Here is a 115,077-nt window from a genome sequence, read left to right on the forward strand (position 1 = left end):
GTGGGTCAGGGCCGCTCGTAAAGGCGCGGAGCCCTCAGTCCGACTCGACGGTCGACTTCAGCGCCTCGAGCATGCCCTGCCAGCTCTGCGAGAACTGGTCGGCCTGCTCCTGCGAGTCGTTGCCGTCCTGCTCGAGCGCCAGCGTGGTGCGGCCGTCCCTCGTCGGGGTCAGCGTGTAGGTGACGGTGTGGTAGTTCTCGGGCCGGTCCTCCTGGCCCATGAGCGGGCTGTAGTGCGTCATCGAGAGACGGTGGCCCTCCTCGACCTCGAGCACCTCGCCCTTGTCCTCGTAGGGCTTGCCCTCCATCTCGCCCTGCCAGGTGATCGGACTGCCCACCTGCCAGTCGGTGGTGAGGGTGGTGCCGGCCATCCACGACCTCACCCGGTCCGGCTCCGTCAGGGCGCCCCAGACGGCACGCGGCGGTGCGTCGACGATGACCTCTGCCTGTGCGATGTGTCCAGTCATGCCTCTGTCGTACCGCAGGAGGGCGTCTCGCGCCAGAAGGAAGCCGCCAGCGCGACCGCGCCGGAGCGGGCGACGGGGCCGACGGCATACTCCCGCGCGGCGCCGCGCGGGGCCCGCCTAGGATTGCTCGCCATGAGCCATGTCCTGTCTGCCGTCGCCTGGCCGTACACCAACGGCCCGCGCCACATCGGCCACGTGGCCGGTTTCGGCGTGCCCTCCGACGTCTTCAGCAGGTACATGCGGATGGCCGGGCACGACGTCCTCATGGTCTCCGGCACCGACGAGCACGGCACGCCGATCCTCGTCCTCGCCGAGGAGGAGGGGCTGACGCCGCAGGAGCTCGTCGACAAGTACAACGCCGTCATCGCCCAGGACCTCGCCGACCTCGGCCTGTCCTACGACCTCTTCACCCGCACGACGACGCGCAACCACTACGCCGTCGTGCAGGAGATGTTCCGTCAGGTCCACGCCAACGGCTACATGATCGAGCAGACGACGCGCGGCGCCATCAGCCCGTCGACGGGCCGCACGCTGCCCGACCGCTACATCGAGGGCACGTGCCCGATCTGCTCCTTCCCCGAGGCCCGCGGCGACCAGTGCGACAACTGCGGCAACCAGCTCGACGCCGACGAGCTGATCAACCCGCGCAGCAAGATCAACGGTGAGACGCCCGAGTTCATCGAGACGCAGCACTTCTTCCTCGACCTGCCGGCCCTCGCCGGTGCGCTCGGCGAGTGGCTCGCGGGCCGTGAGGCGTCGGGCACGTGGCGGCCCAACGTCATCAAGTTCTCCGAGAACCTCCTCAAGGACGTCCGCCCCCGCGCGATGACCCGTGACATCGACTGGGGCATCCCCGTTCCGCTCGAGGGCTGGGAGGACAACCCGAGCAAGCGCCTCTACGTCTGGTTCGACGCCGTCATCGGCTACCTCTCGGCGTCGATCGAGTGGGCCCGCCGCGTCGGCGCCCCGGAGCGGTGGCGCGAGTGGTGGAACGACCCGTCGGCCGTGTCCTACTACTTCCAGGGCAAGGACAACATCACCTTCCACAGCCAGATCTGGCCGGCCGAGCTGCTCGGCTACGCCGGCAGGGGTGACAAGGGCGGCGAGCCGGGGGAGTACGGCGTGCTCAACCTGCCCACCGAGGTCGTGGCCTCCGAGTTCCTCACCCTCGAGGGCAAGCAGTTCTCGACGAGCCGCAAGCACGTCATCTACGTCCAGGACATCGTCGCGCGCTACGGCCCCGACCCGATCCGCTACTTCATCTGCGCCGCCGGCCCCGAGAACCAGGACGCCGACTTCTCCTGGGCCGAGTTCGTCCAGCGCAACAACAGCGAGCTCGTCGCCGGCTGGGGCAACCTCGTCAACCGCACGGCCGCGATGATCGCCAAGAGCTTCGGCGAGATCCCGAGGGCGTATGCCGTCGAGCCCGTCGACGAGGAGCTGCTGGCCACGGTGCGGGGCGCGTTCGCGACCGTCGGCGCCTCCCTCGAGCGGCACCGGCAGAAGGCCGCCCTCGCCGAGGTCATGCGGGTCGTGGGGGAGGCCAACGCGTACGTCTCGAAGACCGAGCCGTTCAAGCTCAAGGGCGACGACGAGCGCGAGCGCCTCTCGACGGTGCTGCACACGCTGGCCCAGGCCGTCTCAGATATCAATACGCTGATCTCACCCTTCCTGCCCCACGCGGCGAACCGCGTCCACGCCGTCCTCGGCGGCGAGGGCGAGTTCATGCCGATGCCTCGTCTGGAGGTCGTCGCCGACCTCGACGACGACGCCCGGAGCTACCCGGTCATCACCGGCGAGTACTCCGCGACGCCCCGGTGGGAGTCGCGTCCGGTCGTCGTCGGGACGCCCGTCGCCAAGCCGTCCGGCGTCTTCGTCAAGCTCGACGCCGAGCAGGTCGTCGAGGACGAGCGCGCCCGCCTCGGCGACAGCGCGCCGGGCGGCACGCGGCACCACACCGACCCGCTCGCCGCGCCGAAGATGAGTGCGCCGAAGGGCGCCGGTCGGGGTGCCGGGAGCGCCACCGTCGCCGACGAGGCACCGACCGTATGACCTCGCACGCGTCGGGGCAGCGGGGCCTGCCGGAGACGGCGCCGGACCCGCTGCCCATCGACGTCGTCGACAACCACGTCCACCTCGACATCACCCGCGAGGGTGACGAGCCGTTCGACGTCGCCGACGCGATCAAGGCCGCCCGCGCCGTCGGTGTGACCCGTCTCGTCCAGGTCGGGTGCGACCTCGACGGGATCCGCTTCACCATGGACGCCATCGACGCCCATGACGAGCTGGTCGGCGGAATCGCCTTGCACCCCAACGAGGTTCCACGCCTCGCGGCGGACGGTCGGCTCGAGGAGGCGTACGCCGAGGTGGAGCGCTGCGCGGCCCACGACCGCATCCGCGTCATCGGTGAGACCGGTCTCGACTACTTCCGCACCGGCCCCGAGGGGGTGCCGGTGCAGCAGGACGGCTTCCGCTGGCACATCGACCTCGCCAAGCGGCTCGGCAAGGCCCTGCAGATCCACGACCGCGACGCCCATGCCGACGTGCTCCGGATCCTCGGGGAGGAGGGGGCGCCCGAGCACACGGTGCTGCACTGCTTCTCCGGCGACCTGACGATGGCGCGCGAGTGCGTCGACCGGGGCTACTACCTCAGCTTCGCGGGCACCGTGACCTTCAAGAACGCGCGCGGCCTGCGTGACGCGCTGACCGCGATCCCGCTCGACCGGATCCTCGTCGAGACCGACGCGCCCTACCTCGCTCCGGCCCCGCACCGGGGTGCCACGAACGCCTCGTTCCTCGTGCCCGTGACGGTCCGGGCGATGGCCGCGGTGCTCAACATCGACGTCCCCGCGCTGTGTCGAGCGGTCTCGGAGAACAGCGAGCGGGTCTACGGCCCGTGGGGTGCGGAGCGAAGCGGGCAAACCGTCTAGCGCACTGCAGAACGTCGCGTCCACCGACACCGGTCTCCGTTACCGAAATTTGACCTTTCCGTGGTGTGTCGGTCACTGTGGACGACTGTTGGCCGGTTGCCACCCCGCATCGACCTCCTTCCGACGACGTGAGGAGGACGGATCGAGAGCGCGTTGCACCCGGGTCGTTCGACGTTCGGAGTGTTTTGATTTCTCGCAACGCCAAGATCCTGGCCGCCGCTGGCGCGGCCGTCGTCCTCACCGGTGGCGCCGTCGGCGCGACCCAGCTCGACAAGGCCGTCAACCTCTCCGTGGACGGCACGGCCAGCTCGGCCCACGTCTTCGGCAGCACGGTCGGCGACGTCCTCGACAGCCAGGGGATCGCGGTCAAGCCGGGCGACGTCGTCGTCCCTGCCGCGGACGCCCCCATCAGCGACGGCGACACGATCACCGTCAAGTACGCCCGCCTGCTGACCCTCACGGTCGACGGCAAGACGCGTCAGCTGCGCACGACCGAGACCACGGTCGACGGAGCGCTCCTCGCGCTCGGCCTCCGCGGTGAGGGTGCCCGCCTGTCGGTCTCCCGTTCGCAGACCATCGGTCGCCAGGGCCTGACCGTCAGCATCGTCACTCCCAAGGCCGTCACGGTCGTGGTCGACGGCAAGACGACGAAGAAGACGATCGCCGCGGCAACCGTCGGCGAGGCGCTGACGCAGCTCGGCGTCCGTGTCGGCAAGGCCGACAAGGTCAACCCGCCGGTCACGACCCGCCTCACCTCGGGTGCCAAGATCGCCGTCCAGCGCGTGCAGACCAAGGACAAGAAGGTCAACGAGTCCATCGCCTTCGGCACGACGAAGAAGAAGACGAGCGACCTCTACGCCGACCAGACCAAGGTCTCGCGTGCCGGTGTCGCCGGCGTGCGCACCGTCACGGTCCGCACCACCGTCGTCGACGGCAAGGTCGTCTCCACCAAGGAGATCTCCTCGAAGGTGACCAAGGCGCCCGTCGACCGCATCCTGCTCGTCGGCTCCAAGGCCCGCCCGGCCGCTGCCCCGCGCACGACGAGCACCGGCAGCACCGGCAGCACCGGCAGCACCGGCAGCACCGGTGGCTCCACCTCGGGTGCGGGCATCAACCTGGCCCGCGCGGCCATGTGGGACAGCATCGCCCAGTGCGAGTCGACCGGTAACTGGCACATCAACACCGGCAACGGCTACTACGGAGGCCTGCAGTTCCTCACCTCCACGTGGCTCGCCTACGGCGGTGGCGACTTCGCCTCCCGCGCCGACCTCGCCTCGCGCGAGCAGCAGATCACCGTGGCCAACCGCGTCTACGCCGACAACGGCACGTCGCAGTGGCAGTGCAAGGCCTGACCTGACGCCAGGCGTTGCCCTGCACGAGAGGCCCCCGACCGTCACGGTCGGGGGTCTCGTCCGTTCGTCGACGGGCGCGCGAGCGAGCGGGGCCGTGACACCCGCCCGGCGGCATACGCCATCGGGCACGGCCCCATAGGGTGAGCGCATGAGCAAGAAGGACGCGCCGGCCGTCGACGATGCCGCGCTCCTCGGGCCGGCACAGGTGCGTGAGCTCGCCGAGCGTCTCGAGGTGCGGCCGACGAAGCAGTGGGGCCAGAACTTCGTCGTCGACGCCAACACGGTGCGCAAGATCGTCCGGGTGGCCGGCGTGGGACCGCACGACGTCGTCGTCGAGGTCGGCCCCGGGCTCGGCTCGCTCACCCTCGCGCTCCTCCCGGTCGTCAAGCACGTCACGGCCGTCGAGGTCGACCCGCGGCTCGCGGGGGCGCTCGAGGAGACCGTCCGCTCGCTCCAGCCGGAGAACGCCGACAAGCTGCGCCTCGTCGCGGCCGACGCGCTGACGATCACGAAGCTCCCCGGCCCCGACCCCACCGCGCTCGTCGCCAACCTGCCCTACAACATCTCGGTCCCCGTCGTGCTCTCCTTCCTGCAGCACTTCCCGACGATCGAGCGCGTCCTCGTCATGGTGCAGCTCGAGGTCGCCGAGCGGCTCGCGGCCAAGCCGGGCAGCAAGATCTACGGCGTCCCGAGCCTCAAGGCCGCGTGGTACGCCGACGTCGACCTGGCCGGGCGGGTCGGGCGCAACGTCTTCTGGCCGGCGCCCAACGTCGACTCGGGCCTCGTCGCGCTGCGCCGGCGCAAGCCGCCGAAGACGACCGCGAGCCGCGAGGACGTCTTCCGCTGCATCGACGCGGCGTTCCTCCAGCGACGCAAGTCCCTGCGTGGGGCGCTCGCGTCCTGGGCGGGGTCCGCAGACGCCGCCGAGCAGGCGCTCGTCACGGCCGGGGTCGACCCGCGCACCCGCGGCGAACAGCTCGACATCCTGACCTTCGCGCGCATCGCGGAGGCCCGACCGGAGGGCGTGCGTCCCGCCGAGCCGCGCGCACGCCGTCGGGGCCATACGTCCTGACGCCGACGGGTCGGCCCATAGGGTGGGCGCATGACTGTCGCTCCGACCCTGCCCGGCGCGGTGACCGTGCGGGTCCCGGCCAAGGTCAACCTCGAGCTGCGCGTCGGTCCCCGGCGCGCTGACGGCTTCCACGCGCTCGCGACCGTCTACCAGGCGGTCTCGCTGCACGACGAGGTCTCCGTCGCGCGCTGGGACGAGTGGCAGGTCGTCGCCGCGGGAGCGTATGCCGACCGCATCCCCACCGACGGAGCCAACCTCGCCGTCCGCGCCGCCCGTCTCGTCGCCGACCGCTGGGACGTCGACGAGCGCCTCTCGATCCGCATCGACAAGGACATCCCGGTCGCGGGGGGCATGGCCGGCGGGTCCGCCGACGCGGCCGCCACCCTCGTGGCGTGCGACCAGCTGTGGGGCCTCGGCCTCGACCGCGACGAGCTCGCCGAGCTCGCGGCCACCCTCGGCAGCGACGTGCCGTTCATCCTCTCCGGCGGCAACGCCATGGGCTCGGGCCGCGGCGAGCAGCTCGCGCCGGTGCTGGCCCGCGGCACCTTCCACTGGGTCTTCGCCATCAGCGACACCGGACTGTCGACCCCGGAGGTGTATGCCGAGTGCGACCGCCTGCGCGAACGAGACGGCGTCGACGTGCCCGAGCCGCAGGTCAGCTCCGGGCTCATGGCCGCCCTGCGCTCGGGTGACCCGGCCCTGCTCGGCGCGGCCCTGCACAACGACCTCGAGCCGGCCGCCTTCTCGCTCCGCCCCCAGCTGCGCGAGCTGCGTGACGCGGGCGTCGAGTTCGGCGCGCTCGGCGGCATCGTGTCGGGCTCGGGCCCGACCGTCGCCTTCCTCACCGAGAGCCACGAGGCCTCGCTCGACCTGTCGGTGTCGCTCGCGGCCTCCGACCTCTGCCGCAACCTGCGACGCGCCAAGGGCCCGGTCCACGGCGCCCACGTCGTGGCGACGCCTCGCCACGCCGACTGAGCCACGGGGGCTCGACGGTGGGCTGCCGGCTCATTGACGCCGGAGCGCTGCGGCAACCCCTGAGCGGGACCGGCGACGCTGCGCGTGACCGGCATCGCTGAGCGGGATTCGGCGGCCGCCCGCGCAGGCCGTAGGGTCAGTCAGCGATGGCAAACCTGATCTCCCTCGAGCGCGTGTCGCTCGTCTTCGGCACGTCCCACGTCCTCGACGACGTCAGCCTCGGTGTCCTCACGGGCGACCGCATCGGCGTCGTCGGCGTCAACGGCGGTGGCAAGTCGACCCTGTTGCGCGTCATGGCCGGCCTGCAGGAGGCCGACTCGGGCCGCATCACCAAGCAGGGCGGCGCCGATGGCATCCGCATCGGCATGCTCGCCCAGGAGGACGCGCTCGACCCCGAGTGGACGATCCGCGAAGCGGTGCTCGGCGACCTGCCCGAGCACGTCTGGGCCGGCGACCCCCGCATCCGCGACGTCCTGACGGGCCTGCTCGGCGGCATCGAGGCGCAGAACGTCGGTGGCCTCGACAGCCGCGTCGGCCCGAAGTCCGGTGGCGAGCGTCGCCGGCTCGCGCTGGCCCGCCTGCTCGTCTCGGACCCCGAGCTGCTCCTGCTAGACGAGCCGACGAACCACCTCGACGTCGAGGGCGTCGCGTGGCTCGCGGACCACCTCGCGACGAAACGACCCCGACCCGGCAACGCGACCGTCGCCATCACCCACGACCGCTGGTTCCTCGACGCCTACGCGACGAACACGTGGGAGGTCGAGGGTGGCAAGGTCAGCGCCTTCGAGGGAGGGTATGCCGCGTACGTCCTCGCCAAGGCCGAGCGCGACCGCCTCGCCGGGGTCGTCGCCGACCGCCGCTCCAACCTCATGCGCAAGGAGCTCGCGTGGCTGCGCCGCGGGGCGCCCGCGCGCACGAGCAAGCCGAAGTTCCGCATCGACGCGGCCAACGCGCTGATCGCCGACGAGCCCGCCCCGCGCAACAGCGTCGAGCTCGCGTCGTTCGCGAGCCGACGCCTCGGCAAGGACGTGCTCGACCTCGAGGACGCCACGGTGTCCGTGGGCGAGCCGCCGCACGAGCGCCGCCTCCTCGACCACGTGACGTGGCGGCTCGCGCCGGGGGAGCGCATCGGCATCGTCGGGGTCAACGGCGCCGGCAAGTCGACCCTCCTGCGCGCGCTGACGGGTGAGATCCCGCTCGACGCCGGCCGCCGCAAGATCGGCAAGACCGTCGCCATCGCCCACCTCACGCAGGAGGTGCGCGAGCTCGAGCGCTTCGAGCAGTGGCGGGTCATCGAGGCCATCGAGGACGTCAAGCAGTGGACGACTCTCGGCGACAAGGAGATCAGTGCGAGCCAGCTCGCGACGCGTCTCGGCTTCCCCGGCGGTCGCCAGCAGGCGCGGGTCGGCGACCTCAGCGGCGGCGAGCGACGCCGGCTCCAGCTGACCCGCCTGCTGCTCACGGAGCCCAACGTCCTCATCCTCGACGAACCGACCAACGACCTCGACATCGAGACGCTGACCTCGCTCGAGGACGTCCTCGACGGCTGGGCCGGCACCCTCGTCGTCGTCTCGCACGACCGCTACCTGCTCGAACGGGTGGCCGACAAGCAGCTGGCCCTGCTCGGGGACGGCAAGGTGCGCGAGCTGCCGGGCGGCGTCGAGGAGTACCTCCGGTTGCGCACGGCGGACATCGCGGCCCAGGTCGCACGCGCGGCCGCGCCCGCGGCCCCGAGCAGTGGCGCGGCTGCCCCATCGAGCTCGCCGGACGGCATACCTGCTCAGGCTGCGGCAACCGCGAGCCCGGCCGAGGTGCGCGAGGCGCGCAAGTCGATGGCGCGCATCGAGAAGCAGCTCTCGCGGTTGCAGGACCGTGAGGAGCGCCTGCACGGCGACATGGCCGAGAAGGCCACCGACCCTGCGGCCCTCGCCGACCTCAACGCGAAGCTGCAGGCCGTCGTCACCGAGCGCGAGGACCTCGAGCTCGAGTGGCTCGAGGCCGCGGAGGTCGTCGGCTGACTGTCTGAACCCGGGTCGCCGGGCTCTTGAAAGTATCTTGATGTCAAGATACTTTGGGGGGATGGAGATGTTCCTGCACCACGTCCAGGTGTCCGGTCCGGCCGGGTGCGAGGACGCCATGCGCGACTTCTACGTCGGCGCCCTCGGGATGATCGAGGTCGACAAGCCCGAGCGGCTCCGGGCCCGCGGCGGCGCGTGGTTCCGGGCCGGCTCCGCCGAGGTGCACGTCGGCATCGAGAAGGGTTTCGTCCCGGCGCGCAAGGCCCACCCCGGCATCGCGGTGGGTGACGTCGCCGCCCTCGCGCTCGCCGTCGGGCAGGCGGGGGCGCCGGTGACGTGGGACGAGAACATCCCGGGCCTGCGCCGCTTCCACACCACCGACCCCGTCGGCAACCGGCTGGAGTTCCAGCAGGCGCAGCGGTGACCGGGTGAGGACCTCAGCCGTGCTAGTCGCGACGCGTCTCGCGGGTCTCCCGGGTCTCGAGCGGGGCCAGCATCCGCCGCAGCAGCCCGGCCAGCTGGGTCCGGTCGGTCGCCGACAGCTCCGAGAGCAACGACTTCTCCTGCTCGATGAGGTCGGCCATCGCCGAGTCGACGACGTCGCGACCCGCCGGGGTCAGGCGCACGAGCACGCCGCGCCGGTCACCGGGGTCGGGACGCCGCTCGACGAAGCCGCTGCGCTCGAGTCGGTCGACGCGGTTGGTCATCGTCCCCGACGTGACGAGGGTCTGCTGCACGAGCTGGCCGGGCGACAGCTCGTAGGGCTCGCCGGCCCGGCGCAGCGCCGACAGCACGTCGAACGCCCACCCGTCGAGCAGGTGCTCGGAGAACGCCGAGCCGCGGGCGAGGTCGAGCCGGCGCGCGAGCCGCGACACCCGCGAGAGCACCTCGAGCGGCGACACGTCGAGGTCGGGGCGCTCCCGGCGCCAGGCCGCGACGATCTCGTCGACATCGTCGGCGGGCCTGCGGTCGGCGCTCATGCCCCCAACTGTAGTCGCCGTCAAGACTCTTGACATCGAAAGAAAGCGAGACGACATGACCGAGCCCACGACCCCGCCTGCGGCTGATGCAGCCGATCCTGGCCCCGACCGTCCCGTCGCCCCGGGCGCTGCCGCTCGCTCGGCCGACTCCGCCTGGGACCCGCGGCAGTATGCCGTCTTCGCCGGCCACCGCGGCCGCCCCTTCGCCGACCTGCTGGCGCGCGTCGACGCCGACGACCCCGCGCTCGTCGTCGACCTCGGCTGCGGGCCCGGCGAGCTGACGCTCGGGCTCGCCCACCGCTGGCCCGGCGCACGGATCATCGGCGTCGACAGCTCTCCCGAGATGCTCGAGCGCGCCCGGGCCCTCGACGCCGACGGCCGCGTCGAGTGGGTCGAGGCGAGCGCCGAGGACTGGGACCCCACCGAGTCCGGCGGGTCGGTCGACGTCCTCGTCACGAACGCCACGCTCCAGTGGGTCCCGAGCCACCTGCGCCTCATCCCCTCGTGGCTCGAGAGCCTCGCGCCCGGAGGCACGTTCGCCATGCAGGTCCCCGCGAACTTCGACGCGCCGTCGCACCGCCTCATGCGCGAGGTCGCCGCGCACCACCCCCGCGCCGACGACCTGCGCCCGGGCCTCGACCGGGCCCAGGCCGTGGCCCGCCCGGAGACCTATGCCGCCCTCCTGCTCGACCGCGCCGCCGACGTCGACGTGTGGCAGACGACGTACCAGCACGTGCTCACCGCCGAACCCGACAGTCCGCACCCGGTGCTCGAGTGGGTGCGGGGCACCGGCCTGCGCCCGGTGCTCGGCGTCCTCGACGGCGCCGAGCGAGACGCCTTCGTCACGGACTACGAGCGCGAGCTCGAGACGGCATACCCCCGTCGTGCGTTCGGCGTGCTCTTTCCCTTCACGCGGACGTTCGCCGTGGCCCGCACCCCGCGTTGACGATCTCGCCTCAGGGCGCTCCGTCACCGCGGTGCCGCTCCTGCGCGACGACCTCCGTGAGGTCGGCCAGGCGCCGGCGCTGCTGCAAGGGTCGGGCCATCCGGTGGTTGCCCTCGAGACGTTCGGCGTTGCGGTCGAGGTAGGCCCAGTAGCCGGCGGTGAAGGGGCAGGCGTCGTCGCCGACCCGCTTCCTGGGGTCGTAGCGACAGCCGCCGCAGTAGTCGCTCATCCGGTTGATGTAGGCGCCGCCCGAGACGTAGGGCTTCGTCGCCATCGCTCCGCCGTCGGCGTGCTGGCTCATCCCGACGACGTTGGCCGGCATGACCCAGTCGTAGCCGTCGACGAACCGCGTCTGGAACCACTCGGTCAGCGCGTCGGGGTCGTAGCCGCGCTGCGCCGCCCAGTTGCCGAGCACCATGAGGCGCGGGATGTGGTGCACCCAGCCGCGGTCGCGCACGCCCGCCACCGCGTCCTGCAGGCAGGCGGCGTCGACGGCGTCGGCGTCGAGCCGGTCGAACCAGTCCGGCAGTGGCGACCGGACCTGCAGGGCGTTGCGGCGGCGGTAGGTCGGGCCGAAGTGCCAGTAGAGGTGCCAGACGTACTCACGCCAGCCGATGACCTGGCGCACGAAGCCCTCGACCGACGCGAGCGGTGCGTCGCCGTCGCGGTAGGCCTGCACGGCGCGGTCGGCGACCTCGACCGGGTCGAGCAGCCCGAGGTTGAGTGGCACGGACAGGAGGCTGTGCGCCATGGCCCAGTCGCCGCGGAGCATCGCGTCCTCGTGCGGACCGAAGGCCCCGAGTCGGTGCGTGACGAACCGTTCGAGGGCCGCCAGGGCCTCGCGACGGGTCACGGCGAAGAGGCGTGGCCCGTCGACGCCGGTGGGTCGGACGTGGCCCTCGCGCGTCCAGCGGTCGAGGTCGTCGCGCACCTCGGCGTCGATGTCGTCCTCGCGCGGCTGGTAGGGCGCGGGCACATCGAGCCGCTCGGCTCCCTTGGGCGGGGGCTCGCGGTTGTCCTCGTCGAACGACCACCGTCCGCCGACGGGGCGGTCGCCCTCGACGAGCAGGTCGAGCCGCTGCCGCTGGAAGCGGTAGAAGTCCTCCATCCGCAGCCGTCGCCGCCCGTCGGCCCACCGGGCGAAGTCCTCGCGCGACAGGCTGTAGCCAGGCGTCGGGTCGACGGACTCGACCATCCCCGTGGCGAGCAGGCGGCGCACGAGGCGCTCGGCGGCATACGACGTCGGCTCGTGGACCCGCACGGGCTCGCCCATCTCGCGCAACGCCTCGGTGTAGGTGTCGGTGCGCAGGAGCACGGCGGAGTCACCGAGCTCGGCGGCTCGGTGGCGCAGCGCCGAGAGCACGAGGTGCAGCTTCTGACGGTGGAACGGTCGTCGCCCCAGCGCCCGACGGCTCTCGACGAGCAGGACGCCTCCGCGGCCCACGTCGAAGTGCGGGCCGAGCTGGTCGGCGAAGAGCCAGCGCCTCGTCATCGGGTCGGCGTCGTCAGGGGCACGGCCTCATCATGGCCGAGGCCGGCGACAGCGGGGGGCCTGCGCACGGGCGGGGAGGGCGCCGGGTCGCCGGGTAAACCGCCGGTCTCGCCGGGTTAAGGCCCCGGTCTCGTCGAGGCCAGCCGTCTCGCTCGAGGAGAAAGTCTGGGTCAATTTCCGGCATTTCGACCCATTTCGGCAAACCGTGTCATGAAATGGGTCCCGGCACGTCATACAGATGACGGCACCGCAGGGGTCTCCCGCTTGGTCAGGGGAGGGAGTGACCCCTACGGGTTTGTCTTCGGTGGTGCCGCCAGGTTTCGTCCTTCCGCGTGGTTTCGTGGAGGGGATCATTCGGAAGGACGAAACCTGCCCACCGCGCGTCGAGGCAGACCCCGAAGGGGGTGCCACCGCAGGGCCCGATCCGGACTGTTTCGTCCTGATCTCGCACACGCCCGCGCTCCGACTCGACGCCCGCCCCGCTGCTTGGCAGACTGACCCGCACCGGGGCAGTAGAAGGGCGAAAGGGTTGTCGGCAGACGCGACCTTGTGGTCGAGCGAGGCATGGGCCTCGGCCCCTGACGTGTCCCTCCTCGTCCGGACCCGAGAAGGCTCGGCCGAGGCGTTCGGTGAGCTGTGGCGTCGCCACCTGCCGGCTGCGTATGCCGTCGCGGGACGTCACCGTGGCCGCTCGGCCCCGGAGGACATCGTCGCCGAGGCCGCCGCGCGCGTCCTCGCGCTGATCCGCGCGGGCAAGGGACCCGACGAGCACTTCCGGGCCTACTTCCTCTCCGCCGTGCGGTCCGTCGCCATCGACCAGGGCCGCCGCGACCTGCGGGTCGTGCCGACCGAGGCCGACGACCTCGAGGTTCTCGCCGAGCCGGCCGACGACCCCTTCGAGGGCCTCGCGACCGACGACGAGGGGCTCGCCCTCGTCCGGGAGGCCTTCGCCGGGCTCTCCGAGCGCGACCAGCGCGTGCTGTGGCACACCACGGTCGAGGGCGCCGCGCCGCGCGCCGTCGCGCCGGCCCTCGGCATGACCGCCAACGCCGTCAGCGTTCGCGCCATGCGGGCCCGCGAGTCGCTCCGGGCGCTCTACCTGGACGCCCTGGCCGAGCGCGGCCTCGCCGCCGCTGACACCGACGAGTGCCGCTGGACCGTGACCCACCTCGGGGCGCTCGTCCGAGGGCGCCTGCCCAAGCGGCAGACCGAGCGCGCCGAGGCGCACGTCGCCGAGTGCCCGCACGCAGCGACCATCGCGGCCGACCTGAGGGTCATCCGCGACGGGTTCCCGGCGCTCATCGTCCCGCTCGCGCTGCTGGCCGGTCTCGGCACGCCTGGATTCCTCAGTGTCCCCGCCGTCGTCGGCCTCTCCGGTGGCGCCGGAGCGGCGGGCTTCGCCGGGTTCACCGGCGGCGCGGGGGGGCCCGCCCCGGGCGCGGGGGGTGCGGCTCAGCCTGTGCCGTCGCCCTCCTCCTCTTCATCCGCCGGGTCGGGGGCCGATGCCGTCGCCCAGGTGGCGAGCCGGGTCACCGGTCTCGTGGCCGGGCTCGCCGTCTCGGCCGGGGTCGCGGGGGCGCTGGCACTGCCCGGTGCCTCGCTCGCGGCGCCCTCGGCGACGGCCTCCCCGGTTCCGAGTGCGACGGCCTCGAGCGCCGCACCCGGGGCCGGCGCGGGAAGCGGCGCCGGCGCCGTCCCGAGTGCTTCCCCACGAGCCGTCGGCAGCTCACTGCCGATCTCCCCGACCGGCCTGCCCACCCGGACCATCAGCGCCTCGCCCATCCCGTCGGCGGCGACTCGGACGTCGACGTCGTCGGGCGACGTGGCGCGTGACCCGGGCAGCACGCCCTCGACGGTCGGCGGCACCCCGGTCCCTCGAGGCGGGACGTCGGCCGAGAGCGGTGGCGCGACCCCAGCGACTCCGGCGCCCCCGACGGGCACGGCCACCGGACGGCCGACGACGCCTCCGGCCACCACGCCGCCGGCCCCGCCGACGACGAGACCTCCGTCCCCCAGCCCGACACCCCCGGCGCCGACCACGACGCCCCCGGCGCCCCCGCCGGGTGGCGTCGCGCCCACCATCACGGTCCGCCTCGTGTCCGGACGCGACCCGGCGCGGATCTCCGTACGCGTGCGCTCCCAGGTCGAGGGCTCGATGACGGTACGCATCAGCAACGCGTCGGGCGCCGGGACGCTCTCCGTGCGCAACTCCAGCTGGACGTGCGCCCAGATGAGCACGTCCGCGGTGCGGTGCGCGGGGGAGCGGGGCCAGGCCCTGCTCGAGCAGTCCGGCACCGGAGCGACCCAGGCTGTCGTCGTGCGCGTCACCGACGCCGCCGGCGACACCTGGACCGAGACCCTCCGCCCCACCTGACCCCACCCCCTCCTCGAGTGAGCGCCCGACCACAGTCGAGTGAGCCCGTCGTCCCATCCGTCACAGGAGGGGTGGGACGAGTGGGTCAGGGCGCTCACTCGTGTGGGACGGGGCGCTCACTCGAGGTGGGTTGGTCAGCGGTGGGGGACCGTGACGAGCCGCGGCGTGCGGTCGAGGCCCGAGAGCCCGTTCCAAGCGAGGTTGACCAGGTGCGCGGCGACCTGGTCCTTCTTGAACTTGCGCCGGTCGAGCCACCACTGCCCCGTGAGGGCCACCATCCCGACGAGCATCTGCGCGTGGATCGGTGCCGACCTGGGGTCGAGGCCGCGCTGCTTGAACTCGGCGGCGAGCAGGTGCTCGACCTGCACCGCGACGTCACCGAGGACGCTCGCGAACGACCCGGTCGACTGGCCCGGTGGCGAGTCCCGCACGAGAATGCGGAAGCCCGACGGGTCTCTCTCGATGTAGTCGAGCAGGGCGAGCGTGGCCCGCTCGAGCAGGACCCGCGCGCCTTCCGGCTCCTCGAGCGCCGTGCTGATGCCGCCCATCAGTGCCTGGATCTCACGGTCCACGACGACGGCGTAGAGGCCCTCCTTGCCGCCGAAGTGCTCGTAGACGACCGGCTTGGAGACGCTCGCCTTGGCAGCGACCTCCTCGACCGTCGTCGCCTCGAAACCCTTGTCGGCGAAGAGCTTGCGCCCGACGGCGATGAGCTGCTCGCGGCGTTCCGGGCCGGTCATCCGGGCGCGAGGGCGGGAGCGGTCGGCGCGGTCTGAGCGGTCGGCGGTCACGCCGCCATTGTGCCTGTCCCGGTCTCGTCGGCCGCGACGGGCGATGCCGGACCCGACTTTCTTGCCGAATCCCGTCATGAAACGGCCCCTCGACACGTCTATGTCATTGGTAGGGAGGAGGCGGTTCGCGCGTGGCGCCGTGTGGGGACACGGTCCGGGCGAGACCGCCGGTGAGGTCGATCTCGACGCGAAAGGGGCGGGCGCGGATCGACCTCACCGTCATGCCCGACGACACTTCGGCAAAGACCCCCACCGGGCGGCCGTCGTGGCGCACACTGGTGAGGCACATCCGCGAAAGGTGCCGCAGAGTGTCAGCACACACGATGGGACCACGGTCCGACACCATGACCGGCGCACACGCGACGGCCGGGGTCGAGGAGTCCGATGTCGTGCTGCTCGCGCGGGCGCGCTCGGGCGACGAGGAGGCCTTCGCGGCCCTCTGGCGCAGGCACCTGCCCGCCGCCCACGCCGCCGCGACGCCCTACCGCGGCCGCGTGTCCGCCGAGGACCTGGTGGCCGAGGCCTCCGCCCGCCTCTTCCGTCTCCTGAGCGAGGGGCGGGGACCGTCGTCGAACTTCCGGGCGTACTTCGTGTCGACGGTACGCACCGTCGGCGTCGACGCGATCCGTCGCGAGATGAGCGTCGTCCCGACGTCGACGACGGACCTCGACCTGCTGCCCGGCCCCGACGAAGGACTGTCGGCCCTCAGCGCGCAGGGCGTCGACACCGACCTGGTCCGAGAGGCCTTTCTCCGGTTGAGCGAGGGTGACCGACGGCTGCTCTGGCAGACGATGGTCGAGGGCCATCCGCCGCGGGTGGTCGCTCCCGAGCTCGGTGTCTCGGCCAACGTGGCCAGCGCGCGCGCGAAGCGCGCTCGTGACGAGCTCCGGGACCGCTATCTCGACTCCTGGGTGCGGCGCCGGGTGCCGGTCTGCGACGCGCGCGACTGCCGCTGGACCCTCGACCATCTCAGCGGTCACGTCCGGGGCCGACTGACGGAGAGGCAGCGGGCGCGCGTCGAAGCGCACCTGGCCAGCTGTCCTCGCGAGTCGGGACTCGCCGGGGAGCTGCAGCGCGTCTACGACGGGTTCGGTGCACTGACCGGTCCGCTCCTCTTCGCGGCCGGAGCGACGATGCTCGCCGGACTGCCCGCGGGGGCGTTCGCTTCTCTGGCCGGGTCGAGCACGACGGGTGCGACCACTGGTGCGACGACGGGTGCGACGACGGGTGCCACGACGGGTGCCACGACGGGTGCCACGACGGGTGCCACGACGGGTGCGACGACGGGTGCGACCACGGGTGCCACGGCTGGTGCCGGTGCTGCGGGTGGAACGGCCGGCGCGGGTGCAGCGGGCACGAGCGCCGTCGCCTCGGTCGGCGCCGGGTCCACCGTCGGAGGCGCCGCCGCGGGCAGCGCCGGTCTCGGCGGCACGCTCACCGCGAGCGGTGCCGGCGCGACGGCATCCGGCGCGGCTGCAGGAGCGGGCCTGACCACGGGAGCGACCTCCGTGTCTGCCGCCACCGCCGCCGGTACGGCCGCCGCCGGTACGGCCACGTGCGCGGGGGCGGGCGGCGCCGTCCTCGCGGTGCCGGCCGCGGCGGGCGTGGCCGGGACCACCGCCCTCGTCTCGAGCGCGGCCATCGTCACTCCCGTCGCCGCGTTGACGGGCGGGTCGATCCTGGCCGGGACGGCGATCGGGCCACCCCTCGCCACCGCGATGGCCGGCCTCGTCGTGGGGCTCGGCCTCTCGGTCGCACCGGCGGCGGCGCACGACCTCGGTACGACGACGACGTCGGTCGTCACCTCGGTCGACGGCGCCACGGCGGTGCTCACGCCGGGCTCAGGGGTCGCGGCGGACGTCGGCACGACTCCCGTCGACGTGCTCCACCTCGCCCTCCTCCCTGCGCCCGCCGACCCCGCGCCCGCCGACCTCGCGCCGACCGATCCCGCGCCGACCGATCCGGCGCCGGTCGACCCGGCGCCCGCGGTCTCGGCGCCGTCCGACGCGACGCCCGTGGACCCAGCCCCTGCACCCCCGCCGCCTGCGGACCCGGCCCCTGCTGCTCCGGCACCCGCGGACCCCGCGCCGTCCGACCCGACACCCGTCGACCCAGCGCCTGCACCCTCGGCACCTGCCGCTCCGGCACCCGACGCACCGGCACCGTCCGACGCGACGCCTGCCGACCCGACGCCCGTGGATCCGGCGCCCGCGGCTCCGTCAGACGCGACGCCTGTCGACCCGACGCCGGTCGACCCGGCACCTTCGGACCCGGCACCTTCGGACCCGGCTCCATCCGACCCGGCTCCCACGGATCCTGCTCCGGCTCAAGGCGATTCGGGATCCTCGACCTCGGACCCTGTCTCCGCTCCGGCTGGCGGAGACTCGGCGGACCCCACGGCGACGAACGCGGTGTCCAGCCCCGCGGCCGAGAACGGTCAGCTGCGTTCGACCGGTCCAGGAGCCGACCAACCGGCCGATCCGCCGGCCGATCCGACGTCCGTCGTCGCCGCCACGGCCCACGGCTCCGACGGTCCGCCGACCGGCGACCCGACGCCGGAGACGCCGACCGGCGACGCGCACCCGGCAGGTGCATGAGTCCGCGACGGAGCGACCCGGGGTCCTGCACTACCCTGTCCACGTCCACGACGATCCCCGGTTGGTCTGCCGGCAGGGCCCGCCTGACTTTGAATCAGGACAAGCGACGCAGGTTCGACTCCTGCCCGGGGAGCAGGGGCCGGTGACGGTCCTCGGACGAGCGGCGTCGCCCGACATGCGTGGGGGTTCGCGGTCGAGCGACGCCTTGGCCGCTCGGCAGGGAGTTGGTGCCAGAGCCAGCCCCGGGTCCGCCAACTTAGGGGGGGACTGACGGGCCCGTCCTCCCATGGTCGCACGGTTGGCAGAGATCGGCGCCGTCCGGCGCCCGGCACCCGACCGGCGCCGTGTGCCACCCGGCATACGCCGTCGCGCGGGACGTCGATGTGAGTGGGGTCACGGCGCGCCCGTGGCCGGGGCGGCACCCTCGCTCCCCCCGAGTAGCATGGCCGAGGCGCACCCCGGCGCCCGCGTGGGCCGGGGTCGTCCGCACCCGAGTGCACCCCGATCCAAAAAGGAGCTGCGCCCTGTGAGCGATCTACGGCCGACCGCCGTGATCGTCCTCGCCGCCGGTGAGGGCACACGCATGAAGTCCACGACCCCCAAGGTCCTCCACACGATCGGGGGCCGCAGTCTCGTGGCCCACGCGATCCGGGCGGCCCGGGGCACGAGCCCGCACCACCTCGCCGTCGTCGTGCGCCACGAGCGCGACCGCGTCGCCGAGCACGTGGGGCAGGTCGACCCCGAGGCGGTCGTCGCCGACCAGGACGACGTCAAGGGGACCGGGCGCGCCGTGGAGTGCGCGCTCGAGGCGCTGCCCGGCGACCTCGCCGGCACCGTCGTCGTCACCTACGGCGACGTGCCACTGCTGACGAGCGCGACGCTCGAGGGACTCGTCGCGGCGCACCACGCGTCCGGCAGTGCCGTCACCGTCATCACGGCGACGCTCGAGGACCCCACGGGCTACGGCCGCGTCATCCGTGACGCGGAGGGCTCGGTCGTCGCGATCGTCGAGCAGAAGGACGCCGACGAGGAGCAGCGCGCGATCCGCGAGGTCAACAGCGGCCTGTACGCGTTCGACGCGGCGGTCCTGCGCGAGGCCCTCTCCGAGGTGGGCACCGACAACGCGCAGGGTGAGAAGTACCTCACCGACGTCATCGCCATCGCCCGTGGTCGGGGCCTCGGGGTGCGTGCCCACCTCGTCGCCGACCTCTGGCAGACCGAGGGTGTCAACGACAAGGTGCAGCTGGCCCGTCTCGGCGCCGAGCTCAACCGCCGTACCGTCGAGCAGGCCATGCGCGACGGCGCGATCGTCATCGACCCGGCGACGACGTGGCTCGACGCCGACGTGACGATCGGGCCCGACACCGTCGTGCGCCCCGGCACGCAGATCCTCGGCGCCAGCACGATCGGCCGCGACTGCGTCATCGGCCCCGACACGACGCTGACCGACGTCGAGGTCGGTGACGGTGCGAGCGTCGTGCGGACCCAGGCCGAGCTCGCCGAGATCGGGCCCGGCGCCACCGTCGGGCCCTTCTCCTACCTGCGACCCGGGACGCGACTCGGGGCGAAGGGCAAGATCGGCGGCTTCGTCGAGACGAAGAACGCCGACATCGGCGCGGGCGCCAAGGTGCCGCACCTGACCTACTGCGGCGACGCGACGATCGGCGAGGGCGCCAACATCGGCGCCGGCACGATCTTCGCCAACTACGACGGCGTCACGAAGGGCCACACGAACGTCGGGGCGCACAGCTTCGTCGGCAGCAACTCGGTCATCGTCGCGCCCCGGACGATCGCCGACGGCGCCTACGTCGCCGCGGGATCCGCCGTCGTCAGCGACGTCGCCCCGGGACAGCTCGCCGTGAACCGCGCGCAGCAGCGCAACGTCGACGGCTGGGTGGCCCGACGCCGGGCCGGCACGAAGACCGACGAGGCCGCCCGGGCCGCGCAGGGGCAGGCCACCCCGGCGCAAACCCCCGAGCGGACCTCAGAGCCGACGTCAGAGCAGACCTCAGAGCAGACCCCCGCGCAGACCTCCGAGACGAAGGACGCCCAGCGATGAGCGGCATAAACAAGGCGACCGAGAAGCACCTCATGGTCTTCTCCGGCCGGGCCCACCCGCAGCTCGCGCAGGAGGTCGCCGCGGCGCTCGGCACCGACCTCGTCCCGACGTCGGCCTACGACTTCGCCAACGGCGAGATCTACGTCCGCTACGAGGAGTCCGTCCGCGGCTCCGACGCGTTCGTCATCCAGAGCCACACCGCTCCGATCAACGAGTGGATCATGGAGCAGCTCATCATGATCGACGCGCTGAAGCGGGCCTCCGCCAAGCGCATCACCGTCGTCCTGCCCTTCTACGGCTACGCCCGTCAGGACAAGAAGCACCGTGGCCGCGAGCCGATCTCGGCCCGCCTCATGGCCGACCTGTTCAAGACGGCCGGCGCCGACCGGCTCATGGCGATCGACCTGCACACCGCGCAGATCCAGGGCTTCTTCGACGGCCCCGTCGACCACCTCATGGCGATGCCGATCCTCGCGGACTACGTCGGCAGGAAGTACGGCCACCTCGACCTCGCCGTCGTCTCGCCCGACGCCGGGCGCATCAAGGTCGCCGAGGACTGGAGCTCACGCCTCGGTGGTGCTCCGCTCGCCTTCATCCACAAGACCCGCGACATCAACCGGCCCAACGAGGTCGTCGCCAACCGCGTCGTCGGTGAGATCAAGGGCCGCGTCTGCGTGCTCGTCGACGACATGATCGACACGGCCGGCACCATCACCAAGGCCGCCGACGCGCTCATGGACCAGGGTGCCGCCGGGGTCATCATCGCAGCGACGCACGCGATCCTCTCGGGCCCGGCCGTCGACCGCCTCAAGGCCTGCAAGGTCGAGGAGGTCATCGTCACGAACACGCTCCCGATCCCCGACGACCGCCGCTTCGACAAGCTCGAGGTCCTGTCGATCGCGCCGCTCGTCTCGATGGCGATCCGCGAGGTCTTCGAGGACGGCTCGGTGACGAGCCTCTTCGACGGCAAGGCCTGAGCGGCCACCACACGACGAGGGCGTATGCCGCCGGGACCCACCCGGCGGCATACGCCCTCCGTGCGTGATGGGTCCTCAGGCGTGCGCGGCGCGGCGGGCGCGGTAGGCGGCGGTGTGGGCGCGTGCCGCGCAGCCGCCCTCGCAGAAGCGACGCGAGCGGTTGCGGGAGAGGTCGACGACGACGTCGTCGCAGTCGGCGGCCTCGCAGACGCGCAGCCGCGCGAGCTCTCCGGCGCGCACGACGTCGATGACCGCGATCGCGGCCTCGACGGCCATCCGTCGGGCGAGCGGGGCATCGGACGGGGTGGCGTGGACGTGCCAGCCCACGTCGTCGTGGTCGACGAGCTGGGGGACGGCGCGGGCCTCGGCGAGCAGCTCGTTGACGAGGGTCACGACGCCGGCCTCGTCCTCGTCCCAGAAGCAGCGCAGCCGGGGCCGCAGCGCGCGGACCGCTGCGAGCTCAGCGGCGTCGCGGTCGAAGCGGCCGGTCCACCCCTGGTCGCGGTAGAGCGACTCGAGCTCCTCGAGGGAGGTCAGGCGGTCGGGGTCACCGTCGCCGGGGACCGAGCCCGGCATCGTGTTGACGAGGGCTGCGGCAGCGGCGAGGGCGACATCGGTGTCATGGGTGAAAAGCATGTTGACTCCTGACGGATGCGGTCGCTACCGTCATGAGTGTAATCAATTTCGGTGCTGACATGATGCTCGCTCGACGCGAGCCCGTCGGCGGGAGCGGCGAGGAACTGTCATGGCGGAGCGGGTCGTGGTCGGAGAGCCTGCGGTGGTCGGCGCCGTGGGGAGCGGCAAGACGGACGGGGCTGCGGTGCCCCGGTCGCGGCCGGCCCGCCACCCGCTCGTCGGCCTCGGGGTCGCCCTCGCGTCGGCCGCGGCCTTCGCGACGTCCGGTGCCTTCGGCAAGTCGCTGCTCGTCGGTGGCTGGTCGCCCGGTGCCGTCGTGACGATGCGCATCACCCTGGCCGCCGTCGTCCTCCTCGGCCCTGCCCTGTGGTCGCTGCGCGGCCGGTGGGCGGCGCTGCGCCGCAACGGCTGGGTCGTCGTGGGCTACGGCCTCACCGGTGTCGCCGGCTGCCAGCTCGCGTACTTCAACGCCGTGACGCACCTCTCGGTCGGGGTGGCCCTGCTGCTCGAGTACCTCGCGCCGGTGCTCATCGTCGGCTGGCTCTGGCTGCGCCACCGGCAGGCCCCGCGCCGCCTCACGCTCGCCGGGGTGGCGCTCGCCGTGGCCGGGCTGCTCCTCGTCCTCGACGTCGTGGGCGGAGGCGCGAGCATCAACGTCGTCGGGGTGCTCTGGGGGCTCGGTGCTGCCGTCTGCCTCGTGCTCTACTTCCTGCTCGCCGACCACGTCGACGACGACGTGCCGCCGCTCGCCCTCGCCGGCGGTGGCCTCGTGGTGGGTGCGGCGTCGCTCGGCCTCGCGGGGCTGGTCGGCGTGCTCGACATGTCCCGGGGGGCGGCACGCGTGCCGCTCGGCGGCGTCGTCGTCGACTGGTGGGTGCCGGTCCTCGTCATCGCGATCGTCGCCGCCGCCTTCGCCTACGTCACCGGCATCGCGGCCGTGCGGATGCTCGGCCCCAAGGTGGCCTCCTTCGTGGCTCTGACCGAGGTGCTCTTCGCGGTGCTCTTCGCGTGGCTCGTCCTGGCCGAGCTGCCGACGCCGGTCCAGCTCGTCGGCGGACTGCTCATCGTCGGCGGCCTCGTGGCGGTCCGGGCGGACGAGTCCCGCGGCCCCCGTCTCGTCGTCGACGAGCCCGTCACCGGGCCGGCCGCGCGGCCCTAGCCTCCCACCCTCGCACTCCGCTCGGTCCTGGCGCCGGGTCCGCCGGGCGCGCCCTAGAGTGACCGCATGCAGTGGCGTCGCGGCGTGGTGTGCGGGCTGGGGATGCTCGCCCTGGCGGGCGCCGCCGCCTGCACCGCGCCGTCCCCGACCACCGACCGGCCTCCCTCCGTGGCCGCTCTGACGTCCGGCCCGGGCCCGTCGGCGTCCGACCCGAGCCCGTCGGCGTCCGTGGCGCCGCCGACGACGGGCGGCCTGCGACCGCCCGACACCGCCGAGGCTCCTGCGCCCTCGGCGCGCGTGCACCTGACCGCGGCCGGTGACTACGCCGCGAACGTCGCGACGACCGGTGGCGTGCTCCGGGCATTGTCGCTCTCCGGCTCCGATGCGCACCTGGCCCTCGGCGACCTCTCCTACGGGTCCCCGGGCGGGGAGAGCGCGTGGTGCTCCTTCGTGACCTCGCGCGTCGGCACGTCGTTCCCGTTCGAGCTGCTCTCCGGCAACCACGAGAGCAACGGCACCAACGGCTCCATCGACCGCTTCGCGAGCTGCCTGCCCGACCGTCTCGGCGGTGTCGGGGACTACGCCCGCCAGTACTACGTCGACCTTCCGCGCTCGAGCCCGCTCGTCCGCGTGGTGCTCGTCTCGCCGTGGCTCACCTTCCCCGACGGCACGTGGAGCTATGCGGCGGGGTCGGCCCGTTACGCGTGGACGGCGGCGGCCATCGACGGAGCGCGGCGGGCCGGCATCCGCTGGGTCGTCGTGGCCATGCACGAACCGTGCCTCTCGATGGGCCGCTACGGCTGCTCGAGCGGGCCCGACCTCCAGCACCTGCTCGTCTCCAAGCGCGTCGACCTCGTGCTGTCCGGTCACGAGCACCTCTACCAGCGCACGAAGCAGCTGCACGAGGGCGCGGGGTGCGCGCGCGTCGCCGTCGGGTCGTACTCGCCGGCGTGCGTCGCCGACGCCGACACGTCCATGGTCGCCGGAGCGGGCACCGTCTTCGCCACGGTCGGAACCGGTGGCGTGGCCCTGCGCGAGGTCGCGGCCACCGACCCCGAGCGCGGCTACTTCGCCGCCACCTCGGGCGCCGGCACCGACCCGACCTACGGCTTCGCCGACCTGCGCGTCACGCCCGACGAGCTGCGCTTCTCCTTCGTGCGCGGAGCGGGAGGCAGCTTCACGGACTCGTGGGTGCTCCGGCGTACGCCCTCCCTGTGACCCACGAACGTCCGTGGGCCGTGGATTTCACCGCCCGGGCGTCCGTCCCGTAAGATCGAGCAGTTGCCTCGGCGAGGGACGGTGCACGGCTGCCACGGCAGGGCGTGACGAGGTCCGTGATCGACGCGGTGGCCTGACGTGGAGCACTTCATGGTCGGGTTCGCCTCTGCGTGCGGCCCTGAACGACCGTCCCGCTCCGTCACTGCCGAAAACCGCGCGTCGTCCCGCGTCGAGGCCGACCACAGAGACCGCCTCATCCGAGATACCCAGGAGACCCCCGTGTCCGACAACACCAAGCTCGTCGCCGAGAAGCGCACCGACTTCGGCAAGGGCGCCGCCCGCAAGATCCGCCGCGCCGGCAACATCCCCGCCGTCATGTACGGCCACGGCACCGAGCCCGTGCACATCTCGCTGCCCGGCCACGACACGATGATGGCCCTCAAGCAGGCCAACGCGCTGCTGACGATCGTCGTCGACGGCAAGGAGCAGCTCGCTCTCGCCAAGGACGTCCAGCGCGACGCCATCAAGCCGGTCATCGACCACGTCGACCTCGTCGTCGTCCGCAAGGGCGAGAAGGTCACCGTCGACGTCGCCGTGCACCTCGAGGGCGAGGCCGCTCCCGAGACCGTCGTCACGCTCGACCACAACACGCTCCAGGTCGAGGCGCTCGCCACGAACATCCCCGAGAACGTCGTCGTCTCCGTCGAGGGCCTCGAGGCCGGCACGCAGATCCTCGCCGGCGCCGTCGAGCTGCCCGAGGGCGCGACGCTCGTCACCGACGAGGAGGCTCTCGTCGTCAACGTGACGCAGGCCATCTCCGCCGAGGCCCTCGAGGCCGAGCTCGCCGAGGCCGAGGCCGAGGCCGGCATCGAGCGCGAGGAGTCCGACGAGGAGGCCGCCGAGGCCGCCGCCGAGGGCGAGTCCGCCGAGGGCGACGACGCCAAGGCCGAGGGCGACGAGGCCTGAGCCTCCTCTCCGTTCCGCGGCGCCGCGCGCCACACCACGCGTCCACGGGTCCCGCCCGAGCTCCGGCTCGGCGGGGCCCGTGCCCGCACCACCAGCACGACCGCCCCTGACCCGCGGGCTCGTCGCCCACCCAGCACCCACCGATCGAGGACCGCATGGACACCTGGCTCGTCGTCGGACTCGGCAATCCCGGGCCCGGATACGCCGGCAACCGGCACAACGTCGGCGCCATGACGGTCGAGGAGGTCGCCGGTCGGGCGACGGGTGGTCGGGCCACGTTCAAGGCGCACAAGGCCGCCCGGGCCCGCGTCGCCGAGGCGCGCCTGCGGGTCGGCGGCCCCAAGGTGGTCCTCGCCGTCCCCTCGATGTTCATGAACGAGTCGGGGTCGGCCGTCGCGGGGCTCGCGAAGTACTACGACGTGCCCACCGACCACATCGTCGTGCTGCACGACGAGCTCGACATCGACGCGGGCCTCGTCCGGCTCAAGCAGGGTGGCGGTGAGGGCGGCCACAACGGGCTGCGCTCCATCTCGCGCTCGCTCGGGACCCGTGACTACCTTCGCGTCCGCCTGGGCATCGGGCGCCCGCCCGGCCGCCAGGACCCGGCCGACTTCGTGCTCAAGGACTTTTCCAAGGCCGAGCGCACCGAGGTGCTGCCGTTCCTCGTCGACGAGGGGGCCGATGCCGTCGAGGCGCTCATCGAGGTCGGGCTGCTCGACGCCCAGCAGCGCTTCCACGCACCACGCTGACGGCCCGTGACCGTCGGGCCCGCGGCCCTTCGACCTCCACCGAGCGGGCGACCGCACCGGCGTCACGGCTGTCGCCGCACCGACCTAGACTGGAGGACCTGATGCCGCACCCACTGCTGTCCGCCTTCAGGGCGCTTCCCGATGTCCGCCACGTCCTCGACCAGGTCGGGCGGGCCCGTCTCGTCGACGTCTCCGCGAGCGACGGCACCCGGCCGTTCCTCGTCGCTGCGCTGGCCCAGCGGGCCGTCGGGTCCGCAGCCGCGTCGGCCGACCCGTCGGCCACCGAGCCCGCCCCGCTCGTCGTCGTCACGGCGACGACGCGCGAGGCCGACGACCTCGCGAGCGCCCTGGGCCTCTTCCTCCCCGCCGACCGCATCGCCGTCTTCCCGTCGTGGGAGACCCTGCCGCACGAGCGCCTCTCGCCCCGCAGCGACACCGTGGGTCGGCGACTGGCCGTGCTGCGGCGGCTCGCCCACCCCGATCCCGACGACCCGGCATACGGCCCGCTCTCGGTCGTGGTGGCACCCGTGCGCGCCGTCCTCCAGCCCCTGACCAAGGGGCTCGGCGACCTCGTGCCCGTCGCGCTGCGTGCCGGCGACGAGCGCCCTCTCGAGGACGTCGTCGACGCCCTCGTCGGCGCCGCCTACACCCGCACCGACCTCGTCGAGCGACGCGGCGAGTTCGCCGTGCGAGGAGGCATCCTCGACGTCTTCCCGCCGACCGAGGAGCACCCGGTCCGCATCGAGTTCTGGGGCGACACCGTCGAGGAGGTCCGCTGGTTCAAGGTCGCCGACCAGCGCTCCCTCGAGATCGCCGACCACGGGCTCTGGGCCCCGCCCTGCCGCGAGCTGCTGCTCACCGACGACGTGCGCGCCCGGGCGCGGGCCCTCGCCGACCAGCTGCCCGGTGTCGCCGAGATGCTGTCGAAGGTCGCCGAGGGCATCGCCGTCGAGGGCATGGAGTCCCTCGCCCCGGCGCTCGTCGACGGCATGGAGTCGGTGCTCGAGGTCCTGCCCGAGCGCTCGATCGTGCTGCTCGCCGACCCCGAGCGGGTCCGCCGCCGCGCCCACGACCTCGTCGCGACGAGCGAGGAGTTCCTCGAGGCGAGCTGGGCCAACGCCGCCGCCGGCAACCAGGTGCCCGTCGACCTCCAGTCGCTGCTCGGCAGTGCGTCCTACTGGTCGCTCGCCGACGTCCGTGCCCTCGCCGAGCGGTCCGGTCGCCCCTGGTGGACGCTGACGCCCTTCGCGGCCGACGCCGACCTCGTCATCGAGGACGACGACGTCGACGAGCGCCTCGCCGTGCGCACCACCGACCCCGAGGCTTTCCGCGGCGACACCGACCGCGCCGTCGAGCACCTGCGCGAGCGGGTCGCCGACGGCTGGGCCGTCGCCGTCGTCACCGAGGGCCCCGGCCTCGCCAAGCGCGTCGCCGAGGTGCTGGGCGAGCACGAGGTCGCCGTGCGTCCCCTCGACACCACCCGCGACGACGCGCTCGAGCCGGGCTGGGTCCACGTCACGACCGCCACGCTCGGCCGCGGCTTCGTCCACGAGGGCGCCCGCGTCGAGGTGCTCACCGAGACCGACCTCACCGGGCAGCCCGGCAGCGGCACGTCCACCAAGGACATGCGTCGTATGCCGTCGCGGCGCCGCAACCAGGTCGACCCGCTGCAGCTGCGCCCCGGTGACCACGTCGTCCACGAGCAGCACGGTGTCGGCCGCTTCGTCGAGATGATGCAGCGCACCGTCGCCGGCGCGACCCGCGAGTACCTCGTCATCGAGTACGCCCCGGGCAAGCGGGGCCAGCCCGGTGACCGTCTCTTCGTCCCCACCGACCAGCTCGACCAGGTGACGAAGTACGTCGGTGGCGAGGAGCCCACCCTCAACAAGATGGGTGGCTCCGACTGGTCCAAGACGAAGTCGCGGGCCAAGCGCTACGTCAAGCAGATCGCGGCCGACCTCATCCGTCTCTACAGCGCCCGCCAGGCCACGAAGGGACACGCCTTCGCGCCCGACACCCCGTGGCAGCGCGAGCTCGAGGACGCCTTCGCCTACGTCGAGACCCCCGACCAGCTGATCAGCATCGACGAGGTCAAGGCCGACATGGAGAAGCAGGTCCCGATGGACCGGCTCATCTGCGGCGACGTCGGCTACGGCAAGACCGAGATCGCCGTTCGCGCGGCGTTCAAGGCCATCCAGGACGGCAAGCAGGTCGCGGTCCTCGTGCCGACGACCCTGCTCGTGAGCCAGCACCAGCAGACCTTCGCCGAGCGCTACTCGCAGTTCCCGGTCAAGGTCGCCTCCCTCTCCCGCTTCCAGAGCGACAAGGAGGCCAAGGACGTCATGGCCGGGATGGCCGACGGCACCATCGACCTCGTCATCGGCACGCACCGCCTGCTCGCCAAGGACGTCACGTTCAAGGACCTCGGGCTCGTCATCATCGACGAGGAGCAGCGCTTCGGCGTCGAGCACAAGGAGCTGCTCAAGACGATGCGCACGGCCGTCGACGTCCTGTCGATGTCGGCCACGCCGATCCCGCGCACGCTCGAGATGGCCGTCACCGGCATCCGCGAGATGTCCACGCTCGCAACGCCGCCCGAGGAGCGCCACCCGGTGCTGACCTTCGTCGGCGCCTACGACGAGAAGCAGATCACGGCGGCGGTGCGCCGCGAGCTGCTGCGCGAGGGCCAGGTCTTCTTCGTGCACAACAAGGTGAGCAGCATCGAGAGGGCGGCGGCACGCCTGCGCGAGCTCGTCCCCGAGGCGCGCATCGCCACCGCGCACGGCCAGATGGGCGAGCACAAGCTCGAGCAGGTCGTCGAGGACTTCTGGGAGAAGCGCTTCGACGTGCTCGTCTGCACGACGATCGTCGAGACCGGCCTCGACATCTCCAACGCCAACACCCTCATCGTCGAGCGCTCGGACGTCCTCGGCCTGTCCCAGCTGCACCAGCTGCGCGGTCGCGTCGGCCGTGGTCGCGAGCGGGCCTACGCCTACTTCCTCTACCCGCCCGAGAAGCCGATGACCGAGACGGCGCACGACCGTCTGCGCACCATCGCCAGCAACACCGACCTCGGCTCGGGCATGGCCGTGGCCATGAAGGACCTCGAGATCCGCGGCGCCGGCAACCTGCTGGGCGGCGAGCAGTCCGGCCACATCCAGGGCGTCGGGTTCGACCTCTACGTGCGGCTCATCGGCGAGGCCGTGTCCGACTTCCGCGGCGACGCAGTCGACCTGCCGGCCGAGATCAAGATCGAGCTGCCCGTCGACGCGCACCTGCCGCACGACTACGTGCCGGGGGAGCGGCTGCGTCTCGAGGCGTACAAGAAGCTCGCGACGGTCGAGACGTTCGAGGCCGTCGACGAGATCGAGGCCGAGCTGCGCGACCGCTACGGCGCACCGCCGAAGCCCGTCGAGAACCTCCTCGAGGTCGCGCGGCTGCGCGTCGTGGCCCGCGAGGCGCGCATCGGTGACATCGGCGTGCAGGGCAAGGTCGTGCGCTTCGGCCCGGTCAAGGACCTCCGCGAGAGCCAGCAGCTGCGGCTCATGCGCCTCTACCCGGGCACGCTCGTCAAGGACGCCCTCGGCACCATCCTCGTCCCGGCCCCGATGACGGCCCGGGTGGGTGGCAAGCCGCTCCGCGACGTCGAGGTGCTGACGTGGGCACGGCAGCTCATCACGGCCGTCCTGCTCGACGACATCGCCGCCGCGTCGGGAGCCGCGGCCAGGGCCTCGGCGGGCGCTTCGTCGGGCGCGGCGAAAACCCGCGTGGCAGCACCGTAGGATGTCAGACGCATCCGCCAGAGGAGGAAATCAGTGAAGGCTTGGTCTGCTCAACCCGCGAAGCGCGTGGCTGTCGTCGGCATCGCCGCGCTCGGCGCCGTGTCGCTGCTCGGCGGGTGCGGTTTCGAGACGCGCCAGCAGGCCGCCGCCGTCGTCAACGGCGAGGTCATCCACGAGTCCGACGTGCGTGAGACGTACGACCAGCTCAAGGCGGCCAAGCTCGACTTCGCCGAGAACATCGTCGTCACCGCCCTCGTCGCGGCGCCCCTGCTCAAGGACGTCGTCGGCAAGTCCGGCAGCTGGAAGCCCGACGAGACGTACGCCTCGGTCATCTCCTCCATCCCCGACGCCACCGACACGACGAAGGAGTTCGTCGCGGCGGTCGCCCTCATCCAGTCGCAGAAGATGACGCCCGCCGACGTCGCCGCCTACCGCGCCGACCTCAAGAAGGCCGACATCAGCGTCAACCCCAAGTACGGCTCCGTCGTGCAGTCCGCCGAGGGGCCCGTCTACTTCACCATCGGTCAGCAGACGCCCAACTGGGTCAAGCCGGGCGGCAACACCGCCCCGGTCACCGCCCCGGCCACGGCCCCGGCCCAGTAGACCTCCGCAGCCCTCCGTCGTGACCGCCCGCGTCGTCCTGCTCGTCACGACCCCACGCATCGCCCCGGGTCTGCTGACCCGTGAGGCGTGGCAGAGCCTCGAGCGGGCGTATGCCGTGTGGGGCCGTCCCGACGAGCCGCTGGTCGCCGCGCTCGTCGAGGCCGGCATCGCGGTGCATCCCCGCGAGGACGGTCATCCGGCCGACCTCGCGCGCGACCTCGTCACCGCCTCCGAGGCGGGTGACGTCGTGTGGGTCGGCTCCTCCGACGGTGACCCCGGCCTCAGCGACGCCGTCGCCGTCGAGGTGACCCGGCTGCCCGAGCCGCCCGAGGTCGAGCTGCTCATCGGCTCGTTCGACGTGCCCGGTGCCCGGCTGCTCGACGTCGTCGCCGTCATGGACCGGCTCCGGTCACCCGGAGGCTGCCCCTGGGACGCGAAGCAGACCCACGACTCCCTCGTGCCCTACCTCCTCGAGGAGGCGCACGAGGCCATCGAGGCCATCGAGAGCGGCGATCCATCGCACATGCAGGAGGAGCTCGGCGACCTGCTGCTGCAGATCGCGTTCCAGTCCCGCGTGGCGCAGGAGCACCCGAGCGAGCCGTTCGACATCGACGACGTCGCCGGCGGTCTCGTCGACAAGCTCGTCCGGCGACACCCGCACGTCTTCGCCGACGTCGAGGCCGACACGGCCGACGCCGTCGAGGCCAACTGGGAGTCGATCAAGGCCGACGAGAAGCAGCACCGCACCCACCCGGTCGAGGGCGTCCCGAGCTCGCTGCCGGCCCTGGCCCGGGCCGAGAAGTACGTCTCCCGCCTGCGTCGCGCGGGCCGTGAGGACCTCGTCGACGCCGCCGTCGCCGGTGGGGGGCTCGGTGCGCAGCTGCTCGACCTCGTCCGCACGGCACGGGCCGAGGGCATCGACGCGGAGGCCGCCCTCCGCGAGACCCTGCGCGCTCTGGAGGCCGCCAGCGCGGCCAGCACGCACCCGGACGCCGACTCCGACGCCGACGCAGACCTCGACGCCGACGCCGACGCCGACGCCGACGCCTGAGCCGGCCGGACGGCATACGCCCTCGGGGTCGTGCCGGCCCACGCCGGACGAACGGTGAGGGCCACGTCACCGGGGTGCGGTGGCGCGGCCCTCACCGGGCAGAGGATGCGCGTCAGTAGGCGCCGCGCGAGGCGAAGACAGCGTGGATGGTCTTGGCCATGATCGACAGGTCCTGGACGATGGACCAGTTGTCGACGTAGTAGAGGTCGAGGCGCACGGTGTCCTCCCAGGACAGGTCGCTGCGTCCGGAGACCTGCCAGAGGCCGGTCACGCCGGGTCTGACGTGGAGGCGGCGCTGGACGTCGGGCACGTAGCGACGCACCTCGGCCGGTAGGGCGGGTCGGGGGCCGACGAGGCTCATGTCGCCGTTGACGACGTTGATCAGCTGGGGCAGCTCGTCGATGGAGTAGCGGCGGATGAACGCGCCGACCCGGGTGATGCGCGGGTCGGCCTGGGCCTTGAAGAGGACGCCGTCGGCGTTCTGGTTCAGGTGCGAGATGCCGGAGAGCCTGGCCTCGGCGTCGATGACCATGCTGCGGAACTTGAGGCACTCGAAGAGCTCGCCGTCGCGGCCGACGCGGGTCTGCCGGAAGAGGATCGGTCCGCCGTCCTGGAGCTTGGTGGCGATCGCGACGAGGATCATCAGGGGCGCCGCGACGAGCAGCAGGAGCGTCGCTCCGGCGAAGTCGAAGGCGCGCTTGAGGCCACGTGAGGCGCCCAGGCTCTGCGGCTGCTCGACGTGGACCAGGGGCAGTCCGCCGACCGGGCGCATCGCCATCCGCCCCGAGCTGATGTCGCTGAGGCTGGGGACGACCGCCATCTGCACGTGGTGGCCCTCGAGGTCCCACGCGATGCGGCGGAAGTCGACGGCCGAGGGGAACGCGCCCTCGGTGAAGACGACCATGTCGGCCTTCTCGGCGATGACCGACTCCGCGGTCTGCCCGGTGTTCCCGACGACCGGCACGCCGCGCGGGGTGGCCGCGGTCGGGTGCGACGAGGGCGTCAGCGCGCCGACGATGCGGTAGCCGAGCCACGTCTCGCGCTCGAGCACCGCGGCGACGTCGTCGACGTGTGAGGCCGAGCCCGAGATGAGGACCCGGGTCAGCAGGTGGCCGTGGGCGTGGGCCCGGTGCACGAGCCGGCGGGCGTACCACCGCCAGAGCAGCACGAGCGGGACCCCGATCGCGAAGATCAGCACGAAGAAGCCTCGCGAGAGGTTGAACTTCGTCAGGTAGCTGAGGATCCCGATGGCCCCGGCCGTGAGGCCGGCCGCGCTGCACACCCGGGCGTACTCGATCGTGCCGACCCCCAGGTGGCTGCTCGTGTACGTCCCGAGCGCGAGGTTGGCGACCATCCACGCGGCGACGATCCACAGGCCGACCGACTGGGCGACCTGGTTGACGTCGTTCGCGGCGTTGAAGACGTCGAGACTCGTGCGTCCGACGGCCGCCAGCGCGGTCGCCGCCGTGATGATGACCAGGTCACCACCGGCGATCCCGAGCTGCAGCAGACGCTGTCCCCGGCCCCTCTCGCTGAGCGGCTGCGTCACCGGACGCGCGCTCACATTCAGTAGAACAACCCCCGACTCGCGCATGGGTTGACCCATGACAACACCCCACCCCCGGCACCCACTGGTGCCCTATTCACGACCAGCTCCACCCCCCCGGATGGCTAGTTGTGAGTATGCCTTCTCCCGGTCAGCCTTTGGTAAGGAAGTAGTAAAAATGTTTGGTCGGAAGGACCCCGGTTTGTCCCCGTGCCCGATACGTCCCGGTCTGCCCCACGTGCCCTTCCACCTGCCCGTATGCCGGGTCGCTCCACCGGCCCGGAGACCCCACGGGCTAGGCTCGTCCCCAGCACCTGTGCTCGGTGCGCGGGGGGTTCGCAGCGCTGCGACTCGTCCGCGCCGAGCACTCCATGAGCACCCATGAGCAGCACCAGCACAGGAGAGCCAAGTGGCCAGCATTGAGGAGATTGGCGCCCGCGAGATCCTGGACTCGCGCGGCAACCCCACCGTCGAGGTCGAGATCCGTCTCGACGACGGCACGTTCGCTCGCGCGGCCGTCCCGTCGGGCGCCTCGACCGGGGCCTTCGAGGCGTCCGAGCGGCGTGACGGCGACAAGGGCCGCTACCTCGGCAAGGGCGTCGAGCAGGCCGTCGACGCGGTCATCGAGGAGATCAACCCGCGACTCGTCGGCTTCGACGCGAGCGAGCAGCGCCTCATCGACGCCGAGATGATGGCGCTCGACGGCTCCGCCAACAAGGAGAACCTCGGCGCCAACGCGATCCTCGGCGTCTCGCTCGCCGTCGCCCACGCCGCCGCCGAGTCGGCCGGCCTGCCGCTCTTCCGCTACGTCGGTGGCCCGAACGCCCACGTGCTCCCGGTCCCGATGATGAACATCCTCAACGGTGGGTCGCACGCCGACTCCAACGTCGACATCCAGGAGTTCATGATCGCGCCCGTCGGCGCGCCCACCTTCCGCGAGGCCGTGCGCTGGGGCGCCGAGGTCTACCACGCGCTCAAGAAGGTCCTGCACGAGCGCGGTCTCGCGACCGGCCTCGGCGACGAGGGCGGCTTCGCCCCGAACCTCGAGTCCAACCGTGCCGCCCTCGACCTCATCCTCGAGGCGATCAAGGCCGCCGGCTACGAGCCGGGCCGTGACATCGCCCTCGCGCTCGACGTCGCGGCGTCCGAGTTCTTCGAGGACGGCGCCTACGCCTTCGAGGGCGCGAGCAAGTCGGCCGACGAGATGATCGCCTACTACGCCGAGCTCGTCGAGGCCTACCCGCTCGTCTCCATCGAGGACCCCCTCAACGAGGAGGACTGGGACGGCTGGAAGTCCATGACCGACCTGCTCGGCTCCAAGGTGCAGATCGTCGGCGACGACCTCTTCGTCACCAACCCCGAGCGACTCGGTCGCGGTATCTCGACCGGCACCGCCAACGCGCTGCTCGTCAAGGTCAACCAGATCGGCACGCTCACCGAGACGCTCGACGCCGTGACGCTCGCGCAGAGCAACGGCTACCGCTGCATGATGAGCCACCGTTCCGGCGAGACCGAGGACGTCACGATCGCCGACCTCGCCGTCGCCACCAACTGCGGTCAGATCAAGACCGGTGCCCCGGCCCGGTCCGAGCGCGTCGCGAAGTACAACCAGCTGCTGCGCATCGAGGAGGAGCTCGACGACGCCGCCGTCTACGCCGGCACGGGCGCCTTCCCGCGCTTCGACGCGAGCCGCTTCGGCGCCGAGGGCTGAGCTCGTGGCCGACCGCACGCCGTCCCGCCCGGGCCGCCCGTCGTCGACGGGCCGCTCGGGCGGTGGCGCGCGACCGGCCTCCCCCCGGCAGGCCCCCGGTGCGAAGCCCGGTCCAAAGGCCACGTCGAAGCCGGGGGCCGGCGCCGGGACGTCGGGCTCGACGTCCACCGGTCGCCCGTCCTCGGCCCGGTCGACCAGCCGTGCGGGCGCGAGCCGCTCGTCCGCCACCCGGCCGGGCCAGTCCCGTCCCGGGGCTGCGCGCGCGAGCCGTCCCGGAGCCGGCAAGGAGCGTCCGGCCCTGGCGGCCCGCCCCCGCACCCCGCAGACGGCCCCGCCGTCGGCCTCGACGGCCTGGGTGCGCGGTGCCATCCTGCTCGGCATCCTCGTCATGCTCGCCGTGACCATCGTGCCCACCCTCCGCTCGCTCGTCCAGCAGCGGGGCGACGCCGCGGCCATGCAGGACAAGGTCGCCGCCCAGCGTGACACCGTGGCCCAGCTGGAGCGCGAGGCCGCGCTGTGGAAGGACCCCGCCTACATCGAGGTCCAGGCCCGCGAGCGCCTCAAGTTCGTGCGGGTCGGCGACCGCGCCTACACCGTCATCGACCCGTCGACCAACGAGGCGAGCGCTCCCGCTTCGGAGCGCCCCGTCGTCGCCGCGCCCATGGCCAACGCCGCATCGCCGTGGTACGGCAAGGTGTGGCAGTCCATCCAGATCGCCGACCGACCCACCGCCGGGGTCAACCGCCCCAAGTGACCTCGTCGTCACCCACGGCAACCCGGCGCCCCTGAGAGCCCGAGAAGTGAGTCCCGCGTGAGCGACCCCTCCCGTCCGTCCGCACCGGCCGCCGCCGGCGCCCACCACGTCGAGGTCGCCGACCTCGACGCCGTCGAGCGCCAGCTCGGTCGCCGCCCGCGCGGTGTGGCCGAGGTGGCCCACCGCTGCCCGTGCGGGGAGCCCGACGTCCTGCGCACCGAACCCCGCCTGCCCGACGGCACTCCCTTCCCGACGACGTACTACGCGACGTGCCCGCGCCTCACCGGCGCGGTGAGCACCCTCGAGACGGCCGGGGTCATGAAGGAGATGACCGAGCGGCTCGCCCACGACGAGGAGCTCGCCGCCGCCTACGCGAGGGCGCACGAGCACTACCTCGCGCAGCGGGCCGAGCTGGGAGAGGTGCCCGAGATCGACGGCATCTCGGCCGGTGGCATGCCGACCCGCGTCAAGTGCCTCCATGTCCTCGTCGGACACTCCCTGGCGGCCGGTCCGGGCGTCAACCCGCTCGGCGACGAGGCCCTCGCGATGCTCGACGACTGGTGGCTGCCGACGTCGTGCGCAGCCCTGCACGCAGCCGAGGACGCCGGCGTCGAGGGAGCCCCGGGTGAGTGACGGGCTCGTCCGCGTCGGCGCGATCGACTGCGGCACCAACTCGATCCGTCTGCTCGTCGCCGACGTCGACCCGCGGACAGGGGCGCTCACCGACGTGCTGCGCCGGATGGAGATCGTCCGCCTCGGCCACGGTGTGGACCGCACCGGTGTCATCGCCCCCGAGTCGATGGAGCGCACGCTCGCCGTCACGCGGGAGTATGCCGCCTCGTGCCGTGAGCTGGGCGCCGTGCACGTGCGCTTCGTCGCCACCTCGGCGTCCCGCGACGCGCGCAACGCCTCGGACTTCATCGAAGGTGTGCGCGCGGCCTTCGTCGAGCACTACGGCTCCGAGGTCTCGCCTGAGGTCGTCTCCGGTGACGAGGAGGCCGCACTGTCGTTCGCCGGTGCCACGGGTGGCCTGGCGGCCCAAGGTGTCTCCGGGCCTTACCTCGTCGTCGACCTCGGCGGCGGCTCGACCGAGCTCGTCCGCGGCACCGACCACGTGGAGGCCGCACGCTCGGTCGACATCGGCTGTGTCCGGATGACCGAGCGACACCTCGTGACCGACCCCGCCACCCACGTTGAGGTCGCCGCTGCCACCCGGGACATCGACGCCGCGCTGGACGTCGCGGAGTCCGTCGTCCCGCTCGAGGGCGTCGCGACGCTCGTCGGTCTGGCCGGCAGCGTCACGACGATCACGGCGCACCTGCTGCGCCTGCCGGCATACGACCCCGAGCGCATCCACCTGGCCCGCTCCACCCCGGTCGACATGGTCGCCGCCTGCGACGACCTGCTGGCGATGCCGCGCGCGCGGCGCGCCGAGCTGCCCTACATGCACCTGGGACGCGTCGACGTCATCGGCGCCGGTGCGCTCGTGTGGCGCCGCATCGTCGAGCGGGTCGTCGACCGTGCAGGCGTCACCGAGGTCGTCACGTCCGAGCACGACATCCTCGACGGCATCGCCCTCAGCGCGGCCCGGCGCAGCTGACCGACGCCTGACCGGCGGGTCGGCGGCGGGTCAGCGGCGGGGGAGCGCGGCAGCGAGGAAGGGCTCGTCGGCCTGCTCGTGCACGCGACGGCGGTTGGCGCGCAGGCGGGCCGCCATCCAGAGCGCGGCGGAGACGCCGAGCGCCCACGTGCCGTTGGAGACCGTCGCGTCGACGACGCCGTAGGTGACGAAGAAGAGTGTCACGAAGACGACAGCGCGCACGTGCTTCGCCGAGAGGCGCACGGCGGCGAGGAGCAGCCCTCCCCAGAGGAGGTACCACGGGTGGATGACCGGACCCGAGGCGCAGAGCACGAGCAGGGCTCCGGCCGTGGCGAGCACCGGGTTGCGCGGCGCGACGCGCCAGGTGATCCAGGCGATGGCGGCCAGACCCAGGAGCAGCCCGATCGTCTGGGCGATGGGGACGGGCGCCGAGGTCACGCTCTCGGGCATGCCGGCGAGCCTCAGCAGCCACTCGACGACGCTGCCGACGAACGTCGGCGGCGAGAGCATCGAGCGCAGCGACACGGGCACGGAGAGGTTGGGGATCCAGCCCCAGCCCAGACCGGAGACCGCGGTGATCGCCGTGAAGGCGGCCGCGGTGACGCCGCCGTAGACGAGGCCGTGCCGGACCATCGCCTTCAGCCGTGCAGGAGCTCCGGGCTCGAGATCCGTCTGCGCCTGCAGGGCCATGCCGACGACGCCGATGAGCGCGAGGACGGCCGTCTGCTTGTAGGCGGCGGCCGCGGCGATCGTCACGGCCGCGACGACGAACTGGCCGCGGCTCGCGAGGAGCAGGGCGAAGGTCACGAGGGCGACCATGACGGCGTCGCCGTGGCCTCCGCCGACGAAGTGCATGAGGACGAGCGGGTTGAGCACGCCGAGCCAGAGGGCGTGCCGACCGCTGACGCCGTAGCGCTCGGCGAGGCGCGGCAGGGCGTAGGCGAGCAGCCCGACCGCGAGGAGCGCCGGCACGCGCATGGCCAGGGCCGAGACGTAGGCGTTCTCCGGGAAGATGCTGACGACGAGGTGCTGGACCTGCAGTGCAAGCGGACCGTAGGGCGCCGGCGTGTCGATCCACATCGGGTCGACCTGGTCGGCGAAGGGGCCGGGCACCCAGAACGGCCCCACGGCATACGGGTCCATCCCGCGCAGGACGATCTGTCCCTGCGCGGCGTAGCTGTAGGCGTCGCGGCTGAAGAGCGGCGGCGCGAGCATGATCGGCAGGCTCCAGAAGAGCCAGGCCATCGACGGGGCCTTGCGGCCGTGCACGGGGCGCATCCGCAGCCACGCGTCGACGAGCAGGGCCATGCCGACGGCGAGCAGGATCGTCGTGAGGACCCGTCCGGCGCCCGAGCCGAGCCACACGAGGCCGAAGCGCTCGATGAGCGGCGAGGCGGGCAGCTCGAAGGTGTCGGCGGGCAGGAAGGCGGGGCTGACGGAGCCGGCGGCCACGAGGGTCGTGCCGAGCGTGCCGCGCCGGACCATCGGGTCGGCCCACGTGCGCCGGAGCGCGGCGGAGAGGCGGTCACCGAAGTCGACGACGCGCGGGTCGACGACCCAGGCCGCGCGCGGCGGAGCAGCGGTCGTCGCGCCGGCGACACGATGCTCCAGCACCCGCTGCTCCTTCGTGTGGTGAGGGGTTCGCACTCGAGGTGCGGTACAGGTCGGGAAGGAGCGCATCGGAAGGGCCCCTGGACCTCGGTCTCGACGGCCAGTCTAGGCGGAGCGGGCGCGTGCGTGCCGTGCCACGCCAAGGCGTGAGCCGGGCGTTACCGAACCGTGCCGGACAGTCGACGCCCGTGACGTACCCCCGGAGGGACTCGAACCCTCACCTGTGGCGATTTTAAGTCGCCTGCCTCTGCCGATTGGGCCACGGGGGCAGGGTCCCCAGTATGCCGTCGTGCCGGGTCGCCGGGGTCACCGCGGCGCGCGTCACGATCCCGTGTCGGGCGAGCACTTCTCGCGCGCGGGAACCTTCCGGTGGGGTGCGTTCGCTTACTCTTGGGGACAGTCGCCACGCCCAGTCGCGGGTCGTGGCACCCAGTGCTTTTAGGAGCGCACTCACATGGCAGGTGGAAACCCGGTCTTCGACCGGCTCAACAAGCAGATCGAGAAGGAGCGCTACGCCGGCTTCGGCTCGCCGCAGGGCAGCCCACAGCAGGCGCAGCAGGGCACCCAGGCTGCGACGACCGGTTACGCGGGCCAGGACGCGATGACGGCGCAGCAGCTCAACGAGATGTACGCGCAGCCGCCGGCCGGCCCGGCCGACACCGGTCGCGTCACGGTCGACGACGTCGTCGTCAAGAGCATCACGCTCTTCGTCGTCACGGTCGCCGTGGCCTTCGTGTCGTGGTTCTGGACCGAGGCCAACACCGACATGACGCTGCCGTTCTGGCTCGGCGGCATGTTCGGCACGCTGATCCTCGGCTTCGTCATCGCCTTCATGAAGACGGTCTCGGTGCCGCTGCTCATGGTCTACGCCGTGCTGCAGGGTGCCTTCCTCGGCGCCTTCAGCCAGTACATCGCGGCGATCCCGGACTACGACGGCGTCGTGCAGATGGCCGTCCTCGCCACGCTCTGCGTCTTCGTGGCCATGTACGTCGGCTACGCGACCGGCTTCGTCAAGGTCAACGACAAGACGCGCCGGATGTTCTTCTTCGCGATCGTCGGCTACGGCCTCTTCTCGCTGCTGCAGGTCGTGCTCCTCATGACCGGCGTCATCGACGGCTGGGGCTTCGGCGGCAGCGGCATGCTCGGCATCGGCCTGTCGATCCTCGGCGTCGGCCTCGCGTCGTACTCCCTGGCCATCGACTTCGACTCGATCGACCGTGCGGTCCAGATGGGCGCCCCGAAGAAGTACTCGTGGCTGCTCGCCCACGGCCTCATCGTCTCGATCGTCTGGCTCTACATCGAGTTCGTCCGCCTCTTCGCGCGTCTGCGCGACTGACGCGCTCGTGACACCTCAGAGCGTGGGTTCGCCGACCCCGCACGAGGTGTCCGACGAGCTCCGGCGCGTGGTCGAGCGGTGGCACCAGCTGCCGCTCGACCACGCGCTTTCGCGTATGCCGTCCGTCCGGGCCCTCGTCCAGAGGCTCGCCGACCGGGTGGCCGGGTCCCGTGGCGTCGATGCGCAGCCGGTGCCCGACCTCGGCCCGGCCGTCGTCATGGAGCAGCTGGCCGTCATGGTCCTCGACCTCTTCCGGGCCGAGCCAGACGCTGACCCGGCCGAAGTCGCGGACGAGCTCGCCGGCATACGCCGTTCCCTCTAGTCGAGGACCTCCCCGGCCCCGAACCTCGAGTGGGCACCCTCCCGGCGGGGAGGGTGCCCACTCGACGTGGTGCCGGGGTGTGGAGCCTCAGCTGAGGCGCTCGAAGACGACGGCCATGCCCTGGCCGCCGCCGACGCACATCGTCTCGAGGCCGAACTGGCCGTCACGCTCGCGGAGCGCGTTGATGAGCGTGCCGGTGATGCGGGCTCCGGTGGCGCCGAACGGGTGGCCGATCGCGATGGCACCGCCGTTGACGTTGAGCTTGTCGTAGTCCATGCCGATCTGGTCGGCCGACCCGATGACCTGCGCGGCGAAGGCCTCGTTGATCTCGTAGAGGTCGATGTCGCCGATCGACAGTCCGGCCCGCTTGAGCGCGAGGTTCGTCGCCTCGACCGGACCGAGGCCCATGATCTCGGGGGAGAGGCCCGTCGCGGCCGTCGAGACGACGCGGGCGAGCGGCTCGAGGCCGAGCTCCTTGGCCTTGGTGTCGCTCATGATGACGAGCGCCGCGGCGCCGTCGTTGAGGGGGCAGCAGTTGCCGGCCGTGACCGTGCCTTCCTGCCGGAAGACGGGGTTGAGTCCTTGGACGGCCTCGAGGGTGACGCCGGCGCGGGGGCCGTCGTCCTTGCTCACGACGGTGCCGTCGGGCGTCGTGACGGGCGTGAGCTCCCAGTCGAAGAAGCCCCGCCCGATGGCGGCCTCGGCGCGGTTCTGGCTCGTGACCCCCCACTCGTCCTGGCGCTCGCGCGAGATGCCGTAGGCCGTCGCGACGTTCTCGGCCGTCTGGCCCATCGCGATGTAGATGTCGGGGAGCAGGCCCTCCTCGCGGGGGTCGGTCCACGTCTCGTTGGTCTCGGCAATGCGCTTGGTGCGGGCCTGGGCGTCGGCGAAGCGGCCGTTCTGCTGGTCCTCCTTGGCGCCACCGGCGCCGGCCCAGTCGGTGTACTGCGAGACGCACTCGACACCGGCCGAGACGAAGATGTCGCCCTCGCCGGCCTTGATCGCGTGGAAGGCCATCCGCGTCGTCTGGGCCGAGGAGGCGCAGAAGCGGTTGATCGTCGCGGCAGGGGTGGCGTCGAGGTCGAGGAGCGTGGCGACGACCTTGGCCATGTTGGAGCCGTGCCGGCCCGAGGGCTCGGCGCAGCCGAGGTAGAGATCCTCGACGAGGCGCTTGTCGAGGGCGGGCACCTTGTCGAGCGCGGCCTGGATGACGGTCGCGGCGAGGTCGTCGGGACGGACCTCCTTGAGCGAGCCCTTGAAGGCCCGGCCGAACGGCGAGCGGGCGGTCGAGACGATGACGGCTTCGGTCACGGGGGATCTCCTGGTGCAGCATCGACGGCCCGCGCGGCGGTGCGACGGGCGACTAAGCGCTTGCTCAGCCCCCACGATGGTAGGACGTCCTCGCGCCGGTTGGACAGGCCACCGGCCATGACGTGCGTCTCGCCCACCCCACGCGAACGCTCGGTCCGCTGCGCCCCGACAGGGCGCACCGAGGACGCCTCCCGCCGAGCGGGTACGACTCCGAGGTCCGCCAGGGCGACCGCTAGGGTGGATGAGTTGTCGGCGCCTCCACGCGCCGGCCGGGTCCGGACGCTCACGCCGGACCCTCCGACGATCAGGGGGCACGCCCACCATGAAGACCTTCACGACCCGCGTCGTCGCCGTGTCCGGCGCGATCGCGATCAGCCTCGGCGCCGCCGCGTGCTCGAAGTCCGAGACGCCCGCCACCGGCTCCACCAGCTCGAGTGCGTCGACGCCCGCCGCCTCGGCGAGCTCGTCCACGTCGGCCGCCAGCGACGCCCCCGAGGCGTCGGAGATCCTCGACAAGGCCAAGACGAACGCGCTCGCAGCGACGTCGGGCGCCTTCGTCGGCCAGGTCGACCAGAGCGGCAAGACGATCAAGATCGACTTCAAGGGCACGAGCGACGGCAAGACCGCCGACATCACCATCGAGCTCGAGGGCGACGGCAAGGCGCGCGTCATCTCCGTCGGCGACGCCGTCTACATCCAGGGCGACGCGACCTTCTGGAAGAAGCAGGGCGCTCCGGCGTCGGTGCAGAACGCCGGCGACAAGTTCATCAAGGCGCCGTCCTCGGCCGGGTCGATGACCCAGAGCCTCAGCCTCAACACCTTCCTCCAGAAGGCCTTCGGCGCGGTCACGCCCCAGCAGCTGGCCACCGACGTCGCGAGCGAGAACGTCGGCGGCGTGGACTGCTGGGTCCTCACCGACAAGAAGGGCAAGTCGGAGGGCGCGCTCTACGTCTCGAAGGACAAGTTCGAGGTCGTGCGCTTCACCGGCTCCAAGGCCAGCCCCGGTCAGCTCGACTTCTCGCAGTGGAACGCCGACCTCGGCATCAAGGCGCCCGACGCCAGCCAGATCATGAAGATCAGCTGACCTCGTCCACCCCTGCGAAGGGGCCGTCCGCATCAGCGGGCGGCCCCTTTGGCATGTCCCGATCAGTGCAGGACGGGGTCCTCGGCGCGGCCGCCGGGCGGCCGCTCGTCGGTGCCGGCGGTGCGGTCGGCCGAGTCCGTCCGGTCGGTGACGTCCGACGGGGCCGGGTCCAGGTCACCGAGGGCGTGTGCCGTCCCGGACGTCCCAGCATCCGGCGCGGTCGGGTCGCCGGGCACGGTGGGGCGGATGCGGTGCAGCAGCACGGCCCAGCGTCCGTGGGCTCCGCGCGCCTGGCCGCCCACCTCGGCCGGAGCCACCTCGGTGCCCGGCTGGGTCACCGCCTTGGTCGCGGCCACCGCCAGGGGCCCGACGCTCTCGCCGCGCCGCAGGTTGGGCTCGGTGGGGGCACTGCCCTCGCCGAAGAGGTCGAGCGCCGCGCTCACCGTCGGGAGCAGGGCGGCGGCGACGCGGGCGTAGCCGGCCGGGCTCGGGTGGAAGCGGTCCTTGCTGAACATGACATGGGGCTCGGCCGAGAACGCCTCGCTGAGCAGGTCGCCGATCGACACGGCGCGTCCGCCGGCCTCGACGACGGCGACGGTCTGGGCCGCTGCGAGGTCACGCGACCAGCGGCGGGCGAGCAGGCGCAGCGGCTGGGGCACGGGCTGGATGGCGCCGAGGTCGGGGCACGTGCCGACGACGACCTCGGCCCCGGCCTCCCGTAGGCCGCACACGGCCATCTCGAGGTGGCGCACGGCGATCGAACGGTCGATGCGGTGGGTCACGTCGTTGGCGCCGACCATGATGACGGCGACGTCGGGCTGGGGGACGGCCGCGAGGCCGCGCTCGAGCTGCTCGTCGAGGCCGGTCGACTCGGCGCCGATGACGGCGACGTTGGTCAGCTCGACAGGGCGGCCGCTGAAGGCGGCGATGCCGCTCGCGATCGTCGCCCCGACCGTCTGGTGGGGGTGTTCGGCGCCCATCCCGACCCCGGTCGAGTCGCCGAGCACGAGGAACCGCACCGGCGTCCCCGAGCCGGCCCCGTAGGTGCCGCTGTCGGACGGTGCGCCCTCGAAGTGCTGGCCCACGATCCTCCGGGCCATCATCGCCTCGCCGCGCAGGATGCCGTAGCCGAGGGCTCCGAGCGCGCCGAGACCGGCGACCCCCATCCCACCGCCGTAGGCGGCCGCCTGGGCGATCTTGCGCGCGCGTCGTGCACGCCCCATGCCGGACCCCCTTCCTCTGCCGTGTCGAGATGCTCGACCGGGTCCACCACGGTAACGCCCGGGCCGGACGCTCCGTGCCGCTTCGCACGTCCTGCCGGCGCGGTGGCGGGCACCCGCGTGTCTCGGACCGTGGGACGGCCCTCCTAGGATGGACGCGTGAAGTACGCAGAGAACGTCGCCGACCTCGTCGGCAACACGCCCCTGGTCAAGCTCGGTTCCGTCGTCGCGGACGCGGGGGTGAGGTGCACGGTGCTGGCGAAGGTCGAGTACTTCAACCCCGGCGGCTCGGTGAAGGACCGCATCGCCCTGCGCATGGTCGAGGCCGCCGAGCGGGACGGCCTGCTGAAGCCCGGCGGCACCATCGTCGAGCCGACGAGCGGCAACACCGGTGTCGGTCTGGCCCTCGTGGCGCAGCGCCGCGGCTACCACTGCGTGTTCGTCTGCCCCGACAAGGTGAGCCAGGACAAGCGCGACGTGCTCAAGGCCTACGGCGCCGAGGTCGTCGTCTGCCCGACGGCCGTCGAGCCCGAGCACCCCGACTCCTACTACTCCGTCTCCGACCGCCTCGTCCGCGAGATCGACGGCGCGTGGAAGCCGAACCAGTACTACAACCCCGAGGGTCCGAACAGCCACTACCTGACGACCGGACCCGAGATCTGGCGCGACACCGACGGGCGCATCACGCACTTCGTCGCGGGCGCGGGCACGGGCGGCACGATCAGCGGCACCGGCAAGTACCTCAAGGAGGTCAGTGACGGCGCCGTGCGCATCATCGCGGCCGACCCGGAGGGCTCCGTCTACTCCGGCGGCACGGGCCGCCCCTACCTCGTCGAGGGAGTCGGTGAGGACTTCTGGCCGGGCGCCTACGACCCGTCCGTCGTCGACGACGTCATCGCCGTCAGCGACGCCGACTCCTTCGAGATGACCCGTCGACTCGCCCGCGAGGAGGGCCTGCTCGTCGGTGGCTCGTGCGGCATGGCCGTCGTGGCCGCGCTGCGTGCCGCGAAGGACCTGCCCGAGGACGCCGTCATGGTCGTGCTGCTGCCCGACTCGGGCCGCGGCTACATGAGCAAGATCTTCAACGACGAGTGGATGCACTCCTACGGCTTCCTCAACGACCACACCGAGGCGACGGTCGGGTCCGTGCTCCACGGCAAGTCCGGTGACATGCCGGCCCTCGTGCACACGCACCCCAACGAGACGATCCGCGACGCCGTGCAGATCCTGCGCGAGTACGGCGTCTCGCAGATGCCGGTCGTCAAGGCCGAGCCGCCCGTCATGTCCGGCGAGGTCGCGGGCTCGGTCAGCGAGCGGGCCCTGCTCGCAGCGCTCTTCACCGGTCAGGCGCACCTCGCCGACTCGGTCGAGAAGCACATGGAGAAGGGCCTGCCCCTCGTCGGCGCCGGCTCACCCGTCTCGGCGGCCCGCAAGGAGCTCGAGGAGTCCGACGCGATCCTCGTCGTCGAGGACGGCAAGCCGATCGGTGTGCTGACCCGGGCCGACCTGCTCGGCTTCCTCGCCGACTGACCCCGTCAGCTCCCGGTCAGCTCTCGCCTGAGACGCAGTATGCCGCTGGGCTCGCTTCCACGAGAAGCGAGCCCAGCGGCATACGTACGGAGCGTGGTGTGGCTCAGGCGTCCTGCTTGGCCTTCGCCTCGGCCTTCTTGGCCTGCTTGAACTCCCGCACCTTGAGGAGGGAGTCGCCGTCGACGACGTCGGCCACCGAGCGGTAGCCGTCGAGCGCGTAGTCACCGGCGACGGCCTCCCAGCCCTCCGGCCGGACCCCGAGCTGCTTGGCGAGCAGCGCCACGAAGATCTGTGCCTTCTGCTTGCCGAAGCCCGGCAGCTCCTGGACCCGCTTGAACAGCTCCTTGCCCGTCGTCGCCTCGGTCCAGAGCCGGGTCACGTCGCCGTCGTAGCGGTCCTCGACGAGGGCGGCGAGCTCCTGCAGCCGGGCCGCCATCGAGCCGGGGAAGCGGTGGATCGCCGGGGGAGTGCTGGCCATGGCCTTGAACTCCTCGGGGTCCGCGGCGGCGATCGCGGCCGGGTCGAGGGTGCCGAAGCGGCTCAGCACCTTGTAGCCGCCGCGGAACGCGTGCTCCATGCCGTACTGCTGGTCGAGCATCATCCCGACGACGACGGCGAAGGGGTGCTCGTCGAGGACCTGGTCCGCGGCGGGTTCGTTGGCGATGTGGAAGGCCATGCAGGCATGCTCTCACGCGTCCGTCGCCTGACGGCGGGACCGGCGGGGACCGGGGGCGGCCGGGAGGGGAGGGCTACCGGGTCGGGACCCGGACCCACGACCCGGGTCCGCCGGTGACCTCTCCCGCGCCTGCGGTGAGCGCGCCGACGAGCCCGCGCACGGAGTCCCCCGTGCCGGGCTCGACCGCGACGTCGAGGACGAGCCCGGTTGCGCCCCACGTCGTCGAGGTGACGGCGCAGCCCGGGTGGCCGCGCAAGGCGTTCTCGACGCGGGGCCCGTCGGCGCTGCCCACCGTGACGACGAGCCCCTCGCGCCGCGCGTACGCCACCACCGTCGCAGCGTCGACGGCGGCGGAGACGGCGTCCCCGTACGCGCGGATCAGGCCCCCCGTGCCGAGCAGGGTGCCACCGAACCACCGGGTCACGACGGCGACGACGTCGGTCAGGCCCTGTCCGCGCAGCACGTCGAGCATCGGCGCGCCGGCCGTGCCCGACGGCTCGCCGTCGTCGTTGCTGCGCTGCGTGCCACCGTCGGGCCCCAGGACGAACGCCGTGCAGTGGTGACGCGCGTCCCGCGTGGCCGACCGCACCGACTCGACGAACGCCCGGGCGTCCTCCTCGGACGGCACCGGCGCGACGTCGCACACGAAGCGCGACCGCTTCACCTCGAGCTCGGCGGAGGCCGGGGACGCGAGGGTGAGGTAGCGACGTGGCGGGCTCAGCGGCATACCTTCTCGGGCGGTGGGCGGGACGCTCCGAGTATGCCGTCGAACCGGGGAGGGCTCCCCATTGCACGGGGCGGCGCCGGCAGGTGAGGATGGGCCCGGTGTGCAGGGGTGAAGGGGAGATCTGTGTTCTCGAAGGGTGCTGACGTCGACGCGCTGCGCGACTCGGCGGGCCGGATGGCGTCGTTCGGCCGTGAGGTCGACGTCGTCCGCGCGCGTGGGCAGCGAGCCGTGTCGACGATGCAGCGGGCCTGGCAGGGGCCGGACCTGCAACACCTCGTCGAGCGGTGGCGGCGGGTCGAGCACGACCTCACGCGCATCAGCACGGAGTTCGACCGGCTGTCGCGACGCCTGCACGACAACGCCGACCTCCAGCACCGCTCGAGCGGCAGCTCCGTCGCCGGAGGGTCGCACCACGGCGTCGGCGGTGGACGTGGTGCTGTGGCGCCCGCGGGCGGTCACACAGGTGGCCACGGGGAAGGTCACGGGCGTGGTCACGGGGGTCGACCCATGCTGCACGCCGCGTCCGCCGCCGCGTGGTCGCAGGTCTTCGTCGGGTGGGGCCCGGACGGCGGTCGACCGCTCGTCACGCCGGGCGTTCCGCAGCCGCTGCACGGGATGGGCTGGGGTCACTGGTTCGGCAGCCCGTCCGTCGGTGCCGGATCGGGGCCGGTCGACGCGACGTACGGCCCGGTCCTTCCTGCCGACGTGGCAGCGGCGGCAGCGCACGGTCTCGGCCTGCCGATCCGCTGAGGACGCCCGAGCCGTCGGGACGGCTCAGCACGGTCGGGTCGCGGCTCGCCCGGACCGTGGCCTCGCGCGGACAGCCGTGCCCGGGCTGAGAGACTGGCGCCATGCACCCGTTCGCAGTGGCCCTCGGCGGCGCCGTGGGCACGCTGCTCCGGCTGCTCCTGACGATGGGCGGCAGCGGCGCGGCCGGCTGGGACCCGCGGATCAGCGTCATCAACGTCGTCGGTGCCTTCCTGCTCGGCGTGCTCGTCCGGCTTCCCGTGCGGCCCCGACTGCGCTCGATGCTCGCCTCGGGCGGCCTCGGCTCGCTGACGTCCTTCTCGGCGCTCAGCATCGCCTTCGTCGACGGCACCCCCGGGTACGCCGTCGCGCTCGGCCTGCTGACGAGCATCGTCCTCGGGGTGGCCGCGGCGGCGCTGGGCATGTGGCTGGGTGGTCTGCTCACCGAGGGTGACAGGGAGACCGCGTGAGCGCGGTCGCGTGGTGGGGCTGGGCGCTTGCCGTGGGAGCCGGCTCGATCGGCGCCCTCCTGCGCACGTGGCTCGTGCGGACGCTGACGAAGCGTCCGCTGCCCTTCGGCGTGCTCGCCGCCAACGTCGTGGCGTCTGTGGTCGGTGGAGCCGTCGTGGCCGACCGGGTCGAGCTGGGGCCGACGTGGTCGCTCGTCCTCATCGGTGGCTTCTGCGGCGGCCTGTCGACCCTGTCGACGCTCGCGGCCGACACGGTGGAGCTGTGGCTCGAGAACCGTCGCCGTGACGCCGTCGGCAACATCGCCGTCAACGTGGCACTCGGGCTGTTCGCGGCCTGGGGCGCCTGGGCCCTCGTCAGCTGAGGTAGCGCTCGACGACGACCTCGACGAGCGCCTCGGGCGCGGGTTCGTGGGGCAGCAGGAGCGGCGGGGTGACGACGTCCGCGCCGGACCGGCCGGCGAGGTCGGCGAAGAACCCGGGTGCGAGAAGGTAGGTGGCGACGACCACGCGACGTCCCGGAACGCGTTGCGCTGCAACGGCGTCGGCGAGCTTCGGCTCGGCGGCCGACAGATAGCCGGCTACGACGGTTCGCCCCAGGCGCCGGCCGAGCGCGGCGGCGACGCGCTCGCAGTCGGCGACCGCCGAGGCCTGCGACGACCCGGCCGCACCGAGCACGACGGCGTCGTCGTCCCGCAGCCCGGCCGCCACGAGCCGGTCGCGCAGCAGGTCGGCAAGGCGGTCGTCGGGGCCGAGGGCCGGTGCGACCGTGGTGCCGGGCACTCGCTCGGCGGCCTCGGCGAGGTCGACGTAGACGTGGTAGCCGGCCGACAGGAGCAGTGGCACCAGACGGGCGGGCGCGTCGTCGTGCAGGGACGACAGCACGGCGGCAGGGTCCGGGGGCTGCACGTCGACGAACGCCGCACGGACGGTGAGGTCCGGGCGTCGCGCGGCGACCGCCGCGACGAGGCTGCCGATGGCCGACCGGCCGGCGGCGGACGACGTGCCGTGCGCCACCGCCACGAGCACGGGCGCCGGTGCGGGCACGGGGCTGGTCATGGGCTCACTCTGTCAGGTCGGCCTCGGGTCGGGTCGGAGCGTGGGTGTCGTGGGACGCGCGTCGGGACCCGGTCGGGCGACCGCACGGGACGCATACGCCCGGGTGAGTCCGCCGTTACCGGGGCATCGCGGGACGGAAACGCAGACGAAACACGCACTTCCTACCGTGGGAGCCGACGTGGACCACGAGCTGTGACGGGAGGACGCCGTGCTGATCGAGACCGACCTGACGGGACTACCCGTGCTCGTCGTGGGGCCTCCGGGCCTCACCGCCCCCGTCGTGCGTCGTCACGAGCGGGCAGGTGCCGTGGTCACGGTCGCCGCCTCGCCGGGGGACGTGACGCACGAGGTGTGCACACGTGCGCGGCTCGCGGTGCTCGTCGGGCCCGGAGCCGGGTGGGCCTCGGTCCGTGACGCGCTCGCGGGACGGTGCCCCGTCGTGACCGAGCCGGTCCCGGACGCGCCCCGGGGCCGGGTCGTCCTCGTGGGGGCGGGTCCGGGGGGTCTCGAGCTGCTGACGCTCGCCGGGATCCGCGCCCTCGCGGAGGCCGACGTCGTGCTCACCGACCGGCTCGCCGAGGTCGGTGACATCGCCCGCCTCGCTCCGGGGGCGGAGGTCGTCGACGTGGGCAAGCGGCCGGGACACCACGCGGTGCCCCAGGACGAGATCGAGCGGATCATGGTCGCGCGGGCCCTCGCCGGCCTCACGGTCGTGCGGCTCAAGGGTGGCGACCCCTACGTCTTCGGCCGGGGCGGCGAGGAGGTCGCGGCGGCCGTCGAGGCGGGGCTGCCCGTGACGGTCGTGCCCGGGGTCTCGTCGGCCGTCGGCGTGCCGGGGAGTGCCGGCATACCGGTGACCCACCGCGGTGTCAGCCACGCCTTCACCGTCGTGTCGGGCCACGTGCCGCTCGAGCCCGAGCAGGCGCGCGCGCTCGCGGGACTCGGGGGAACCGTCGTCTTGCTCATGGGGATGCACAACCTCGTCCCGCTGACGACGGCCCTGGCCCGGGCCGGACTCGCCGCAGACACCCCGGCTGCCGTCGTCGAGCGCGGCTTCACCCCCGACCAGCGCAGCATCGTCGGGACCCTCGCCACGCTGCCCGACCTCGTCGCCCGGGCCGGGGCGTCGTCGCCGTCGGTCATCGTCGTCGGCGAGGTCGTGCGCCAGGCCGAGGTCTGGGCGCGTCGCGTGGGGGCCCGGGGCGCCGACGGCCTCGCGATGGACGTCGTCGCGTGAGCGAGCCGAGCGTCTCGTCCACGCGAGCAGCCGAGGCAGCGCGGGGCCGCCACCCGCCCACGGCGTGGTCGGCCCAGCTGACGGGACCCGATCCCGACGCCGTGCGCGTGGACCCCACCGGTCCGGTGCTCGACGGCTTCCGGATCGCCGTGACGTCCGACCGGCGGTCGGGAGACCTCATCGACGCCTTCGTGCGCCGCGGCGCCGAGGTGTTGCACGCGCCGGCCGTGCGCATCGCCCCTGTCGAGGAGGACGAGATCCTCATCGGTGACACGCGCGCCGTCATCGACTGCCGCCCCGACGTCGTCATCGTCACGACGGCCTACGGCTTCCGGCGCTGGATCGAGGCGGCCGATGCGGCCGGTCTCGGTGAGGACCTGGCGCGAACCCTCGACCACGCCCGCATCATCGTCCGCGGACCCAAGGCGCGGGGCGCCGTGCGGGCGGCCGGTCACGACGACGACGGCATCGCCGACGACGAGCGGACCGCGTCGACCGTCGGGCTCGCCCTCGAGGGCGGCGTCGTCGGGAGGCGGGTCGCCGTGCAGCTGCACGGCCACGAGGACGTCGAGCAGCTCGAACGGCTGCGGTCGGCCGGGGCGACGGTGCTGACCGTGGCGCCCTACCGCTGGGTGCGGCCGACCGACGAGAGCCGGCTGGGACGTCTCGTCGCGGCCGTTGCGGCCCGTGAGGTCGACGTCGTCACCTTCACGTCGGCGCCGGCCGTCGACGGACTCGTCTCTGCCGCAGCGCAGCTCGGCATGGACGGCGTGCTCGTCGATGCCCTGCGGTGCGGCGTCACGGCCGCTGCGGTGGGACCGGTGACGGCGGCGCCGCTGCTCGACCTCGGGGTCACACCGATCGTGCCCGACCGCTTCCGGATGGGCGCGCTCATCCGCACCGTCGTCGAGCACCTGACGCTCAACGGCGTCGCCGAGGTCCAGACCGCGCTGGGTCCGCTCGTCGTGCACGGGCGGGTCGTGACCTTCGGCGGCGAGACGGTGACCCTGGCCCGCGGGCCGCGGGCGATGCTCGCCGCCCTGATGTCCGAGCCGGGCGCGGTGCTGAGCCGCGAGCGGCTCCTCGACGAGCTGCCCGAGGCCGAGAACGAGCACGCGCTCGACATGGCCGTGAGCCGGCTGCGGTCGGCGCTGCCCGACCGTCACCTCGTGCAGACCGTGGTGCGACGGGGCTACCGGCTCAACGTGTAGCGGCGGCCGCCTCGGCGTCGCCGACGATCGCGGGCGCGTGGTCGGAAATCCAGTCCATGAGCGGCACCATCCGCTCGGCGAGCTCGCCGCCACGGGCGGTGAGGGTGTACTCGACGTGCGGCGGGACGACCGGCCGGGCGTCCCGGTGGACGAGCCCGTCGGCCTCGAGCATGCGCAGGGTCTGGGCGAGCATCTTCTCGCTGACGCCTTCGGCGCGACGGCGCAGCTCGCTCCACCGCAGCGGATCGCCCTCGGCGAGGGCGAGGATGACGAGCGTGCCCCACTTGCTCGTCACGTGGTCCAGCACCACGCGGCTGGGGCAGTCGGAGGCGAAGACGCCGTCGGGGAAGTGCCGACGCAGGGTGGGACTAACCGTCATGTCAGTACCTTACTTCAAAGTGGGTACTAACTTCTGGGAAGCATGCTGTCGGAGCGGTCGTTCTTGAGGGTGTCAGCCCCACCCGAAAGGAACATCATGACCCTTCTCGTCACCGGTGCCAGCGGTCACCTCGGCCGTCTCGTCGTCGAGTCCCTCCTCGAGCGCGGCACGCCCGCCGCCGACGTCGTCGCCATCGCCCGCAACCCCGAGTCCGTCGCCGACCTGGCTGACCGCGGTGTCGTGGTGCGCCGCGCCGACTACACCGACCCGGCGTCGCTCGACGCTGCGTTCGAAGGTGTCGACCGGCTCCTCCTCGTCTCCGGAAGCGAGGTCGGCCAGCGGATCGCCCAGCACGCCAACGTCATCGATGCGGCGAAGCGGGCGGGGGTGGGCTTCCTCGCCTACACGAGCATCACGCGCGCCGACACGTCCGACCTCGCGTTGGCCGCCGAGCACCGTGCCACGGAGGAGCTGCTCGCGGCGTCCGGCCTGCCGCACGCCCTGCTGCGCAACTCCTGGTACCTCGAGAACTACACCGGCCAGCTGCCGACCGTCCTCGAGCACGGCGCCGTCCTCGGTGCCGCCGGCGACGGGCGCGTCAGCGCCGCGACCCGGGCCGACTATGCCGACGCCGCCGCCGTCGTGCTCGCGGGTGAGGACGGACGGGGTCACGAGGGCGCCGTCTACGAGCTCGGCGGCGACGACGCGTTCACCCTCGGCGAGCTCGCCGAGACGGTGGGTCGCGTCGCCGGACGCGAGGTCGCCTACCGCGACCTGTCCGTCCCCGACTACACCGCGGCCCTCGTCGCGGCCGGCCTTCCCGAAGGGTATGCCGGCGTGCTGGCCGACAGCGACCGCGGGATCGCCGAGGGGGCCCTGTTCACCGACAGTGGCGACCTGTCGCGTCTCATCGGCCGCCCCACGACCAGCCTCGAGGGCGCCCTGAGCGCCGCCTTCGTCGCCACCACCCCCACCGCCTGACCCCGCCTGACCCCGCTCACCCCGTTCCACCCGTCGAAAGGCCACACACCGGGCTCCGGTTTGTGGCCTTTCGACGGTGGGGACCCGCAGAGTCTGGCCTTTCGACGGTGGGGGACCCGCAGATCGTGGCCTTTCGACGGTTCAGGGGAGGGGGAGGCCGACCCGCACGGTGCCGTGCTGGACGCGGACGGCATACGTCGGCAAGGCCACCTCGGGATCGTCGAGGGCGGCGCCGGTGCGCAGCGAGAAGACCTGCTTGAGCAGCGGTGAGGCCACGGTCGGCTCGCCGCCGCGGTCGCCGGTCAGGCCGCGCGAGAGGACCGCTGCCCGCGCGTACGGGTCGAAGTTGTCGACGGCGTAGATCATCCCGTTGGGCAGCAGGAAGAGGGCCGCCTGGGCGCCGCCGGGGAGGAGTACGGCGACACCCCGGCCGGGCACGAGCGCCGTGACCGGGCAGGCGGACACCCACTGTCTCGCTCCGGGGGACGGCAGGATGCCGGGCCGCACGACGTTGCGACCGGCCGCGGCCGCGACCTCGGCCGGCATTGCCTGGGGTGAGCTGACGAGTGTGGTCATGACGGGTTCCCTTCGGTATCAGGCGTTCTCACGGACGGTGGGCAGCCCGAGCAGTACCGGCACCTTGCGTGGGCCGGACTCGTCGAAGGCGACGGTGGGGTCGGCCTCCTCGGGCGCGTTGACGAACGACACGAAGCGCGAGAGCTTCTCGGGGTCGTCGAGGACGGCCTTCCACTCGTCCTGGTAGCCCTCGACGTGACGGCCCATCGCTGCCTCGAGGTCGTCGGCGATCCCGAGCGAGTCGTCGCACACGACGGCCCTGAGGTGCTCCAGACCGCCCTCGAGCGCGTCGAGCCACGGGGCGGTGCGCTGGAGGCGGTCTGCCGTGCGGACGTAGAACATGAGGAAGCGGTCGATGTAGCGCACGAGCGTCTCGTCGTCGAGGTCGCTCGCGAGCAGCCGCGCGTGGGCCGGCGTCTGGCCGCCGTTGCCGCAGACGTAGAGGTTCCAGCCCTTGTCGGTGGCGATGACGCCGACGTCCTTGCCGCGGGCCTCGGCGCACTCGCGCGCACAGCCCGAGACGCCGAACTTGATCTTGTGCGGCGAGCGGAGACCGCGGTAGCGGTGCTCGAGGTCGACGGCCATCCCGACCGAGTCCTGCACGCCGTAACGGCACCACGAGGAGCCGACACACGACTTCACGGTGCGCAGCGACTTGCCATAGGCCTGCCCTGACTCCATGCCGACGTCGACGAGGCGCTGCCAGATGGCGGGCAGCTGCTCGACGCGGGCGCCGAAGAGGTCGATGCGCTGGCCGCCGGTCACCTTGACGTAGAGCCCGAAGTCCTGGGCCACCTGGCCGATCGTGATGAGCTGCTCGGCCGTGACCTCACCCCCGGGCATCCGCGGGACGACGGAGTAGGTGCCGTTCTTCTGGATGTTGGCGAGGAAGTGGTCGTTGCTGTCCTGGAGCGCCGCCTGCTCGCCGTCGAGCACGTGGTCGCTGCTCGTCGAGGCGAGGATCGAGGCGACGGTGGGCTTGCAGATCTCGCAGCCGGTGCCCGTGCCGTAGCGCGCCAGGAGCCCCGAGAAGGTGCGGATGCCCGTCGAGGCCACGATCTCGAACAGCTCGGCCCGGCTCTGTTCGAAGTGCTCGCACAGCGCCTTGGAGAGCTCGACGCCCGAGTCGATGAGGAGCTTCTTGACGGTGGGCAGGCAACCGCCACAGGTGGTTCCGGCGTTCGTGCAGCCCTTGATGGCCGCGAGGTCGCAGGCGCCCTCGGCGATGGCACCGCAGATCGACCCCTTGGTGACGTTGTTGCACGAGCAGATGACGGCGTCGTCGGGGAGGGCGTCCGCGCCGAGCTCGGCACCGGCGGGCGAGACGAGTGCACCCGGGTCGCCCGGGACCTCGCGGCCGACGTACGCCTTGAGTGTCGTGTACGCCGAGGCGTCGCCGACGAGGATCCCGCCGAGCAGCGTCCGCGCGTCGTCGCTGACGACGACCTTGGCGTAGGTGCCCTTCGTCGCGTCGGTGTGGACGATCTCGAGGGACCCCGGGGTCGTGGCCATCGCGTCGCCGAAGGAGGCGACGTCCACGCCGAGCAGCTTGAGCTTGGTCGACAGGTCGGCGCCGGGGAACGTCGCCTCGCCCCCGAGCAGCCGGTCGGCGACGACCTCGGCCATCGTGTAGCCGGGGGCGACGAGGCCGTAGCACCGACCCTCGACGGCGGCGACCTCGCCCACGGCCCAGACGTTCTCGTCGCTCGTGCGGCAGGCGGCGTCGGTGAGGACGCCGCCCCGCTCCCCGACGTCGAGGCCGGCGGCGCGCGCCACGGCGTCCGACGGGCGCACGCCCGCCGAGAAGACGACGAGGTCGGTGAGCAGCGCCGTGCCGTCGGAGAGCTCGACGGCGAGGCGCCCGTCGTCCTGCGCGGCGATCGAGCTCGTGCCGGCGCCGGTGTGGACCTGCACGCCGAGGTGGCTGATGAGCCCCTCGAGCACCGCGCCGCCACCGTCGTCGACCTGGAGCGGCATGAGGCGGGGAGCGAACTCGACGACGTGCGGCGTGAGGCCGAGCAGGCGCAGGGCGTTGGCCGCCTCGAGGCCGAGCAGGCCACCGCCGACGACGAGGCCGTTCGCCTCGCGCCCCTCCGCCGCGGCCCGCTCGATCGCGGACTCGGCGGCGACGCGGATGCCGTCGAGGTCGTCGAGCGTGCGGTAGACGAAGCAGCCCGTCGAGTCATGGCCCGGGACCGGGGGCACGAAGGGGTGGGAGCCGGTCGCGAGTACGAGCTCGTCGTAGGCGATGACGTCCCCGGTGCTCGTCGTGACGGTGCGAGCCTCGCGGTCGACGTGCTCGGCCCGGGTGCCGAGCCGCAGGTCGACGAGGTCGTCACCGGCATACGTGTTGCCCGCGAGGGCGAGCGACGTGCGGTCCCAGGCTCCGACGTAGGAGGAGAGGCCGACGCGGTCGTATGCCGCCTCCGCCTCCTGCGAGAGGACGGTGACCTTCCACGTGCTCTCCGTGTCGCGCGAGCGCAGGGCCTCGACGAAGCGGTGGCCGACCATGCCGTGGCCGACGACGACGACGGTGCGGGTGGTGGTGCCCGTCGGGTTCTCGGTGGTGGTGGACATCAGGCGGCTCCTTCGGTCAGGGCGGCGGCTGCCGGCGCCGGTTCGGGGGTCGAGGAGGTGGGGGTGGGGGCGGGCTCCGACGAGCGCAGCCACGAGCAGAGGCCGTCGACGGCGCCCTTGCACGAGCCGCAGCCGGTCGTCGCGCGGGTCGCCTCGGCGACCGCACCGACGGTCTCGGCGCCGGCCCGGAAGGCGCCGACGATCGCGGACTTCGTCACGGTGTTGCACCGGCAGATGACGGCCGCGCCGGGCATCTCGGCGAGGTTGACGGCCTCGGTCGCTCCCGACCGGGTGATCGCGCGACCGAGCATGAGCGAGAGACGGTCCCGCGGGACGACCGAGCCGGTGTCGTAGAGCTGGGTCAGGACGCCCGCCGCGTCACCGACGCCGAGCAGGATGGCGCCGACGAGACGGTCCTGGCGCAGCACGAGCTTGGCGTAGCGGCCCCGGCTCGGGTCGGTGAAGGCGAGCACCTCGTGACCGGGGTCGTGGACGTCGACGTCGACGGTGCCCATGCTCGCGAGGTCGATGTCGGGAGCCTTGAGCCGGGTCAGGACGCTCGTGCCCTCGTACGTGGCGTCGGGGTCGGCGCCGGTGAGCACGTCGGCGAGGACGCGGGCCTGGTCCCAGCCGGGCTGGACGAGTCCGGGCACCTCACCGCGGTGCTGGGCGCACTCCCCGATGGCGTGGACGTGCGGGAACGAGGTGGCCAGGCGGTCGTCGACGACGATCCCGCGGTCGACGTCGAGACCGGTCGCGACGGCGAGGTCGGTGCGGGGCCGGACGCCGGTCGCGACGACGACGAGGTCGGCGGCGAGGCTCGTGCCGTCGTCGAGGACGACGTGGGCGGACACCCCGTCGACCGGTCCGTGTCGCTCGACGACGAGGCGTCCGAGGACGAGGCGGGCGCCGATCCCGCGGACGACGCGGGACAGGACGGCGCCGCCGTCGGCATCGAGCTGGCGGTCCATCGGGAAGTCCTGCGGGTGCACGACGGTGACGTCGACGCCGCGGGCGAGCAGGCCACGGGCCGCCTCGAGCCCGAGCAGACCGCCGCCGAGGACGACTGCGGTGAAGGCGGACTCGGCTGCCTCGACGATGCGGCCACAGTCGTCGACCGTGCGGAAGGCGACGACCCCGTCGGCCAGCGGGGTCGCGGGACCGGGCGAGCCGGCATACAACCCCTCGGTCGGGGGGACGAAGCTCGTGCTGCCGGTCGCGAGGACCAGCTCGTCCCACGTGACGACGCGCTCGGTGCCGTCGGTGTCGAGCGTCGCCGTGCGTGCGTCGGCGTCGACGGCTGCGACCCGGGAGCCGGCGAGGACGTCGATGTGGCGCGCGGCCCACCAACCGTCGGGCTTGAGGCGGGTGTCGCGCGGGCTGATGCCGCCGGCGACGACGGTCGACAGGAGCACCCGGTTGTAGGCCGCGTGCGGCTCCTCGCCGACGACCGTGACGGCGAAGCGCTCGGCGTCGGGGTCACGGTGGCGGATCTCCTCGGCGAGCCGGGCGCCGGCCATGCCGTTGCCGACGACGAGGACGTGCCTGCGGTGGCGGGTCATGCGATGGCCTCCAGGCGGACGGCGCACGCCTTGAACTCGGGCATGCGGCTGGTCGGGTCGAGGGCGGCGTGGGTCAGCGAGTTGGCTCGCGCGTCGCCGGCCCAGTGGAAGGGCAGGAAGACGACGTCGGCGCGCATGTCGTCGTCGACGCGGACGACGGCGCGGGTGCGGCCGCGACGGCTCACGACGTCGGCGAGGTCGCCGTCGCCGAGCCCGGCCGCGTCGGCCGTGTCGGGGTGCACCTGGACGAACATGTCGCCTGCCGCCGCCGACAGCTCGGTGACGAGCCGCGTCTGGGCGCCAGACTGGTAGTGCTGCAGCACCCGCCCCGTCGTCGCGACCAGGGGGTATGCCGCGTCGTCGGCCTCCACGGGCCCCACGTGGTCGACGGCGACGAAACGGGCGCGGCCGTCGGGTGTCGCGAAGGCGTCGAGGAAGAGCCGCGGCGTGCCCTGCGGTCGCTCGGTGCTGCACGGCCAGTGCAGGCTCTCGCCGGCATCGAGCCGCTCCCACGTCACCGCGGAGTAGTCGGCCGGTCCGCCGGCCGAGGCCCGGCGCAGCTCGTCGAAGACGACCCGAGGGTCGGTGGGGAAGGCTGTGCTGCAACCGATCCGGCGTGCCAGGTCGCTCCAGAGCTCGAGCTCGCTGCGGCACCCCGCGGGGGCGTCCAGCGCCTTGCGGCGGCGCAGGACCCGGCCCTCGAGGTTGGTCAGGGTGCCCTCCTCCTCGGCCCACTGGAGCACGGGGAGCACGACGTCGGCGACGGCGGCCGTCTCGGAGAGGACGAAGTCGGAGACGACGAGCAGGTCGAGGGCGGCGAGGCGCTCGGCCACGACCCGCGCGTCGGGCGCCGAGACGACGGGGTTGCTGCCGTGGACCATGAGGACGCGCGCGCCGCCGTCGGTGCCGAGTGCCGACAGCAGCTCGAAGGCGCTGCGGCCCGGACCCGGCAGCTCCCCGGGGTCGATCCCCCAGACCGCGGCGACGTGGGCCCGGGCGGCCGGGTCGTCGATCTTGCGATAGCCGGGGAGCTGGTCGGCCTTCTGGCCGTGCTCACGTCCGCCCTGGCCGTTGCCCTGGCCGGTGATCGTGCCGAAACCGGTGCCGGGGTTGCCGGGCAGCCCGAGCGCGAGGGCGAGGGCGATGAAGGCCGTCACCGTGTCGGTGCCGCTCGCGTGCTGCTCGCTGCCGCGGGCCGACAGGACGTAGGCGCCGCGCTCGGTGTCGCGGGCGCGGGCCAGCGCGGCGACGGCCGCCCGCATCGTCGTCACGGCGACACCCGTGACCCGCTCGACACGCTCAGGCAGCCACTGCGCGGCGATCGGCCAGAGGTCGTCGAAGCCCGAGGTGCGCTCGGCGACGAAGCCGCGGTCGGCATACCCCTCGGTGACGGCGAGGTGGAGCATCCCGAGGGCCAGGGCGGCGTCGGTACCGGGGCGCAGCTGCAGGTGCAGCCCGCCGCCGTCGACGGCCTTGGCCGCGGTCGGCGTCAGGCGCGGGTCGGCGACCATGAGGCCTCCGGCGTCGGCGGCGCGGACGAGGTGCGTCAGGAAGGGCGGCATCGTCTCGGCGGGGTTGGCGCCGAGGAGCAGCACGGCGTGTGCCGAGCCGATGTCGGTGACGGGGAAGGGGAGACCCCGGTCGAGACCGAAGCAGCGGATGCCGGCGGCGGCGGCCGAGCTCATGCACCAGCGGCCGTTGTAGTCGATCTGGCTCGTGCGGAGCGCCACTCGCGCGAACTTGCCCAGCTGGTAGGCCTTCTCGTTGGTCAGACCCCCACCGCCGAAGACTGCCACGGCGTCCCGGCCGTGTGCCGCCTGCGTCCGCACGATGGCATCGGCGACGACCTCGAGGGCCTCGTCCCACGACGCGGGGGTGAGCTCGCCCCCGCGGCGGACCAGGGGAGTGGTGAGCCGCCGGGGTGTCCGGAGGAGCTCGGCACTCGTCCATCCCTTCTGGCACAGGCCACCCCGGTTCGTCGGGAAGCGACGAGGGCTGACCGTGAGGTCGGCCGCCGACGACCCGGTGAGCGTCATCGCGCACTGGAGCCCGCAGTAGGCGCAGTGCGACGCGACGCCCGCCCGCTCGGAGGGGACGTCCCCACCGAGCGAGCGGGACGGCATTCTCCATGAGGTGGCAGTCATCGGCGGTAGCGCACCTTCGTCAGGGTGGCGGCGCCGACGTAGAAGAGCGTGAAGACGACGAACGCGGCCGTGGCCGAGTGGCCGGCGCCCTGGTAGGACGCGCGCAGCCCGAGGTTGATGAGGACGCCGCCGAGGGCACCGATGGCGCCGGCGATGCCGATGAGGGCGCCGGCCATCGAGCGCGACCAGGCCGTGCGCTCGACCGCGGGACCGGGGATCGAGGCCGACTTCGCCTCGAAGAGGGCCGGGATCATCTTGTAGACCGAGCCGTTGCCGATGCCCGAGAGGACGAAGAGGAGGACGAAGCCACCGATGAGGCCGGTGAGCTGGAGCCCGGTCGCCGCGCCCGAGGTCACGTCGTCGGAGCGAGCGGCGAGGGTGACGAGGACGCCCGCGACGGTGAGGCCGACGAACGTCCACAGGGTCACGGCGGCCCCGCCTCGGCGGTCGGCGAGCTTGCCGCCCCAGACCCGGCTGACCGAGCCGAGGAGCGGTCCGATGAAGGCGATCTGCGCGGCGTGCAGACTCGCCGCCGCGGTCTGGGCCGGGGTCGGGGTGGCGCCGCCGGTCATGCCGGCGAGGAACGTCTGGTTGAGCACCTGGCCGAACGCGAAGCCGAATCCGATGAACGAGCCGAAGGTGCCGATGTAGAGCAGCGAGATGACCCAGGCGTCGGCGTGCCGCAGCACCTCGAGCATCGCCTTCGGGTTCGCCGTCTGGTGGTCGAGGTTGTCCATGCAGACCGCGGCGCCGATGCTGGCCACGGCGAGCAGCACGAGGTAGACGGCGCAGACGACCTCGGGTCGGCGGTTGCCGAGCGTCGCGATGACGAGGAGCCCGACGAGCTGGATGACCGGCACGCCGATGTTGCCGCCACCGGCGTTGAGCCCGAGGGCCCAGCCCTTCATCCGCTGCGGGTAGAAGGCGTTGATGTTCGTCATCGACGAGGCGAAGTTGCCGCCGCCGAGGCCCGCGAGACCGGCCACGAGCAGGAAGGTCGTCAGGGAGTGGCCGGGGTTGACCATGAGCCACCACGTCAGGGTGGTCGGCACGAGGAGGGCGATGCCGCTGACGATGGCCCAGTTGCGACCGCCGAAGAAGGCCGTCGCCATCGTGTAGGGCACCCGGAGCACAGCGCCGACGAGCGTCGGGACGGCGACGAGGAAGAACTTGTCGGCCGGCGTGAAGCCGTAGACCGCCTGCGGCATGAAGAGGACCATGACCGACCAGATCGACCAGATCGAGAAGCCGATGTGCTCGGTGGCCACCGACCAGATCAGGTTGCGGCGCGCCACGTCCTTGTTGCCGCCCTCCCACGCCGCCGTGTCCTCGGGGTCCCAGTCGCGGATGACCCGCGTCCTGGGGGCGGTGAGCTCACGGAAGCGACCGCGACGGTCGAGCGCAGGAGCGAGAGTGGGTGACGCGGTGCTGGTCTCGGCGGCACTGCCGGTGGTGCTGTCGGTGCTGCTTCCGGTGGTGGTGCTCACGGGGTTCCTCCTGGGCTGCTCGAGCCGAGCGGGACGGTGACGGGGTGAGGCGGTTCTGGGCCGCTGCGAGAGCGTGACGCTCACGCTAGGAAGCCGGTGTTGCCGGTCGCCGGGTCCGCTGTGACACCGTGGTTACAGCTGTCTCACGGACTCCGGGAGGGTCGGTGAGGTCACGCACGGAGCGCTCCCGCGGGGCCCTCACGGACGACCGGGAGCAGCGTGAGGTGGACCGCCGCGTAGGCTCGCGCTCATGACCACGGCTGCTGACCAGGCCTCCCTCAACACCCTGTCCGTGGGTACGGCCGGGCCGCGCATCGCCTTCCTGCACGGGCTCTTCGGCCAGGGCCGCAACTGGAACCAGATCGCCAAGGCGGTGAGCGGCCCGGAGGGCACGGACGCCCGCTGCCTGCTCGTCGACCTCCCGGACCACGGCCGGTCCCCGTGGTCGCAGCAGTTCTCGCTCGACGCGTATGCCGACGCCGTGGCCGCGACGCTCCGCGCGGTCGGCGAGGGGGAGCGTTGGGCCGTCGTCGGCCACTCGCTCGGCGGCAAGGTCGCCATGGTGCTCGCATTGCGCCACCCCGAGCTGGTCGAGCGACTCGTCGTCGTCGACATCGCGCCCAAGGGCTACGGCTCGCTCGAGCGCTTCGAGGGCTACATCCGCGAGATGCAGGCCCTGCCGCTCGGCGAGCTGACGAGCCGCGGTGACGCGGAGGCCCGCTTCAGCGAGCCCGACCCCGGCGTCAAGGCCTTCCTCCTGCAGAACCTGCGCCGCGACGGCCAGACGTGGCGCTGGCAGGTCAACCTCGACCTCGTCGCCGGCGACGCCGCGCTGGGGGTCGACTCACGCATCGCCGACTGGCCCCATGACGCCGACGAGCTCGCGCCCTACGAGGGCCCGGTGCTGTGGGTCGCCGGCGGCGACTCTCGGTACGTCAAGCGCGAGGACGGCGAGCGCATGCGACGCCACTTCCCGCGCACGCGGCTCTTCACGATCAAGGGCGCCGGTCACTGGGTGCACACCGACGCGCCCGAGATCATCGTCACCGCCCTGCGCCGCTTCGTCGCCGACCCCGCCTGACCGGCATACGCCCGCTCCCGCCCACGTCGCGAACGCCGCGTTCGGTGACGAACTCTCTGTTCTAACAACGCTTTCGCGACCGAACGCCGCGTTCGGTCCAGGGCGCAGGAGGATGCGGCGGGTCAGAGGAGGCGGCGCCCCATGGCCCAGGCCGTCAGCTCGTGGCGTGAGCTGAGCTGGAGCTTGCGCAGCACCGAGCTGACGTGGGTCTCGACGGTCTTGACGGAGATGAAGAGCTCCTTCGCGACCTCCTTGTACTGGTAGCCGCGCGCGATGAGGCGCATCACCTCGCGCTCGCGCGCCGAGAGGCGGTCGAGCTCCTCGTCGATCTCGGCGACCTCACCGGCCGTCGCGCCGAACGCGTCGAGGACGAAGCCGGCGAGGCGCGGGCTGAAGACGGCGTCGCCGTCGGCCACCCGACCGATGGCGGTGAGCAGCTCCTCGGCGCTGATCGTCTTCGTCACGTAGCCCCGGGCACCGGCGCGGATGACCGCGATGACGTCCTCGGCGGCGTCGGAGACGGAGAGCGCGAGGAAGCGGACCGGCACGTCGGCGCCCGACTGGACCCCGGCGCACGCTCGGATGACGTCGGCGCCACCGTGCCCGTCGCCACCGGGCAGGTGCACGTCGAGGAGCACGACGTCGGGTCGCTGCTCCTTGATGACCTGCACGGCCGACTCGACCGCACCGGCCTCGCCGGCGATCTCGAGCGTGAAGGCCCCGGCCCGCGGCGTGGCGGCGAGGGAGGTCAGCTCGGCGCGCACACCGGTGCGGAACATGTGGTGGTCGTCGACGATGACGATGCGGATGGTCCGCGGGTCGGTCATGAAGCCTGCTCCTGGGGGTCGGGGTCCGGCGTGCTGCGGGGGTCGCTGCCGGCAGTGCTGCTGGGGGTGGTGACGGGTGCGGGGGGATCAGCGGGACCGCCGGCGGCGGATGCCTCGGGCTCGTGCGGCTGCCGGACCGGCAGGCGCAGGACGACCTCGGTGCCGTCGGCGCGGCGCCGGATGCGGGCCGTGCCGCCGTGGCGCTCCATGCGGCCGATGATCGACTCGCGTACGCCGGCTCGGTCGTCGGGCACGGTGTCGAGGTCGAAGCCCGCGCCGTGGTCGCGGACGAACGCCTCGACGGCGTCGGGTCCGACCTCGACGTAGGCGCTGACGGGCGGGCTCGCGTGGCGCACGGCGTTCCACGTGGCCTCGCGCACGGCCTTCACGAGGGCGTCGAGGTGCTCGTCCATCGGCCGGTCGCCGGTGACGACGAGCTGGACGGGCACGCCGTGGAGGTCCTCGACCTCGCCCATGGCCGCGGTGAGCGCGGCACCGAGCGTGCCGGCCCGGGCGTCCTCGTCGTAGAGGTAGCTGCGCAGCTGCCGCTCCTGGGCCCGGGCGAGACGCGCGACGGTCGCGGCGTCGCCGGACTGGCGCTGGATGAGGGCCAGGGTCTGGAGCACCGAGTCGTGCAGGTGGGCGGCGATGTCGGCACGTTCGGTGGCCCGGATGCGCGCGGCCTGCTCGAGGCGCAGGTTGCTCCAGAGCCGCAGGATCCACGGTGCCGACAGGACGGCGACCCCGACGAGGGCGGCGAGGACGGCACCCGCCACCTGCCACAGCTCGGTGAGGTTGGTGCCGCGCACGAGCAGGCCGACGAGACCGAGGATGGTCAGGCCGAGGCCGACGACGAGCCAGATCCACCGCACCGGGCGGCGCGCGCCGAGGGTGTCGGTGTCGTCGAGCTGCGACCAGAAGAAGATCGCGCCGATGACGATGGCGACGACCGGGAGGATGAGCTCCGCGTGGACGTCGAGACCGGCACCCCCGAGCCAGAGCGCCCCCGCGACGGCCAGAGCGGCCACGCCGAGGAGCGTGATGATGACGGCCTGGTTGCCGCTGCGCAGCCACGTGCGCAGGCCGGCGAGGTCGACGTGGTGCTGTCGGACGCCGGGGGAGCCGGACGTCGTGCCGGCGCTCGCGGGGCCGGCGGCGATCGAGCCGCCCGGCGACAAGGGCGGGGCGGAGGAGACGGCGGGGTCGACGTCGCCGACCTCGCGCATCGTGGCCCAGAGGAAGACGTAGACGACGAGCCCCGCGCCGAAGGGGATGCTCGTCAGGACGAGCGCCACGCGGACGGCGACGACCGGCAGGCCGAGGTGCTCGGCGAGCCCCATCGCGACTCCCGCGATGACCTTGCCCTGCCGTTGGCGCACGAGCGGGGGCCGTGGCGTCGCCCGCCAGGCCGGGCGCACGGGGCCCGTTCCGTTCTCGTATGCCGTCTGCACCGTTCCATCCTGACCCACCCGGCCGGCGAGAGCGACCATCCCGGCCTCCTTTGGGGGTCGCGTCAGGGTGCGCTCAGGGTCGACCCTCATGGTTGGCGGGCGTCCGGCGCGTCACTGTGGTGGCATGACGAAAAGCAATGACGCCCTTCCGCAGGGGCACGGCCTCGACGGTTTCTACACCGCTCTGCGACGCCCGGGGATCGTGCGTCAGGGAGACGGTCGCTGGTTCGCCGGCGTCGCGACGGGCCTGGCCCGTTGGCTCGGCGTCGACCCGCTCGTCGTCCGGGCGGGCTTCATCCTCTTCTCCATCTTCTTCGGGATGGGCGTCGCCCTCTACCTCGTGCTGTGGCTCCTCATGCCCGACGAGCGCGGCGAGATCCACGTCGAGCGCGCCCTCAAGCACGGCGAGGGCAGCTCGATCTTCCTCCTCGTCGTCACGGCCATCTCGGTCCTCGGTGGTGGGCCCTGGTGGGGCGGCGACTCGAGGGGCTTCCGCTTCTTCGGCTTCGTGCTCCTCGTCGTGGGGGCCTGGTGGTTCGCGACCCGGACCGCCACCGGCCGCGAGCTGATGCAGCAGGCACCGTGGCGCAACCGCGGCACCGGCGGACCGGGTGCAGCGGGTGCCACCACCGTCGACCCCGTGACCGGTGCAGCCGCCGGCCAGCCCGGCACGGGCGCCGGCACCCCGCCGGCCGCGGCCGCGACGGCATACGGCTCGACGGGCAACGCGGCAGCCAACGCCGGCGCGACCCTCGCGACGCCGCGGCCACCCGCACCGACGCCCGTCCGTGAGCGGACCCGCGCGATCGGCTTCGCCGGTGGGCTGCTCGTCCTCGGGCTCGCCATCGTCGTCGGTGTCGTGATGTCGTCCGTCGCCCAGGCCGCCGGCTGGCCGGGCAACCACGTGGCCGTCGGGATCGCCTCCGGGCTGGGCGTGCTCGGCCTCGGTATCCTCGTGGCCGGCATCGCCGGCCGCCGGGCCGGAGGGCTCGCGTTCTTCGCCGTGACCGGCATGATCGCGGCCGCAGCCACGACGGCTGCGCCGATGGGTCTGTCCCAGCCCTGGCAGGCCGGCGACCGCAGCTACACGGTGACCTCGATGACGCCGGCTCCAGCCTTCGAGCTCGGCCTCGGCCAGATGAAGGTCGACCTGCGCGACGCGAACTGGAAGGGCACCACCGGAACGGACACCGTGACGACGACGATGGGCGTCGGCGAGCTCGACCTCGTCGTCCCCGAGGGCGTCAACGTGGTCGTCAACACGAGGGCACGGGCCGGCGAGATCATCGCCACGGGACCCGGCGTGGCCGGCGAGGGCATGCGACGCGTCGGGCCGGACCAGCTCCAGCACGAGGGCACGGGCTGGACCCAGACGGTGACCTTCGGGGACACCACCAAGACCCCCGAGATCGTCGTCGACGCCGAGCTCGGCGTCGGCCAGATCAAGATCACGACGGCGAGCGCGTCATGAGCGCCCGACCCCAGGACCCGACGAACGACCCGACGACCTACCCAGCGGAGAGCAGCGACATGAGCAGCAACGACACCCCGGACCCGACGGCGGAGTTCCGCGACCCGACGGCCGACCCGGTGCCGGCACCGACGCCCGACTCGACGCCCGACCCGACGCCCGACCCGGCAGAGACGAGGACGATCCCGGCCACGTCGACCCAGGCGCTGCCGTCGGCGACGCCCTTCCGCGTCGAGCCCGCGACGCCGGTCCCCGACGACGCCGTCGCCGAGGGGGCCCGCCTCCCGCACCTGCCGCCGCCGACGACGTCGGCGCCCGATCCCTCGTGGCCGGCACCGACGGTGCCCTCGCCCGCCCCGCAGCCGGCCCCGCGCCCGGCCCTCGTCACGGTCCGCAAGGGCCCGCGGCCCGGGTCGATCATGCTCGGCCTGCTGACGATGCTCGTCGCGGCCTACATCCTCGTCGCCAACCTCACGAACGCCGACCTCAGCTTCCGGATGGTGGGCCCGTCGATGATCGGTGCCTTCGGCGGGATGCTCCTGCTCGTCGGCCTCGCAGGCGTCGTCGCCGGCCGGCTGCGGCGCTGAGCCACGGCCGCCGACGCCAGCGCACGGCATACCTCCTCCCGGGTGGTTGCCGCACGTGGCGTCGGCGGCCGTGACTAGGCTCGGCAGCACGCTCGCCGGTCACGTCCGGCACTCGCAGTGGGGAGAGAACGTGCTCATGAAGTCCGGCATCACGCTCGAGGGATTCGACCGGTCCGCCCGGCCCCAGGACGACCTGTTCCGGTTCGTCAACGGCACCTGGCTCGACACGACGGAGATCCCGGGCGACCGGGCCCGCTTCGGCACCTTCGACATCCTGCGCGAGGAGTCCACCGCGCGGGTGCGTGATCTCATCGAGGAGGCGGCCGCCGCCGAGGCGGGCGCCCCCGGGTCGCCGAAGCGTCAGGTCGGCGACCTCTACGCCAGCTTCACCGACACCGACCGCATCGAGGAGCTCGGGCTCGCGCCCCTGCAGGTGGTGCTGTCGGAGGTCGCGGCGGTCGACGACGTCGACTCCCTCGGAGCGGCCCTCGGCCGCGTCGCCCGTGACGGTGTCGCCGGCGCCCTGCAGCACTTCGTGTCGCCCGACGAGCGCTCGCCGGAGGACTACGTCGTCTATCTCGAGCAGGCCGGTCTCGGTCTGCCGGACGAGTCCTACTACCGCGAGGACAAGTACGCCGACATCCGCACGGCCTACGTCGCGCACATCGAGCGGCTGCTCGGTCTCGCCGGCATCCCGGACGCCGGAGCCAAGGCCACGAGCATCATGACGCTCGAGACCCTCCTCGCGGCCTCGCACTGGGACACCGTGAGCACCCGCGATGCGATCAAGACCTACAACGCGCACTCGCTGGACGAGGCCAAGGCACTCGCGCCCCAGTTCCCCTGGGACGCCTGGCTGTCCGGCCTCGGTGCGCCTGCGGGCTCGTTCGACAAGGTCGTCGTGCGCCAGCCGAGCTTCGTCACCGGCCTCGGCGCCGCGCTCGAGTCCACCGACGTCGCCGACTGGCGCTCGTGGCTGACCTGGCACGTCCTGTCGGAGTTCGCGTCGGTGCTCCCGCAGTCGTTCGTCGACGAGGACTTCGACTTCTTCGGCCGCACGCTCTCGGGCCAGCCGGAGAACAAGGAGCGGTGGAAGCGCGGCGTCTCCATCGTCGAGTCGTGCGTCGGCGAGGCCGTCGGCCAGCTCTATGCCGAGCGCTGGTTCCCGCCGGCGGCCAAGGAGCGCATGCAGCAGCTCGTCGCCAACCTCGTCGAGGCCTTCCGCCGGTCCTTCTCCTCGCTCGAGTGGATGGGTCCCGACACCCGTGCGCAGGCCGTCGACAAGCTCGACGCGTTCACGCCCAAGATCGGCTACCCCGACGTGTGGCGGGACTACGCCGCCATCGAGATCGACCCGACCGACCTCGTGGGCAACGTGCGCCGCAGCTCGGCCTTCGAGGTCGACCGCAACCTCGCCAAGATCGGCGGTCCGATCGACCGCACCGAGTGGTTCATGCTGCCGCAGCACGTCAACGCCTACTACATGCCGTCGATGAACGAGATCGTCTTCCCGGCCGCGATCCTCCAGCCGCCCTTCTTCGACCTCGAGGCCGACGACGCCGTCAACTACGGCGGCATCGGCGCCGTCATCGGCCACGAGCTGGGCCACGGCTTCGACGACCAGGGCTCGCGCTACGACGGCACCGGAGCCCTGCGCGACTGGTGGACCGAGGCCGACCGTGAGCGGTTCGACGCGCTGTCGCAGCGGCTCATCGAGCAGTTCAGCGGCTACACCCCGGCGGGGCTGTCCGACGACCACAAGGTCAACGGCGGTCTGACCGTCGGCGAGAACATCGGCGACCTCGGCGGCCTCCAGATCGGCTACGCCGCCTACCGCATCGCGACCGAGAACACCGGCATGCCCGAGCTCGACGGGTTCACCGGTCCTCAGCGCTTCTTCATCGGGTGGGCACAGGTCTGGAAGGGCAAGGCCCGCGAGGCCGAGGCCATCCGGCTGCTCGCCATCGACCCGCACTCCCCGCAGGACGTCCGCGGCAATGCCGTGCGCAACCTCAGCGAGTTCCACGAGGCCTTCGCGGTCAAGCCCGGCGATGCCCTGTGGCTCGACGAGGCCGAGAGGGTCCGCATCTTCTGAGCGAGCGCCCTCGGCGGCCGTCCGAGTGGCGCCGTCGCGTGACGACCGACCCCGTGGGCAGCGCCCGCGGGGTCAGTCGTCGAGGGCGAGCTTGAAGCCGACGTGCGAGGCGACGAAGCCGAGCCGTTCGTAGAAGCGGCGGGCGTCGGTGCGGCTCGCGTCGCTCGTGAGCTGCACGAGGGTGCACCCGAGGCGGCGTGACTCCTCGACGGCCCACGTGACGAGCTCGGTCCCGAGACCCGTGCCGCGCTCGTCGCGGGAGACGCGCACGCCCTCGATGACCGAGCGCGTGGCTCCGCGCCGGGAGAGTCCGGGGATGACGGTGAGCTGGAGCGTGCCCACGACCGAGCCATCACGCTCGGCGACGACGAGGTGCTGGCCGGGGTCGGCCACCACCCGGTCGTAGGCCGCGTCGTACGTCTGCGGGTCGCCGAGGTCCTCACGGGCGGCGCCGAGCGGGTCGTCGGCGAGCATGGCCACGATCGCCGGCACGTCGTCGCGGGTCGCCGGCCGGATCTCCAAGCCCATCAGGCGCTCTCGGCGGTGCGCTTGAGCTGCGCGAGGCCCTTCTCGAAGTCGGGTCCGATGAGCTTCTCCATCGACCACACCTTGCTCATGAGGCGCATGACGAGGTTCTGCGGGCCGGTCATCGCCCATTCGACCCGGGTGCCTTCGTCGGCGGGTGCCAGCGTGAAGTCGACGCGGTTGTGCGCCTTCATCGGGGCGGCGAAGAGCAGGTCCACGGCGAGGTGCTGCGGCTCCGACTCGAGGATCTCCATGCGGCCCTCGCCGGCCTTGCTGTTGCCGCGCCAGGCGTAGACGGCGCCGACACCGGACGTCGGGCCGGCGTACGTGCGCTCCATCGCCGGGTCGAGACCCTCCCAGGGCGACCAGGCCTGCCACTCGTGGAAGTCGTTGACGAGAGCGTGGATCCGCTCCGGGGGAGCGGCGATCGTCGTCTCGCGGCTGATGTGGAAGCTCTTGTCGGCCATGGCGGCATCCTGCCATCGCGAGTCACCGGGCGGGCGGCACCCCGGGTCCGGCGACCCCTTTGTCCCATGTGTCACATGCGCCCCGATATCACCGATTCGGAATGAGTTCCGGGGGTTTTCCGGACATGTGACGTGTTCCTCAATACCTTGGGCCGAGGGATGGCGTGGCGGACACGGCTCGGGCAGGGAACGGGCACACGACACGCCCCCACATGGGGAGAATCATGGTGCGCAAGTCGATTCGTCGTGCCCTCGGAGCCGGTCTCACCTCGCTCCTCGTCGTCGTGGGAGCGCTGGCCGGCCAGTCGCCTGCGTATGCCGCCGACCCCGATCCCGGGGTCGACCGCGTCGTCGCGCTCCTGGGCGGTAGCGGAGGCACGCGGAACCTCGCCGCCTGGGCCTCCGGGCTCGCCGGCATCGGCGCGCTCGGGAAGCCGATTCCCTACGTGTCGGCGAGCCCCGGTGGCCTCGCCGGCGCCGACGACCTGATCGACAAGGGCGTGTCCCCGGCGCTCGCCGGCACGACGACGTGGGCCGACCTCGCGACGTCCGGCGAGTCGGTCGCCCTGCCGGGAGGTCGCACCGGGATGCTCGACGTCTCCGTCGACGACCTCGGCGACGGCAAGCGCGTGCACGTCAACCTCGTCGTGACCCGCACGGCGACCCAGCAGGCGCTCACCGTCAGCTCCACGAGCCCCAAGGTCGAGCTGTCCTCACCCAAGGGGGTCACGGCCACCGTCGAGGCCACGCTCTCCCTCTGGGTCGTCTGGACCGGACCGACGACCAACCGCGTCTACCTCGCCAGCGACGCGGCTCACGCGCCGCGGCTCGACGTCGACGTGACGGCGCAGCTGTCCGGCGCGGCCAAGGCCGCCGTCGGCATCCTCGGCGTCACGCTGAAGAGCACCGACTTCACCGTCAAGGCGCACGCGTACGCCCGCGTCAACGACCCGAACAACGACGGGGTCCTCGCCTTCGACGCAGCCGGTGCCGGCGACGGCGAGCTCGCTGCGGACGGCTCCCTGGCCGGCCTCGTGTCGGCTGACCTCGACCCCACCGGCTCGGCCTCCGATCCCGGGACCCCGGGGTCGGTCACGGGCACCCTGTCGATCGCCGCGGACACGAGCGGCATCGCGGGCGTCAGCTTCCCGAGCAACGTCGCCGCCGACGTCACGCTGACGTGGGCGAACATCTCGACCGGCACGCCGACCGTCTCGGCGCCGACCCTCGCCACCCTCGTCGGCAAGTTCCAGAACATGAGCCTGCGCGACCTCGCCGACGGCCTCGCCCAGGTCGCGGTCGCCCTGACCGGGATCCAGCAGGCGAAGTTCGACCCCGACGGCGCCGGACCGCTCCCGACGACCGGCAACCTCGACCTGCCCTTCCTGCGCGGCACCGTGTCCGACGCCGTCAAGGCCAATCAGGTCCTCGTCGACTTCCTCAAGGCCAACGTCGTCCAGCAGCCGGACCCCGACCAGCCGTCGCCCGCGGGCTTCGACGCGACAACGGTCGGCAACCCGACCTTCGACTCCCTTCAGGACCTCATCGCCAAGCTCAAGGCGGCGGGCATCGGCCTCGACGACCTCGCATGGGACCCGACGACGAGCAAGCTCGTCTTCCGCATGCAGATGGTCAAGACCGCGCCGAGCACCGGGGTCGCCATGGACGCCGGCAGCGCCCGCACCTCCCGGCCCTCGGCGACGTATGCCGCCACGGGCCTCACGCTCGACGACGGCTCCCAGCCGTGGCAGGCGAACCAGTGGACCGGCATGCGCGTCATGGCCGGCACGTCCGCCGGTGAGATCGCCTCGAACACGAAGAACGCGCTGACGCTCTCGGGACCCTGGATCGGTGGGCAGCCCTCTGCCGGAACGCCGTTCGTCATCGTCGGTCCCGAGGCCCAGCTCGGCGCCGTGACCTTCGGCGACCGGCTGACCGACCAGCCCGTCGCCGGTGGACCGCGCCGCGGCATCCTGCGGGCGAACTCCGCCCAGACCTTCGCCACCGTCAAGCCGTCGTTCGCGGCGGACCTGACGCTCGTGCTCGACCTGCAGGACGCCCGCACCGGTGCGGCGTGCATCGGTTTCGAGGGCAACACCGAGGCCTGCCCGTTCCTCCAGACGACGGGGGCGTTCAAGACCAACGTCACCTCGCTCCCGCTGGGCGCCGACCGTGTGCTCATCCGCACCGGCAGCCCGCTGCTCACGGCCGACTTCCCGATCGACACCGCGGTCGACTTCACCGCCAACGCCGGCTTCTTCCAGGTGCGCCTCAAGGGGCACCTCGCGGTGTGCAACAGCGCCGCGCCCGCCGACTGCTCGGCACCCGGCACGGGGCACATGCTCTCGATCGGCCTCAAGCAGGCCGGGGACGCCCAGCACGACATCCGCCTGCGCCAGCTCTTCGACCAGCTCGTCACGGCAAGCCCGACCGGGCCGAGCAAGGCCGGTGACCTGCTCGACGTCGACGTCAACGTCCGTGCCACCGCAGACCTCAAGGCTTCGATCCCCGACGCGGACGGCTTCCTGCCTGCCGGCACCGACGTCGGCGTCTCCGCCTCGTGGAACGACCTGACCCAGCTCACCGGGACCGACGGTCCGCAGCTGGACCTCAGCCGGCTGAGCCGGATCTTCGCCCTCGACATCAAGCCGGGCTCGCAGGCCGAGCTCTTCGCGATCGTGCTCAAGACCTTCCAGACCCTCGCCGCCCAGCTCGCCGACGCCCAGCCCGGCGGCGCGTCGGGCGTCTACAGCCGCGAGATCCCCGGCACCGGCACCTCCCTGCGCGACCTCATGCAGCGCGACTCGTCGGGTGTCGGCAGCGACGTCAACTACGGCACGAACACTCTCCAGCACGTGGGCCGCACGTTCGACGCGTCCTTCGTCGGACGCACCGTCGTGGTCGGCACCCAGGTGGCCGTCGTCGCGTCGGTCTCGGGTGACACGGTCACCCTGACCGAGAACTGGACGACCAAGCCGGCCGACGACACGGCATACACCTTCCGCTCGCCGCTCGACGACGCCATCGACATCATGTCGGTGCACCCGCCGCAGAACATGCAGGACCTCGTCGCGTTCCTCGACGAGCGACTCGGCACCGGCGCGCTGCACTTCCGCTACCTCGACGACGGCGGGACGCCGAGCGTCGTGCTCGACCTCGACTGGAAGCGCGACTACCAGACGAACGCGCCCCTGCGCCTCGACCTCGGCGGCGACCAGTCGCTCGTCTCGGCGGCCGCCACGGGCCAGGGCTCCGTGCACGTCAAGGGCGGCGTGGACGTCGGCCTCGTCGTGCCGCTCGCGCCCGGTACGGGGCCGGGCGACGCCTCCTCGCTCAAGGTCCTCGCCGACTCGAAGGTCAGCGTCGCGGCCGCGGCCAGCTTCGACGGCCGCGTCGCGGGCACCATCGGACCGCTCACCGTCTCGGCCGGCGACCCCGGCGGCGATGCCGCCAAGCAGGTGTCGCTCAAGGCCGACGTCAGCCTCGACCTGGCCGACGCGAGCGCCACGGCCGACACCCCGGTGAGCTTCTCGACGTTCCTCTCGGGCCTCGACGTCAGCTTCAACGCCTCGAACACCCCCGTCGACTGCGGCGAGAGCCTCGCGACCCCGCTCATGGTCTGCGGCACCGTCCCGCTCTACGCGACCGTGCCGGGCAGCCCGGCAGCCTCCCTCGGCTCCATCGCGCTGCGGCTCCCGGACTCGACGAACCCCGCCGACCTGGCCACCCTGACGGACAACCTCCCGGCCCCCGACGCCGCCAAGCGGCGCTTCGAGGTGCCCGACCTGTCCGCGGCGTTCGCGAGCGCCTTCGCCGACTTCACCCAGATCGGGCCGGGCCTCGACGGCTACCTCGAGAAGATCGAGCAGGCCATGCGCCTGGCCACCTTCGACGGCAAGCTGCCGTTCGTCGGCAAGGACCTCCAGCAGGGCGCCGACTCCATCGGCCGGCTCCGGACGGAGATCAAGTCCAAGCTCGGCAACGTGCCGGCCAGCCCGGCCGAGGCCCGCACCTACGTCAACGACAAGCTCGCCGAGGCGATCACCGCAGCCGGTCTGGAGAAGACGACGCTCGAGGTCAACTACGAGTGCAAGCTCAAGCTCGAGCCGACCGGCGCACCGACCCTTGCTGCCACGCCGTCCACGACAGGCTCCACCGCGTGGCGCTACGAGATCGTCGCCAGCCAGGGCAGCGGCTCCGGCACCGGCGGCGACACCGTCCCCTCGGGCGCGAGCGCCGCGGCGACGACGTCGTGGACGACCCTCGGCGGCGGCAACTCGATCACGGTGTCGTGGTCGGCGGCCGCGGGTGCCACGAAGTACAAGGTGCTGCGCAGCAAGGACGGCGGCGCCTACGAGCTCGTCAAGGTCGTCGACGCGGCGTCCGGCAGCGCGCAGACCTTCACCGACGACGGCACCGCCACGGCCACGGCATACGCCCCCGTGAGCACGAAGCCCGACCGCACCGACTGCCCGACGACGAGCATCAACGGGATCAGCCTCGCCTTCACCATCAAGGCGGGCACGGTCACCCCCGAGCAGGGCTGCGTCGCGGGCTCCGGCTGTCTCGGTGACGGCAAGAAGCTGCCGCTCGACATCGGCATCCCGGGCCTCGCCCTCAAGGCGGGCGACACCGACGCCATCAGCTACGGCGTCGGCTTCCAGCTGCACCTCAAGGCCGGTGTCAACACGACCAAGGGCTTCGTCATCTACACGCACGACGCCTGGCAGGACGGGGCGGCCGCGCCCGAGTTCGGCCTCGGCGCGCGCTTCGACATGCCTGCGTCGATGAAGGCCCAGCTCGCGTTCCTCGACATCGACGTCACGAAGAACGGCACCGCGCCGCTCTTCGCCGGCGCCTTCCTCGTCGACCTCACGTCGCGCGACACGACCGAGTCCGACGGCTCGGTCCTGACGGTCGCCGACATCGGGGACGGGGACGCGTCGTCGCTCTTCGGCATCTCGCTCACGGCGAAGGTCAAGGCCGACTGGATCGTCAAGGCGTCGGTCGACTCGGTGCTTCCCGGTGTCCAGGCGAACTTCGTCATGGGCTGGGAGTTCACGAACCAGGACCTCAAGCACCTCGGCGCACCGTCCATCGAGTTCAAGGACGTCGCCATCGACGCCGGTGGCTTCCTGTCCAACCTGCTCGGGCCGGTGCTCAAGAAGGTCAAGTCCGTGACGGGCCCGCTCCAGCCGGTGCTCGACACGCTCTACGCCCCGATCCCCGTCCTGTCCGACCTCAGCCGGATGGCAGGTGGCGGCGACGTCAGCCTCATGACGCTGGCCAAGACCTTCAACACCCTGGCCGGCGGCCCGAAGCTCGACTTCGTCGACAAGATCGCCGCACTCACCACGCTCATCAACAACCTGCCCGACTGCGGCGGTGGGGGGCCGTCGTGCCTCATCCCGATCGGCAGCTTCACCGTGAGCGGTGACATGGCCCTCGACACCGACGTGTCCCCGACGAGCAGCCTCGCGCCGGGCACCGCGGGTTCGCTCATCAAGACGGCCAGCGCGGCCAGCCCGGACACCGTGAAGTCCGCCCTCAACACCAAGGGCGGCAAGGGCAACGTCTTCGGTGCCGGCGGCGCCGCCGGCAGCGCCAGCAAGTCGGGCTTCACCTTCCCGATCCTCGACAACCCGTCGTCGGTCTTCAGCCTGCTCATGGGCAGCGACGTCTCGCTCGTCGAGTTCGACAGCGGCCCGCTGACCCTCGGCTTCACGTGGCGCCAGTCGTTCGGACCGGTCTACGCCCCGCCGCCCGTCATGGTGACGCTGTCGGGGTCCGCCTCGGTGACCTTGCGCTTCATGGCCGGCCTCGACACCGCCGGCATCAGGTATGCCGTCGAGGCTGCCCAGCAGGGAGCCGCGGTCAACCCCGTCAAGCTCCTCGACGGCCTCTACTTCAAGACGACGGACTCCGAGGGGCGGCCGGTGCCGGTCGTCCAGCTCGACGGAGAGATCGCTGCGGGCGCCGCGGTCACGGCCGTCATCATCACCGTCGGCATCGAGGGTGGGCTGCACCTGACCATCGGCTTCCACTGGAACGACCCGAACAACGACGGGAAGTTCCGGGTCAGCGAGTTCCTCCACGCCGCGGTCAACAACCCGCTCTGCCTCTTCACGACCACGGGCCGGCTCAGCCTCTTCCTGCGCCTCTACGTGACCCTCGGGTTCTCGCCGTTCAGCGTGTCCTTCTCGATCAACCTCGCGGACATCACGCTGCTCGACTTCACGGCCCAACCCAACTGCACCCCACCCCCACCCAGACTCGGCGGCACCTCGGACGGCACGCTCGCCGTCTTCGCGGGACGTTTCGGCAGCGACGCCCAGCGCGGTGAGCCCTGGGGCAACACGAGCGAGACCGAGGCGGACGTCGTCAAGGTGACGGCCCTGCACTTCGCCCAGACGGCCGCCGACCCGGACGGCACCGACGCGGGCTTCGACGGCTTCGCGATCCAGATGCTCGGTGAGCGCCGTGAGTACCTCGACCCGACGCTGAAGCGCGTCGTCGTCGACGGCCGCGGCTCGTCGACGCCCCTCGTCGTCAGCTTCGTGGGTGACGGCAAGAAGGACTCCGACCCGTCGTCGGCGGGCGGCGCGGGAGACCTGAGGTCCTTCGACAAGGACGCCATCGTCTTCGGCACCCCCGGCAACGACCAGATCCAGACCGGCACGGGCAGCTCCTGGGTCGACGGCGGCGACGGGGACGACCGCATCGTCACCGCCGACGCCGTGGGCCAGGTGGCCCGCGTCGCCGGCGGGGTCGGCGCCGACGCCATCACGACCGGACAGGGCGACGACTTCGTCACCGGCGACGGCAGCCTGCCCTCGCCCCCGAAGTCCTTCTCGGCGACGCTCAACGGCGTCGACGACGCCAACTGGCCGGGCAAGACGCCCATCACTCTCGGCGACCTCGTCGACCCGGCCCAGCTGAGCGTCGACCCGACGACCCGCGCCCAGGCCACGGGCGGCGCCGACACCATCAGCGTGGGCCTGGGCCGCAACCGTGTCGACGCCGGTCCCGGCGACGACAAGGTGGGCGTCGCGGCCGACCGGCCGGACGGCTCCGGATCCACCATCCGCTCGAAGGGCAACGTCCTCGTCGGCGGCCTCGGCAGCGACGCGGTCACCGGCGGCACCGGACCCGACACGATCTACGCGTCGTCGGAGCAGACCTTCGGCGTCGACGCGGCCGGCCCGGCCGACACGCTCACGACGCCGTCCGGCCAACCGACGGTGCCGAACATCGTCGAGACCGGATCCGGTGACGACGTCGTCTACGGCAGCCGCGAGCAGGACGTCGTCACGAGCCACTCGGCGCCGTCCGAGCACGCGCGCATCCTCGGCGGCGGGGGCGAGGACGCCCTCGTCGGCGGCTACGGCTCCGACGCGATCTACGGCGGACCGGGCGACGACTACGTCGTCGCCGAGCCCAGCCGCGTCGGTGGACTCGGGGCCACCGAGACGATCGAGGGGGTCACCTTCGGGCACACCCGCCTCGTCGAGCACCAGGCCCTGCCGACCGGCACGGCGCCCTCTCCCAAGACGCTCGTCGGTGGCCGCGGCAGCGACCACGTCCTCGGCGGCGACGGGCCGTCCACGATCTTCGGCGACACCCTGCGTGACGCCGCGACCGTGGCAGCCGCCGCGGACGAGACCTGTCGCGCAGGCTCGCCCGTCGCGTCCGACCCGGTGCCGGAAGGCACGTCGGGTGGCAGCGACCCGAGCACCGACGACGGTCCCGACCTCATCACCGGTGGCGCCGGCGTCGACACCATCTCCGCCGGGGGTGCGGCCGACCGGGTCGACGCCCGCGGTGGCGACGACCTCGTCTGCGGCCAGCAGGGTGACGACGTCCTCTTCGGCGGCGACGGCGCCGACCGCGCCTGGGGCGGCACCGGCCAGGACCGCGGCTACGGCGGACAGGGCCTCGACCTGCTCTTCGGCAACGCCGGGGCCGACGTCCTCTACGGCCAGGAGGCCGCGGACGTCATCGAGGGCAACGACGGCGCCGACTGGGCCAGCGGCGGCGACGGCGACGACCTCGTCTACGGCGGCACGCGGGCCGCGGGCCGCACCGACACGGACCCGACCGACGCCGGCGACGTGCTCTCGGGCGACACCGGTCGCGACATCCTCATCGGTGACAACGGCACCGTGGGCGACCCGTCGTCGTCTGCAGACGCGCCCGCCGTCCCGTTCGACCTCGCCGGGACCTCTCCCGACGCCGGTCGCGGCGACCAGCTCTTCGGCGGCGCCGGCGACGACACGGCATACGGCGGGCTCGGCGACGACCGCGTCAACGGCGGCGACGACGCGGACCACCTCGAGGGCAACAACGGCTCCGACCTCGTCCACGGTGACCGGGGCGAGGACGAGGTCGTCGGTGGCTCGTTCCAGCAGGCGACCGCCGGCGTCGGGCGACCGGACTCCGGTGACGTGCTCTTCGGCGACGCCGGCCCCGACATCGTCGCCGGTGACAACGCCGTCGTGACCTCCGGGGTCAGCGCGGCCGACTCGACGCCGATCACGCGCATGCGCGGCTTCGCGACCACGCACCGGATCACGCTGCTCGACCTCGGCGTCGGCCCGGTCCTCGCCAACTCGGGGGCGGACCAGGTCTTCGGCGGTGACGACGCGGACGTCGTGCTCGGTCAGCGTGGCACCGACCGCCTCAAGGGCGACGCGGGCGACGACTACGTCGAGGGTGGGCCCGACGTCGACTGGGTCGAGGGCGACCTCGGCGACGACGACCTCGTCGGCGGCAGCTCGACGCCTGCGGGCGGCTCCGGTGACACGACGTCCGGCCAGCCCGACACCGACGACGCCGTCTTCGGCGGTCCTGGCGACGACGTCGTCCTCGGCGACAACGGTCAGGTGCTGCGCCCGGTCGCGGGCCAGGCGCCCACCTCGGTGACGGTCCGTCTCGGGAGCACGCCGGCCGCGGCGATGACGTCCCGTGTCATCGAGCCGTACGACCGGTCGGTGGGTTCGGGCTTCCTCACGACGCCGTCCGCGACGCTCTACGGCTTCGACCGCCTTTCCGGCGGCGACGGCGTCGACGTGCTCGAGGGACAGGACGGCAACGACGTCATCACCGGTGACGCCGGCGCCGACCACGTGCAGGGCAACGGGGGAGCCGACGCGCTCTTCGGTGACCTGCCGTTCGGCACGGCGTCGGCGCACGGCACCGCGGCGACGGCACTGAGCGCCGCCTGGCCCGGGTCGGCCAGCCCGGTGGGGCTGCTCCGGGGCCTGAGCACCGATGCGGGTCAGGACGACATCGTCGGCGGCACCCCGACTCCGGGCTTCCGCGACGGCGCCGACGTCATCGAGGGCAACGGCGGCGACGACGTCGTCCTCGGCGACAACGGCTCGCTCCTGCGCACGCTCGTCGGCGCAGCGGGCACTCGCTCCGAGAAGGCGTATGCCGACCGCTACCCGGACGGTCCGCTCCCGGCCGACGCGACCGCGTCGCGCACGCACGACCCGGCGCTGCCCGGGCCGAGCACCCGTTTCTGCTCCACGGCGCAGGCGACGTGCGAGGTGGTCGGGACCTTCGGTGCCGACGTCATCTGGGGTGACGACGGCAACGACGGCATCTGGGGCCAGGACGGCGACGACACCGTGTCCGGTGGCGCCGGCGACGACGACCTCTACGGTGAGCTCGGCAACGACCGCATCACGGGGGACAGCGGTCGCGACGCCATCGTCGGCGACCGCGGCGGCATCGTGAACCAGTACCTCAGCGCCGGCGACAGCCCGGCGGCGTTCACGAGCTCGCTCAACAGCCCGCCCAAGGAGAGCTTCACCGGCTTCGCGCGGACGGCGTACGACCGGCGCGTCGACCTGCTCCACGACGTCGACGGCGACCAGTGGATCGGCTCGTCGACCGACGCGTCGATGCCGCACAACGGCATGGACGAGGGCGGGCGCGACCTCATCCGGGGCGGCACCGACGACGACACCATCCACGCCGGCTACGGCGACGACGTCGCCAACGGCGACAGCGGCGGTGACGACGTCTTCGGTGACGACGGCGAGGACGTGCTGTGGGGCGGCCAGGGCTGCGACGCAGGGCTCGACGGCAACACGCCTGACTGCCGCACGAACGGCGCCTTCGACCCGTCGTCACGCGGCACGGGTGACCGGTTCGTCGACCACCTCTTCGGCGGGGCGGGCGAGTCCGACCCGACGAAGCAGGACGTCCTCGGGTCCGACCTGCTCGACCTCAGGCCGCGCGGCAGCTACACGCCGGGCACCGGGTGCACGCTCGGTGACTGGCCGCTGACGTCGGGCACGAAGAAGGTCGTCACGACGGTCGACCCGTGCCTGTGGTTCGAGATGACCGGGACCGACGACGCCGACCCCGCGAACAACAACCACCACCAGGGGACCGACTGGATCTACGGCGGCTGGGACCGCGACGTCATGCAGGGCGACGTGACGGCCAACGGCCCGAACGCCGGTGACCGGCTCATCGACTGGAACGGCGCCTACAACCTGTTCTCGCACTGCAACTCGGCCTACGGCGGCTTCAACGACGTGCGTCAGCACTCGCCGGCGATGCAGGACTTCCTGCAGCAGCTGGCGTGGGCGACGAGCGCCGGACGGTCCGCCACCGACGTCACGACGGCGGGGACGTCGGCCTTCCGCGAGCTCGCGCTCGTCCACCCGGGCGAGACGGAGCACGGGGCGGGGGCGGCCTACCCGGGCACGCCTGGCCACTTCGACGAGGCGGCCTGCCAGAACTGAGCCTCGCTCGACCGCTCCGAAAAAGGTTGCGGCGCTGCGGGATCCGAGATCCCACAGCGCCGCAGCCGGGTGCGTCGAGAGCCGTCAGGCCGGCGGAGCGATGTCCTGCTGGGCCGGGAGCTGGTCCTGGCGCACGATCCCGACGGGGCACGTCATGCCGTTGGGGCCGTGGTTGCAGTAGCCGCCGGGGTTCTTGTGGAGGTAGCCCTGGTGGTAGTCCTCGGCGAGGTAGAACGGCCCGGCGTCGTCCGCGGAGCGGATCTCCGTCGTGATCTGCCCGTAGCCGTTGTCATCGAGCACCTTCTGGAACGCCTCGCGCGTCGCCTCCGCGGCGAGCCGCTGGCCCTCGGTCGTCCAGTAGATCGCCGAGCGGTAGGCGGTGCCGATGTCGTTGCCCTGGCGGTTGGACGTCGTCGGGTCGTGGTTCTCCCAGAAGGCCTTGAGCAGCAGCTCGGGCGAGGTCTTCTCGGGGTCGTAGACGACGCGGACGGTCTCGGCGTGGCCGGTGCGCCCGGTGCACGTCTCCTCGTAGGTCGGGTTGGGCGTGTAGCCACCCATGTAGCCCGCCGCCGTCGAGACGACGCCGTCCTGCTTCCAGAAGATCCGCTCGACCCCCCAGAAGCAGCCCATCGCGACGTAGAGCACCTCGGAGCCGTCGGGCCACGGGCCCTCGAGCGGGGTGCCCAGCACGACATGGGTGGGGTTCACGGCATACGGGCGGTCCGCGCGACCCGGGAGGGCCTCGTCGCGGCTGGGCATCTGGGACTTCCTACCGAATCCGAACACCATGCCAGTGTCACATCCTTCGTGCTGGGAGCGTCTTACGTCCCTGTAACGTCCGCGACCCCCTGCGTATGCCGGGTGGCGCGGTCCCGGACAAATCGCTCGCCGCGCGCGGGGCGGCCCGACAGACTGCCCACATGAGCGACGACCTCGAGATCCGGCCGATCGACCTGCTCGACCGTGCCCAGGAGGCCGCGGCCCGAGACTGGATCGGCGTCCACGCAGCCGTCCAGCGCGAGCTGTTCGGCCCCTCGGGCAGCGCCTGGACCCTGGAGGAGATCCAGGGCTTCCACCGCTCGCCGTCGGGCACGCGGGTCGCCCGCGCGGCGTGGGTGGGGGACCGTCTCGTCGGTGCCTTCGAGGCCCGGATGCCGACGACCGACAACCTCGACCTGGCCCTGTTCTGGCTGTCGGTCCTGCCGGACCACCGGCGGCGGGGCATCGGTGAGGCCCTCCTGCGCGAGGGAGAGGCGATCGCCCGCGAGCACGGCCGCGGCACGTTGATGGGCGAGACCGAGTGGGCCGGGGGCGGTGTCGACCTCGCGGAGACGTTCGCCGCTCGGCACGGCTACGCCGTGGGGCAGACGATGCTCCGCAGCGCCATGCCGCTTCCCGCCGACCGCGACGCGCTCTCGGCGCTGGTGGCCGTCACCGACGACTACGCCGTCGAGACCTTCGTCGACACGATGCCCGAGGCGTGGCTCGACGACCGCGCGGTCCTCCAGCAGCGGATGAGCACCGACGCCCCCACGGACGACCTCGCCCTCGAGGAGGAGGCCTGGGACGCCGACCGCCTGCGGGAGACGCACGCCCGCACGCTGGCCTCCGGGCGACGGATCGTCGAGTCAGCCGCGCGCCACACGCCCTCGGGCCGTCTCGTCGCCTTCACGACGATCGGGGTGTCCGCAGGAAGCCTCGACCTCGGCTACCAGCAGGACACCCTCGTGCTCAAGGAGCACCGCGGGCACGGGCTCGGTCTCCGGCTCAAGGCGGCCAACGCGTTGCGGCTCATGGACGAGCTGCCCGACGTGACGGCGGTCCGCACGTGGAACGCCGACTCCAACGAGCACATGCTCGCGGTCAACCGGCAGCTCGGCTACGCCGTCGACGGCTACAGCCGGGAGTGGCAGAAGATCACGGGGAGCGGCGAATGACCTTGCAGATCAAGGAGATCGACCTCGCCGTCGACGACCTCACGAGCGAGGCCTGGCTCGAGGTGCACCACGCAGCCAACCGCCACGTGTGGGGCGGCGCCGCCGAGCGCACGTCGATCGCCGAGATCGTCGACGTCGCGGAGCGCCGGCACGAGGTGCGGCGGTCCTTCGTCGTCACCGAGGAGGGCGCGGACGGCCCAGTCGCCGCGGCGCAGACGATCCGTCGGACGCGCGACAACGTCGGCACCGCGGGGCTGTGGCTCTCGGTGCAACCGGACCACCAGCGGCGCGGGATCGGCTCGTCACTCCTCGTCCACTGCGAGCAGGTGCTCCGCGACGACGGGTGCGACCGCATCCACGAGCACAGCGGCGCGCCCGTCGAGAACGGTGACGCCGCAACGGGATTCGCCCACGTGAATGACTACCGGCAGACGCTCCTCGACCTCCGGCAGGACCTTGCCCTGCCGGTGGACGAGGCCGCGCTGACCGCGCTCGACCCCCGACCCGACCCGGCGGCATACGTCATCGAGACGTCGGTCGACGGGCTTCCCGAGGCATGGCTCGAGGACCGAGCGCTGCTCGCACGACGGATGAGCACCGACGCCCCGTCCGGCGACATCGACCTCGACGAGGAGGACTGGGACGCCGAGCGCGTACGGCTGCTGTGGAACACGCCGAGTCCCATCTGGGGCATCGAGTCCGTCGCGCGGCACGTGCCGACCGGACGCCTCGTGGCCTTCACCGACATCGTCGTGCGGCCCGGGCAGCCCGACCTCGCCGTCCAGTCGGACACGCTCGTCCTCCGGGAGCACCGAGGCCGGGCGCTCGGCCTCGCCGTCAAGATCGCGAACCTCCGCGCCCTCCAGCGGGAGCGCCCCGACGTCACGACGGTGCGCACGTGGAACGCCGACACGAACACCCACATGGTCGCCATCAACGAGCGGATGGGCTTCGTTGTCACGGGCTGGACGCGGGAGTGGGCCAAGGACCTCTGAGCCCGGGCTCGGTGAACCCACGGCGGCTGCACGGCGTCGTCGTGGGCAGGTACTAGGACCAAAGCCCGATGGTGCCTGCCCGCCCCGAGGACGCACGGTGGACCCACAGCACCCGCTGACCCGCCGCGGACCACCCGGGACGGGCCCCCACCAGGAGGTCACGCATGAGGACTCGCCGAACTCTCACCGCCACGTCCGCCATCGCCCTCGTCGCAGCAGCCCTCGCGTCAGGCGCCGTCACCCGCGCGCCGGCCGCCTCGGCCAAGGGACTCGAGGTGCGCACGTCGGGCACCTGCTCGGCCGGCGCCAGGTGGACGCTCAAGGCCAAGCAGGACGACCGCCGGATCCAGGTCGAGCTCGAGGTCGACAGCAACCGCGTCGGCCAGCGCTGGAGCGCCGCGCTCAGCGACAACACCGTCCCGGTCTGGTCCGGGTCCGCCGTCACGACGGCGCCGAGCGGCTCGTTCACGGTGCGGAGCCTCGTCACGAACCGCGCCGGCTCGGACACGATCCGCGCCTACGCCCGCTACGCGGCGACGGGCCAGGAGTGCCGAGCCACCGTCGTCTACCCGGGCTGACCGCAGCCCTCCGCCCTCGCACCCACCCACGAAAGGTCCACCCCATGAGACGCCTCACCCTCGCCGCGGCTGCGGTCGCCGCCCTCGTCCCGGCCACCCTCGGCCTCGTCGGCAACAGCTCCTTCGCCCAGAGCGTCCCCGCCCGCGTCCCCGCGTCGGCGCAGCTCCTGCCGGAGTCCGGCGACGACGACCCGACCCCGACGGGTATGCCGTCCGCCACCCCGAGCGCCACCCGGACCACCGAGGTCGGTGACGACCACGGCGGCGACCGTCCCCGCGACTCCCGCGCCGAGGCCGGCGACGACCACCGTGCCGGCGGCGCGTCGGGCTCGTCTGGCTCGAGCTCCTCGGGCTCCGGCTCCTCGGGCTCCGGCTCGTCCGGGTCCTCCGGTTCCGGGTCGTCGCACTCGGGGGGCGACGACTCGGGGTCGGGGCGGTCCGGCTCCGATGACTCCGGCTCGCACGCGTCCGGCTCGCACTCGTCCGGAGGCCACGGCTCGGACGACTCGGGTGGTGACGACCACTGACCAGTCAGCGCACCGACCGCGCAGGCGCCGGGGACACGATCCCGGTGCCTGTGGCGGCGCCGCACCCGGGGGACCCCCAGCCCCCGGACGCGCCGCGAGCCGTCGGCGGGCGTGACCACCGGGACCTCCCCCCTTGGTGGACGCTCGCCGACGGCGTCGCTCCGGCGCGGGTGCGCCCCCTGCCGAGCCGGCGCCGGATGCTCGTGCAGCTCGGGCTCGCGGCCCTCGTCGTCTTCGTCGTCGTCGTGGTCGGGGCCTCGTTCGCGGCGAGCCGGCTCGCCGAGCGCGAAGCCGTCAACGACGCGGCGCACACGACGAACCTGCTGGCCCTGGCCGTCGTCCAGCCCGTGCTGCAGGACGCCCTCCTCACCGGCGACCCGGCGGCGTACGCCGCTCTCGACCAGGTCGTCCGTGCACGTGTGCTGCCCAACGGGATCGTCAGGGTCAAGCTGTGGGCACCGGACGGACGCATCGTCTACGCCGACGAGACGCGGCTCGTGGGCCAGCGCTTCGCGCTGGGCGAGGAGCAGCGCGAGACGCTCGTCGCGCCGCAGACCCGGGCCGAGGTGTCCGACCTCGACCGGTCCGAGAACGAGTTCGAGCGCTACGGCGGCAAGCTCCTCGAGGTGTACCGCCCGGTGTGGACCCCGTCCGGCTCCGAGCTGCTCTTCGAGGTCTACGGCGACTACGGTCCCGTCAGCACGCGCGCCTTCGACCTGTGGCGCGGTCTGGCCGGAGTGCTCGCGAGCAGCCTCCTGCTGCTCCTCGTCCTCATGGCGCCGATCATCTGGCGTCTGCTCGACCGGCTCGGCACCGCGCAGGAGCAGCGTGAGTCCCTGCTGCGGCGCGCGGTCGACGCCTCGGCCCGGGAACGCCGCCGCATCGCGGCCGACCTCCACGACGGTCCGGTCCAGGATCTCGTCGCGAGCTCCTTCGCCGTGAGCGGCGCTGCGGAGTCCGCACGGGCACAGGGCCACTCGGCACTCTCCTCGACGATCAGCGACGCGGCCTCGACGGTGCGGGCGAGCATCGCCAGCCTGCGTTCCCTGCTCGTCGACATCTACCCCGAGCGGCTCGCGGACGCCGGCCTCGCGGCGGCCGTCACCGACCTCGCGCGTCCGCTCGCCGGACGCGGCATCGCGGTGTCCGTCGACGTCGACGGGGAGCAGGCTGCGCGGCTCGGCGAGCTGGCCCAGCAGGTGGCGCACCGCGTCACCCGCGAGTGCCTGCGCAACGTCGTGCGCCACGCCGGGGCCACGCACGTCTGGATCCGGCTCTCCGCCGACGGCTCCGACCCGGCGCGCCCGGTCGTGCTCCGGGTCCGGGACGACGGGATCGGCTTCGATCCCACACTGTTGCCCCGTCTCGAGGGACACTTCGGCGTACGCGTCCTCGCCGACCTGGCGACCGACGTCGGGGCGGTCCTGAGGGTCCGGTCCGCGCCGGGACGCGGCACGCAGTGGCTGCTCGCACTCCCGGTGCAGAAGGAGGACGGATGACGACCGTCGTCGTCGTGGACGACCACCGGCTGGTCCGTGCCGGCCTGCGCACCATCATCGACGCCAGCGACGACCTCCGCGTCGTCGGGGAGGCCGCCGACGGGGCGGAGGCCGTCGTGGTCGTCGGCGACCTCGGTCCCGACGTCGTCCTCATGGACCTCTCGATGCCCGGCGTCGACGGCGTCGAGGCGATCCGCCGCCTCCGCGCCGCCGGCACCACGTCTCCCGTCGTCGTCCTCACCTCGTTCGCGGAGGCCGACCGGGTTCGCGCCGCGGTCGAGGCCGGGGCCATCGGCTACCTGCTCAAGGACAGCGAGCCCGGGGACGTCCTCGACGCGGTCCGCGCCGCGGCCGCCGGGCACGCGCCCCTCGACCCGCGCGTGGCTCGCGCGCTGCTCCCGTCGCCCGACCGGCGCTCGGCCGGGCCGGCCCTGAGCGAGCGCGAGCGCGAGGTGCTGACACACGTCGCACGAGGCCTCGCCAACAAGCAGATCGCCCGCACCCTCGGCATCAGCGAACGCACCGTGAAGGTGCACCTCGGCAACGTCTTCCGCCGGCTCGGCGTCGGTGACCGGACGTCGGCGGCGCTCTGGGCCCGCGACCACGGCGTCGGATGAGGCCCTCGCGAGGAGTGGCTCGACCCTACCGCGGCCGACGGGAACCGGGGGAGTGCGCGCCGCGTCCCTGACCTGCAGCGCACCGGTGGTCGGTGCCGCAGACAGGAGACCCCACATGGTCCGGAACGTCGTCGCCTCGCTCGCCGTCGGGGTCGTCGCCCTCGCCGGGTGCACCTCGTCCCCGGCCGACGCCCCGTCTCCCGGCGCGTCCGGGTCGGTCGCTGCGGATGACCGCGCGCAGGCGCTCTGGGCCGACCGGACGGCATACGTCGGCGACAACTCCAAGGTCATCGCGCTCGTCGGGGACGCCGGCTTCGGGCCCGCCGGCAGCTACACGCTCTCGCTGTGGACGACCCGCCCTCCGTATGCCGTGACGATCGCCGTCACCGACCCGGCGAAGCCGCTCGACGCGACCGACCTCACCGGACCGGCCACGCTGCTGCTCGGCACGGTGACCAACCTCGACGCCGTCCACGTCACCGGCCCGGGCAGCACCTTCTCCCTGACGGCGCGCGAGGCGACCGCGACCCTCGGGCACGACGTCAAGACGCTGGGCACCGACCGCGCCGCCCTCGCCGACTACGTCCGTTCGCTCGACGACTGAGCACCTCCGCGGCGGTGGGCGACACGCCGGGCGGGAATGCGAACGGCTCGCGCTCGGTTGGCACGCGGTGGACCATGCCGACACCTGATTATGCCCATCCCAAGATGGGCTTATAGGTTGGCGGCCGTCCCGAACCCATCCAACCGATCCACCAGGAAGTGCCCACCATGCGTTCGAGGTTCACCCTCACCGCCCTGCTCGCCACGCTCGTCGCCGTCGTCCTCACCGCCTGCAGCACCGGCTCCGGTGGCGGCTCCGACCTCGAGTCCGTCAAGCAGGCGGGCGTCCTGCGCGTCGCCACGGAGGGCACCTACTCCCCGTTCTCGTTCCACGACCCGAAGACGAACGCCCTGACCGGCTACGACGTCGAGGTCGCGAAGGCCGTCGCCGCCAAGCTCGGCGTCAAGGTCGAGTACGTCGAGACGCCGTGGGACGCGATCTTCGCCGGTCTGGCCGCCGACCGCTACGACGTCGTCGTCAACCAGGTCACGAAGAACCCGGAGCGTGCCGGCCTCTACGGCCTGAGCAGCACCTACACGTGGTCCGAGGGCGTCATCGCCACCCGCGCCGACGACGCGACGATCTCCTCGCTCACGAGCCTCGCGGGCAAGAAGTCGGCGCAGAGCCTGACGAGCAACTGGGCCAAGGTCGCCAAGGATGCCGGCGCCCAGGTCGAGTCGGTCGAGGGGTTCACCCAGGCCATCACGCTGCTCAAGCAGTCGCGTGTCGACGCGACCGTCAACGACAGCCTCGCGGTCCTCGACTACCTGAAGTCGACGGGCGACACGACGGTGAAGATCGCGGCGAAGACCGGTGACGTCTCCGAGCAGGTCGTCGCGACGCGCAAGGACTCCGACCTCGTCGCCGCCATCGACAAGGCGTTCGCCGACCTCGAGGCCGACGGCACCCTGACGAAGATCTCGCAGAAGTACTTCTCGGCCGACGTCTCGAAGCAGCCGGCCGGCGCCTCCGGTTCGTGATCGGGTCGTGAACGAACAGACGACCCAGCTGATCCTCGACTCGCTGGGCCCGCTCCTGCGGGCCACGGTGACCACGACGATCCCGCTGACCCTCATCAGCTTCGTCCTCGGGCTGGTCCTCGCCCTCGGCGTCGCCCTCATGCGGCTGTCGTCGGTGCGGGTGGTCTCGTCCCTGGCGCGGATCTACGTCTCGCTGGTCCGTGGCACACCGCTGCTGCTCCAGCTCTTCATCATCTACTACGGCCTGCCCGCCCTCGGGGTGCGCTTCGACCCCTTCCCGGCCGCGGTCGTCGCCTTCACGCTCAACGTCGGTGGCTATGCGGCCGAGGTGATCCGTTCGGCCATCCTCTCGGTCCCCAAGGGCCAGTGGGAGGCGGCCTCGACGGTCGGGATGGGCTACGTCACGACCCTGCGCCGGGTGGTCCTGCCGCAAGCCGTGCGCACGGCCATCCCACCGCTGTCCAACACGCTCATCTCCCTCGTCAAGGACACCTCGCTCGCCTCGACCATCCAGGTCACCGAGCTGCTCCGCGTGGCGCAGGAGGCGGCGGCACCGACCTACGAGTTCTTCGCGCTCTACGGCGTCGCCGCCGTCTACTACTGGGTCGTGTGCCTCGTCCTCTCCTTCGTCCAAGCCCGTCTCGAGGAACGACAGAACAGGTACGTCTCGACATGACCGAGCCCACCACCCCCTTGATGTCGGCGGAATCCGCTGTGCCGCAGCCCGCCCCGCTCGTCTCGGTGTCCGGCCTCGCGAAGTCGTTCGGCGACCACGAGGTGCTCCGGTCGATCGACTTCGAGGTCGCCCCGGGCAGCGTCACCGTCCTCATCGGCCCTTCCGGTTCGGGCAAGACGACGGTGCTGCGCTCGCTCAACGCGCTCGATGTCGCCGACGCGGGCGTCGTCCGCATCGGTGAGGTCGAGGTCGACTTCGCGCAGCGTCCGGTGACCAGGCAGCAGGTGGCGACCCTCCGCGCACAGAGCGGCATGGTCTTCCAGTCGCACCATCTCTTCCCGCACCTGACGGTGCTCGAGAACGTCACGGCGGGCCCGGTCCTCGCGCAGCGTCGCGACCGATCCGAGGTGGCTGAGGAGGCCCGCGAGCTGCTGCGGCTCGTCGGGCTCGAGGAGAAGGCCGACGCCTACCCCTACCAGCTCTCCGGCGGGCAGCAGCAGCGCGTCGGCATCGCCCGCGCGCTCGCGATCAAGCCCAAGCTGATGCTCTTCGACGAGCCGACGTCGGCCCTCGACCCCGAGCTCGTCGGCGAGGTGCTCGTGGTCATGAAGGACCTTGCGGCACAGGGCTGGACGATGGTCGTGGTCACGCACGAGATCCGCTTCGCCCAGCAGGTCGCGGACCAGGTGCTCTTCATGGACGGTGGTGTCGTCGTCGAGCGCGGCACGCCGGACGAGGTGCTGACCCGACCGCACACCGAGCGCGCCCGCCAGTTCCTGCACCGCATCCTCGACCCGCTCGACTGAGCGGCGCTGCGGCGCAGCGCAACCCGAGGACGTATGCCGTCCGGCCGGCTCAGGAGATGAGGCCCGCCCGGTCGACGGCGCGCTGCACGACGGTCGCCATCTCGGCGTAGCCGCGGTCGTTGGGGTGGAACTTGTCCGACGCGAGTCGGCCCCGCCACGACCGGGGCCCGTCACGGCGCATGTCGACGAGGACGAGGTGTCCGGCGTCGGCGCGGGCGCGCAGCATGGCGTCGACGGCGCGGGCCTCGCGGTGCGGGTTGGGCAGGTTCGAGACGAGCGCACCCTCGGGCAGCCGGTCGAGCATCGCCGCGAAGCGCTCGACGAGCCCACGACGGTGGCGGCGCACGACGACGTCGTTCGAACCGATGACGACCGTGACCAGCGCGGGCGTCTGGCCGTCCGTGGCGAGGGACTCGAGAGCCGGTAGCTGCCGGTCGAGCACGTCCTCGACCCGCGCGCCGTTGACCCCGAGGTTGACGATGCGGTGGTCCCAGCCGCGCACGGCGAGCCGCTCGCTCAGCTGCCCGACCCACCCGCGGTCCGGGGCGCTCGCGCCGATGCCCTGCGTCATCGAGTCGCCGAGGGCGACCCACAGCGGCCCGCCACCCGCGGCGGCCACGCGGTTGTGGGACTCCCACCACCCGGCATACGGCAGCACCTGCTCCTGGACCGAGCGGATGCCGGGGAAGGCCGTCGAGAGCGCCGACAGCACCGGACCACGCGGCCGGTCGCTGCGGTTGCTGTAGTCGAAGTCGGGCGACACCAGGGCAGCATCGCAGACGTCGGTGTGACCTCCGCCGCAGCGCCGCCGTCGCGGGTGCGCGGCGGAGTCCGACGGGCTTCGGGGGGCCGTGGCTCAGGGCATAGGCTCGTCCTCATGTCTGACGAGCACGGCTTCTCCACACGCGCCATCCACGCCGGCCAGGAGGCCGACGAGCTCACCGGAGCGGTGGTGCCCCCGATCTACCAGGTCTCGACCTACAAGCAGGACGGCATCGGCGGCTTCCGCAACGGCTACGAGTACAGCCGGTCGGCCAACCCGACCCGCACCGCGCTCGAGGAGTGCATCGCCGCGCTCGAGGGCGGCAGCCGCGGCTTCGCCTTCGCGTCCGGCCTCGCCGGCCAGGACACGGTCGCCCGCGCTCTGCTGGTCCCCGGCGACCACGTCGTCGTCCCGAACGACGCCTACGGCGGCACGTACCGCTACTTCAACAAGGTCGCGAAGCCCCAGGGCATCGAGCACTCCATCGCCAACATGGGCGACCTCGAGGCGGTCCGTGCCGCGATCCGTCCCGGGCAGACGAAGATGGTCTGGGTCGAGACCCCGACCAACCCGCTGCTCGGCATCGCCGACATCGAGGCCATCGCCGCGATCGCCCACGAGGCGGGCGCCGTGCTCGTCGTCGACAACACGTTCGCGACGGCCTACCTCCAGAGCCCGCTCGCGCTCGGCGCCGACGTCGTGACGCACTCGACGACGAAGTACTCCGGCGGCCACAGCGACGTCGTCGGGGGTGCCGTCGTGACGGCCAGGAGCATCACGGTGCCCGGCTACGAGGACGCCGAGGAGCGGATCGCCTTCCACCAGAACAGCATCGGCGGCGTCGCCGGGCCGTTCGACTCGTGGCTGACCCTGCGCGGGCTGAAGACCCTCGCCATCCGCATGGAGCGCCACTGCGACAACGCCGAGAAGGTCGTCGAGTTCCTCGAGGGCCACGACGGCGTCTCCCAGGTGCTCTACCCGGGGCTGCCCGGCCACGCCAACCACGACGTCGCCGCGCGCCAGATGAAGCGCTTCGGCGGCATGGTCAGCTTCCGGATGCGTCGCGGTGAGGACGCCGCCGTCAAGGCGTGCGCGGCCGTGAGCCTCTGGACCCTGGGCGAGTCGCTCGGCGGTGTCGAGTCGCTCATCGAGCACCCGGGTCGCATGACGCACGCGAGCGTCGCCGGCACCGAGCTCGAGGTGCCGTCCGACCTCATCCGCCTCTCGGTCGGCATCGAGGACGTCGACGACCTCATCGCCGACCTGCGCGAGGCGCTCGACATCCACGGCTGACCGCTCCGGGCCACGAGACCACCACCGCGCATGACGATCCTCGCCGTCGACTTCGGGTCGACGTTCACCAAGGGTGCCCTCCTCGCCGACGACGGCGCCGTGCTCGGCACGGCGTCGACCCCGACGACCGGAACGCAGGGGAGCGGTGACATCCTCGACGGCTACCGGACGCTGCGCGACGAGCTGGACGTCCCCGCCGACGCGACGGTGCGGGCCTGCTCGAGCGCGGGAGGTGGGCTGCGGCTCGCCGTCGTCGGCTACGAGCGCACCGTCACGGCCCAGGCCGGGCACCGGGTCGGCCTGTCCGCCGGGGCCAAGGTCGTCCACGTCGCGGCCGGGGAGCTGACGACCGCCGACGTCGCAGGCATCCGCGCGGCCCGGCCCGACATGATCCTGCTCGTCGGCGGCACCGACGGCGGCAACAGCAACGTCCTGCTGCACAACGCCGCCCGGCTCGCCAAGGGCGCCATCGGCGGACACGGGGCGCACGCCGTGCCGGTCGTCGTCGCCGGCAACGTCGACGCGCGCGACGAGGCGGCGGCCGTCCTCGCGACGACGGGCCGGCCGACGGTCCTCGCCGAGAACGTCCTCCCGCAGATCGGGGTCATCGCGCCGGAGTCGGCACGCGCCGCGATCCGCGACGCGTTCCTGCGCCACGTCATCGGTGGCAAGGGGCTGTCGCGGGACCCGGCCTTCGCCGCGATGGTCGAGGCCGCGACCCCCGACGTCGTCCTGCGCGGCGTCGAGGTGCTGGCCTCGGTGACCGACGGCGGCGACGTCCTCGTCGTCGACATCGGCGGTGCGACGACCGACGTCTACTCCTGCCTGACCCCCGAGGGCGAGGACGCCGGCCTGCGCAAGGACGTCGTGGCCCCGCTGTGGCACGCCCGCACCGTCGAGGGCGACCTCGGCATGCGGTGGAACGCCGAGCACGTCGTCGAGGCCGCCGTGGCCGAGCACCTGCTCGACACCGTCGCCGACCCCGACGCCCTGACCGCGTATGCCGCCCGCGTCCACGAGCGTCCCGGCTCCCTCCCCGTCGACGACGCCGAGCGCGCCCTCGACCTCGAGCTCGCGCGGCTGGCGGCGCTCGTCGCGGTGCGCCGGCACGCGCGCCCGGCCCAGCCGACCGAGTCGCCGCGACCGCTCGCGAACGTCACGGCGCTCGTCGGGTCCGGGGGAGTGCTGCGCCACACCGACGCGGCCGGGCGCGACCACGTGCTCGGCGCGGTCCTCGCCGACCACGCCGGTGGCTGGAAGGTGCCGCGCGCCGCCCGCGCGACGGTCGACACGGCATACCTCCTCTTCGCAGCCGGCCTGCTCGCCGACGACCCCGACGAGGGCCACCTCGCCCGAGCCGTAGCCACCCAAACCCTCTAACCGTCGAAAGGCCAATGTTTGCGGGTGCTGACCCGTCGAGGGGCCAACGTTTGCGGGTGCTGACCCGTCGAAAGGCCAACGTTTGCGGGCACCAACCGTTGTCCACACCTCTTTGGCCGCAGGCGCCGTTACGCACAGGTGACCCGACGGGCGTCGCGCGACGTGCCATGGCGCCGGACCGTCTGGGCATGGAAGCCCAAGCACTGCCACCCGACCTGCTCACTCGTCCCTTCAGGACGTTCGAGGCACTCCGACGGGGAGTGACACCCTCTCGACTGCGTGCCGACGACCTGTGGACCCCGACACCGGGCGTCCGCACCGTCGAGATTCCGATGACGCTGCTCGAGCGTACGTATGCGTTCGCCGCCGCGGCGCCCCAGGAGTTCGCCTTCGCGCACGCCACGGCGGCTCGTCTCCTCGGGATCCCGCTGCCGTACGCGCTCGACGAGGATCCGCACATCCACATCGTCACGCGCACCGATGCCAATCGGATCCGGCGCGGCGAGGTGATGGGCCACCGCGGTCTGGAGTCGCGAGGGGTCGTCGAGGTTCACGGTCTTCCGGTCGTCGGTCCTGCGGACACGTGGGCGGACCTCGGGGAGTACGTCGGTGCCGGACTCCCGGTTGGCCTCGATGACCTCATCGTTGCGGGCGATGCGGCAGCAAACCTCCTCGGGGAGGTCGCCCCGCTCAAGCGGGCCGTCGAGGCGCGGGTGCGGCCCCGTGGCAAGGTGACCCTGACGTTCGCCCTGCCACGGGTGCGGCTCGGAGCGTGGTCGCCCATGGAGACCCGTAGCCGTCTGATGGTCACTCGGGCAGGACTTCCGGAGCCTCGTCACAACCGCCCGGTGGTCAGTCACACCGGCGAGTGGCTCGGGTTCGGCGACCTCGTCTGGGAGGAGCAACGTGTTGTGGGGGAGTACATGGGCGTCGAGTTCCACACTCGCTCACGGGACAAGGTCCATGACGGTCTCCGCCGTGACCGGGTCGAGCGAGGCGACTGGGCCGTCGTCGAGATCGTCTCTGCCGACGTGTTCGAGCACGAAGCCCGTGCCGCGAAGCTGCGCGAGATCGCCGGCTGCCTGGGGGTCAACGCTCACGTGCTGGACGTGATTGCCGCCGCGCCGCAGTTCTTCGCGCCTGCTCAGTTCGCTCGGCCTCGCCGTCGACGGTCTTAGCGGTGGGCAACCGCGATCATTGGCCTTTCGACGGTCAGGGACCCGCGAACTCTGGCCTTTCGACGCTTGGGGACCCGCGAACTTTGGCCTTTCGACGGGTGAGGGTGGGGATGTGCGAGCGGGCCGGCCCCTCCGTGGAGGGGCCGACCCGCGCGGTCAGGCGTCTGCGGTGCTCAGCCGGTGTAGGGCTTCGCGGCGATGATCTTGACGCCGATGGTCTTGCCGTTGGGGGCGACGTAGCTCGTGCTGTCGCCGACGCTCTTGCCGTTGATGGCGGCGCCCATGGCGGACTTCTCGGAGAAGACCTGCAGGTCGGAGCCGTCGGCGATCTCGCGGTTGCCGAGCAGGAACGTCTCCTCGTCGCCGAAGATCTCGACGGTCACGAGCATGCCGGGCTCGACGACGCCGTCGTCGGGGGGCGTCTCGCCGATCGTCGCGTTCTGGAGCAGCTCGGTGAGCTGGCGGATGCGGGCCTCCATCTTGCCCTGCTCCTCGCGGGCGGCGTGGTAGCCGCCGTTCTCCTTGAGGTCGCCCTCCTCGCGGGCCTCCTCGATCTTGTGCGCGATCTCGATGCGACCTTCGCCCGTCAGCTGGTCGAGCTCCGCCTTGAGGCGGTCGTGGGCCTCCTGGGTCAGGAAGCCAGAGGCAGTCTCGGTCACGGTGTCACTCCTTGGAAGAACAGCGCCCACGCGGTGCTCGCGTGGGCGCCTGCACAAAAAAATGGGCCCGAACCGTGGTGTCGTCGACTCGTGATGCCGGTCGGCGACGGGTCCGGACCCTGGATGAAGCAACAAGGATAACAAAATGAGCGGCAAACGCGCAGTTCACGCGGCATTTTCGCGCCGGGCGACCACCATGGCGTCCCCGCTCAGGAGCAGGACTTGACCTGGCCGGTCACCGCGCGCGACGTCGTGCGGAGCGTCACCGACTCGTTCGTCGTCTCCTCGGCGCTCGCCGGCACCTGCACGGTGCTCGTCCCGACGGGCGCGAAGTCGCGCGACAGCGCCTCGACCGTGCAGGTCAGGGCCGTGCCGCCCGGGCGGTAGACCTGGAAGTCGACGCGCACCTGCTGGTCGCTGACCACCTTGTAGCCGAAGGTCTGCCACGTCGGCTGCCCCAGCGTGGATGACAGGCCGAACCAGATCGCGAGGCCGACACCGGCGAGGATGCCGACCGTGCCGACGACCCACCACTTCAGCTGGCCGGGGGCGGGGCGGGGCAGGGTCGTGCGGGACGGCATACGGAGTCCTGGCGGTTCGAGCCCGCGCATCGTCAGGTGCGAGGGAGTGAGAGGATGGCGGACGGGTCCAGTGTCTCCCATGGCACGGCGCGAGCTGCACGGACCCGGACGCCGAGGGGCACCGGACACCACCAGCCACCCGCGTCCCACCCACGAAACTGACGACGAACAGGGAGCCACGTGGCCGAGGGCATGCGTTTGATGGCGGTGCACGCGCACCCCGACGACGAGTCGAGCAAGGGCGCCGCGACGACGGCCAGGTACGTCGCCGCCGGCACCTCCGTCATGGTCGTGTCGTGCACGGGCGGCGAGCGCGGCGACATCCTCAACGAGAAGCTGAAGGACGACCCGCACATCCTGCGCGACATCGCCCAGGTGCGTCGCGACGAGATGAAGGCCGCGCAGGAGGTGCTCGGCTGCGAGCACACGTGGCTCGGCTTCGTCGACTCCGGTCTGCCGGAGGGCGACCCGCTGCCGCCGCTGCCCGACGGCTGCTTCGGTCTCGAGGACATCGACGTGACCACCGAGGCGCTCGTCCGGGTCATCCGCGCGTGGCGACCGCACGTCATGACGACGTACGACGAGAAGGGTGGCTACCCCCACCCCGACCACATCATGTGCCACACGGTCTCCATGGCGGCCTTCGAGGCGGCGGGCGACCCGTCCCGCTACCCGCACGCCGGCGAGCCGTGGCAGCCGCTCAAGATCTACTACAACGGCGGCTGGTCCAAGGACCGCCTCGAGGCGATCCACGACGCGATGCTCGCCGAGGGACTCGAGAGCCCGTATGCCGAGTGGCTGGCCAACTGGAAGCCGCGTCGTTCCGGACGCCCCACGACGACGATCGCCTGCGGCGAGTTCTTCGAGACCCGTGACCGTGCGCTCATGGCGCACGCGACGCAGGTCGACCCCGACGGCTTCTGGTTCCAGGTGCCGCTCGAGATCCAGACGCGGGTCTGGGGCGTCGAGGAGTTCGAGGCCGCCCTGTCCTACGTCGAGATCGCCGACGGGGAGGACGACCTCTTCGCCGGGCTGGGAACCCCCGCAGAGGCCGACGCGCTCGCGACCCGCACCGACCTCGAGCTCGTCCACGACGGCCGGGTCACCGACGCGCCCGAGCCCGAGGAGGCCGAGCAGGAGTCCGGTCGCGCCCACGGCGACAGCTCCGACACGCACACCGACGAGGACGACGACGCCGACAGCGACAGCGAGAAGGCGGACGCGCGATGAGCGGCGGCGGCAACCTCCCGATCGGGCCCGGCATCTGGGGCTTCATCGCGTTCTTCGTGCTCGCGATCGCGCTGTGGTTCCTCGTGCGCAACATGAACAGCCGGCTGCGTCGGATGGCCTACCGCGACCGGGACCGGGCCGAGCAGTTCGCCGCGGACGCCGACGTCGTCGGCACGAAGGACGAGCCAGCGACGGCCGGCACGCCGGACCCCGACGTGGACGAGTCGGGCGACGACCCTCGCCCGGACGGCGAGACCCCGCGCCCCTGAGACGCAGCGGACGGCATACGCCCTCGGACACGACGAACGCCCCGGCACGGTGCCGGGGCGTTCGGACGTTCTGGGCTCAGGTGCTCGCGAGGCCTACCGGCGTCACGTCGCTGCCTGGTAGCCGATGACGGCGAGCGTCACCGCCACGAAGTGGGTGAGGAAGCCGCCGAGGGTGAAGGCGTGGAAGACCTCGTGGAACCCGAACCACCGCGGCCACGGGTTGGGCCGCTTCGTGCCGTAGACGATGCCGCCGGCGGTGTACATGAGGCCGCCGAGGCCGATGAGCGAGCCGATGAGCGGGCCACCCTCGCGCCAGAACGGCACGACGTAGAAGATGGCGGCCCAGCCGAGCGCGAGGTAGAGCGCCGTGTAGAGCCAGCGCGGGGCGCCGACCCAGAAGACCCGGAAGAGGACGCCGGCGATGGCGCCGCCCCAGATGACGAGGAGCAGCAGCCGGGCCTGGTCGGCCGGCAGGAGCGTCACGGCGAACGGCGTGTAGGTGCCCGCGATGATGAGGTAGATGTTCGAGTGGTCGAACCGCTTGAGCAGGCCCGACATCTTCGGGCCCCACGTGCCGCGGTGGTAGACGGCCGAGACCCCGAAGAGCAGGGCGGCGCTGATCGTGAAGACGATCGAGGCAGTGCGCACGGACCCGGGCTCGGAGACGAGCACGAGGACCAGGCCGCCGATGAGGGCGACGGGGAACATGGCGAGGTGCAGCCAGCCGCGCAGGCGGGGCTTGACGATCGCGACGAGGTCGGCGACGGGGGTGCCCGACGGGTCCTCGGTGCTGGGGTCAGGGCTGTGGCCAGCGGTGGGCTCGGGGGTGCTGCTCATCGCCCCACTGTAACCTACGCAACCGTAAGTTACGGCAACGTAGGTTCAAGGATTCCTGAGTGCCCCGGACCCCCGGCCACCTCCACGAGACCCTCACGAGGTCGTCACCAAAGCCTCGCGACGACTCCCGCCCGACCGCCTCGGCACGCCGATGGGCGAGCGGTACGGTGGGACCGCGGCCCGCTCGGGGCTGCCCAGACCGTGACCGGCGATGACACGAGCGAGTCGACGAGGAGGCCCCGTGGGGTGGCGCGATGTGGTCTACGGCGCGTACGAGCGCCGAGTCCTCAAGGACCTCCCCAAGGAGGCGCTCCCGCGGCACGTCGCCGTCATGCTCGACGGCAACCGGCGGTGGGCCAAGGCCCGCGGCGCCGGCACGGCCAGCGGCCACCAGGCCGGGGCCGACAAGATCGAGGAGCTGCTCGAGTGGTGCCGCGAGGCGGGCGTCGAGTACGTCACCCTCTGGCTGCTCTCGACGGACAACCTGAGCCGCGCCGAGGAGGAGCTCGCCCCGCTCCTCAAGATCATCGAGACGGCCGTCGCCGACCTCGCCGAGTCGGGGCACTGGCACCTCAAGATCGTCGGCGCCCTCGAGCTCCTGCCGCCCGAGACGGCCGCGAGCCTCAGCGCGTCGGCCGAGCGCACCCAGGACGTCGACGGGATGATCGTCAACGTCGCCGTCGGCTACGGCGGACGCCGCGAGATCGCCGACGCCGTGCGCGACCTGCTGCTCGCGCGGGCCGCTGACGGCGAGACCATCGAGCAGATCGCCGCGGAGCTCACGGTCGAGGACATCGCCGGGCACCTCTACACCAAGGGCCAGCCCGATCCCGACCTCGTCATCCGCACGTCGGGCGAGCAGCGGCTCGGTGGCTTCCTGCTGTGGCAGAGCGCGACGTCGGAGTTCTACTTCTGCGAGGCCTACTGGCCCGACTTCCGCCACGTCGACTTCCTCCGCGCGCTCAGGGCGTATGCCGGCCGGCACCGTCGCTTCGGCGGCTGACCGGCCGCTCGACCGACCGCTCGACCGTCCGCTCGCCGTCCTGCTGCGACACGCCGCAGCCGTGGGGAGTCCTCCCCATTGTCCGGGTTGGCGCGGTTGCGTAGGTTGCGGGTGGGCCGAGACGCCGGGGCACGCACAGCGGCTCCGAGCCGGCCGGCACGAGCACGACGAACACGGCGACGACGTCAGGGGAGTACGAGAGATGGCGATCTACAAGAAGGGTGCCGACCCGGTGGCCCTGCGGGCGTCGGCCGAGCGCTTCACCGGGCACGCCCGTGAGTGCGACACCCTCAAGGGAGAGGCGAGCCGTGCGGTCCACGCCCTCAAGGGCCAGTGGGGCGGCGCCGACCTCGACCACCTGATGGACCGCTGGCCGCCGGTCGAGGCGCAGCTGACCCAGTTCGGCACCGACCTCGGCAAGCTCGCCGAGGCGCTGCGCCGCAACGCCGGCGCCCAGGACAGCACGAGCGGCCAGGGTGGCTCCGGCTCGGGCGGGGGACCCGGCGCGTCCGGTGGCAGCGGGGGCAGCGGCGGTGACGGTGGCATCCCGGGCTACGACCTGCTCAAGTCGCTGTGGACCCCGATCAAGGGCCTCGGCACGGCCGTCGGCCTGCTCGGCACGGGCATGAAGATCAAGAACTTCCTCTCCAACCTCGGCAGCTGGGACCGCGCGACGGGCCTGTTCGCCAACCTCAAGAACGCGTGGAGCACCGGCCGGCTCGCCGAGTTCGGCGACGCGCTCAACCCGAAGAACTGGAGCACCCTCTCGCGCTTCATGCCGTCGCTCGCCGAGGGCGGAGCGTTGGCCCGCACGCTCGGCACCGTCGGCAAGGCGCTGGGCCCGATCGGTGTGGCCTTCGGTGGCTTCACCGTGGCCAACGACATCTCCGAGGGCAACTACGGCCGTGCCGGCTACGACTCCGTCATGACGGGCCTCGGTGCCGCGGCGCTCATGACGCCGCCCCCCGTCGACGTCGTCTGCGGCATCGCCGCCGGCGGCATGGCGGTCGGCCAGCTCGTCTACGACAACTGGGACACGATCACCGACTTCACCGGTGACGCCGTCGACGCCGTCGGCGACTTCGCCTCCGACGCCGGCGACGCGATCGGCGACCTCGCCGACAAGGCGTGGCCGTTCTGACCGGTCCCGTGGGCCCCGGGAGGCGAAACCCCCGGGCACCCGGCATCGTTGACGTGACGACAGGGCCCACGCGCCGACCGCACGACCATCCCGCGAACGACACACAGACCACGACCGAGGAGAACCATGGCTGACCCGATGAAGGGCACCCCGCTCGAGGGTTTCGAGCTCCCCGAGGACGTCTTCGGGCTGGGAGCCGCCGAGCTCGCCTACCTGATGGCCCGCCACGAGACCTCGGCCGGTGAGCGCTCACGCCGCCTGCTCATGCTCGACCCCCGTGCGGCCGACGACGCCGCCCTGCTCGCGGGCGCCTCGAGCCTCGCGTCGCGCGGCTGGCTCACGGTCAGCGACGACGGCACGCCGCAGTCGCGCTCGAACGCCGCCCTCGTCGAGTACGCCGTGGGCGCGGCCACGCGGTGGACGCGCATCGGGCTCGTGGGTGAGAACGTCAGCCAGGCCGAATTCGCGATCCTCGTCGAGTCCGACACCGTGATCGCCCTGATGCAGCCGCGCCAGCTCGCATCGTGGTTCATCCGCCTCGGCGAGCGCGACGGCAACACCGGTGCCCTCGTGACCGGGCTCGTGCGCGAGCGGTTCGCGGCGAACGCCGAGTCCGGCGTCTTCCTCGAGGTGCAGACCCTCGAGGGCAGCACCAACCTCGCGATCCGCCGCTCCGGCACCGACTTCGAGGCGCTCACCGACGTCGCCGGGCCGGGCACCGGCACGGGCGGGGTCGTCGACGCCGAGGGGCTCCAGGCTGCCGTGTCCGCCCTCTACACCGAGAAGGTCGACGCATGAGCGCCCCGACGCCCCGCCAGGCCGATCCGACCGGGCAGACCCCGCCGAAGGAGCCGTTCTCCTACGTCAGCCAGGAGCGCGGGCTGCTCACGCTCAAGATCCGTGAGCCCGCGCTCATGTTCGTCTTCTTCCTCGCCTTCACGGTCGTCGGCGTCATCTTCTTCTCCATGGTCAAGAAGGGCGCCGACCAGGGCGCCGAGGGCGCCATGGGCGTCGCCTACCTCATCCTCGCGATCTTCGGCGGCCTCGGCGTCATCGGCATGGCCATCGCCGCCGTGCGCTGGCGCTGGAAGCGTGAGTACGTCCGCGTCATGGGCCGTTCTCCCTGGGCCTGACGCCCCGTCGCGCCGACCTTGGCGCGAGCACCCGAGTGCGCCGCCTCGCCGTCGGTCCCGGTCCACCACCGGGGCCGGCGGCGACCGGTGTGTTACGCCCACGTGAACACTCCGGCGACACGACGACACGACGTCACTCAATCCCCGTCGCCGTCGCCTCCGGGTCGTACCGTCGTCCCAACGGCCGACACCCGTCGGGCGTTGCCAGGAGGCCCACCCATGGAGCGATCGCTCAGGACGGAGGGTCGGGCAGTGCGCCACCCTCTGGTGGTCACCGCCCGGCATCTCGGGAGCGATTAGGCGCGCGACGCGCGCCGCGTAGGGAGTGGCACATGGCTCGTACGACCCGTCAGGTCACGTCGGACCCCGCCAGCACGAACACCAAGCCGGCCGCGGCCTCCACACGCGCCACGACTCGCGCCTCCACGCGCACGACGGCCCGCGAACGCGAGCCCGAGCACAAGACGTACGTCCTCGACACGTCGGTGCTCCTGTCCGATCCCCGGGCCATGCTCCGCTTCGCCGAGCACGAGGTCGTGCTGCCGGTCGTCGTGGTGACCGAGCTCGAGGGCAAGCGACACCACCCCGAGCTCGGCTACTTCGCCCGCCAGGCCCTGCGCCTGCTCGACGACCTGCGCGTCAGCGAGGGCCGCCTCGACAAGCCGGTCGCCGTCGGCACCGACGGCGGCACCCTGCGCGTCGAGCTCAACCACACCGACCCGTCCTCGCTGCCGGCGGGCTTCCGCCTCGGCGACAACGACACCCGGATCCTCGCGGTGGCCCGCAACCTCGCCAACGAGGGCGCCGACGTCACCATCGTGTCCAAGGACCTCCCGATGCGCGTCAAGGCCTCGGCCTGCGGTCTCGAGGCGGAGGAGTACCGCCACGAGCAGGGCATCGACTCGGGCTGGACCGGGCTGCAGGAGCTCGAGGTCAGCAGCGAGGAGCTTGACCAGCTCTACGACCGTGGCCGCGTCGAGCACGCCGGCGCCGCCGAGCTGCCGTGCCACACCGGTCTCGTCCTGCTCTCGCCGCGGGGAAGCGGCCTGGGGCGGGTCGGCGCCGACAAGCAGATCCGGCTCGTGCGCGGTGACCGTGACGCGTTCGGCCTGCACGGCCGCAGCGCCGAGCAGCGGATCGCCCTCGACCTGCTCCTCGACCCCGACGTGGGCATCGTCAGCCTCGGCGGCCGGGCCGGCACCGGCAAGTCGGCCCTGGCGCTCTGTGCGGGCCTCGAGTCGGTCATGGAGCGCCGGGCCCAGCGCAAGGTCCTCGTCTTCCGCCCGCTCTTCGCCGTCGGTGGCCAGGAGCTCGGCTACCTGCCCGGCACTGAGCAGGAGAAGATGAACCCGTGGGGCCAGGCGGTCTTCGACACCCTGGGGGCGCTCGTCTCGACGGAGGTCGTCGAGGAGATCATGGACCGCGGCCTGCTCGAGGTCCTGCCGCTGACGCACATCCGCGGACGCTCGCTCCACGACGCGTTCGTCATCGTCGACGAGGCCCAGTCGCTCGAGCGCAACGTGCTCCTCACCGTCCTGTCGCGCATCGGCCAGAACAGCAAGGTCGTGCTCACCCACGACGTGGCCCAGCGGGACAACCTGCGCGTCGGACGGCACGACGGCGTGGCCGCCGTCATCGAGAAGCTCAAGGGGCACCCGCTCTTCGCCCACGTCACGCTGACGCGAAGCGAGCGCAGCCCGATCGCGGCGCTCGTCACCGACATGCTCGAAGGTCTCGAGATGTGACCTGAGTCACAGACCGCACGGCGCTCCCCGAGCACGCGGCTCGGGGACGCTGTGCGCTGGGCCACTCGCCACGACCCTTGGAACACCCCTCGACGGTGAACGCCGACTTGCCCCGCGGGGCGGTCGAATGGCACCGTGTGAGGTTGAAAGATCTCGGAACGGTAACGCTCGCCTCGGGGTGTGAGCGCAACCGGCCGGGTCACCACCACACGTCGGGCGCAGCCGTCGACGGGCCAGCGCCCGCAGACGCACGCGCCGGGCACACCCCTCGACACAGGAAGGCGTGACGTCTGTTCATGGCACGGTATGAAGGCCGGCACCGCAACGCACCGGCTCCCTCGACCGCTCCGCGCCCGAACCCCGCCACACCCTCGGCGCGGTCCGGCCGCGTCCACCCCGAGACGGCTCCGGACGTCCCCCGCAGCCCCCGTTCGGTGAGCCACGGCTCGACCGGTGCGGCAGTCGCGTCAGGTGCTTCAGGCGCCGAGGGTGCGACCCAGGGGGCCCGGCGGGCCTTCGACCCGACGCGTGCCATCCCCGTCACCCCGGCCGCTGACCGCGCCGCCTCCAAGAGCGCTGCAGGCCCCGACGCCCGCCGCTCGTCGGCTCAGCCGCACGGAACGCGCAGCAGCCGACACCACAAGCCCTCGGCGCGCCAGCGTCACGTCGGCCGACCGATCCTCGCCGGAGCGCTCGCCCTCGGTCTCGGCGCCTCCGGGTTCGCCTACGCCAAGGCCACGAACCTCATCGGCGCCGACGCGGCCGCCTTCGTCGTCGGCAGTGGCGTCGTCGCCCAGACCGACGAGCTGGCCCGCGCCTCGACGGTCGACACGACCTACCGCGCCGCCGCCTCCGTCTCGCGCAACGAGCGCCGCACCGCCATCGCGGCCACCGGCCTGCGCACGGCCAAGGAGCTCGAGGCCAAGAAGAAGAAGGAAGCTGCCAAGCAGGCCGTGCTGGCCCGCGAGGAGGCGGCCAAGGCCGAGCGCGCCAAGGAGCGCCAGCGCGCCATCGACAACGCCAAGGACGACCCGCAGGCCGCGGCCCGCGTCCTCATGGCCGACCACGGCTGGACGAGCGACGCGCAGTACAACTGCCTCGTCAACCTCTGGACTGGCGAGAGCGACTGGCGCTGGTTCGCCGAGAACCCCAGCTCCGGCGCGTACGGCATCCCGCAGTCCCTGCCCGCCCGCAAGATGTCGCAGTTCGGTGCCGACTACCGCACCAACCCGCTGACCCAGATCAAGTGGGGCCTCTGGTACATCGAGATGTCCTACGGCAACCCGTGCAACGCCTGGTCCACGTGGCAGGCGCGCTCGCCGCACTGGTACTGACCTGACCGAGGCGTATGCCGTGTGGCCGGCTCCCAGCGGGAGCCCGCCGCACGGCATACGTGCGTCGTGGGCAGGGCGGCCCGAGGCTGCGGCGCAGGCCGTCGGTCAGATCTTGCGGAGCCGCACCCGGCGGACCTCGTGGTTGTCGCCCTTGGACAGCACGAGGCTCGCCCGTGAGCGCGTCGGGAGGATGTTCTCGACGAGGTTCGGGCCGTTGATCTCGCGCCAGATCCGGTTGGCGGTCGCGACGGCCTCGTCGTCGGACAGCACGGCATACCGGTGGAAGTAGGAGTCGGGGTCCGAGAACGCCGTCTCGCGCAGGCGCAGGAAGCGTTCGACGTACCACTTGCGCACGTCGTCGACCCACGCGTCGACGTAGACCGAGAAGTCGAAGAAGTCACTGACCGCGAGACCGGTCCCCCGCACGGGGTGCACCTCCGGTGCCTGGAGCACGTTGAGGCCCTCGACGATGAGCACGTCGGGTTGGCGCACGACGATGCGCTCGCCCGGGACGATGTCGTAGGTCAGGTGCGAGTAGACGGGGGCCGTGACCTCGGCCCGGCCGGACTTGATCTCGGCGACGAAGCGGAGCAGGGCACGACGGTCGTAGGACTCGGGGAAGCCCTTGCGCTGCAGGATGCCCCGGCGCTCGAGCTCGGCATTGGGGAAGAGGAAGCCGTCGGTCGTGACGAGCGCGACGCGCGGCGTGTCGGGCCAGCGGGCCAGCATCTCGCGCAGGATGCGGGCCGTCGTCGACTTGCCGACGGCGACCGAGCCCGCGACGCCGATGACGAACGGCGTCTTGGCCGGGCGCTCGCCGAGGAAGTCGCTCGTCACCTGGTGGAGCTGGCGGGTGGCCCCCACGTAGAAGTTGAGCAGGCGCGAGAGCGGGAGGTAGACCTCCTCGACCTCGTTGAGGTCGACGCGGTCACCGAGGCCGCGCAGTCGCGCGAGGTCGGCGTCGTCGAGGTTGAGCGGGTGGTTCTCGCGCAACCGGGACCACGCGGCCCGGTCGAACTCGACGTACGGCGACGGGATCGCGGTCCCGTTGCCGCCGTTCCCGCCGGTACCGTTGGATGGCTCCGACACGAGCGACATTCTTGCGGACGCCACAGCCGGGGGTGGCGTTGGGCCCCCGGACGGTCCCTTAGGCTGGACCCCATGTGCGGAATCGTGGGATACGTCGGGCGGACCGACGACGGAACGGCGCTCGACGTCGTCATGGAGGGTCTGGCGCGTCTGGAGTACCGCGGCTACGACTCGGCCGGCGTGGCGCTCATCGACGGAGACCACGTCGAGACGCGCAAGAAGTCGGGCAAGCTGGCCAACCTCACGGCCGAGCTCGAGGCCGACCCGATGCCGTCGTCGACGACCGGCATCGGCCACACCCGCTGGGCCACGCACGGCGGCCCCACCGACCAGAACGCCCACCCGCACCGCGGCGGCAAGGACGGCAAGCTCGCCCTCATCCACAACGGCATCATCGAGAACTTCCACAGCCTGAAGAAGGGCCTGCTGGCCGACGGCGTCGAGTTCACGAGCGAGACCGACACCGAGGTCGTCGCCCACCTCGTCGCCGCCGCCTACGAGCGTGAGCACGACCTGACCGACGCCATGCGCGCCGTCGTCGCGGAACTCGAGGGCGCGTTCACGCTCCTCGCGATCCACGCCGACCAGCCCGGTGTCGTCGTCGGCGCCCGCCGCAACAGCCCGCTCGTCGTCGGCCTCGGTGACGACGCGAACTACCTCGGCTCCGACGTCGCGGCCTTCATCGGCCACACGCGCCACGCGCTCGAGCTCGCCCAGGACCAGATCGTCACGATCACGCCCGAGGGTGCCAGCGTCATCAACTTCGACGGTACGCCCGCCGAGGGCAAGGCGTACGAGGTCACGTGGGACGCCGCGGCTGCCGAGAAGGGCGGCTACGCGACGTTCATGGAGAAGGAGATCCACGACCAGCCGCACGCCGTCGCCGACACGCTCCTCGGGCGCACCGACGCCGAGGGCCGGCTCGTCCTCGACGAGATGAGCATCTCCGAGGAGCAGCTCCGCTCCATCGACCGCATCACGATCGTGGCCTGCGGCACCGCCGCGTACGCCGGCATGGTCGCGAAGTACGCCATCGAGCACTGGACGCGCATCCCCGTAGAGGTCGCCCTCGCCCACGAGTTCCGCTACTGCGACCCCATCGTCAACGAGCGCACCCTCGTCGTGTCGATCAGCCAGTCCGGCGAGACGATGGACACCCTCATGGCCGTCAAGCACGCCCGCGAGCTCGGTGCCATCACGGTCTCGGTGTGCAACACGCACGGCTCGACGATCCCGCGCGAGTCCGACGCCGTGCTCTACACGCACGCAGGCCCCGAGATCGCGGTGGCCTCGACCAAGGCGTTCCTCGCCCAGATCACCGCCTGCTACGTCCTCGGTCTCTACCTCGCGCAGCTGCGCGGCGGCTCGTTCGCCGACGACGCGCAGTCGGTCATGAAGGAGCTGAGCGGCGTCCCCGCCAAGATCGAGACCCTGCTCGGCCAGATGGGCCGCGTCAAGGAGATCGCCAAGTTCATGGCCGACACCCGCTCGGTCCTCTTCCTCGGGCGCCACGTCGGCTACCCGATCGCCATGGAGGGCGCGCTCAAGCTCAAGGAGCTCGCCTACATCCACGCCGAGGGCTTCGCGGCCGGCGAGCTGAAGCACGGCCCGATCGCGCTCATCGAGCCCGGCCAACCCGTCTTCGTCGTCGTGCCGTCGCCGACGAGCGAGCACGGCCTGCACGGCAAGGTCGTCAGCAACATCCAGGAGGTCCGCGCGCGCGGCGCCCGCACCCTCGTCATCGCCGAGGAGGGTGACGACTCCGTCGAGCCCTTCGCCGACGAGGTCATCCGGGTGCCCGCCACGTCGTCGCTGCTCGCGCCGCTGCTCACCGTCGTGCCGCTCCAGGTCTTCGCGCTGTGGCTCTCGACGGCCAAGGGCCTCGACGTCGACCAGCCGCGCAACCTCGCCAAGTCGGTCACGGTCGAGTGACGTGATCGTCGGGGTCGGGATCGACGTCGTCGACATCGCGCGTTTCGAGTCCACCCTCGAGCGCACCCCGGCGCTGCGCGAGCGGCTGTTCACGCTCGAGGAGCGCCACCTCGGCATCGCCTCGCTCGCGGCGCGGTTCGCCGCGAAGGAGGCGCTCGCCAAGTCGCTCGGTGCGCCCGTGGGCCTGCACTGGACCGACGCCCGGGTCGTGACGAACGACGACGGCCGCCCCACGCTCGAGATCGGCGGCACCGTGCTCGCGCGGGCCAACGACCTCGGCGTCGACTCCTTCCACGTGTCCCTGTCGCACGACGCCGGTGTGGCGTCGGCCGTCGTCATCGCGGAGGGCTGATGATCCGCGCGCACTCCGTCGACGCGGTCCGCACCGCCGAGGCCGCCGCCCAGGCGCAGCTCCCCGAGGGTGAGCTCATGTCCCGGGCCGCCCTCGGGCTCGCCGAGGTCGCGGTGGCCCGCCTCGCCGACGTCGAGGGCACGACCGTCGTCGGGCTGATCGGCGCCGGCGACAACGGCGGCGACACGTTGTATGCCGTCGCCCACCTCGCGGAGTCGGGTTTCGCCTGCGCCGTGGTGCTCGTGCCGGCCTCGGGCCGTGCGGGCGTCCATGCGGGAGGCCTCGGGGCCGCCGAGGCAGCCGGTGTCATGGTCCACGTCGCCGCCGACGACCCGGCCGCGGCCGCTGACGTCGTCGCCGAGGCCGACCTCGTGCTCGACGGCATCGTCGGCATCGGTGGTCGCCCCGGCCTCCGGCCCGAGGCCGCGCACCTCGTGGACGCGGTGGACGACGACGCGTGGGTGCTCGCCGTCGACCTCGCCAGCGGGCTCGACCCCACGGGTGAGTCCGGCGAGGACGACGCCGTCTGGGCCGACGAGACCGTCACCTTCGGCACCCCGAAGCCGGTGCACCTGCTCCCGGCGGGAGAGGCCGCGACCGGCCGGCTCACGGTCGTCGACATCGGGATCGACGTCGACGAGGTGCCTGCGGCCGTCGAGCGCCTGACCTGGGACGACGTCGCCGAGCTGTGGCCCGTGCCCGGACGGGGTGACGACAAGTACTCCCGCGGCGTGCTCGGCGTCGTGGCAGGGAGCGAGGCCTACCCCGGCGCAGCCGTGCTGTGCGCGACGTCGGCTGCCGAGGCCGGCGTCGGGATGCTCCGCTACGTCGGTACGCCGACCCCGGTGGGTCTCGTGCACCAGGCCGTGCCCGAGGCGGTCATGGGCGACGGTCGGGTCCAGGCCTGGGTCATCGGCCCGGGCCTCGACGTCGAGAGCACCGATCCGCAGGCGCAGGCCCAGGTGGCGGTGGCCCGGGCCGCCCTTGCCTCCGACCTGCCCGTCGTCATCGACGCGGGCGGGCTCGACCTCATCGAGGGCTGGCGCGACGCGCCGACCGTGGTCACACCGCACGCAGGAGAGCTCGGCCGGCTGCTGGCACGGATGGTCCGGCCCGGCGCCGACCCCGGCGAGCTCGAGATCACCGCCGCCGACGTCCAGGCCGAGCCACTGCGCTCCGCCCGCGACCTCGCCGGGCTCATCGGCGGCACCGTGCTGCTCAAGGGAGCCACGACGCTCGTCGTCAGCCACGGCAACCTGCCCGTGCGGTCCCAGGCCGATGCGCCGCCGTGGCTCGCCACGGCCGGGGCCGGTGACGTGCTCTCCGGCGTCATCGGGGCCCTGCTCGCGGCGGGGCTGTCCCCGCTCGACGCGGCCTCGCTCGGCGCGCTCGTCCACGGCGTCACCGCCGACCGGGTCTCCGGCGGCGGCCCGTTGCGGGCCCTCGCGGTGGCCCACGGCATACGACCGACGGTGCGCGACCTGCTGGCCCGGGGACGGTCCGCCCCCGGCTGAGCCGACCCACGCGCCCTGCACGCGTGGCCCTGCACCCGGACCTCCCACACGAACTGCGAGACTGAACCGATGAGCCAGATCGACGCCTCCGACGCCGAGCGGACCGCGACGCCCACGGCGGCCGCACGGCCCGCCGCGCCGGAGACCCACGGCCTGACGGTGTGGGCCGAGATCGACCTCGGCGCGCTCGAGGCCAACGTGCGCACGCTGCGCGCCCTCGCTCCTGGCTCCCAGTTCATGGCCGTCGTCAAGGCGGACGCCTACGGGCACGGCCTGCTGCCCGTCGCGCGTGCAGCGGTGCGCGGCGGCGCCACCTGGCTCGGCGCGGCCCAGCTCGCCGAGGCGTTCGCGCTGCGCGACGCGGGCCTCACGACGCCTCTGCTGACGTGGCTCACCGTGCCCGGGTCGGACGTCGGCGGCGCCATCCGGCGCGACATCGACCTCTCGGCCTCGGCGCCCTGGGTCCTCGACGAGATCGCGGCCGCCGCGACCGCGCTCGGGCGCGCCGCCCGTGTGCACCTCAAGGTCGACACCGGCCTCGGGCGCGGGGGAGCCTACGGCGGGGACTGGACCACGCTCGTCCAGCACGCTCGTCACCTCGAGGAGGAGGGTGCCGTCTCGGTCGTCGGGGTGTGGACCCACTTCGCCCACGCCGACTCGCCCGAGCACCCCACGGTCCTCACGCAGCAGGAGCGCTTCTTCGAGGCCGTCACCGAGGCCGAGCAGGCCGGCCTGCGACCCGAGCTGCGCCACCTCGCGAACTCAGCCGCGACGCTCGTGCACCCGTCGGCGCACGCCGACCTCGTGCGCCCCGGCATCGCGATGTACGGCCTGACGCCGGTGCCGCAGGTCGACGACGACTTCGGGCTGCGTCCGGTCATGACCCTGCGCGCGCGCCTCGCCCTCGTCAAGGCGCTCCCCGCGGGACAGGGGATCAGCTACGGCCACGCGTACGTCCCGGACGTCGACACCGTCGTCGGGCTCGTGCCCGCCGGCTACGCCGACGGCGTCCCCCGCAACGCGACCAACGTCGGGCCCCTCCTCGTCGACGGCCGGCGCACCACCATCGCCGGGCGCGTCTGCATGGACCAGTTCGTCGTCGACCTCGGACCGGGGTCCACGGCGCAGGCCGGTGACGTCGTCACGCTCTTCGGTGGCGCGCCGGGCGAGCCGACGGCCCAGGAGTGGGCCGACGCGACCGACACCATCAGCTACGAGATCGTGACGCGGCTCGGGGCCCGCGTGCCGAGGCTCTACGTCGGCGGCTCGGAGGCCGACGCATGAGCCCGCGCCGCAACCCCGTCATCGGCATCGCCGCCGCGACCCTCGGTGTCGCCGCGGGTGTGGCGGCCGGCATCGCCGCCGACCGTGCGGGCAAGCACCGCGCGGCGATGGCCGCTCTCGAGACCCCTGAGCTGCTCGAGATCACCCCCGACGAGGAGCACGTCGTGCTCACCGACGACGGCGTCCCGCTCCACGTCGAGATCGACCTCCCGGCTGCGGCCGCAGCCGACGCGGCCGCCGACGGCACCACCCGCCACGGCCGTCCCGACGAGCTGCCCACCATCGTGCTCACCCACGGCTACTGCCTCAGCCTGCGCTGCTGGGTCTACCAACGCCGGGCCCTCAAGGAGGCCGGCTACCGCGTCGTCAGCTGGGACCAGCGCGGCCATGGCCGCTCAGGACGCGGCGAGAAGGACAGCTACACGATCGACCGGCTCGGTCAGGACCTCCACACCGTCATCAGAGAGCTCGTGCCCGAGGGCGACATCGTCCTCGTCGGCCACTCGATGGGCGGTATGACGATGCTCGCGCTCGGCGAGCATCACCCGCGTCTGGTCGTCGACCGGGTCGTCGGCGCCGCTTTCGTCGCGACGAGCCCGGGGGGCATCATGCTCGCCAACGGCGGGCGCACCGCGACCCTCGGCCGCCTCATGCTCGAGCGCCTCGGACCGGGCGTGCTCGGCCCGCTGAGTCACCGGCCCGAGCTCTTCACCCGGATCCGACGCGTCGGCCGAGACATCGAGCACTTCATGGTCGAGCAGAACTCGTTCGCCTCGCCGGTGCCGCGCTCCGTCGTGCGCTACACGAGCGACATCCTCCTCAGCACGCCCCTCGACGTCGTCAACGACTACCTCCAGACGTTCGACGGCTTCGACAAGCGGCCCGCCCTGCTCGAGTTCCGGCACGCCGTCGTCCTCGTCTTCAACGGGCGCGACGACATCCTCACGCCGCCCTCGCACAGCGAGCTCATCGTCGAGGGCATCCCGGGCGCCGAGCACATCGTCGTCAACGACGCCGGGCACGTCATCATGCTCGAGCACCCCGACCTGCTCAACGCGCACCTCGTCCAGCTCGTCGACCAGTCGGCACGGGCGCGAGCCGAGCAGATCGAGGTCGCCCAGCAGCCTCGGGTGCGTCGCATCGTCACCGACGTCGCCAAGAACCGCCGCCAGCGCCGCCTCGAGAAGGAGGCCGCCGAGCTCGTCCGGTCCGGCCGCGTCAAGCAGGCGCGCACCAAGGGGGCGTGACCAGGTGGAGCGCCAGGTGCGCTGGGCCACCACTGACGACACCCAGGACTTCGGTCGACGGCTCGGCGCCCTGCTGCGCGGTGGCGACGTCCTCGTCCTCACCGGCGACCTCGGTGCCGGCAAGACGACGCTGACCCAGGGCATCGCCGAGGGGCTCGGGGTGCGCGGGCCGATCACGTCGCCGACCTTCGTCATCGCGCGGGTGCACCCGTCGCTCGTCGGCGGCCCGCTGCTCGTCCACGTCGACGCCTACCGCCTCGGCAGCGCCCTCGAGCTCGACGACCTCGACCTCGACGCCGACCTCGACGCGAGCGTCACGGTCGTCGAGTGGGGCGCAGGTCTCGCCGAGCAGCTGAGCGACACGCGGCTCGAGCTGACGGTCACCGGTGACGACGTGCGCACGGCGCGGCTGGTGGGAGTGGGCGACCGGTGGGACGACGTCCTCGAGGCCGTGGCGCCGGCGACCCGACCTGACCTGACCTGACCTGACCTGTCCGCGTGAGCCGGGCGGACGGCATGCGCGCGTACGGGTTCGGGGACCCGGCGGGTGCTCGGATAGCCTGACCGACGTGCTCCTGCTCGCGATCGACACCTCCACGACCGCCATCACCGTCGGCCTGCACGACGGCACCTCGGTCGTCGCGGAGGCCTCGACGCTCGACGCCCGGGCGCACGCCGAGCACCTCGCCCCCAACATCCGCGACGCGCTCGCCTCGGCCGGCGCAGAGCCCGGCGACGTCACCGACGTCGTCGTCGGCATCGGCCCGGGCCCGTTCACCGGCCTGCGCGTCGGGATCGTCACCGGTCGCACCTTCGCCTTCGCGCTCGGCCTTCCCGTGCGCGGCCTGACGAGTCTCGACGCCATCGCGCACGAGGCGTGGCTGGGGGGCCGGCGCGGTGACCTGCTCGTCGCGACCGACGCCCGCCGCAAGGAGGTGTATGCCGCCGCGTACGTCCTCGGGGACGACCGCGCCGACCGCGTGACCGAGCCCGCCGTGTCCCGCGCGGCCGACCTGCCGCCCGAGACCCGCGCCCTGCCGACGGCGGGTCGTGGTCCCACCCTCTACACCGAGGCGCTCCCGCACGCCGTGGCGCCGCTCGACGTCAGCGGGGGAGCGCTCGCCGACCTCGCGGTGCGCCGACTGGGCGACACCGCACCGGCCCCCGCCGAGCTGCAGGGGGTCGATCCCGGCCACGGCTTCGACGGGCTCGAGCCGCTCTACCTGCGCCGACCCGACGCGGCACCCGCGCCGCCCTCGACGAAGTCGACCCTCGGATGACCGTGGCGCAGCCGCACACGTACCCCGGCGAGGAGGTCGTGCTGCGCGACCTCGAGTGGACCGACCTCGCCCACCTCGCGACGCTCGAGCAGCAGCTCTTCGCCGACGACGCGTGGTCCGAGGCCACGTGGTGGAGCGAGCTCGCCGGCCGCCCCCGTCGCGACTACGTCGTCGCCACGACGCCCGACGGCACGATCGCCGGGTATGCCGGCCTCGACGTCGCGGGGGACGTCGCCGACGTCATGACCATCGCCACCAGCCCAGGCCACCAGGGCCGTGGCACGGGGCGGGTCCTGCTCGACGAGCTCGTCCGCCGGGCGACGCTGCGAGGCGTGGACGCGGTGCTGCTCGAGGTGCGCGCCGACAACGACGCGGCGCGGCGCCTCTACGACCGGGCCGGCTTCGAGGTCATCTCGGTGCGCCGCCGCTACTACCAACCAGGCAACGTGGACGCGCTCGTCATGCGCCTCCTCGTCATGAAGGGAGACGCATGAGCGACGAGCCCCTCGTCCTCGGCATCGAGACGTCCTGCGACGAGACCGGTGTCGGCATCGTGCGCGGCCAGACGCTCCTCGTCGACACCGTCGCGAGCAGCGTCGAGGAACACGCCCGCTTCGGCGGCGTCGTGCCAGAGGTCGCGAGCCGCGCCCACCTCGAGGCCATGGTGCCGACGATCGAGCGCGCGTGTCGTGAGGCGGGCGTCCAGCTGCGTGACCTCGACGCCATCTCGGTGACCTCGGGTCCCGGTCTCGCGGGTGCGCTGCTCGTCGGCGTCGCCTCGGCCAAGGCCCTGGCGCTCGCCCTCGGCAAGCCGATCTACGGCGTCAACCACCTCGCCTCGCACGTCGCCGTCGACATCGTCGAGCACGGGCCGCTGCCCGAGCCGACGATGGCGATGCTCGTCTCCGGCGGGCACTCCTCGCTGCTCCTCGTGCCCGACGTCACCAACGACGTCCGCTCGCTCGGCTCGACGATGGACGACGCCGCCGGTGAGGCCTTCGACAAGGTCGCGCGCGTGCTCGGACTGCCCTTCCCCGGAGGGCCGCACGTGGATCGCGCTGCGCGAGAAGGCAACCGGATCGCCATCGACTTCCCGCGCGGGCTCACCACCGGGCGCGACATGGAGCGGCACCGCTTCGACTTCTCCTTCTCGGGCCTCAAGACCGCCGTCGCGCGGTGGGTCGAGACGCGACAGCGCGCCGGCGAGGCCGTGCCGGTCGCCGACGTCGCCGCCAGCTTCCAGGAGGCCGTCGTCGACGTCCTCACCCGCAAGGCCCTGCTCGCCTGCAAGGAGCACGACGTCGACCACCTGCTCATCGGCGGCGGCGTCGCGGCGAACTCGCGCCTGCGCGCGCTCGCCGAGGAGCGGTGCGCCAAGGCCGGTGTCACCCTTCGCGTCCCGCGCCCCGGACTCTGCACCGACAACGGGGCCATGGTCGCGGCGCTCGGGGCGCAGATGGTGGCGAAGGGGCGCGAGCCCAGCGACCTCGGACTTCCCACCGACTCGTCGATGCCGGTCACTCTCGTCCAGGCGTAGGTGACGTCCCGGCCCGCTTGGCTGGGGGTCGTCGAGCGCGCCGCGACGCTCGCGGCGTGGGGTCGGCGGGCACCCGCTCGCCCGCGCGGCGTGGAGCGAAGGCGGCGTATGCGGGCACGTGGCCTTGCAGGGACACGGTGCCGCCTTCGATGCCGCGCGGACGAACGGCTGCCCACCTCCCGGCCTGTCGTACTGCGCACCCTGCGCGGCGCCTCCTGGACCCGCCCGAGGCCCTCTCGTCCTGGCTGGGTGTGACCGGGCTGCAGCGGATCTGCACCCACCCTTGGTCGTCGGCTCACGCCTGGGAGGGTGGGGTTCGGTGGGGCTGGGGACTGGGTCGGGGCCGCGGTCTGGGTGTTGCTGTCTGGGCCTACGGGCAGCGGGCCAGGCCCATCCTGAGCTTGAGGTCGACGACCCTCGTGGCAGCGGTCTGGACCTGCTTGGCGAAGACGGGGCTCGCGTTCATCTTCTTCGTGATGGCGTCGTGCATGGCGGGCACCGTGGCCGGGCGGGCGGTCAGGGTGATGTCACCACCGGCCTCGATGAAGCGGGTGGCGCGCGCGCCGACGGGCACGTCGGCGACGGCCTTTGCGGCGCCGACGTCGTCGGTGATGACGACCCCGTCGTAGGAGAGCCGGTCGCGGAGCAGGTCGGTGACGATCGGCCTCGAGAAGACGGCATTGGTGCCCGGGTCGATGCGGCTGTAGATGGCCGAGCCGACCATGACGAGCTCGACGCCGTCCTGGATGCCGGTGCGGAACGGCT

97 protein-coding genes and 2 tRNA genes (1 of these 99 only partly in view) are annotated in these 115,077 nt (G+C 72.5%); 69 read left to right on the plus strand and 30 right to left on the minus strand.

What is annotated here, in order from left to right; all coding sequences use genetic code 11:
- Positions 1–34: 34 nt before the first annotated feature.
- The gene (locus ASH01_RS15905) at positions 35–466 is read right to left on the minus strand and encodes an SRPBCC family protein (protein ID WP_056777951.1); all 432 of its coding nucleotides are present in this window, start codon (positions 464–466) and stop codon (positions 35–37) included.
- Positions 467–598: 132 nt separating this feature from the next.
- Between ASH01_RS15905 and metG the strand changes: the two genes are divergently transcribed.
- The 7 genes from metG (at position 599) to ASH01_RS15940 (ending at position 9,237) form a co-directional block, all read left to right on the plus strand.
- Positions 599–2,518 (plus strand): methionine--tRNA ligase, encoded by a 1,920-nt coding sequence (gene metG / locus ASH01_RS15910; RefSeq protein WP_056777954.1) that lies wholly within the window; start codon positions 599–601, stop codon positions 2,516–2,518.
- Complete coding sequence (locus ASH01_RS15915) at positions 2,515–3,396, plus strand: TatD family hydrolase (RefSeq protein ID WP_056777957.1); 882 nt, start codon at positions 2,515–2,517, stop codon at positions 3,394–3,396. The genes metG and ASH01_RS15915 overlap by 4 nt, the downstream gene beginning before the upstream one ends.
- 185 nt (positions 3,397–3,581) lie before the next feature.
- Complete coding sequence (locus tag ASH01_RS23925) at positions 3,582–4,748, plus strand: resuscitation-promoting factor (RefSeq protein ID WP_056777960.1); 1,167 nt, start codon at positions 3,582–3,584, stop codon at positions 4,746–4,748.
- A 148-nt stretch (positions 4,749–4,896) separates the two neighbouring features.
- The gene (gene rsmA / locus ASH01_RS15925) at positions 4,897–5,820 is read left to right on the plus strand and encodes a 16S rRNA (adenine(1518)-N(6)/adenine(1519)-N(6))-dimethyltransferase RsmA (RefSeq protein ID WP_056777966.1); all 924 of its coding nucleotides are present in this window, start codon (positions 4,897–4,899) and stop codon (positions 5,818–5,820) included.
- 30 nt (positions 5,821–5,850) lie between these two features.
- Positions 5,851–6,795 (plus strand): 4-(cytidine 5'-diphospho)-2-C-methyl-D-erythritol kinase, encoded by a 945-nt coding sequence (locus tag ASH01_RS15930; protein WP_056777969.1) that lies wholly within the window; start codon positions 5,851–5,853, stop codon positions 6,793–6,795.
- 146 nt (positions 6,796–6,941) lie between these two features.
- Positions 6,942–8,813, plus strand: a complete 1,872-nt coding sequence (locus ASH01_RS15935) for an ABC-F family ATP-binding cassette domain-containing protein (protein WP_056777972.1) — start codon at positions 6,942–6,944, stop codon at positions 8,811–8,813.
- Positions 8,814–8,874: 61 nt separating this feature from the next.
- Entirely contained in the window at positions 8,875–9,237 is a 363-nt protein-coding gene (locus tag ASH01_RS15940; protein ID WP_156415621.1) for a glyoxalase, read from the plus strand.
- Between the two features lie 22 nt (positions 9,238–9,259).
- Here ASH01_RS15940 and ASH01_RS15945 read toward each other — a convergent pair whose 3' ends face one another.
- The gene (locus ASH01_RS15945) at positions 9,260–9,793 is read right to left on the minus strand and encodes a MarR family winged helix-turn-helix transcriptional regulator (protein WP_056777977.1); all 534 of its coding nucleotides are present in this window, start codon (positions 9,791–9,793) and stop codon (positions 9,260–9,262) included.
- A 55-nt stretch (positions 9,794–9,848) separates the two neighbouring features.
- Between ASH01_RS15945 and ASH01_RS15950 the strand changes: the two genes are divergently transcribed.
- Positions 9,849–10,739 carry a methyltransferase domain-containing protein gene (locus tag ASH01_RS15950; RefSeq protein WP_056777980.1) on the plus strand — a complete coding sequence of 297 codons (891 nt, stop codon included), beginning with the start codon at positions 9,849–9,851 and terminating at the stop codon, positions 10,737–10,739.
- A 10-nt stretch (positions 10,740–10,749) separates the two neighbouring features.
- On the opposite strand, the gene ASH01_RS15955 is transcribed toward ASH01_RS15950, so the two are convergent.
- A complete protein-coding gene (locus tag ASH01_RS15955; RefSeq protein ID WP_056777982.1) occupies positions 10,750–12,231 on the minus strand; it encodes a cryptochrome/photolyase family protein in 1,482 nt (493 codons plus the stop codon).
- A 583-nt stretch (positions 12,232–12,814) separates the two neighbouring features.
- Between ASH01_RS15955 and ASH01_RS15960 the strand changes: the two genes are divergently transcribed.
- Positions 12,815–14,605 carry a sigma-70 family RNA polymerase sigma factor gene (locus ASH01_RS15960; protein WP_056777983.1) on the plus strand — a complete coding sequence of 597 codons (1,791 nt, stop codon included), beginning with the start codon at positions 12,815–12,817 and terminating at the stop codon, positions 14,603–14,605.
- A gap of 134 nt (positions 14,606–14,739) precedes the next feature.
- Here ASH01_RS15960 and ASH01_RS15965 read toward each other — a convergent pair whose 3' ends face one another.
- Positions 14,740–15,345, minus strand: a complete 606-nt coding sequence (locus tag ASH01_RS15965; RefSeq protein WP_020144953.1) for a TetR/AcrR family transcriptional regulator — start codon at positions 15,343–15,345, stop codon at positions 14,740–14,742.
- A 395-nt stretch (positions 15,346–15,740) separates the two neighbouring features.
- On the opposite strand from ASH01_RS15965, the gene ASH01_RS15975 reads away from it, so the two are divergent.
- From ASH01_RS15975 to ASH01_RS15990, 4 genes are all read left to right on the plus strand, one after another.
- Entirely contained in the window at positions 15,741–17,993 is a 2,253-nt protein-coding gene (locus ASH01_RS15975; RefSeq protein ID WP_056777986.1) for a sigma-70 family RNA polymerase sigma factor, read from the plus strand.
- A 54-nt stretch (positions 17,994–18,047) separates the two neighbouring features.
- Positions 18,048–18,126, plus strand: a tRNA-Gln gene (locus tag ASH01_RS15980).
- Between the two features lie 393 nt (positions 18,127–18,519).
- Positions 18,520–20,052: a bifunctional UDP-N-acetylglucosamine diphosphorylase/glucosamine-1-phosphate N-acetyltransferase GlmU gene (gene glmU, locus ASH01_RS15985; protein WP_056777990.1), complete on the plus strand. Its 1,533-nt coding sequence runs from the start codon at positions 18,520–18,522 to the stop codon at positions 20,050–20,052.
- On the plus strand, positions 20,049–21,029 hold the full coding sequence (locus ASH01_RS15990; RefSeq protein ID WP_056777991.1) for a ribose-phosphate diphosphokinase: 981 nt from the start codon (positions 20,049–20,051) through the stop codon (positions 21,027–21,029). Before glmU ends, ASH01_RS15990 begins: the two co-directional genes overlap by 4 nt.
- Positions 21,030–21,104: 75 nt before the next feature.
- On the opposite strand, the gene ASH01_RS15995 is transcribed toward ASH01_RS15990, so the two are convergent.
- Entirely contained in the window at positions 21,105–21,665 is a 561-nt protein-coding gene (locus tag ASH01_RS15995) for a CGNR zinc finger domain-containing protein (RefSeq protein ID WP_056777994.1), read from the minus strand.
- A 109-nt stretch (positions 21,666–21,774) separates the two neighbouring features.
- Between ASH01_RS15995 and ASH01_RS16000 the strand changes: the two genes are divergently transcribed.
- From ASH01_RS16000 to ASH01_RS16030, 7 genes are all read left to right on the plus strand, one after another.
- Positions 21,775–22,824, plus strand: a complete 1,050-nt coding sequence (locus ASH01_RS16000) for an EamA family transporter (RefSeq protein WP_056777996.1) — start codon at positions 21,775–21,777, stop codon at positions 22,822–22,824.
- 66 nt (positions 22,825–22,890) lie between these two features.
- Positions 22,891–24,042, plus strand: a complete 1,152-nt coding sequence (locus ASH01_RS16005) for a metallophosphoesterase (protein WP_082619914.1) — start codon at positions 22,891–22,893, stop codon at positions 24,040–24,042.
- A 279-nt stretch (positions 24,043–24,321) separates the two neighbouring features.
- The gene (locus tag ASH01_RS16010; protein WP_056778004.1) at positions 24,322–25,008 is read left to right on the plus strand and encodes a 50S ribosomal protein L25/general stress protein Ctc; all 687 of its coding nucleotides are present in this window, start codon (positions 24,322–24,324) and stop codon (positions 25,006–25,008) included.
- 155 nt (positions 25,009–25,163) lie between these two features.
- Positions 25,164–25,757 carry an aminoacyl-tRNA hydrolase gene (gene pth, locus ASH01_RS16015; protein ID WP_056778006.1) on the plus strand — a complete coding sequence of 198 codons (594 nt, stop codon included), beginning with the start codon at positions 25,164–25,166 and terminating at the stop codon, positions 25,755–25,757.
- A gap of 101 nt (positions 25,758–25,858) precedes the next feature.
- Entirely contained in the window at positions 25,859–29,539 is a 3,681-nt protein-coding gene (gene mfd / locus ASH01_RS16020; protein ID WP_056778009.1) for a transcription-repair coupling factor, read from the plus strand.
- A gap of 33 nt (positions 29,540–29,572) precedes the next feature.
- On the plus strand, positions 29,573–30,142 hold the full coding sequence (locus tag ASH01_RS16025) for a hypothetical protein (RefSeq protein ID WP_235509634.1): 570 nt from the start codon (positions 29,573–29,575) through the stop codon (positions 30,140–30,142).
- 19 nt (positions 30,143–30,161) lie between these two features.
- Entirely contained in the window at positions 30,162–31,193 is a 1,032-nt protein-coding gene (locus ASH01_RS16030) for a MazG family protein (RefSeq protein ID WP_056778016.1), read from the plus strand.
- A 112-nt stretch (positions 31,194–31,305) separates the two neighbouring features.
- On the opposite strand, the gene ASH01_RS16035 is transcribed toward ASH01_RS16030, so the two are convergent.
- Positions 31,306–32,742, minus strand: coding sequence for a sugar transferase (locus tag ASH01_RS16035; protein ID WP_082619915.1), 1,437 nt, complete (start codon positions 32,740–32,742; stop codon positions 31,306–31,308).
- A gap of 406 nt (positions 32,743–33,148) precedes the next feature.
- Here ASH01_RS16035 and eno point away from each other — a divergent pair, with 406 nt between their 5' ends.
- Genes eno through ASH01_RS16055 form a run of 4 tightly spaced genes read left to right on the plus strand, consistent with a single transcriptional unit; the run spans position 33,149 to position 36,804 of the window.
- Positions 33,149–34,450: a phosphopyruvate hydratase gene (gene eno / locus ASH01_RS16040; protein WP_056778019.1), complete on the plus strand. Its 1,302-nt coding sequence runs from the start codon at positions 33,149–33,151 to the stop codon at positions 34,448–34,450.
- A 4-nt stretch (positions 34,451–34,454) separates the two neighbouring features.
- Positions 34,455–35,204, plus strand: a complete 750-nt coding sequence (locus ASH01_RS16045; protein ID WP_056778029.1) for an FtsB family cell division protein — start codon at positions 34,455–34,457, stop codon at positions 35,202–35,204.
- Positions 35,205–35,261: 57 nt separating this feature from the next.
- On the plus strand, positions 35,262–35,837 hold the full coding sequence (locus ASH01_RS16050; protein WP_056778031.1) for a DUF501 domain-containing protein: 576 nt from the start codon (positions 35,262–35,264) through the stop codon (positions 35,835–35,837).
- The gene (locus ASH01_RS16055; protein ID WP_056778034.1) at positions 35,830–36,804 is read left to right on the plus strand and encodes a Ppx/GppA phosphatase family protein; all 975 of its coding nucleotides are present in this window, start codon (positions 35,830–35,832) and stop codon (positions 36,802–36,804) included. Before ASH01_RS16050 ends, ASH01_RS16055 begins: the two co-directional genes overlap by 8 nt.
- A 30-nt stretch (positions 36,805–36,834) precedes the next feature.
- On the opposite strand, the gene mptB is transcribed toward ASH01_RS16055, so the two are convergent.
- Positions 36,835–38,418 (minus strand): polyprenol phosphomannose-dependent alpha 1,6 mannosyltransferase MptB, encoded by a 1,584-nt coding sequence (mptB, locus tag ASH01_RS16060; RefSeq protein WP_056778036.1) that lies wholly within the window; start codon positions 38,416–38,418, stop codon positions 36,835–36,837.
- 191 nt (positions 38,419–38,609) lie between these two features.
- Positions 38,610–38,684 (minus strand) — tRNA-Leu (locus tag ASH01_RS16065).
- 185 nt (positions 38,685–38,869) lie between these two features.
- Between ASH01_RS16065 and ASH01_RS16070 the strand changes: the two genes are divergently transcribed.
- Together ASH01_RS16070 and ASH01_RS16075 are read left to right on the plus strand one after the other, a co-directional pair.
- On the plus strand, positions 38,870–39,751 hold the full coding sequence (locus ASH01_RS16070; RefSeq protein WP_056778039.1) for a Bax inhibitor-1/YccA family protein: 882 nt from the start codon (positions 38,870–38,872) through the stop codon (positions 39,749–39,751).
- A 22-nt stretch (positions 39,752–39,773) separates the two neighbouring features.
- Positions 39,774–40,073, plus strand: a complete 300-nt coding sequence (locus ASH01_RS16075; protein WP_056778040.1) for a hypothetical protein — start codon at positions 39,774–39,776, stop codon at positions 40,071–40,073.
- An 87-nt stretch (positions 40,074–40,160) separates the two neighbouring features.
- On the opposite strand, the gene ASH01_RS16080 is transcribed toward ASH01_RS16075, so the two are convergent.
- On the minus strand, positions 40,161–41,384 hold the full coding sequence (locus tag ASH01_RS16080; protein WP_056778043.1) for an acetyl-CoA C-acetyltransferase: 1,224 nt from the start codon (positions 41,382–41,384) through the stop codon (positions 40,161–40,163).
- A 322-nt stretch (positions 41,385–41,706) separates the two neighbouring features.
- On the opposite strand from ASH01_RS16080, the gene ASH01_RS16085 reads away from it, so the two are divergent.
- Positions 41,707–42,468, plus strand: coding sequence for a hypothetical protein (locus ASH01_RS16085; protein WP_056778045.1), 762 nt, complete (start codon positions 41,707–41,709; stop codon positions 42,466–42,468).
- 62 nt (positions 42,469–42,530) lie between these two features.
- Here the strand turns inward: ASH01_RS16085 and ASH01_RS16090 are convergent, their stop codons facing one another.
- Positions 42,531–43,691, minus strand: a complete 1,161-nt coding sequence (locus tag ASH01_RS16090; protein WP_056778048.1) for an SGNH/GDSL hydrolase family protein — start codon at positions 43,689–43,691, stop codon at positions 42,531–42,533.
- 156 nt (positions 43,692–43,847) lie between these two features.
- Between ASH01_RS16090 and ASH01_RS16095 the strand changes: the two genes are divergently transcribed.
- The gene (locus ASH01_RS16095; RefSeq protein WP_056778051.1) at positions 43,848–45,218 is read left to right on the plus strand and encodes a cystathionine beta-synthase; all 1,371 of its coding nucleotides are present in this window, start codon (positions 43,848–43,850) and stop codon (positions 45,216–45,218) included.
- A 103-nt stretch (positions 45,219–45,321) separates the two neighbouring features.
- On the opposite strand, the gene ASH01_RS16100 is transcribed toward ASH01_RS16095, so the two are convergent.
- A complete protein-coding gene (locus ASH01_RS16100) occupies positions 45,322–45,894 on the minus strand; it encodes an HhH-GPD-type base excision DNA repair protein (RefSeq protein ID WP_056778052.1) in 573 nt (190 codons plus the stop codon).
- A gap of 73 nt (positions 45,895–45,967) precedes the next feature.
- Complete coding sequence (locus ASH01_RS16105) at positions 45,968–46,621, minus strand: IMPACT family protein (RefSeq protein WP_056778055.1); 654 nt, start codon at positions 46,619–46,621, stop codon at positions 45,968–45,970.
- A gap of 123 nt (positions 46,622–46,744) precedes the next feature.
- Here ASH01_RS16105 and ASH01_RS23465 point away from each other — a divergent pair, with 123 nt between their 5' ends.
- The 3 genes from ASH01_RS23465 to ASH01_RS16120 all read left to right on the plus strand — a co-directional run bounded on the left by ASH01_RS23465 (position 46,745) and on the right by ASH01_RS16120 (position 48,200).
- Positions 46,745–47,371, plus strand: coding sequence for a WXG100 family type VII secretion target (locus ASH01_RS23465; protein WP_056778057.1), 627 nt, complete (start codon positions 46,745–46,747; stop codon positions 47,369–47,371).
- 101 nt (positions 47,372–47,472) lie between these two features.
- A complete protein-coding gene (locus ASH01_RS16115) occupies positions 47,473–47,838 on the plus strand; it encodes a fluoride efflux transporter FluC (RefSeq protein WP_056778059.1) in 366 nt (121 codons plus the stop codon).
- Positions 47,835–48,200, plus strand: coding sequence for a fluoride efflux transporter FluC (locus ASH01_RS16120; RefSeq protein WP_056778062.1), 366 nt, complete (start codon positions 47,835–47,837; stop codon positions 48,198–48,200). Before ASH01_RS16115 ends, ASH01_RS16120 begins: the two co-directional genes overlap by 4 nt.
- On the opposite strand, the gene ASH01_RS16125 is transcribed toward ASH01_RS16120, so the two are convergent.
- On the minus strand, positions 48,193–48,894 hold the full coding sequence (locus tag ASH01_RS16125) for a sirohydrochlorin chelatase (RefSeq protein ID WP_056778066.1): 702 nt from the start codon (positions 48,892–48,894) through the stop codon (positions 48,193–48,195). The genes ASH01_RS16120 and ASH01_RS16125 overlap by 8 nt on opposite strands.
- A gap of 208 nt (positions 48,895–49,102) precedes the next feature.
- On the opposite strand from ASH01_RS16125, the gene cobA reads away from it, so the two are divergent.
- Positions 49,103–50,131: a uroporphyrinogen-III C-methyltransferase gene (gene cobA / locus ASH01_RS16130; RefSeq protein ID WP_056778069.1), complete on the plus strand. Its 1,029-nt coding sequence runs from the start codon at positions 49,103–49,105 to the stop codon at positions 50,129–50,131.
- Between the two features lie 77 nt (positions 50,132–50,208).
- Positions 50,209–51,342 carry a uroporphyrinogen-III synthase gene (locus tag ASH01_RS16135; RefSeq protein WP_443081175.1) on the plus strand — a complete coding sequence of 378 codons (1,134 nt, stop codon included), beginning with the start codon at positions 50,209–50,211 and terminating at the stop codon, positions 51,340–51,342.
- Here ASH01_RS16135 and ASH01_RS16140 read toward each other — a convergent pair.
- Positions 51,332–51,721: a winged helix-turn-helix transcriptional regulator gene (locus ASH01_RS16140; RefSeq protein ID WP_056778075.1), complete on the minus strand. Its 390-nt coding sequence runs from the start codon at positions 51,719–51,721 to the stop codon at positions 51,332–51,334. The two genes, ASH01_RS16135 and ASH01_RS16140, sit on opposite strands and share 11 nt — an antisense overlap.
- Positions 51,722–51,817: 96 nt before the next feature.
- On the opposite strand from ASH01_RS16140, the gene ASH01_RS16145 reads away from it, so the two are divergent.
- Positions 51,818–52,702: an SDR family oxidoreductase gene (locus ASH01_RS16145; RefSeq protein ID WP_056778078.1), complete on the plus strand. Its 885-nt coding sequence runs from the start codon at positions 51,818–51,820 to the stop codon at positions 52,700–52,702.
- A 141-nt stretch (positions 52,703–52,843) separates the two neighbouring features.
- On the opposite strand, the gene nirD is transcribed toward ASH01_RS16145, so the two are convergent.
- Genes nirD through ASH01_RS16170 form a run of 5 tightly spaced genes read right to left on the minus strand, consistent with a single transcriptional unit; the run spans position 52,844 to position 61,048 of the window.
- Complete coding sequence (gene nirD / locus ASH01_RS16150) at positions 52,844–53,278, minus strand: nitrite reductase small subunit NirD (protein WP_200961809.1); 435 nt, start codon at positions 53,276–53,278, stop codon at positions 52,844–52,846.
- A gap of 18 nt (positions 53,279–53,296) precedes the next feature.
- Positions 53,297–55,855: a nitrite reductase large subunit NirB gene (nirB, locus tag ASH01_RS16155; protein WP_056778682.1), complete on the minus strand. Its 2,559-nt coding sequence runs from the start codon at positions 55,853–55,855 to the stop codon at positions 53,297–53,299.
- Positions 55,855–57,417 carry an FAD-dependent oxidoreductase gene (locus ASH01_RS16160; protein WP_056778081.1) on the minus strand — a complete coding sequence of 521 codons (1,563 nt, stop codon included), beginning with the start codon at positions 57,415–57,417 and terminating at the stop codon, positions 55,855–55,857. The genes nirB and ASH01_RS16160 overlap by 1 nt, the downstream gene beginning before the upstream one ends.
- Complete coding sequence (locus ASH01_RS16165; protein WP_056778083.1) at positions 57,414–59,540, minus strand: molybdopterin oxidoreductase family protein; 2,127 nt, start codon at positions 59,538–59,540, stop codon at positions 57,414–57,416. Before ASH01_RS16165 ends, ASH01_RS16160 begins: the two co-directional genes overlap by 4 nt.
- 17 nt (positions 59,541–59,557) lie before the next feature.
- Positions 59,558–61,048: a nitrate/nitrite transporter gene (locus ASH01_RS16170; protein WP_056778087.1), complete on the minus strand. Its 1,491-nt coding sequence runs from the start codon at positions 61,046–61,048 to the stop codon at positions 59,558–59,560.
- Positions 61,049–61,298: 250 nt separating this feature from the next.
- On the opposite strand from ASH01_RS16170, the gene ASH01_RS16175 reads away from it, so the two are divergent.
- On the plus strand, positions 61,299–62,129 hold the full coding sequence (locus tag ASH01_RS16175; RefSeq protein WP_056778090.1) for an alpha/beta fold hydrolase: 831 nt from the start codon (positions 61,299–61,301) through the stop codon (positions 62,127–62,129).
- 122 nt (positions 62,130–62,251) lie between these two features.
- Here the strand turns inward: ASH01_RS16175 and ASH01_RS16180 are convergent, their stop codons facing one another.
- Positions 62,252–62,956 (minus strand): LuxR C-terminal-related transcriptional regulator, encoded by a 705-nt coding sequence (locus ASH01_RS16180; protein ID WP_056778093.1) that lies wholly within the window; start codon positions 62,954–62,956, stop codon positions 62,252–62,254.
- Positions 62,953–64,446, minus strand: coding sequence for an ATP-binding protein (locus ASH01_RS16185; RefSeq protein WP_056778096.1), 1,494 nt, complete (start codon positions 64,444–64,446; stop codon positions 62,953–62,955). Before ASH01_RS16185 ends, ASH01_RS16180 begins: the two co-directional genes overlap by 4 nt.
- Positions 64,447–64,531: 85 nt before the next feature.
- Between ASH01_RS16185 and ASH01_RS16190 the strand changes: the two genes are divergently transcribed.
- The 3 genes from ASH01_RS16190 to ASH01_RS16200 all read left to right on the plus strand — a co-directional run bounded on the left by ASH01_RS16190 (position 64,532) and on the right by ASH01_RS16200 (position 68,560).
- Positions 64,532–65,878, plus strand: a complete 1,347-nt coding sequence (locus ASH01_RS16190) for a PspC domain-containing protein (protein WP_056778100.1) — start codon at positions 64,532–64,534, stop codon at positions 65,876–65,878.
- Positions 65,875–66,465: a hypothetical protein gene (locus tag ASH01_RS16195; RefSeq protein WP_056778104.1), complete on the plus strand. Its 591-nt coding sequence runs from the start codon at positions 65,875–65,877 to the stop codon at positions 66,463–66,465. Before ASH01_RS16190 ends, ASH01_RS16195 begins: the two co-directional genes overlap by 4 nt.
- Before the next feature lie 136 nt (positions 66,466–66,601).
- Positions 66,602–68,560 carry a M13 family metallopeptidase gene (locus ASH01_RS16200; RefSeq protein ID WP_056778684.1) on the plus strand — a complete coding sequence of 653 codons (1,959 nt, stop codon included), beginning with the start codon at positions 66,602–66,604 and terminating at the stop codon, positions 68,558–68,560.
- A gap of 72 nt (positions 68,561–68,632) precedes the next feature.
- Here ASH01_RS16200 and ASH01_RS16205 read toward each other — a convergent pair whose 3' ends face one another.
- Together ASH01_RS16205 and ASH01_RS16210 are read right to left on the minus strand one after the other, a co-directional pair.
- Positions 68,633–69,088, minus strand: coding sequence for a GNAT family N-acetyltransferase (locus ASH01_RS16205; protein WP_056778107.1), 456 nt, complete (start codon positions 69,086–69,088; stop codon positions 68,633–68,635).
- On the minus strand, positions 69,088–69,552 hold the full coding sequence (locus ASH01_RS16210; protein WP_056778109.1) for an SRPBCC family protein: 465 nt from the start codon (positions 69,550–69,552) through the stop codon (positions 69,088–69,090). Before ASH01_RS16210 ends, ASH01_RS16205 begins: the two co-directional genes overlap by 1 nt.
- A 224-nt stretch (positions 69,553–69,776) precedes the next feature.
- Between ASH01_RS16210 and ASH01_RS16215 the strand changes: the two genes are divergently transcribed.
- The gene (locus ASH01_RS16215; protein WP_056778114.1) at positions 69,777–80,312 is read left to right on the plus strand and encodes a calcium-binding protein; all 10,536 of its coding nucleotides are present in this window, start codon (positions 69,777–69,779) and stop codon (positions 80,310–80,312) included.
- A gap of 84 nt (positions 80,313–80,396) precedes the next feature.
- On the opposite strand, the gene msrA is transcribed toward ASH01_RS16215, so the two are convergent.
- Positions 80,397–81,071, minus strand: a complete 675-nt coding sequence (gene msrA / locus ASH01_RS16220; protein ID WP_235508719.1) for a peptide-methionine (S)-S-oxide reductase MsrA — start codon at positions 81,069–81,071, stop codon at positions 80,397–80,399.
- 161 nt (positions 81,072–81,232) lie between these two features.
- Here msrA and ASH01_RS16225 point away from each other — a divergent pair, with 161 nt between their 5' ends.
- The 10 genes from ASH01_RS16225 to ASH01_RS16270 all read left to right on the plus strand — a co-directional run bounded on the left by ASH01_RS16225 (position 81,233) and on the right by ASH01_RS16270 (position 89,531).
- On the plus strand, positions 81,233–82,249 hold the full coding sequence (locus ASH01_RS16225) for a GNAT family N-acetyltransferase (RefSeq protein WP_056778122.1): 1,017 nt from the start codon (positions 81,233–81,235) through the stop codon (positions 82,247–82,249).
- Complete coding sequence (locus ASH01_RS16230; protein ID WP_056778126.1) at positions 82,246–83,244, plus strand: GNAT family N-acetyltransferase; 999 nt, start codon at positions 82,246–82,248, stop codon at positions 83,242–83,244. Before ASH01_RS16225 ends, ASH01_RS16230 begins: the two co-directional genes overlap by 4 nt.
- Positions 83,245–83,408: 164 nt before the next feature.
- Positions 83,409–83,822, plus strand: coding sequence for a hypothetical protein (locus tag ASH01_RS23080; protein ID WP_056778129.1), 414 nt, complete (start codon positions 83,409–83,411; stop codon positions 83,820–83,822).
- 44 nt (positions 83,823–83,866) lie between these two features.
- Entirely contained in the window at positions 83,867–84,349 is a 483-nt protein-coding gene (locus ASH01_RS23470; protein ID WP_056778132.1) for a hypothetical protein, read from the plus strand.
- A gap of 44 nt (positions 84,350–84,393) precedes the next feature.
- Positions 84,394–85,848 (plus strand): sensor histidine kinase, encoded by a 1,455-nt coding sequence (locus ASH01_RS16245; RefSeq protein ID WP_156415623.1) that lies wholly within the window; start codon positions 84,394–84,396, stop codon positions 85,846–85,848.
- Positions 85,845–86,465: a response regulator gene (locus tag ASH01_RS16250; RefSeq protein ID WP_056778138.1), complete on the plus strand. Its 621-nt coding sequence runs from the start codon at positions 85,845–85,847 to the stop codon at positions 86,463–86,465. Before ASH01_RS16245 ends, ASH01_RS16250 begins: the two co-directional genes overlap by 4 nt.
- Before the next feature lie 115 nt (positions 86,466–86,580).
- On the plus strand, positions 86,581–87,069 hold the full coding sequence (locus tag ASH01_RS16255; protein WP_056778141.1) for a DUF4825 domain-containing protein: 489 nt from the start codon (positions 86,581–86,583) through the stop codon (positions 87,067–87,069).
- Positions 87,070–87,236: 167 nt separating this feature from the next.
- A complete protein-coding gene (locus ASH01_RS16260; RefSeq protein ID WP_056778144.1) occupies positions 87,237–88,049 on the plus strand; it encodes a transporter substrate-binding domain-containing protein in 813 nt (270 codons plus the stop codon).
- Between the two features lie 7 nt (positions 88,050–88,056).
- Positions 88,057–88,725, plus strand: a complete 669-nt coding sequence (locus ASH01_RS16265; RefSeq protein ID WP_056778147.1) for an amino acid ABC transporter permease — start codon at positions 88,057–88,059, stop codon at positions 88,723–88,725.
- Complete coding sequence (locus ASH01_RS16270; RefSeq protein WP_327191922.1) at positions 88,722–89,531, plus strand: amino acid ABC transporter ATP-binding protein; 810 nt, start codon at positions 88,722–88,724, stop codon at positions 89,529–89,531. Before ASH01_RS16265 ends, ASH01_RS16270 begins: the two co-directional genes overlap by 4 nt.
- A 49-nt stretch (positions 89,532–89,580) precedes the next feature.
- Here ASH01_RS16270 and ASH01_RS16275 read toward each other — a convergent pair whose 3' ends face one another.
- Positions 89,581–90,294, minus strand: a complete 714-nt coding sequence (locus tag ASH01_RS16275; RefSeq protein WP_200961810.1) for an SGNH/GDSL hydrolase family protein — start codon at positions 90,292–90,294, stop codon at positions 89,581–89,583.
- A gap of 114 nt (positions 90,295–90,408) precedes the next feature.
- Here ASH01_RS16275 and ASH01_RS16280 point away from each other — a divergent pair, with 114 nt between their 5' ends.
- Genes ASH01_RS16280 through ASH01_RS16290 form a run of 3 tightly spaced genes read left to right on the plus strand, consistent with a single transcriptional unit; the run spans position 90,409 to position 94,145 of the window.
- Entirely contained in the window at positions 90,409–91,587 is a 1,179-nt protein-coding gene (locus ASH01_RS16280) for a cystathionine gamma-synthase (protein ID WP_056778153.1), read from the plus strand.
- 30 nt (positions 91,588–91,617) lie between these two features.
- Positions 91,618–92,967 (plus strand): glutamate mutase L, encoded by a 1,350-nt coding sequence (locus ASH01_RS16285; RefSeq protein ID WP_056778156.1) that lies wholly within the window; start codon positions 91,618–91,620, stop codon positions 92,965–92,967.
- A gap of 50 nt (positions 92,968–93,017) precedes the next feature.
- Positions 93,018–94,145 carry a hypothetical protein gene (locus ASH01_RS16290; RefSeq protein WP_156415624.1) on the plus strand — a complete coding sequence of 376 codons (1,128 nt, stop codon included), beginning with the start codon at positions 93,018–93,020 and terminating at the stop codon, positions 94,143–94,145.
- A 173-nt stretch (positions 94,146–94,318) separates the two neighbouring features.
- Here the strand turns inward: ASH01_RS16290 and greA are convergent, their stop codons facing one another.
- Complete coding sequence (gene greA / locus ASH01_RS16295; RefSeq protein ID WP_056778162.1) at positions 94,319–94,804, minus strand: transcription elongation factor GreA; 486 nt, start codon at positions 94,802–94,804, stop codon at positions 94,319–94,321.
- Positions 94,805–95,013: 209 nt separating this feature from the next.
- Positions 95,014–95,385 (minus strand): DUF4307 domain-containing protein, encoded by a 372-nt coding sequence (locus ASH01_RS16300; protein ID WP_056778165.1) that lies wholly within the window; start codon positions 95,383–95,385, stop codon positions 95,014–95,016.
- A gap of 201 nt (positions 95,386–95,586) precedes the next feature.
- On the opposite strand from ASH01_RS16300, the gene mca reads away from it, so the two are divergent.
- Both mca and ASH01_RS16310 read left to right on the plus strand, forming a co-directional pair.
- On the plus strand, positions 95,587–96,615 hold the full coding sequence (gene mca / locus ASH01_RS16305) for a mycothiol conjugate amidase Mca (RefSeq protein WP_056778687.1): 1,029 nt from the start codon (positions 95,587–95,589) through the stop codon (positions 96,613–96,615).
- Entirely contained in the window at positions 96,612–96,884 is a 273-nt protein-coding gene (locus tag ASH01_RS16310) for a hypothetical protein (protein WP_056778167.1), read from the plus strand. Before mca ends, ASH01_RS16310 begins: the two co-directional genes overlap by 4 nt.
- Before the next feature lie 102 nt (positions 96,885–96,986).
- Here the strand turns inward: ASH01_RS16310 and trhA are convergent, their stop codons facing one another.
- Positions 96,987–97,721 carry a PAQR family membrane homeostasis protein TrhA gene (trhA, locus tag ASH01_RS16315; RefSeq protein WP_056778170.1) on the minus strand — a complete coding sequence of 245 codons (735 nt, stop codon included), beginning with the start codon at positions 97,719–97,721 and terminating at the stop codon, positions 96,987–96,989.
- A 211-nt stretch (positions 97,722–97,932) separates the two neighbouring features.
- On the opposite strand from trhA, the gene ASH01_RS16320 reads away from it, so the two are divergent.
- The 6 genes from ASH01_RS16320 to ASH01_RS16345 all read left to right on the plus strand — a co-directional run bounded on the left by ASH01_RS16320 (position 97,933) and on the right by ASH01_RS16345 (position 104,077).
- Positions 97,933–98,724 (plus strand): isoprenyl transferase, encoded by a 792-nt coding sequence (locus ASH01_RS16320; protein ID WP_056778173.1) that lies wholly within the window; start codon positions 97,933–97,935, stop codon positions 98,722–98,724.
- Positions 98,725–98,926: 202 nt separating this feature from the next.
- Positions 98,927–99,865, plus strand: a complete 939-nt coding sequence (locus ASH01_RS16325; protein WP_056778175.1) for a WXG100 family type VII secretion target — start codon at positions 98,927–98,929, stop codon at positions 99,863–99,865.
- Positions 99,866–99,991: 126 nt separating this feature from the next.
- Positions 99,992–100,663 carry a hypothetical protein gene (locus tag ASH01_RS16330; protein ID WP_156415625.1) on the plus strand — a complete coding sequence of 224 codons (672 nt, stop codon included), beginning with the start codon at positions 99,992–99,994 and terminating at the stop codon, positions 100,661–100,663.
- Entirely contained in the window at positions 100,660–100,998 is a 339-nt protein-coding gene (locus tag ASH01_RS16335) for a hypothetical protein (RefSeq protein WP_056778181.1), read from the plus strand. Before ASH01_RS16330 ends, ASH01_RS16335 begins: the two co-directional genes overlap by 4 nt.
- 509 nt (positions 100,999–101,507) lie before the next feature.
- Complete coding sequence (locus tag ASH01_RS16340; RefSeq protein ID WP_369793504.1) at positions 101,508–102,743, plus strand: PhoH family protein; 1,236 nt, start codon at positions 101,508–101,510, stop codon at positions 102,741–102,743.
- Between the two features lie 434 nt (positions 102,744–103,177).
- Entirely contained in the window at positions 103,178–104,077 is a 900-nt protein-coding gene (locus ASH01_RS16345) for a hypothetical protein (RefSeq protein WP_082622943.1), read from the plus strand.
- Between the two features lie 105 nt (positions 104,078–104,182).
- Here the strand turns inward: ASH01_RS16345 and coaA are convergent, their stop codons facing one another.
- A complete protein-coding gene (coaA, locus tag ASH01_RS16350) occupies positions 104,183–105,175 on the minus strand; it encodes a type I pantothenate kinase (protein ID WP_056778191.1) in 993 nt (330 codons plus the stop codon).
- Positions 105,176–105,238: 63 nt separating this feature from the next.
- On the opposite strand from coaA, the gene glmS reads away from it, so the two are divergent.
- From glmS to tsaD, 9 genes are all read left to right on the plus strand, one after another.
- Complete coding sequence (gene glmS, locus ASH01_RS16355) at positions 105,239–107,098, plus strand: glutamine--fructose-6-phosphate transaminase (isomerizing) (RefSeq protein WP_056778196.1); 1,860 nt, start codon at positions 105,239–105,241, stop codon at positions 107,096–107,098.
- Position 107,099: 1 nt separating this feature from the next.
- On the plus strand, positions 107,100–107,450 hold the full coding sequence (locus ASH01_RS16360; protein WP_056778198.1) for a holo-ACP synthase: 351 nt from the start codon (positions 107,100–107,102) through the stop codon (positions 107,448–107,450).
- Positions 107,450–108,964 (plus strand): bifunctional ADP-dependent NAD(P)H-hydrate dehydratase/NAD(P)H-hydrate epimerase, encoded by a 1,515-nt coding sequence (locus ASH01_RS16365; RefSeq protein WP_056778201.1) that lies wholly within the window; start codon positions 107,450–107,452, stop codon positions 108,962–108,964. The genes ASH01_RS16360 and ASH01_RS16365 overlap by 1 nt, the downstream gene beginning before the upstream one ends.
- 69 nt (positions 108,965–109,033) lie before the next feature.
- Positions 109,034–110,248, plus strand: a complete 1,215-nt coding sequence (alr, locus tag ASH01_RS16370) for an alanine racemase (RefSeq protein ID WP_082619918.1) — start codon at positions 109,034–109,036, stop codon at positions 110,246–110,248.
- Positions 110,245–111,495 (plus strand): alpha/beta fold hydrolase, encoded by a 1,251-nt coding sequence (locus tag ASH01_RS16375; RefSeq protein WP_056778203.1) that lies wholly within the window; start codon positions 110,245–110,247, stop codon positions 111,493–111,495. Before alr ends, ASH01_RS16375 begins: the two co-directional genes overlap by 4 nt.
- Positions 111,496–111,499: 4 nt before the next feature.
- Positions 111,500–111,979 (plus strand): tRNA (adenosine(37)-N6)-threonylcarbamoyltransferase complex ATPase subunit type 1 TsaE, encoded by a 480-nt coding sequence (gene tsaE / locus ASH01_RS16380; protein ID WP_056778206.1) that lies wholly within the window; start codon positions 111,500–111,502, stop codon positions 111,977–111,979.
- Between the two features lie 85 nt (positions 111,980–112,064).
- Positions 112,065–112,775, plus strand: a complete 711-nt coding sequence (gene tsaB / locus ASH01_RS16385; RefSeq protein ID WP_056778208.1) for a tRNA (adenosine(37)-N6)-threonylcarbamoyltransferase complex dimerization subunit type 1 TsaB — start codon at positions 112,065–112,067, stop codon at positions 112,773–112,775.
- Entirely contained in the window at positions 112,772–113,269 is a 498-nt protein-coding gene (rimI, locus tag ASH01_RS16390) for a ribosomal protein S18-alanine N-acetyltransferase (RefSeq protein ID WP_056778210.1), read from the plus strand. The genes tsaB and rimI overlap by 4 nt, the downstream gene beginning before the upstream one ends.
- Positions 113,266–114,312, plus strand: a complete 1,047-nt coding sequence (tsaD, locus tag ASH01_RS16395; RefSeq protein WP_056778213.1) for a tRNA (adenosine(37)-N6)-threonylcarbamoyltransferase complex transferase subunit TsaD — start codon at positions 113,266–113,268, stop codon at positions 114,310–114,312. The genes rimI and tsaD overlap by 4 nt, the downstream gene beginning before the upstream one ends.
- A gap of 370 nt (positions 114,313–114,682) precedes the next feature.
- On the opposite strand, the gene ASH01_RS16400 is transcribed toward tsaD, so the two are convergent.
- Positions 114,683–115,077, minus strand: partial view of a glycoside hydrolase family 3 N-terminal domain-containing protein gene (locus ASH01_RS16400; RefSeq protein WP_235508722.1) — the end only. Its footprint extends 631 nt past the window's final position; the window shows 395 of its 1,026 coding nt (coding positions 632–1,026); the start codon falls outside the window, past its right edge; it ends in the stop codon at positions 114,683–114,685.

Source organism: Terrabacter sp. Soil811, from assembly GCF_001429655.1.
In the GTDB taxonomy this organism is placed as follows: domain Bacteria; phylum Actinomycetota; class Actinomycetes; order Actinomycetales; family Dermatophilaceae; genus Terrabacter.

Bases quoted from the DNA above. Each gene is read 5' to 3' on its own strand.
- ASH01_RS16205 (WP_056778107.1), bottom strand. From the start codon at position 69,088: ATGGGCTTGGAGATCCGGCCGGCGACCCGCGACGACGTGCCGGCGATC.
- alr (WP_082619918.1), top strand. From the start codon at position 109,034: ATGAGCCAGATCGACGCCTCCGACGCCGAGCGGACCGCGACGCCCACG.
- ASH01_RS16330 (WP_156415625.1), top strand. From the start codon at position 99,992: ATGGCTGACCCGATGAAGGGCACCCCGCTCGAGGGTTTCGAGCTCCCC.
- ASH01_RS16125 (WP_056778066.1), bottom strand. From the start codon at position 48,894: ATGACCAGCCCCGTGCCCGCACCGGCGCCCGTGCTCGTGGCGGTGGCG.
- nirD (WP_200961809.1), bottom strand. From the start codon at position 53,278: ATGACCACACTCGTCAGCTCACCCCAGGCAATGCCGGCCGAGGTCGCG.
- ASH01_RS16365 (WP_056778201.1), top strand. From the start codon at position 107,450: ATGATCCGCGCGCACTCCGTCGACGCGGTCCGCACCGCCGAGGCCGCC.
- mfd (WP_056778009.1), top strand. From the start codon at position 25,859: ATGCCGCACCCACTGCTGTCCGCCTTCAGGGCGCTTCCCGATGTCCGC.
- ASH01_RS16375 (WP_056778203.1), top strand. From the start codon at position 110,245: ATGAGCCCGCGCCGCAACCCCGTCATCGGCATCGCCGCCGCGACCCTC.
- ASH01_RS15930 (WP_056777969.1), top strand. From the start codon at position 5,851: ATGACTGTCGCTCCGACCCTGCCCGGCGCGGTGACCGTGCGGGTCCCG.
- ASH01_RS16270 (WP_327191922.1), top strand. From the start codon at position 88,722: ATGACCGAGCCCACCACCCCCTTGATGTCGGCGGAATCCGCTGTGCCG.
- ASH01_RS16090 (WP_056778048.1), bottom strand. From the start codon at position 43,691: ATGGGGCGTGCACGACGCGCGCGCAAGATCGCCCAGGCGGCCGCCTAC.
- glmS (WP_056778196.1), top strand. From the start codon at position 105,239: ATGTGCGGAATCGTGGGATACGTCGGGCGGACCGACGACGGAACGGCG.
- ASH01_RS16335 (WP_056778181.1), top strand. From the start codon at position 100,660: ATGAGCGCCCCGACGCCCCGCCAGGCCGATCCGACCGGGCAGACCCCG.
- ASH01_RS16260 (WP_056778144.1), top strand. From the start codon at position 87,237: ATGCGTTCGAGGTTCACCCTCACCGCCCTGCTCGCCACGCTCGTCGCC.
- ASH01_RS16165 (WP_056778083.1), bottom strand. From the start codon at position 59,540: ATGCCGTCCCGCTCGCTCGGTGGGGACGTCCCCTCCGAGCGGGCGGGC.
- ASH01_RS15905 (WP_056777951.1), bottom strand. From the start codon at position 466: ATGACTGGACACATCGCACAGGCAGAGGTCATCGTCGACGCACCGCCG.
- rsmA (WP_056777966.1), top strand. From the start codon at position 4,897: ATGAGCAAGAAGGACGCGCCGGCCGTCGACGATGCCGCGCTCCTCGGG.
- ASH01_RS16100 (WP_056778052.1), bottom strand. From the start codon at position 45,894: ATGGCCTTCCACATCGCCAACGAACCCGCCGCGGACCAGGTCCTCGAC.
- ASH01_RS16005 (WP_082619914.1), top strand. From the start codon at position 22,891: ATGCAGTGGCGTCGCGGCGTGGTGTGCGGGCTGGGGATGCTCGCCCTG.
- ASH01_RS15990 (WP_056777991.1), top strand. From the start codon at position 20,049: ATGAGCGGCATAAACAAGGCGACCGAGAAGCACCTCATGGTCTTCTCC.
- ASH01_RS16175 (WP_056778090.1), top strand. From the start codon at position 61,299: ATGACCACGGCTGCTGACCAGGCCTCCCTCAACACCCTGTCCGTGGGT.
- ASH01_RS15975 (WP_056777986.1), top strand. From the start codon at position 15,741: ATGACCGGCGCACACGCGACGGCCGGGGTCGAGGAGTCCGATGTCGTG.
- ASH01_RS16300 (WP_056778165.1), bottom strand. From the start codon at position 95,385: ATGCCGTCCCGCACGACCCTGCCCCGCCCCGCCCCCGGCCAGCTGAAG.
- ASH01_RS16070 (WP_056778039.1), top strand. From the start codon at position 38,870: ATGGCAGGTGGAAACCCGGTCTTCGACCGGCTCAACAAGCAGATCGAG.
- ASH01_RS16340 (WP_369793504.1), top strand. From the start codon at position 101,508: ATGCTCCGCTTCGCCGAGCACGAGGTCGTGCTGCCGGTCGTCGTGGTG.
- ASH01_RS16225 (WP_056778122.1), top strand. From the start codon at position 81,233: ATGAGCGACGACCTCGAGATCCGGCCGATCGACCTGCTCGACCGTGCC.
- ASH01_RS16200 (WP_056778684.1), top strand. From the start codon at position 66,602: ATGAAGTCCGGCATCACGCTCGAGGGATTCGACCGGTCCGCCCGGCCC.
- tsaD (WP_056778213.1), top strand. From the start codon at position 113,266: ATGAGCGACGAGCCCCTCGTCCTCGGCATCGAGACGTCCTGCGACGAG.
- ASH01_RS15935 (WP_056777972.1), top strand. From the start codon at position 6,942: ATGGCAAACCTGATCTCCCTCGAGCGCGTGTCGCTCGTCTTCGGCACG.
- ASH01_RS16190 (WP_056778100.1), top strand. From the start codon at position 64,532: ATGACGAAAAGCAATGACGCCCTTCCGCAGGGGCACGGCCTCGACGGT.
- ASH01_RS16185 (WP_056778096.1), bottom strand. From the start codon at position 64,446: ATGGTCGCTCTCGCCGGCCGGGTGGGTCAGGATGGAACGGTGCAGACG.
- rimI (WP_056778210.1), top strand. From the start codon at position 112,772: ATGACCGTGGCGCAGCCGCACACGTACCCCGGCGAGGAGGTCGTGCTG.
- ASH01_RS23080 (WP_056778129.1), top strand. From the start codon at position 83,409: ATGAGGACTCGCCGAACTCTCACCGCCACGTCCGCCATCGCCCTCGTC.
- trhA (WP_056778170.1), bottom strand. From the start codon at position 97,721: ATGAGCAGCACCCCCGAGCCCACCGCTGGCCACAGCCCTGACCCCAGC.
- ASH01_RS16115 (WP_056778059.1), top strand. From the start codon at position 47,473: ATGCACCCGTTCGCAGTGGCCCTCGGCGGCGCCGTGGGCACGCTGCTC.
- ASH01_RS16000 (WP_056777996.1), top strand. From the start codon at position 21,775: ATGGCGGAGCGGGTCGTGGTCGGAGAGCCTGCGGTGGTCGGCGCCGTG.
- ASH01_RS15950 (WP_056777980.1), top strand. From the start codon at position 9,849: ATGACCGAGCCCACGACCCCGCCTGCGGCTGATGCAGCCGATCCTGGC.
- pth (WP_056778006.1), top strand. From the start codon at position 25,164: ATGGACACCTGGCTCGTCGTCGGACTCGGCAATCCCGGGCCCGGATAC.
- mca (WP_056778687.1), top strand. From the start codon at position 95,587: ATGGCGGTGCACGCGCACCCCGACGACGAGTCGAGCAAGGGCGCCGCG.
- ASH01_RS16215 (WP_056778114.1), top strand. From the start codon at position 69,777: ATGGTGCGCAAGTCGATTCGTCGTGCCCTCGGAGCCGGTCTCACCTCG.
- ASH01_RS15995 (WP_056777994.1), bottom strand. From the start codon at position 21,665: ATGCTTTTCACCCATGACACCGATGTCGCCCTCGCCGCTGCCGCAGCC.
- msrA (WP_235508719.1), bottom strand. From the start codon at position 81,071: ATGCCCAGCCGCGACGAGGCCCTCCCGGGTCGCGCGGACCGCCCGTAT.
- ASH01_RS15940 (WP_156415621.1), top strand. From the start codon at position 8,875: ATGGAGATGTTCCTGCACCACGTCCAGGTGTCCGGTCCGGCCGGGTGC.
- nirB (WP_056778682.1), bottom strand. From the start codon at position 55,855: ATGTCCACCACCACCGAGAACCCGACGGGCACCACCACCCGCACCGTC.
- ASH01_RS23470 (WP_056778132.1), top strand. From the start codon at position 83,867: ATGAGACGCCTCACCCTCGCCGCGGCTGCGGTCGCCGCCCTCGTCCCG.
- ASH01_RS16085 (WP_056778045.1), top strand. From the start codon at position 41,707: ATGAAGACCTTCACGACCCGCGTCGTCGCCGTGTCCGGCGCGATCGCG.
- ASH01_RS16105 (WP_056778055.1), bottom strand. From the start codon at position 46,621: ATGCCGCTGAGCCCGCCACGTCGCTACCTCACCCTCGCGTCCCCGGCC.
- ASH01_RS15965 (WP_020144953.1), bottom strand. From the start codon at position 15,345: ATGACCGGCCCGGAACGCCGCGAGCAGCTCATCGCCGTCGGGCGCAAG.
- ASH01_RS16325 (WP_056778175.1), top strand. From the start codon at position 98,927: ATGGCGATCTACAAGAAGGGTGCCGACCCGGTGGCCCTGCGGGCGTCG.
- ASH01_RS16145 (WP_056778078.1), top strand. From the start codon at position 51,818: ATGACCCTTCTCGTCACCGGTGCCAGCGGTCACCTCGGCCGTCTCGTC.
- ASH01_RS16280 (WP_056778153.1), top strand. From the start codon at position 90,409: ATGTCTGACGAGCACGGCTTCTCCACACGCGCCATCCACGCCGGCCAG.
- ASH01_RS16180 (WP_056778093.1), bottom strand. From the start codon at position 62,956: ATGACCGACCCGCGGACCATCCGCATCGTCATCGTCGACGACCACCAC.
- ASH01_RS16250 (WP_056778138.1), top strand. From the start codon at position 85,845: ATGACGACCGTCGTCGTCGTGGACGACCACCGGCTGGTCCGTGCCGGC.
- ASH01_RS16285 (WP_056778156.1), top strand. From the start codon at position 91,618: ATGACGATCCTCGCCGTCGACTTCGGGTCGACGTTCACCAAGGGTGCC.
- ASH01_RS16255 (WP_056778141.1), top strand. From the start codon at position 86,581: ATGGTCCGGAACGTCGTCGCCTCGCTCGCCGTCGGGGTCGTCGCCCTC.
- ASH01_RS16160 (WP_056778081.1), bottom strand. From the start codon at position 57,417: ATGACCCGCCACCGCAGGCACGTCCTCGTCGTCGGCAACGGCATGGCC.
- ASH01_RS15945 (WP_056777977.1), bottom strand. From the start codon at position 9,793: ATGAGCGCCGACCGCAGGCCCGCCGACGATGTCGACGAGATCGTCGCG.
- ASH01_RS16210 (WP_056778109.1), bottom strand. From the start codon at position 69,552: ATGGCCGACAAGAGCTTCCACATCAGCCGCGAGACGACGATCGCCGCT.
- ASH01_RS16140 (WP_056778075.1), bottom strand. From the start codon at position 51,721: ATGACGGTTAGTCCCACCCTGCGTCGGCACTTCCCCGACGGCGTCTTC.
- metG (WP_056777954.1), top strand. From the start codon at position 599: ATGAGCCATGTCCTGTCTGCCGTCGCCTGGCCGTACACCAACGGCCCG.
- coaA (WP_056778191.1), bottom strand. From the start codon at position 105,175: ATGTCGCTCGTGTCGGAGCCATCCAACGGTACCGGCGGGAACGGCGGC.
- ASH01_RS16310 (WP_056778167.1), top strand. From the start codon at position 96,612: ATGAGCGGCGGCGGCAACCTCCCGATCGGGCCCGGCATCTGGGGCTTC.
- ASH01_RS15915 (WP_056777957.1), top strand. From the start codon at position 2,515: ATGACCTCGCACGCGTCGGGGCAGCGGGGCCTGCCGGAGACGGCGCCG.
- ASH01_RS15955 (WP_056777982.1), bottom strand. From the start codon at position 12,231: ATGACGAGGCGCTGGCTCTTCGCCGACCAGCTCGGCCCGCACTTCGAC.
- ASH01_RS16230 (WP_056778126.1), top strand. From the start codon at position 82,246: ATGACCTTGCAGATCAAGGAGATCGACCTCGCCGTCGACGACCTCACG.
- ASH01_RS16195 (WP_056778104.1), top strand. From the start codon at position 65,875: ATGAGCGCCCGACCCCAGGACCCGACGAACGACCCGACGACCTACCCA.
- ASH01_RS16320 (WP_056778173.1), top strand. From the start codon at position 97,933: ATGACACGAGCGAGTCGACGAGGAGGCCCCGTGGGGTGGCGCGATGTG.